Raw genomic sequence first — 115,343 nt, 5'->3', positions numbered from 1 at the left:
AGTTCCTCCTAATATTCTTCCACTGATATTTTCAGAAAAATCAAAACTATAAGTAGCTATAAAATCATAAGTTTGTTGAAGGAAACTTCTTGTATAAAGACTATATCCTGAAGTTTCATCTAATGCTCTTAAACCAAATTCTTCTGCATGGCTGCCAATTGCTTTTCGAAGTTCTTGACGGTCATTGGAATTGTCAATAGTAACACGACCTAATAAATTCAAATTTTTATTGAGATCATAGCTTAAGTTTGCGCCCGTAATTACTCGGGTACGACTATCTGAAGAATAGTTTTCATATCTGTCCCAGTAGGGGTTATTCCAGTATGCAGGAGAAAAATCACCATCTGCCGGACCATTCATGTTCCAGGTCATATTTTGCTTGTTTCTGAAATATTCCTGTTTTAATTCTTGCATATCAACATTAGTAGGCCACCATTGTCTGAAACCAGTTAATAAGTTATCACTGTAACCAACACTATTTCTACCTATCGTATTTTGATCAGAGAAAGTAACAAAAGCGGTTGCTTTAAGGTTGTCTGCCAGATTTCGGGAAAAATTACCATTAATAATGTTTCGGTTTAATTTACTGTTTGCTAAAATACCACTTTCGTTATTGTTTGTATAACTGAAACTATAGGTACTTTTATCATCACCTCCATTTAAGTTTAGGTTATTTATGGTGCTAAAAGAATCCTGAAAGAAAGAAGCAGGTCCGTTTTTACCAACCCATGGAGTTGCTTTTCCGTAGTTAGGGTTTCCAGGAGCAAAAGCATTCCACTGGTATACCATTAAATTTGGATCAAAAGCATTTCCGTAAGAAGCATCTGCAGTCATATCAACTAATAGGTCATTAATACCGTCTCCGTTTACATCTGTTGTAACGAAACTGTCATTAGGGCTAGTATAGCCACCTTGTCCATATTCATTTTGATATTTAGCAAATGTTTTTTTATCATATCGACCAATAGAGGATGTTGAGCTAAAAGAAATCCCTAGTGTGCTGTTATTTTTACCTTTTTTTGTAGTAATCATAATTGCACCATTTGCCGCCTGACTTCCATATAATGCAGTGGCTGCAGCTCCTTTAAGAACCGTAACGGATTCAACATTATTTGGGTCAATATCAGAAGCAGAGTTCCCAAAATCATAACCGGTTCTTCCTGTTGATGCAGAGGTGCTATTTAAATTTGAGTTATTAACAGGAACACCATCTACAACGATTAAAGCTTGGTTGTTTCCGGTTAAACTTTTTGTACCTCTTAGTACAATATTAGTTGATCCACCAAAGTTTGAGTTAGATTTTACCTCAAGACCTGCAACTTTTCCAGAAAGATTATTTAAAAAGTTGTTTGTTGGAGTTGTGTTTACAGCACTTGCTTCCAGTTTTTGAGATGAATATCCCAGAGATTTTTTTTCACGAGATATTCCTAAAGCAGTCACCACAACCCCCTCAAGTTCTACTGCGTCATCTTTCATTAAAAGATCCAGTTTATTAGATGTAATTGTTTTTTCCTCAGTTTTCATTCCTAAAAAACTAAATACCAGAACTTGTCCTTTGTTTGCTTTAATGGCATATTTTCCATCAAAATCTGTTTGAACCCCATTAGGCGTTCCTTTTACAAGAACATTTACTCCTGGAAGAGGAAGGCCGCTTCCGTCTGAGATTACTCCGGAGACAGTAGTCTCCTGAGCGAACGAGACCTGTACGAATAACGCCAATAGAAGCGCTAAGAATACATTTAACTTGTTTTTCATTTTTATTTTCATTTGAATTAGTTGGATCCAAAAGTCATAATAATAAGTTAATAATCCTAAAAAAAATAATGAAAACTTAATCTTTGTGAGTTAAAATTATTGGTAATGTAATTTTAAGGTTATATAATTGTTGCAAAACCAGTTGTAAAGACTGAGGTTATTGGTTTTTTGCAAACAAAATGCTTTTTTTTTATAAAAAGTTAATTTTGTAATTTACTATAGCATTAATTTATGGTATTTCTGATAAAACATAAATTTTTAATCCTTATTCAATGTTTTGAGCGACATTTTATTTTACTTCTTGCTATAGAATAATCATGTATTTTGAATTTGTATTTAATATGAAAACTTAAATAAATGTGAAAATTTAGATTTTCAGGCTGTTAGACTTAAGGTTCTTGTTTTGAATAAAGGGTAAAAGCGATAAAAAGAGAGATTATATGTGTAAAAAAGACTGTAAAAGGAATTTATTATAGAATATGATTGAAAATTAATGGATTAAGGTTTGTAGAGTTGAAAATGTTTTTTTACATTTGCAACCCCGTAAAAAGCGGGAAATTAAAACATAAGAAATTTTTATTAATAATTATGCCAACAATTCAACAATTAGTAAGAGCAGGGAGAACCCAGATAACTAAGAAGAGTAAATCGGTTGCCTTAGATTCTTGTCCTCAAAGAAGAGGGGTTTGTACGCGTGTTTATACTACAACGCCAAAGAAACCGAATTCTGCAATGCGTAAAGTTGCAAGGGTTCGTTTAACCAATGGTAATGAAGTAAATGCTTACATTCCTGGAGAAGGACACAATCTACAAGAGCACTCGATAGTATTAGTTAGGGGTGGAAGGGTAAAAGATTTACCGGGAGTTAGATACCATATTGTGCGTGGTGCACTTGATACATCAGGTGTAGCAGGAAGAACACAAAGAAGATCTAAGTACGGTGCTAAACGCCCAAAAGACAAAAAGTAATTTTAAAAAACTTTTAAAGTAAAGACATGAGAAAAAGAAAGGCCAAAAAAAGACCTCTTTTGCCGGATCCAAGATTTAATGATCAATTAGTTACACGTTTTGTGAATAACTTAATGTGGGACGGTAAAAAATCAACTGCTTTCAAAGTATTCTATGATGCTATTGATATTGTAGAAGCAAAGAAACAAGATGCTGAAAAGTCATCATTAGAGATTTGGAAAGATGCACTAACTAATGTTATGCCTCACGTAGAAGTAAGAAGCCGTAGAGTTGGTGGAGCTACATTCCAGATTCCTATGCAAATTAGACCAGATAGAAAAATTTCTATGGCGATGAAGTGGATGATACTTTATGCCAGAAGAAGAAATGAAAAGTCTATGGCGCAAAGATTAGCTTCTGAAGTTTTAGCTGCGGCTAAAGAAGAAGGCGCTGCCGTTAAAAAGAGAATGGATACTCACAAGATGGCAGAGGCTAACAAAGCGTTCTCTCACTTTAGATTTTAATCATAAAGGAAATTAGAAATGGCTAGAGACTTAAAATATACTAGAAATATAGGAATTGCTGCTCATATTGATGCTGGTAAAACAACAACAACTGAACGTATTCTTTTTTATACCGGAGTAAATCATAAATTAGGAGAAACTCACGAAGGTTCTGCTACTATGGACTGGATGGCGCAAGAGCAGGAAAGAGGTATTACTATTACTTCTGCTGCAACTACTTGTGATTGGAATTTCCCAACAGAGCAAGGTAAAGTTTTACCGGAATCAAAAGCATACCATTTTAATATTATCGATACTCCTGGTCACGTGGATTTTACCGTTGAGGTAAATCGTTCACTAAGAGTATTAGATGGATTAGTTTTCTTGTTTAGTGCTGTTGATGGTGTTGAGCCACAATCTGAAACAAACTGGAGATTAGCTGATAATTACAAAGTTCCGCGTATGGGGTTTGTAAATAAAATGGATAGACAAGGATCTAACTTTTTGGCAGTATGTCAACAAGTTAAAGATATGTTGAAATCCAATGCTGTGCCGATTGTTTTACCAATTGGTGATGAGTTGGACTTTAAAGGAATTGTAGATTTAGTGAAAAATCAAGCTATTGTATGGCATGAAGAAACACAAGGAGCTACATTTGATATTGTGCCGATTCCAGAAGATATGTTGGATGAGGTTCGTGAATACAGAGCAATGTTAATAGAGGCTGTAGCTGATTATGATGAAACTTTGATGGAGAAATTCTTCGAAGATGAAAATTCAATTACAGAAGAAGAAATTAATAATGCTTTAAGAAAAGCTGCAATTGATATGAGTATCATACCAATGGTTTGTGGTTCTTCTTTCAAAAATAAAGGAGTTCAGTTTCTTTTAGATGCTGTTTGTAAATATTTGCCTTCTCCAATGGATAAAGAAGGTATTGAAGGTATAAACCCTAATACAGATTTGGCTGAAATCCGTAAACCTTCAGTAGCAGAGCCTTTTGCTGCGTTAGCGTTTAAAATTGCTACAGATCCATTTGTGGGTCGTTTAGCTTTCTTTAGAGCTTATTCAGGACATTTAGATGCGGGTTCATATATTTTAAATACACGTTCAGGTAATAAAGAGCGTATTTCCCGTATTTATCAGATGCATGCTAATAAGCAAAATCCAATTGAATATATTGAAGCTGGTGATATTGGAGCAGCAGTAGGTTTTAAAGATATTAAAACTGGTGATACCTTATGTGACGAGAAACATCCGATTATACTTGAGAGTATGGACTTTCCTGATCCGGTAATTGGGGTTGCAATTGAGCCTAAAACAAAAGCTGACGTTGATAAAATGGGTATGGCTTTAGCTAAATTAGCAGAAGAAGATCCTACTTTTCAAGTAAAAACAGATCAGGCATCTGGTCAAACAATCATTTCAGGAATGGGTGAGTTGCATTTAGATGTGCTTATTGATCGTATGAAAAGAGAATTTAAAGTAGAGGTTAATCAAGGTGAACCACAAGTAGAATATAAAGAAGCGTTTACTCGTGCTGCAGAACATAGAGAAGTTTATAAAAAACAATCAGGTGGTCGTGGTAAATTTGCTGATATTGTTTTCATAATTGAACCAGCAGATGAAAATGTAACAGGATTACAATTCGTTAATGCGGTAAAAGGTGGTAACGTTCCTAAAGAATATATTCCATCTGTTGAAAAAGGTTTCAAAGCAGCTATGAAACAAGGTCCTTTAGCAGGATATGAAGTAGATAGTCTGAAAGTAACTTTATTAGACGGGTCTTTCCACCCTGTGGATTCTGATGCACTTTCTTTTGAATTAGCAGCTAAAATGGGTTACAAAGAATCCGGACGTGCTGCCGGAGCTGTAATTCTTGAGCCGATAATGAAAATCGAAGTAATCACACCAGAAGAAAACATGGGTGATATAGTAGGTGATTTAAATCGTCGTAGAGGTCAGGTTAATGATATGGGTGATAGAGCTGGTGCGAAAACTATTAAGGCTTCTGTACCATTATCAGAAATGTTTGGTTATGTAACTACATTAAGAACATTATCTTCAGGTAGAGCTACATCAACTATGGAATTTTCACATTACGCTGAAACACCTTCTAATATTTCAGAAGCTGTAATCAAAAAAGCAAAAGGAAACGATTAATCTTAAGAAAATGAGTCAAAAAATCAGAATAAAATTAAAATCTTACGATCATATGTTAGTAGATAAGTCTGCTGAGAAGATTGTAAAAACTGTAAAAAGTACGGGTGCGGTAGTAACAGGACCAATTCCGTTACCAACACACAAAAAGATTTTCACTGTATTGCGTTCTCCGCACGTTAATAAAAAAGCAAGAGAGCAATTTGAAGTGATGTCATACAAAAGATTGTTAGATATCTATTCCTCTTCTTCAAAAACAATTGATGCTCTTATGAAATTAGAGTTACCAAGTGGAGTAGAAGTGGAGATAAAAGTCTGATCAAATAAATAGTAATTAATAATTAGTTTAATATGTCTGGGTTAATTGGTAGAAAAATTGGCATGACTAGCATTTTCGATGAAAACGGGAAAAATATTCCTTGTACAGTAATTGAAGCTGGACCATGCGTTGTTACCCAAGTCAGAACCAAAGAGGTTGACGGGTATGAAGCGTTACAACTTGGTTTCGATGACAAAACAGAAAAGCATTCAACTAAAGCGGCGTTAGGTCACTTTAAAAAAGCTGCTACTTCTGCTAAGAAAAAAGTCGTTGAAATTAAAGATTTTGTTAACGAGCACAAATTAGGTGATGTGATCACTGTAGAACTGTTTGAAGAAGGAGAGTTCGTAGATGTGCAGGGAGTTTCAAAAGGTAAAGGTTTTCAAGGGGTTGTTAAACGTCACGGTTTTGGTGGTGTTGGACAAGCAACCCATGGTCAACATAACCGTTTGAGAGCACCTGGATCTGTAGGAGCATCTTCTTACCCATCAAGAGTATTCAAAGGAATGCGTATGGCGGGAAGAACAGGTGGTGAAAATGTAACAATACAAAACTTGAGAGTTTTAAAAGTAGTTTCTGATAAAAATTTACTACTTGTTAAAGGATGTGTTCCAGGACATAATAACTCTTATGTAATCATTCAGAAGTAATGGAAGTAAAAGTTTTAAATTTCAACGGAAAAGAAACTGGCAGAACGATCACTCTTTCTGACTCAGTGTTCGCAATTGAGCCGAATAATCACGCAGTATATCTTGATGTTAAGCAATATTTAGCAAATCAGAGACAAGGTACTCATAAAGCTAAAGAAAGAGCAGAAGTAGCAGGAAGTACTCGTAAGATTAAAAAGCAAAAAGGAACTGGTACTGCTCGTGCAGGTAGCGCAAAAAACCCTTTATTTAAGGGTGGTGGAACCGTTTTTGGACCTAGACCAAGAAGTTATTCATTTAAATTGAATAAAAACTTAAAACGTTTAGCAAGAAAATCAGCTTTCACAATCAAAGCAAAAGAATCAAATTTAATTGTGCTTGAAGATTTTAATTTTGAAACACCAAACACTAAAAATTTCATTAATGTTTTGAAAGCTTTAGGGTTAGAGAATAAAAAATCTTTATTTGTGTTGGGTGATTCAAATAAAAACGTATATTTGTCGTCACGCAATTTAAAAGCTTCTAGCGTGGTAAGTAATTCAGAATTAAGCACTTACGCGATTTTAAACGCAAATAATTTAGTTCTTTTAGAGAGTTCTTTAGAGGAAATTGAAGCAAATTTAAGCAAATAGTAGGCCATGAGTATCATAGTAAAACCTATAATAACTGAAAAAATAACCAAAGAAGGCGAAGTTTTTAATCGCTTTGGTTTCGTTGTAGATAAAAAAGCAAACAAAATTCAAATTAAGAATGCTGTTGAGGCAGCTTATGGAGTTTCTGTTGTTAATGTAAATACAATGAACTATAGAGCAGATAGAACTACAAAATTCACTAAAAGTGGTTTGATCAATGGAAAGACAAATGCTTATAAAAAAGCAATTGTACAAGTACAAGAAGGAGAAACAATTGATTTTTACAACAATATCTAGAATAGAAAAATGTCAGTAAGAAAATTAAAACCTATTACCCCGGGTCAGCGATTTAGAGTTGTGAATGGTTTTGACGCCATTACAACTGATAAGCCGGAACGCTCTTTGATAGCGCCGATAAAAAACTCAGGAGGTAGAAATAGTCAAGGAAAAATGACCATGCGTTACATAGGCGGTGGTCATAAGCAAAGGTATCGTATGATAGACTTTAAAAGAACTAAAGTAGGAATTCCTGCTTCTATTAAGTCTATTGAATATGATCCAAATCGTACAGCTTTTATCGCATTATTAGCTTATGCTGATGGTGAAAAGACATACGTTATCGCTCAAAACGGTATGCAGGTTGGTCAGAAAGTAGTTTCTGGTCCTGATGCAGCTCCGGAGATTGGTAACGCTTTGCCATTAAGTAAAATTCCTTTAGGAACAGTTATCTCTTGTATTGAGTTAAGACCAGGTCAGGGAGCAACTATTGCTCGTAGTGCCGGTACTTTTGCTCAGTTAATGGCAAGAGATGGAAAATATGCTACAATTAAAATGCCGTCAGGTGAGACAAGATTAATCTTGTTAACCTGTACTGCTACAATTGGAGCAGTTTCTAATTCAGATCACCAATTGATTGTATCTGGTAAAGCAGGTAGATCTAGATGGTTAGGAAGAAGACCTAGAACAAGACCTGTTGCAATGAACCCTGTTGATCACCCAATGGGTGGTGGAGAAGGACGTTCTTCTGGTGGACATCCACGTTCAAGAAACGGAATGCCTGCTAAAGGTTATAGAACTCGTTCTAAGAAAAACCCGAGTAACAAGTATATCGTAGAACGTAGAAAGAAATAATATAAGACATGGCACGTTCATTAAAAAAAGGACCTTTTGTTCATTATAAGTTAGATAAGAAAGTTCAGGAAAACATAGAGAAAGGTAATAAAGGAGTGGTTAAGACTTGGTCTAGAGCTTCTATGATTACTCCGGACTTTGTTGGACAGACTATCGCAGTTCATAACGGTCGTCAGTTTGTACCAGTTTACGTTACAGAAAACATGGTAGGTCACAAATTAGGAGAATTTTCACCAACAAGATCTTTTAGAGGTCATGCTGGAGCAAAAAATAAAGGTAAAAAATAAGAAGCAATGGGAGTTCGTAAAAGAGAAAGAGCAGAGCAGATCAAAGAAGCTAATAAGCACATTGCATTTGCAAAGTTGAATAACTGCCCTACTTCACCTAGAAAAATGCGTTTAGTAGCAGACTTGGTAAGAGGTCAGAAAGTAGAAAGAGCACTTAATATATTAAGATTCAGTTCTAAAGAAGCTTCTCGAAAATTAGAAAAACTGTTGTTGTCAGCTATTGCCAATTGGCAGGCTAAAAACGCAGAAGCTAATATGGAAGAAGCAGGCTTATTTGTTAAGGAGATCAGAGTAGATGGTGGTATGATGTTAAAAAGACTTCGTCCAGCGCCTCAGGGTCGTGCACATAGAATAAGAAAACGTTCAAATCACGTAACAATCGTGTTAGGAGCTATAAATAACACACAAAGTAATTAATAAACAGTATGGGACAAAAGACAAATCCGATTGGAAATCGCCTTGGTATCATTAGAGGATGGGATTCAAACTGGTATGGTGGAAATGATTACGGCGATAAACTTGCTGAAGATCATAAAATCAGAAAGTATATCCACGCTCGTTTATCAAAAGCTAGTGTATCAAAAGTAATCATCGAGAGAACTTTGAAACTTGTAACCGTTACTATCACAACGGCTCGTCCAGGTATCATTATCGGTAAAGGCGGTCAAGAGGTAGACAAGTTAAAAGAAGAACTTAAGAAAATTACTGACAAAGAGGTTCAAATCAACATCTTTGAAATTAAAAGACCTGAATTAGATGCTTATTTAGTAGGTGCTAGTATTGCTCGTCAGATTGAAAGTAGAATTTCATATAGAAGAGCAATTAAAATGGCTATCGCTGCTGCTATGCGTATGAACGCAGAAGGAGTTAAAGTTTTAATTTCTGGTCGTTTAAACGGAGCTGAAATGGCACGTTCTGAACAATTCAAAGAGGGAAGGATACCTTTATCAACTTTCAGAGCAGACATTGATTACGCACTTGCTGAAGCACATACCAGTTATGGTAGAATGGGGATTAAAGTGTGGATCATGAAAGGTGAGGTTTATGGAAAAAGAGATCTTTCTCCATTAGTTGGTATGGATAAAAAACAATCCAATAGCAAAGGAGGCGCTTCAAGCAAATCTAATGGTAAACCAAATCCACGCAAAAGAAAGTAATTATTTAAACTAAAGAAAAAATGTTACAGCCTAAAAGAACAAAATACCGTAAGGTACAGAAAGGTAGAATGAAAGGCATTTCTCAAAGAGGACATGAGCTTTCAAATGGAATGTTTGGAATTAAATCTTTAGATTCATCTTTTATTACTTCTCGTCAGATTGAGGCAGCCCGTATCGCTGCCACCCGTTTCATGAAGAGAGAAGGTCAATTATGGATTAAAATATTCCCAGATAAACCTATTACAAAGAAGCCTCTTGAAGTACGTATGGGTAAAGGTAAAGGTGCAGTTGAATTTTGGGCTGCAGTTGTTAAACCTGGAAGAATTATGTTTGAAGTTGGAGGAGTACCTTTGTCTGTTGCTAAAGAAGCTTTGCGTCTTGCAGCACAAAAACTTCCAGTAAAAACTAAGTTTATTGTTGCTAGAGATTTCGAAGCATAATCAATTATTATTATGAAACAATCAGAAATAAAAGATCTATCCGCAGCTGAGTTACAAGAAAAACTTAGTCAGTTAAAGAAGACATATACCGACCTAAAAATAGCTCACGCTATATCTCCGATTGAGAACCCACTTCAAATTAGAAGTGTTAGAAGATCAGTTGCTAGAATAGCTACTGAGTTAAGCAAAAGAGAGTTACAATAATTGTATTCTGCTGAAAGATGGAAAAAAGAAATTTAAGAAAAGAAAGAGTTGGTGTAGTTACTAGTAACAAAATGGAGAAATCTATTGTAGTTGCCGAAGTAAGAAAAGTAAAACACCCGTTATATGGTAAGTTCGTGTTGAAAACTAAGAAATATGTTGCACACGACGAAACAAACGACTGTAATATTGGAGACACAGTAAGGATAATGGAAACACGTCCTTTAAGTAAATCTAAATGTTGGAGATTAGTTGAAATCATTGAAAGAGCGAAGTAATTATGGTACAACAAGAATCAAGACTCAAAGTAGCAGATAACACGGGAGCTAAGGAAGTATTAACTATCCGTGTATTAGGAGGAACGAAAAGACGTTATGCCTCTGTTGGAGATAAAATTGTAGTATCAATTAAAGACGCAACTCCTAACGGAAACGTTAAGAAAGGTCAAGTATCAACTGCAGTTGTTGTACGTACTAAAAAAGAAGTGAGAAGAGCCGATGGGTCTTATATCAGATTTGATGACAATGCATGCGTATTGTTAAATGCAACTGGTGAGATGAGAGGTACTCGCGTTTTTGGTCCGGTAGCAAGAGAACTTCGTGAAAAACAATTCATGAAAATTATATCATTAGCACCTGAAGTGCTTTAATTATTTCAAAGATGATAAAGCTAAAAATAAAATCAGGAGATACAGTTAAAATTATTGCAGGAGACCATAAAGGTTCTGAAGGTAAAATTTTGAGAGTATATCGTGAGAAAAACAAAGCGATTGTTGAGGGTGTAAATTTGGTATCTAAACATACGAAACCAAGTGCTAAAAATCCTCAAGGAGGAATCGTTAAAAAAGAAGCTCCTATTCATATTTCTAATTTAGCCTTAATAGATCCAAAATCTAAAGAAGCTACAAAAGTTGGAATCAGAATAGAAGGAGAAAAGAAAGTGAGATTTTCAAAAAAATCTAAAGAAGTATTATAGTGATGGCTTATATACCTAGACTAAAAGATGAATATAAGAACAGAGTAATTTCTGCTCTTAAAGAAGAATTCGGTTATAAAAACGTAATGCAGGTTCCAAAATTGGAGAAAATCGTTTTAAGCCGAGGAGTTGGTGCAGCAGTATCTGATAAGAAACTAATTGACTATGCTGTTGATGAGTTGACTAAAATTACAGGTCAAAAAGCAATTTCTACAATTTCTAAAAAAGACGTTGCGTCTTTTAAATTAAGAAAAGGAATGCCTATTGGTGCAAAAGTAACTTTACGCGGAGAAAGAATGTATGAGTTTTTAGATAGACTAGTTACATCTTCATTACCACGAGTTAGAGACTTTGGTGGAATTAAAGCAACTGGTTTTGATGGAAGAGGTAATTACAACCTTGGTGTTTTGGAGCAAATCATTTTCCCGGAAATTGATATTGATAAAGTAAACAAAATATCAGGAATGGATATTACATTTGTAACTTCTGCGAAAACAGATAAAGAAGCAAAGTCATTATTAGCGGAATTAGGATTACCTTTTAAAAAGAATTAAGATATGGCTAAAGAATCAATGAAAGCCCGTGAGGTTAAGAGAGAAAAAACGGTAGAAAAGTATGCTGAGAAAAGAAAAGCTTTATTAGAAGCTGGAGACTATCAAGGTTTACAAAAATTACCAAAAAATGCTTCACCTGTTCGTTTGCATAATCGTTGTAAATTAACTGGTAGACCAAGAGGGTATATGCGTCAATTCGGTGTATCTCGTGTTACTTTTCGTGAAATGGCAAATCAAGGATTGATACCAGGAGTTAAAAAAGCCAGCTGGTAAAATAGAATTATAAATTGGTTTCAGGTTCGGTATAAAGCATACCGAAAACCGAAACCGCAAATTAATAAATATGTATACAGATCCTATTGCAGATTATTTGACAAGGGTTAGAAATGCGGTAAGAGCAAATCACAAAGTGGTTGAGATTCCTGCTTCTAATCTTAAGAAAGAAATAACAAAGATCTTATTTGATCAAGGATATATTTTAAGTTACAAATTTGATGACAGCTCTGTTCAGGGTACTATCAAAATCGCTTTAAAGTACGATAAAGAAACTAAAGAGTCGGTAATTAAAGATATCCAAAGAATTAGTAAACCAGGTTTGCGTAAGTATGCTGGTGCTTCTAACTTACCAAGAATCCTTAACGGACTAGGTATTGCGATTGTTTCTACATCAAGAGGATTGATGACAGGAAAACAAGCTAAGCAATTAAATGTTGGTGGCGAAGTAATTTGTTACGTATACTAATTAAACAGACTTAACAATGTCAAGAATAGGTAAAAATCCAATTGTAATCCCTGCAGGAGTAACTGTCGAAGTTAAAGATGCTGTTGTTACAGTTAAAGGAAAATTAGGTCAACTTACACAGGATATTACTGATATCACTGTAAAAGTTGAAGATGGCCAAGTTATGGTTGAAAGATCATCTGATAATAAAGATGAGAGAGCAAGACATGGTTTATATAGATCATTAATTAACAATATGATTATTGGTGTATCTGAAGGTTTTACTAAACAATTAGAACTTGTTGGAGTAGGTTTTAGAGCTTCTAATCAAGGACAAAAACTTGATTTAGCTCTTGGATATTCACACAATATTGTGTTAGAAGTTGCTCCAGAAGTAATTGTAGAGACTGTATCTGAAAAAGGTAAGAATCCAATAGTAAAATTAACTTCTTTCGATAAACAACTTTTAGGTCAGGTTGCGGCAAAAATTAGAAGTTTCCGTAAACCTGAACCATACAAAGGAAAGGGTGTTAAATTCGTAGGTGAAGTATTAAGAAGAAAAGCAGGTAAATCAGCTTAAAAAATAAGATTATGTCATTAACAAAATCTGAAAGAAGACAGAGAATCAAGTTCAGAATAAGAAAGATTGTAAGCGGTACTGCTGCAAAACCAAGACTTTCTGTATTCAGAAGTAATAAAGAAATCTATGCTCAGCTCATAGACGATGCAAATGGAGTTACATTAGTAGCTGCTTCTTCTCGAGAGAAAGAAGTAAATACAAAAGGTACAAACATTGAAACTGCAACTGCTGTAGGCAAACTTGTAGCAGATAAGGCTTTGAAAGCTGGGATAGAAAATGTTACTTTCGATAGAGGAGGTTATTTATATCACGGTCGTGTTAAATCATTAGCAGAAGGCGCTAGAGCGGCTGGACTTAAATTCTAAGAAACTATGTATCATAAATACAAAAACGTAGAGTTAGTAAAACCAAGCGGCCTTGAATTAAAGGACCGTTTGGTAAATGTAAACCGTGTTACTAAGGTTACAAAAGGTGGTCGAGCTTTTGGCTTTTCTGCTATTGTAGTTGTAGGTGACGAAAACGGTGTAGTAGGTCACGGTTTAGGGAAATCTAAAGATGTTTCTGAAGCAATTGCAAAAGCAGTAGAAGACGCAAAGAAAAACTTAGTAAGAATTCCTTTGAATAACAAAACTGTTCCGCATGAACAAAGAGGTAAATACAGTGGTGCACGTGTACTTTTAATTCCTGCTTCTCCTGGTACAGGGGTTATTTCAGGAGGTTCTGTTCGTTCAGTACTTGAAGCAGTAGGTATTCATGATGTATTATCTAAATCTCAAGGTTCTTCTAATCCTCATAATGTAGTAAAAGCAACTTTTGATGCTTTATTACAAATGAGAAGTGCGGTTACAATTGCGAAACAAAGAGGTATTTCTTTAGATAAAGTTTTTAAAGGTTAATTCAAGGTATTATGGCAAAGATAAAAGTAACACAAGTTAGAAGCAAAATCAATTGTCCTCTTACACAAAAGAGAACACTTGAGGCTTTAGGTCTTCGTAAATTAGGACAAGTTGTTGAACATGATGCAACTTCTCCTGTCCTTGGAATGGTAAATAAAGTTAAACACTTAGTTTCTGTTGAAGAAATTAAATAACAATTATAGTTATGAATTTAAATAACTTACAACCAGCTGAAGGATCAGTACACAACCAAAATAAAAGAGTTGGTAGAGGAGAAGGTTCAGGTAAAGGTGGTACTTCTACAAAAGGACACAAAGGAGCTAAATCTCGTTCTGGATATTCTAAAAAGATAGGTTTTGAAGGAGGTCAGATGCCACTTCAAAGACGTGTACCTAAGTTTGGTTTCAAGAACATCAATCGTAAAGAATATGAAGGTGTTAATCTTGATACTCTTCAATTACTAGTAGATAATGGAATAATTACCGATACTGTTGATATGACAGTTTTTGTAGAGAACCGTTTAGCTACTAAAAATGAAATCGTTAAGATTTTAGGGAGAGGAGAATTAAAAGCAAAATTAAAGGTAACTGCTCATAAATTTACTGCTACTGCAAAGGCTGCTATTGAAGCTGCTGGTGGTGAAGCAGTAACATTATAATCAATCTACCAAGATGAAGAAATTTATTGAATCACTAATTAATGTCTGGAAAATTGAAGAATTAAAAAACAGAATTCTAATTACTTTAGGTCTGTTATTAGTTTATCGATTTGGAGCTCAAGTAACTCTTCCGGGGATTGATGCTAGTCAATTACAAAATTTATCAAATCAAACGGATCAAGGAATTGGTTGGTTGATCAATGTATTTACAGGTGGTGCGTTTTCGCAGGCATCTGTATTTGCATTGGGTATTATGCCTTATATTTCTGCTTCTATTGTAGTTCAGTTGATGGGAATAGCAGTTCCTTATTTACAAAAATTACAAAAAGATGGAGAAAGCGGTAGAAAGAAAATGAACCAGATTACAAGATGGTTAACAATAGGTATTACATTAGTTCAAGGTCCTGGTTATATCTATAACCTTTACAGAACTTTACCTGCAGATGCTTTCTTGTTAGGTTTTAGTTCTTTTTCATTCTTATTCTCATCCGTAATAATTCTGGTTACAGGTACTATTTTTGCTATGTGGTTAGGAGAAAAAATTACAGATAAAGGAATTGGAAATGGAATTTCACTATTGATTATGGTAGGGATTCTTGCAAGAATGCCACAGGCATTTATTCAAGAATTTTCTTCTAGAGTAACTGAAAACAATGGAGGTCCTATGCTAATTGTCTTAGAAGTAATAATCTGGTTACTAATTATAGTAGCTTGTATTCTTCTTGTTATGGCTGTTAGAAAAATTCCGGTTCAATATGCCAGACGTACAGTGTCAGGTGAATTTGAACAAGGAAATAGACAATGGATTCCTTTAAAGTTGAATGCTTCTGGTGTAATGCCGATCATTTTTGCTCAGGCTATCATGTTTATTCCTGCTGCAGTTGCTGGTTTATCTGCTTCAGATACAGCCAAAACAGTAAGCGGAGCCTTCCAAAACATATTTGGTTTTTGGTATAATTTTGTTTTTGCTGTTTTAATCATAGTTTTTACGTACTTTTACACCGCAATTACAGTACCGACAAATAAAATGGCAGATGATTTAAAGAGAAGTGGTGGATTTATTCCTGGAATTAAACCAGGAGTTGAAACTTCTGATTTTTTAGATAAAGTAATGTCCTTAATAACATTTCCAGGATCATTATTCTTGGCTTTAATAGCTGTGTTCCCAGCAATTATTGTTAGTATAATGGGAGTACAATCCTCTTGGGCATTGTTTTACGGCGGTACTTCATTGTTAATTATGGTTGGAGTTGCAATAGATACTATTCAGCAGATCAATTCATATTTGTTAAATAGACATTATGATGGTTTGATGAAAAGTGGTAAAAACAGAAAAGCAGTAGCTTAAATTTTTTATGGCAAAACAATCAGCAATAGAACAAGACGGATCAATTATTGAAGCATTATCAAATGCTATGTTCCGTGTGGAATTAGAAAACGGGCATATTGTAATCGCTCATATTTCTGGAAAAATGCGAATGCATTATATTAAGTTATTACCTGGTGATAAAGTAAAACTGGAAATGAGCCCTTATGATTTGTCTAAAGCAAGAATTACTTATAGATATTAAAGGCTATTCAAATGAAAGTAAGAGCATCAGTTAAAAAAAGAAGTCCCGAGTGCATTATTGTGCGAAGAAAAGGGAGATTGTACGTAATTAACAAAAAGAATCCTAGATTTAAACAAAGACAAGGATAGTTATGGCAAGAATTGCAGGGGTAGATATACCAAAAAACAAGAGAGGCGTTATCGCTTTAACCTATATCTTCGGAATAGGAAAAAGTAGAGCGATAGAGATTTTAGAAAAAGCTCAAGTTAGCCAAGATAAAAAAGTTCAAGACTGGAATGATGACGAGATCGGAGCAATTCGTGAAGCTGTATCATATTTCAAAATTGAGGGAGAATTACGTTCAGAGATTTCATTAAATATTAAACGTTTAATGGATATCGGATGTTATAGAGGTATCCGTCATAGATCAGGACTTCCTTTAAGAGGTCAAAGAACTAAGAACAACTCTAGAACAAGAAAAGGTAAAAGAAAAACAGTTGCAAACAAGAAAAAAGCAACTAAATAATAAGTAGTAGTATGGCAAAAGCAAGTGCAAAAAAGCGTAAAGTTGTTGTTGAATCAACTGGTGAAGCTCATATTAGTGCAACTTTTAACAATATCATCATCTCTTTGACAAACAAAAAAGGTGAAGTTATTTCTTGGTCTTCAGCAGGTAAAATGGGTTTTAGAGGTTCTAAAAAGAATACTCCATACGCAGCTCAAATGGCCGCAGAAGATGCTAGTAAAGTTGCTCTTGAAGCTGGACTGAAAAAAGTGAAGGTTTATGTTAAAGGTCCGGGAAATGGTAGAGAATCTGCTATTAGATCTTTACATAACGGAGGAATCGAAGTAACGGAAATCATTGATGTTACTCCACTTCCACATAATGGATGTCGTCCTCCGAAAAGAAGAAGAGTTTAATATTAATAGTATAACCTAGGTAGGTAATAGATTATCGGAGGATTAGACCTGAATTCATAATCACCTACCTTTTTTAAATTTTAGAAATGGCAAGATATACTGGTCCAACAACTAAAATAGCTCGTAAATTTGGCGAAGCTATATTCGGTGACGATAAGTCATTTGAAAAAAGAAATTACCCTCCAGGACAACATGGAATGGCTAAGAAGAGAGGTAAAAAATCTGAATACGCAATTCAATTAATGGAAAAGCAAAAAGCGAAGTACACTTATGGAATTTTAGAGCGTCAGTTTAGAAACCTTTTTGATAAAGCTAGTAGTAGTAAAGGTATTCCTGGTGAAGTATTGTTACAACTATGTGAGTCTAGATTAGACAACGTTGTATACAGAATGGGTATCTCTCCTTCAAGAAGAGCGGCAAGACAAATCGTTTCTCATAGACATATTACTGTTAATGGGGAAGTGGTGAATATTCCTTCTTACCAATTAAAGGTAGGTGATAAAGTAGCAGTTCGCGAAAAATCAAAATCACTAGATGCTATCGAAAGATCTTTATCTAATTCAAGTCATGTATACGAATGGATAACATGGAATAATGATACTAAAGAAGGTACTTTTGTTTCTGTGCCTGCTAGACTTCAGATTCCAGAAAACATTAAAGAACAACTAATCGTAGAATTGTATTCTAAATAATAATTGACATTAGTCGAAAGTATGGCAATATTTAATTTTCAGAAGCCCGATAAAGTTATCATGATCGATTCAACCGATTTTGAAGGTAAATTTGAATTTAGACCTTTAGAACCTGGTTATGGATTGACTGTTGGTAATGCACTTAGAAGAGTTTTACTTTCTGCATTGGAAGGTTATGCAATCACATCTGTTCGTATCGAAGGTGTTGATCATGAATTTTCTACCATTCCTGGTGTAGTTGAAGATGTTACCGAGATTATTTTAAATTTAAAGCAAGTTCGTTTTAAACGTCAGATAGAAGATGTAGATAATGAATCTGTTACAATTTCAATTTCTGGAAAAGAACAACTTACAGCAGGAGATTTTCAAAAATTTATTTCAGGATTTCAGGTTCTTAATCCAGAATTAGTAATCTGTAATCTAGATAGTAAAGTTAACTTGAATGTTGAGTTAACAATTGAAAAAGGAAGAGGATATGTTCCTGCAGAAGAGAACAAAAAACAGAATGCAGCAATTGGAACAATTTTTACTGACTCAATCTTTACACCTGTAAAGAATGTAAAGTATTCAATTGAAAACTTCCGTGTTGAGCAAAAAACCGATTATGAAAAATTAGTTTTTGAAATCAAAACAGATGGTTCTATTCATCCAAAAGATGCTTTAACTGAAGCTGCAAAAACATTGATTCACCATTTCATGTTGTTTTCCGATGAAAGAATAACACTTGAGGCTGACGAAATTGCTCAAACAGAATCATATGATGAAGAGTCATTACATATGAGACAACTGCTTAAAACGAAGCTTGTTGATATGGACTTATCTGTTAGAGCATTAAATTGTTTAAAAGCGGCTGAAGTTGATACATTAGGCGACTTAGTATCATTTAATAAAAATGACTTAATGAAATTCCGTAATTTTGGTAAAAAATCTTTAACAGAGCTGGATGAACTTGTAGCGGTTAAAAATTTACATTTCGGAATGGATTTAGCTAAATATAAATTAGATAAAGAATAAAATCTAATCCGCCTTTTGGCGAGATTAAATTGTAGATAGCAATGAGACACGGAAAAAAATTCAATCACTTAGGCAGACAGACAGCACATAGAAAATCTATGCTAGCTAATATGGCTTGTTCTTTAATCGAGCACAAGCGTATCAATACCACTGTTGCTAAGGCCAAAGCTCTTAAGCAATTTGTAGAGCCTTTGATCACAAAATCAAAAGAAGATACTACTCATAACAGACGTATTGTTTTCTCTTATTTAAGAAGTAAATATGCTGTAACTGAATTATTCAGAGATGTAGCTGCTAAAGTAGGAGATCGTCCAGGTGGTTATACCCGTATTATCAAATTAGGTAATCGTTTAGGGGATAATGCAGATATGGCAATGATCGAACTAGTAGATTTTAACGAACTTTACACTGGTGGTAAAAAAGAAGTTAAAAAAGCAAAAAGTCGTCGTGGTGGTAAAGCAAAAAAAGCTGAAGGTACTCCTGAAGCTCCGACTGCTGAAACTGCTTCTGATAAAACTGAAGCTACTGAATAATCATGAACAGATGATATTCATAATAACAAAGGATAAACTTTTTTTAGTTTATCCTTTTTTTTTGATTTAAATTTGCCAAACTTAAAAAATGTATAGACACATTTATATTCAGTACAATAAGTTAAGTTTGGTTTTGTAATTAGCTTTAAAGTTTCTTTGAAATAAAGACTAATAAATAATTAGCTGTTTTAACAACACAATAAATACTTTACATGAAATACACAAATCGTAATCAAGCTATTCTACTGTTAAGCGACGGAACTATTTTTCACGGAAAATCTATTGGTATCCAAGGAACAGTTTTTGGAGAAGTATGTTTCAACACCGGGATGACAGGATATCAGGAAATTTTTACTGATCCGTCTTATTTTGGTCAGATTATGGTAGCTACTAATCCGCATATTGGTAATTATGGAGTAAATGATAAAGAAGTTGAATCTGAGTCAATTAAAATTTCAGGATTAGTTTGTAAAAATTTTAGTTTTGATTATTCAAGAGAAAAGGCTTCCGGAAGTTTAGAAGATTATTTTGCAAAACATAATTTAGTAGTAATTTCAGATGTTGATACAAGAGCACTGGTAAGTTACATTAGAGATAATGGAGCAATGAATGCTTTAATATCAACAGAAGTTAATGATATAGAGAAATTAAAAAAACAATTAGCAGAAGTGCCAAATATGGAAGGTTTAGAATTAGCTTCTAAAGTTTCCACTGCTGAACCTTATTATTATGGAGATGCGGACGCAACTTATAAAATTGCAGCATTAGATCTTGGGATTAAAAAGAATATTTTACGAAACTTTGCTAAGAGAGATTGTTATATTAAAGTATTCCCTTATGATGCTACTTATGAGATGTTAAGTGAATTTAATCCGGATGGATATTTTCTGTCTAATGGTCCCGGAGATCCTGATCCTTTATTCGGAGTACAGGAAGTAGCAAAAAAGATATTGGAAAATAATAAACCTTTATTTGGTATTTGTTTGGGACATCAGATAATTGCTTTGGCTAATGGTATATCTACTTATAAGATGTTTAATGGGCATAGAGGAATAAACCATCCTGTAATGAACCTGGTTTCTGGAAAAGGAGAGATTACTTCTCAAAACCACGGTTTTGCAGTGGTGAAAGAAGAACTGGAGAGAAATGTTGATTTTGAAATTACTCATGTGCATTTAAATGATGGTACTGTCGCGGGGATGAAGATGAAGAATAAAAATTGTTTTTCAGTTCAGTATCATCCTGAAGCAAGTCCCGGTCCTCATGATTCTTCTTATTTATTTGATCAGTTTATTGAGAATATAAAGAAACATAATAGAGATTTTTTACTCAAAAGTGATAAAATAGATCATAATAATTTTTAAGAATAAAAATTGTTATGAACTAAAACGTTTGAATTTTTTATAGAAGGTTTAATTTATCCTTATATAGTTTTCAGATACAATATAATTTTATACTTTTCAGAGGAAATAGACTTAAGTAATAACAAATAGTTGAAAATATGAGTATTATTATTAAAATTCACGCAAGGCAAATTCTTGATTCGAGAGGAAATCCAACAATAGAAGTAGATGTCATAACAGAAACAGGAGTGCTTGGAAGAGCGGCGGTTCCATCTGGTGCTTCAACAGGAGAACATGAGGCTGTTGAGCTTAGAGACGGTGGAAATGCATACATGGGCAAAGGAGTTTCTAAGGCAATTGAGAATGTAAATACAACTATTGCAGAAAACTTATTAGGAGTTTCTGTTTTTGAACAAAATCTGATTGATCAGATTATGATAGATTTAGATGGTACCCCTAATAAATCTAAATTAGGAGCAAATGCTATTTTAGGAGTTTCTCTGGCAGCAGCAAAAGCGGCTGCAAATGAGTTAGGGATGCCTTTGTATAGATATGTAGGAGGTGTAAGTGCAAATACTTTACCGGTACCGATGATGAATATCATTAACGGAGGGTCGCATTCTGATGCGCCGATTGCATTTCAGGAATTTATGATTATGCCGGTAAAAGCTAAAAATTTTACTCATGCAATGCAGATGGGGACAGAAATTTTTCATAATCTAAAAAAAGTGTTGCATGACAGAGGTTTAAGTACTGCTGTTGGGGATGAAGGAGGTTTTGCACCTACGTTAGATGGCACTGAAGATGCGTTAGAAACAATCATTCAAGCTATTGGAAATGCAGGTTATAAAGCAGGTGATGAAGTTATGATCGCTTTGGATTGTGCTTCTGCTGAATTCTATGAAAACGGAAAATACGATTATACTAAATTTGAGGGAGATAAAGGAAAGATAAGAACTTCTCACGAACAAGCTGATTATTTAGCAGAATTAGTTTCTAAGTATCCTATTATTTCTATTGAGGACGGAATGGATGAAAATGATTGGGATGGATGGAAGTATTTAACAGATAAAATAGGAAATAAAGTTCAGTTGGTTGGAGATGATTTGTTCGTAACGAATGTAGAACGATTAGAAAGAGGTATTGAAAACGGTATTGCCAATTCTATTCTGATTAAAGTAAATCAGATAGGAACATTAACAGAAACAATTGCAGCGGTTAATATGGCGCATAACGCGGGTTATACTTCTGTGATGTCTCATCGTTCAGGAGAAACAGAAGATAATACAATTGCAGACCTTGCAGTTGCATTAAACACAGGTCAGATTAAGACCGGTTCGGCTTCGCGTAGTGATCGTATGGCAAAATATAATCAATTACTTAGAATTGAGGAAGAATTAGCTGATGTAGCTTATTTTCCAAAAGAGAAAGCTTTTAAAATAAAGTAATTTTATTTTAAATCAATTTAGAATTTGGGCCAATGTTAAATCATTGGCCTTTTTCTCTTATTTATATAATTGTTAACAAAATAGGTGTTCTGTTTCCTTTACAGTTAAGGGTAAATTACTTAAATTCGCAGATACATTAATTTAATTTACATTTAACTCCTAATAATATCATGTCAAAAACAGCAGTATTAGAGATTGATGGCAAAAAATATGAGTTTCCTGTTATCGTGGGAACTGAAAATGAAGTTGCTATTGATATCGACAAGTTACGTAGCGCAACAGGTGCTATAACACTTGACCCTGGCTTTAAAAATTCAGGTTCTTGTGAAAGTGGAATTACTTACCTTGATGGAGAAAAAGGGATTTTACGATATAGAGGTTATTCAATTGAAGATTTAGCAGAAAAGTCTAGTTTTCTTGAAGTTTCATTTTTATTGGTTTTCGGAGAATTACCTACAAAAGCTCAGTTAGAAAAATTCGAAAAAGATATTCGAAAATATACTTTAGTAAATGAAGAAATGAAAAACATCATCGATGGCTTTCCTAAAACAGCTCATCCAATGGGAGTGTTAGCTTCATTAACAAGTGCACTAACTGCTTTTAATCCTAAATCAGTAAATGTAGAGAATGAAAAAGAAATGTATGAAGCAGTGTGCAAAACTATGGGGAAATTCTTAGTTATCGCAACCTGGACGTACAGAAAAAAAGAAGGTTATCCTTTAAATTATTATGATAATACAAAAGGTTATGTAGATAATTTTTTAAACTTAATGTTTGCATTACCTACAGAACCGTACAAGATAGATCCTATTATTGCTAATGCATTAGATAAATTATTTATTCTTCATGCAGATCACGAGCAAAACTGTTCTACTTCTACAGTAAGAATGGTTGGTTCATCACATGCAGGTTTGTTTGCTTCCGTTTCTGCAGGAGTTTCTGCTTTATGGGGACCGCTTCACGGGGGAGCTAATCAGGCGGTATTAGAAATGTTAGAAGAAATAGCTAAAAACGGAGGAGATACAGATAAATATTTTGCAAAAGCAAAAGACAAAGACGATCCTTTCCGATTAATGGGCTTTGGGCACAGAGTGTATAAAAACTTCGATCCGAGAGCCAGAATTATTAAAGCAGCAGCAGATAAAGTATTAGAGATATTAGGAATTGATGATCCGATCTTGGAAATTGCTAAAAAATTAGAAAAAGCAGCATTAGAAGACGAATATTTCAAATCAAGAAACTTATATCCGAATGTTGATTTCTATTCAGGAATCATCTATCGAGCATTAGGTATTCCAACTGAAATGTTTACAGTAATGTTTGCTATCGGACGTTTACCGGGTTGGATTGCTCAATGGAAAGAAATGAGAGAAAATAAAGAGCCGATAGGACGTCCCCGCCAGGTTTTTATAGGGCATCCGTTGAGAGACTTCAAAACTATTGATAAAAGATAATCTGTCAAAATTCAATATTCGAAAAAGCTTCACCAATCGTGAAGCTTTTTTTTTATATTTGCTAAAAGCCCCATAGACTATGTTATCATTAAATGTAAAGAACGAAACATCAAGATTAAGAGCTGTAGTTTTAGGAACAGCAGAGAATAATGGACCGACTCCGACGAAAGAAGAGGCTTATGATCCAAAATCATTAGAACATATTATAGCGGGGACTTACCCTGTTGAGAAAGATATGATTAAAGAGATGGAAGCTTTTAATGCTGTTTTTGAAAAATATGATGTTAAAGTATATCGTCCTGAAATAATTGAGAACTGTAATCAGATCTTTTGTCGTGATATAGGTTTTGTTATTGATGATATTTTTATCAAAGCAAATATTTTACCCGATCGTGAGAAAGAACTAGATGCAATCCAGTATGTTATAGATCAGATCAAACCTAGTCTTGTCGTAAGACCTCCTGAAGAAGTCCATATTGAAGGAGGAGATGTGATGCTTTGGGATGACTATATTTTTGTAGGTACTTATAAAGGGAGTGATTATAAAGATTATATAACTGCCCGTACAAATATGGAAGGAGTTGCTTTTCTGAGGTCTCTTTTTCCTGATAAAATTGTAAAAGAATTTGATTTAGTGAAATCAAAAATAGAAGCTCGTGATAATGCTTTACATCTGGATTGTTGTTTTCAGCCGGTAGGTAAGAATAAAGGTGTTATTTATAAAAGAGGTTTCCGTGAAGAAGCAGATTATTTATTTTTGGTTGATCTTTTTGGTAAAGAGAACTTATTCCATATTGAAAGAGATGAAATGTACAATATGAATTCAAATGTGTTTTCTATTGCTCCGGATGTTGTAGTATCTGAAAGAAATTTCACCAGATTAAATAACTGGCTTCGGGAGCAGGGATTTATTGTTGAAGAAATTCCTTATGCAGAAATAGCAAAACAGGAAGGTCTTTTGCGTTGTTCAACTTTACCTTTGATTCGAGATTAAATTTAATTATTATTTACGCCTAGAGTTTTTTACTCTTTTAAATATATTATAAATTATTTATATAATGAAACAAACTACTAATTCTATATTGATGATTCGTCCGGTTGCCTTTCGTATGAATGAACAGACAGCTGTAAATAATTATTATCAGAAAGTACTTGATAATCTTTCACCGATAACCGTAAATACACAAGCTCAGCAGGAATTTGATAATTTTGTTGAGAAATTAAAAGAAGTAGGCGTTAACGTAATTGTTGTAGAAGATACTTTAAATCCAGATACACCGGATTCCATATTTCCTAATAATTGGATTTCATTTCATGAAAATGGTGATGTTGCTTTGTATCCTATGTTTGCTAAAAACAGACGTTTAGAAAGAAGAGAAGATATTCTTGATATTCTGGAAGAGAAAGGTTTTAAAATTAATAATATTGTTGATTATACCTCTGCTGAAGAAGATAGCATTTTTTTAGAAGGAACAGGCAGTTTACTTTTGGATAGAGCAAACGGGAAAGCATATTGTGCTTTATCTCCACGAGCAGATGAAGAACTAATGATTGAGTTCTGTGAAGATTTTGAATATACACCTGTAATTTTTGAAGCATTTCAAACTGTTGAAAAAGAACGAAAATTGATTTATCATACTAATGTAATGATGTGTTTAGGAGAAACATTTTCTGTAATCTGTCTGGATAGTATAGATGATAAGAAAGAGCGTAAAATGGTTGTTGATAGTTTGAAATCAGATGGAAAAGAAATAATTGCAATAACAGAAGATCAGGTAAATAATTTTGCAGGTAATATGTTAGAGGTACGAGGAAAAGATGATAAGAGATATCTTATTATGAGTGCATCAGCACATCAGAGTTTAACAAAAACACAAATTACAGCTATTGAAAAACATTGTGTGATATTGAGTTCAAGTTTAGATACAATTGAGGCTTGTGGAGGTGGAAGTGCCCGATGTATGATGGCAGAGATCTTTTTACCAAAAATCGAATAGTTGTCAAAAATAAAAGACAAATTAAATAGATCTAGATTGTTTATATATTATTGATAATCCATTAAAGTAACTAAAACAAATACTATAGTTAAGAACTTGATTGTTGTAACTGATTAGATATTTTTGAATATAAAAGGACTACTGTTAGAAGTAGTCCTTTCCATATAATTTTGCCTCTAAATATAGGGTAAAACCCCAAAGATATTATTAGCAGTATTCAAAAAAAAGTGTCATATTATTACTTGATTGTATCTTTGACTTCACCACATTTTAGCATTTTGTCTCCAAAGTAAGGATTGCGAATTTCGTTAGTGGAACTGATCCATGATGCCCCTTTATTGTCAAAAGCCATAGGGCAGAATTCTACATATAATTCTCCTTCCGTCATACGGGCTTTTTTGAGTAGTACAATCAGATCGTTACTCAATTTTGAATATGCTAATCGTTGTTTTTCAATGTCTGATGTAGCAATGATTACTGAGGTACTCAACATAAGAGAGGTATTCCCGTTTATTTCTTTTGCACCTGCTTCGATTTCGTTGGCAGCTAATTTCGCCTGAGTAACATTCCCTTCAATAAGTGCTGAAGTTAAATGTTCATAATGCGTATAGATCGCATTTAAAAGATCATCTTTTATTTTTAATTTGTGTATCGGTACTTCTTGAATTGGTTCTTTGTCGTCTTTATTGTGATCATCATTGTTTTGTTTAGTTCCCTTTTCTCCACACGCGCTTAATAAAAAGATTGCTACTATAGGAGTTGTTATTCTGATTAATTTTTTCATAGTATATATAAGTGTTAATTGATTATTACATTTTCATTTCGGATATTGGATTTTTACCTTTCTTTAAAATAAATTCGCTATATAAGAGATATGCTCCTGTAACAACAACAGTCTCTCCTTTTTTTAATCCGTTGGTAATTTCTACTTCGTCAAATGTTTCTTCTCCAATTGTTATCATTCTTGGTGAGTATTTTCCTTTTTCTATTTCAATCCACACATGTGTACCATAACCATCTCTGATTACGGCATCCACAGGTAGAGTCAATGTGTGTTTTTGTTCAGAAGTAGGCAGTAAAACAACTGCTTGTAAACCAGCCTGCCATTGATTATTGAGATTGTTTATAGTACCACGTATCTGCATTATCTGCTTGTTGATTTGTAATACAGGATTAATAAAATCAATAGTCATTACTTCTGGATGGTCTTCATAGCCGGAAACTATTACTTTTACTTTTTGCCCTGCTTTAATTTTATTCGCATGAGATGGGTATACATCAGCTTCCACCCATAAACGATTATAATCTTCTAGTTTCATAATAGAACCGCCTTCTCCAACATATTGACCTTCGGTAACGGAAAGTTCTGCAACTGTTCCTGAATTTGGTGCATAATAAACTATATAAGGTGACGTTTTTTGATTCTTTGCTAAATCGTTCAGCTGGGCTTCAGATTGTCCATACAATAATAGTTTCTGCTTTGCTGCATTTTTCATTTGATAAAAATGTTTATCGTCAGGAAAGCTGGCGACCTGTGCGGAAGTAAGTAAGTATTCTTGTTCTAAAGTAGATAGTTCTTCTGAATATATTTTATATAAAGGCTGTCCTTTTCGGATAGAAACTCCTGTCTCTTTTACGTACAATTTTTCAATTCTTCCTGCAATACGACTTGATACATAAATAGTTTGTTCGGGATTGGTTACCAAACGACCATTCAGTCTAGAGGAATTGGAAAACAAATTTTCTCCAACCGCTATTGTAGTTAGATTAGCTAAGGTCTGTTGACTAGTTCCTAAGGTTAAGAAATCCTCTGTATTGTTTTTTTCAAAAGGGACTAAATCCATTCCGCAGATTGGACAGGATCCAGTACCTTCTTTTACAATTTGAGGATGCATAGGACAAGTGTACGTCTGAATTTTTTCTTGGGTAATTTTTGTTTCCTCTTTTTTATTACATGCAGTAAATAAAAATGGGAAAGCTACTATTATCAGAAAAACACAAATAGTTAGTAAAACTTGTTTATTCTTCATTTTTTATTTTTTTATTTTATTTTCTGAAGCTATTTTGATAAAGCTTTCACTATCTACCATATATGCAGCGTTACTGGCAATATTCCAGTCGCTTATATCCTGATCAATCTGTACCATACCATTAACAATAGTTTTTGTTTTGATTTCTCTAGGGATAAATACACCTTGTTCTTTTTTGAAAAGGATTGACTGATTTCCCAAATTAAGAACTGCACTTTGTGGCACCCACCAGCCTCTACTAACAATAGGAATATTAGCGGTAACTAATTTTCCTATTTGAAATTTAGCATCTTTTAGGTAGACTCTTGCCAATGTAAAATTACCATCTTCTTTAAAAACAGGTTGAATTAAACCGATTGTACCGGTATGTACTGTTTGTTTATCTGAAGATTCATAAAAAATTAATCTCTGTCCTTTTTTTATGTGAGGTAATATTGAAGGATCAAAAGAAAACTCTGCAATAAGATTGTTATTTGTATAGATTGTAAAAAGTGATTCACCTGCACTTACATATTGACCCTCTCTTAATAGTATAGGTGAAGCAGAAGCAGTGGATGAATTGTTGTTATTTGAAGGAGTACTGCCGCTAGAACCCATACTTCCCATACCTTCATCTCTGGACATAGTTGGATTTGGACTTGAAGAGTTGGAAATAATGGAACTACCTACGGCTACTTTATCTAAAATATATCCACTTGCATTGCTGTAAACTGGGATACGATATGAAATTTCCCCTGTATTTAATATATGCATAATCTGAGTTTGCTGCATACCCAATAATAATAGTCTTTCTTTTGCTTTTTGTAGCATACTATCATTTTTATCTAATTGATAGATAAACAGTAATTCTCTTTGTGCTGCTGCTAAATCTGGTGAATAAATTTCCATAATCAATTGACCTTTTTTTATTGGTTGATAATTATATTTTATCAACAAACGTTCAATTCTTCCACTTACTCGACTGGCAATACTTGTTTGATCTCGGGTATCATAAGTAATATTTCCTTCTATTTGTAGAGAAAATATTTTTGTCTCTACATCAGGTTTTATTATGGATATATTGGAAATAACTTGCTCATTTACGGGTTTCAGAAGGTATTTCAGGCTATCATCGATAGATGCTTCCATATTGGGAATATTATGTTTGGCTACTAAATCCATTCCGCATATGGGGCAGTTACCGGGTTCATCCTGTATCACTTTTGGATGTATGGGACAGGTATATTCTTGTTTTGTATCATGTTGGTGCGATACTTCATTTTTATTGCTTCCGGTTTTATTACAAGAAGAAAATAAAAAGACCAAAACAAATAACAATGTGCTTAATTTAGCGATATAGTTCTTTTTCATAATCAACGATCATTTGATATAATTTTAATTTTTCGTCCAAAAGGTTATTTTGTAACATATTTAAAGCTTCCCAGGAATCAATCACTACAGGAATCTGTAATTTATTTTCCTGATAGTTTAGGAAATTCACATCCAGTGATTTTTGCATGGACGGAATTATTTTTATTTCTAACCCCTGGATCCTTTTTTGCATGTTTAGTATTTCATACTGCATACCATACAACATACCTTGCGTTTCCTGGAGCATGGCTGATTTCTCTTTTTCCATAGCCTGTATATTATATTGCATTGCTTTTACGTCTGATTTGTACATTTTTGATGACCAGGGAGCTACTGGAATAGATATCATTACCATTGCCGAATAGGCATTGGGCATCATTTTATCAAAAGAGTTCATGTGATCAAATTCGATTTTAAAATCAGGATTTCTTTCCGCTTTCATCGCTACAATATTCAGTTGCATAGATTCAATTTCAGCATCCATTTTTTTTATATCACCTCGAACAGTTGCTAGGCTTATGGTGTCATGTAATGCAAGATTAAAAACCGGGGTAAAATTCATATCTATAGAAAAATCTAAGGTGCCGGGTTGATTCATTAAACTGTTTAACCATGCTCTTGCCTTGGCAATTTCACCTTCTTGCATGCGAATCATATTTTTGTTTTCTTCAATTCTGGCATCAATTTTATATACATTACCTAATTTTGATTGATTATAAGGATACCTTATTTCTTCAATCTTTTTCATGGTAAGCATAATTTTTTCATTCTGATCCAGAACCTTGATTCGCTGTTCTGCAACCATCCAGGTAAAATATAATTCTTTTGCCCGTGCTTTATAATCATTAAGTGTTACTGCTCTTGTAGCGTTATCAATATTTCCTTGTGAATGAATGAACTTTTTTTTCTTATTTACTTTCCATGGGTTGGGAATATCCTGTTCTATTTTGAACATTAATGAACCTTTGTCACCCATTGTTTCCTGAAATGGATAAGGAACCATAAAGGTACCAATACCAATCATAGGCGCCATCCAGGCAGTTGCAGCATCAGCGCTGTATTTATATCCCTCTGCTTTTAATGCATAACTTTGTAGCAGTACATTTTGTTTATCGATTCTTTGCAGAATAGTATCCAGCGATATTACCGGTTTTGTCTGACTGAATAATTGTATTGGCAGTAGAAGTAATAGTACTGCCAGTTTTTTAATGTTTAACATCATGTATTTCGAGTTTTCCATATTTTCGTAATTCATATTCTTTGGACATTAAGAAAATAAGCGGGGTTACTAATAAGATATGTACAGCAGAGGTAAATACACCGCCGATCATTGGTAATACAATTGGTTTCATTACATCCATTCCGACGCCATTTGACCATAAAACAGGAATTAATCCAAATAAAGAAACGCAAACTGTCATTAATTTCGGACGTAATCGTTTTGCAGCGCCGTAGACCACATATTCCTTCAAATCATTTTTTGTAATGGTTTCACTTGAATTTCCTTTCACTTTGATTAATTGTCCCATAGCGTCGTTGAGATAAATAACCATCACAATCCCAGTTTCCACCGCAATGCCAAATAGGGCGATAAAACCAACGGCAACAGCAACAGATAAATTGACGTCCCAGAAATAGATAATATATGCACCTCCAATTAATGCAAATGGAACAGTAATCAGGCTTAAAAAGGCTTCACGTAAAGAATGAAAAGCAAAATACAACGAAAAGAAAATAATAAGAAGTACAATCGGTACTATTAACTTGAGTGTTCTTTCCCCACTAATTAAATTTTCATATTGTCCACTCCATTCTATAAAGTATCCTTCAGGTAATATGTTTTTTGCACTCTCTAATTTTTTCATAGCTTCTTGTACTGTTCCTCCCATATCGCGATCCCGTATATTGAACATGACTGCTCCGTGCAATAGTGCATTTTCTGAACTAATCATTGGTGGACCATCTACGAATTTAATATCAGCAACTGAGGATAAGGGTACTTCTCCAAAAGTTGGAGATTGTAAAGGAATACGTTTGATACGTTCTACACTGTTTCTGTAATCTTGTGCCATACGGACACTTATTGAAAAACGTCTCCGCCCTTCAACGGTATTGCCTATAGAGGCAGCCCCTAAAGCAAATTCCACAGTTTGGTTTACATCATCTACGGTTAATCCATAACGGGCTAGTTCTGGGCGATTGACATTAATATCCAGATATTTACCACCTGTAATAGGATCTGCGAATAAATCAGATACTCCGGGTGTTCCTTCTAATGTCAGCTTCACTTTTTCCGATACACGAGCAATAGTATCTAGATTTTGTCCATAAATTTTAATTCCAACATCAGTACGTATACCAGTTGCCAGCATATTAATACGATTGATAATTGGTTGTGTCCAGCCATTTACCACACCTGGTATCTGTAGTTTGGCATCTAGTTCATTAATGATGTCCTTTTTGTCTATCCCTTTACGCCACTCTGATTTTGGTTTTAGCATAATAATGGTTTCTATCATGCTAATAGGCGAGTTGTCTGTAGCTGTATTTGCACGTCCTGCTTTTCCCAATACGCTTTCTACTTCAGGAACTGACTTAATGATTTTATCTTGTACCTGTAAAATCCGTTTGATTTCTCCGTTTGATACATCTGGCAAGGTAACCGGCATGAATAAAATACTCTGTTCATCTAAAGGAGGCATAAATTCTGTTCCCAATCGCATTAATAAAGGGATAGAAATTAATAATGCCAGAATATTCACAGCCAGAGTAGTTTTTCTCCACTTTAGTACCCACCTGATTATTGGTTCATAAACCTTTTCTAAAAAACGATTAACCGGATGTGTATCCGTTGGACGAAATTTCCCTTTCATAAAAAAAGAAATCAATGCAGGAGCTAATGTAAGAACCAGTAGGGCATCCACAATCAGTATAAAAGTTTTGGTATAAGCTAGCGGATGGAATAATTTACCTTCCTGTCCCGTAAGTAAAAAAACGGGAAGGAAAGAAGTGATTATAATAATTGTAGCAAAGAATACACCACGAGAAACCTGTTTACTACTTTGCTCAATTATTTCTAGTCTTTCTTGTTCAGAAATCCATTGGGGTTTTTTGCGGAATATATTTTTAATTCTTTTCATATGAGTTTGTTTCATTTTGTTGTTCAGATTGCCATAAAGCATACCGTTGTGATAAATGTTGATAAGCATTTTCACTCATAATAATCCCATTATCTACTATAACCCCTATAGCTAAAGCAATACCTGTTAATGACATAATATTAGATGAAATACCAAAAGCATTGAGTAATATAAAACTTGCTGCAATGGTAATTGGGATCTGAATGATGATACTGAGTGCACTACGCCAATGGAAAAGGAAAATAATAACGATAAGTGATACTACAATCATTTCTTCAATGAGTGTGTCTTTAACAGAATCAATAGATTCTTTTATCAGATGACCTCGGTCATAAACAATATTGAATTTCACACCTTCTGGAAGTCCTTTTGCTACTTCCTTCATCTTCTCTTTTACATTATCAATCACAGCATCTGCATTTTCACCATAACGCATGACTACTATTCCTCCCACAACTTCACCTGTACCGTTATGATCAAAAATACCCAGTCTGGTTTCACCACTCATTTGCACAGTTCCAATATCCTTGATTTTAATTGGAATACCATTTTGGTTTTTTAGTGGAATATTCTCAATTTCCTTAATAGATTTTAGATAGCCGGATGTTTTAATAATATAGCCAATATTACCCAGATCAAATTTTCTTCCGCCACTTTCATTATTATTAACACGAACAGCATTTATTACTTCAGGAACAGATAGTTTATAATACAGTAGTTTATTAGGATTAATAGTAACCTGATATTCTTTTTGAAATCCCCCAAAAGAGGCGATTTCACTTACGCCGGGAACATTTTGAAGGGCAAATTTCACATACCAGTCCTGTAGTGCTCTTTGTTCTCCCAGATCAATACCGGGAGCGTCTAAAGTATACCAAAGTATATGCCCAACACCGGTTCCGTCAGGTCCCAGTTGTGGTGCTGCGTCTTTGGGTAAAGTGCTACTAATGGTGCTTAATCTTTCCAGTACTCTTGCTCTTGCCCAGTAAACATCGACATCATCTTCAAAAATGACATAAATAAAGCTCATCCCAAACATGGAACTACCCCGCACATATTTAATCTTAGGCAATCCTTGAAGATTAGTTACTAGGGGGTAAGTAATTTGATCTTCAATCAACTGAGGAGCACGGCCCATCCATTCGGTAAAAACAATAACCTGATTTTCTGATAAATCGGGAATAGCATCAATAGGATTATTTTGAATAGAGAAAATTCCCCATACAAAAATTCCCACTGATAATAGTAAAACGATGAAACGGTTGCGTAAGGACCATTCTATTAATTTGTGTACCATAGGTTTAATTTATTTTGCAATACTATCGCTTACCTTTATGATCCAAGTTATTACTTTCTCTTTCTAAGAAGATGTCAGCATTGTATTTTTATGGATTAAAGTGTAAGAGGTTAAAGGCTTTTGTTAGATTTTATTTGCTCTTTCATATTGGCAACATCCCGGAAGTTTTTCATATACCTCGTTAGGAGCTAGAAACTGTTCACTGTCATATCCTGCTAAGGCTATACGTTTTAAAATCTCCTCCAGATTTGTTTTTTCTTGATTGTATGTAATCTCAGCTATTTTGGTATATTTATTCCAGTTTACCGAAGCAATATTTTCAACAGATCCGGCTCTCTCAATAGTAGTCTTACACATATTACAGTTTCCATAAATTTTTACATTTACGGTTTTAGCATTTTTTATTGGTGTTGGTGTACCATACATTACAACTGATAGCAATATGATAATTGCCACCAATCCTTTTTGAATTGATTTCATTTTAAAAATTATTTGAAGTGAATGAATAAAGCTTTATGAGAATATTAAGTATATGCACAAGTGCATACATTTAATAATCTATTAAAAGCAAAAAATAAAAATGATGAAGCAAGTATATTTTGCTTCTAATTTGACCACACTTAAGAGGTAAATTATCTTAATTTAGGTTTAAGCCAAAGGGAAAAGAAACCGGAAGAAATATTGGTTTCCTGAGTATAAAACAATTCTTTTGCTAAGTCTAAAAAAGAGACGCTATGTTTCCATTCCTCTTTTAAAGAAAATATTAAGTTTAAATTTATAGAACAAATATGATCACAACCGTGTTTTGTTGATGTTTTTTCACAACACTTTTTTTCTTTTTGAGTAGAAAACATATCACAAGAGATAGACTCCTGATATTCTAATTTATCATTTATTGATATAAGATCATTTTCACAAAAATGAAACATTAAAGTAGGATACAACACCACTAGTAGCATTAATAAAAATAACGATATGGAGATTATTTTTTTCATTTTATCTCTTCTCTCTACAACAAAGAAGCATTATTACAAGTAAACTTAGATAGCAAACTTATGCGTTTTTATTAAATAATATTTTTTTTTATTAAACATTTAACATCGTTAATTTCAACCTAAATGGTTCTGGTTTTTTGTGAAATAATAAGAGTATCTATTCTAAATTAAAATATATTATTACTTCATGAGTTTGTTATATTTCTTTTTATTTCTTGAAAATAAATAGTGTTTATATATTTGAAAAACAGATTAATATAATTAAATTATCTTGTTTTTCGCTAAGGTAGTTTTTAGTAATAATCAGGATTTAAAAGATGAAATGGAGGAATAATAAGAAATAGAATTATATATAAAATTATTAAAAAAACAGTTTAATTATGGCTTGATACCAATGCTTAATATATATGAAAACGATGATTTTAAAATATAAAGGAAGTCGTCTCTTGATATTTCAGAGTTTTTCTTTTTAATATCGAGTAGTTATAATTTTATTGGATATTCTGCTCAGTTTTTACTATGAAGTTTTTTTTTAAACCTGTAAAACAAAACATAAAGTGGATTAATTGTTTTTTTTAGTTAATTAATCTGTTATTCCGATAGAGTAATAGTATATTTGAAAGGTTTAAAAAAACAATTAAATTAGTATGTTAGATTTGTTTAAAACAAAAGCTAGGCAAGCCATCTCTGATAGTCCGAAGATTTCTGTTATAAAAGCAGTAACATGGCGTATTGTGGGATCAATCGATACAATGATAATTTCCTTTATTTTGACTGGAAATGTTAAGATTGCTTTCTCTATAGGTAGTATAGAAGTGCTTTCAAAAATAGTCTTGTATTATCTGCATGAAAGAGCATGGTCTAAATTGACAAGAAAAAATGAAGGATAATAAACTCCAAGAATGGAATAAGGAACTAGAAGAATTAGAAATATCTGAAGCAATAATTTATGTTCTGGAAAAAGTAGAAGGAGAAAAAGTATTTTCCACTTCTTTCGGAATAGAAGATCAGATGTTAACACATCTTCTTTCTCCTTTTAATGAAAAGATAAGAGTTTTTACTCTTGACACAGGGAGGCAGTTCAATGAAACTTATGAAGTTTTTCATCGTACTAGAAATAGGTATTCGAAATTACCCATAGAGGTTTATTTTCCAGAAGAAACAGATATTCGGACTTATGTGAATACTGTTGGAGTCAATGGTTTTTATGATAGTATAGAGAATAGAAAAGAGTGTTGTCGCATCAGAAAAGTTAAACCTTTACAGAAAGCTTTACAGGGTGTTCAGTTATGGATAACCGGTTTAAGAGCAGAGCAGTCACCTAATCGTGAAACAATGCAGTTTCTGGAGTGGGATGCTACTTTTAAATTAATAAAATTTAATCCGTTATTACACTATTCTCTTAAAGAAGTAGAAGATTTCATAGCAACAAATCGTATTCCTGTAAACAGTTTATATCAGAAAGGGTATTTAAGTATCGGTTGTGCGCCATGTACACGCGCATTAGAAGAGGGAGAGGATTTTAGAGCTGGTCGTTGGTGGTGGGAAAATGGAAAGAAAGAATGTGGCCTGCATATACAGGCAGATAAAAATCATTAAGAAATGGAAAAATTATTAAAAACACACTTACAAACGCTAGAAGACGAAAGTATTTATATTATTAGGGAAGTAGTTGCACAATTTCAAAAACCGGTATTATTATTTTCCGGAGGAAAAGATTCAATTACTCTGGCTCGTTTAGCCCAGAAAGCTTTTTATCCGGCTAAAATTCCATTTCCTTTTTTACATATTGATACAGGGCATAATTTTCCAGAAACAATTACTTTTCGTGATGAATTAGTTAAAGAATTAGGTGTTGAAATAATTGTACGCTATGTTCAGGATTCGATAAATGAAAATAAAGCACAAGAAGAAACGGGAAAATATGCCAGTAGAAATTCTTTACAGACTGTTACATTACTAGATGCAATTGAGGAATTTGGTTTTGATGTCTGTATGGGAGGGGCCAGACGGGATGAAGAAAAATCAAGAGCTAAAGAACGTATTTTTTCTGTACGGGATGATTTTGGACAATGGGATGCTAAAAAACAAAGACCGGAAATGTTTTCTATTTTAAACGGGAAAATACATTTTGGGGAAAATGTAAGAGCTTTTCCAATTTCGAACTGGACAGAAGAAGATGTATGGCATTATATTCAGTATGAAAAATTAGCATTACCAAGTATTTATTTTTCTCATACAAGGAAACTGGTAAAAAGAGATGGTGCTTATTTAGCGTATTCAGAATATCTAAATTTAGTAGATAGCGATGAATTAGAAGAAAAGATTGTACGCTTTAGGACTGTAGGTGATATGACCTGTACTGCGGCTTTACTTTCTGAAGCAGATTCAGTAGAAGCAGTAATAATTGAAAATAAAGCTTCAAAATCGTCAGAACGTGGAGCAAGAATAGATGATAAACGTTCAGAGGCTGCTTTAGAACAACGTAAAAAAGGAGGATACTTTTAAAATTATGGATTTACTAAGAATAAATACAGCAGGAAGTGTTGATGATGGTAAAAGTACTTTAATTGGGAGATTATTGTATGATAGTCATGCGCTGACAATTGAACAGGAAGCTTTAATTGAAAAAAAGACACAAGAAAAAGGAATGACAGATCTTGATTTTTCCGTTATTACAGATGGATTAATAGCGGAAAGAGAACAAGGCATTACAATAGATGTTGCTCATATTTATTTCTCTACTAAAGAAAGAAAATTTATAATTGCAGATAGTCCGGGTCATATTGAGTATACCCGTAATATGGTTACAGGGGCATCGAATTCTGAAGTGTCAATTATATTAATTGATGCAAGAAAAGGATTATTGGAACAAACACATCGTCATTATTTTATTAGCCGTTTATTGCGATTGAAAGCAATTGTTTTCTGTGTTAATAAAATGGACTTAGTTGATTATAGTGAAGATGTCTTTTTGAAGATAGCAGCTGATATCCAAAATATGATAGCAAAATTCCCTATGCAGAACCAGCAGGTGGAAATTATACCAATCAGTTCTTTGAAAGGGGATAATATTGTGTTAGAATCAGATAATACGCCTTGGTATAAAGAAGAAACACTTTCAGAATTGTTGCACACCATTCAAGATAATTCTGTAGTGAATGAAGATTTCAGAATGGATGTACAATTAGTACAACATGTACAGAATGATGAATTTGTGGATTATCGTTCTTATACGGGAACTATAATTAGTGGTTCTGTGAAATTAGGAGATGAATTAACCATTTTACCTTCGGAAAAAAGAAGTAAAGTGATTGAAATTAGACGTTTCATTGATGTTCTTGAGAAAGCTGTTGCCGGAGATGCTATTCAGATTCGATTACAGGATGATGTTGATATAAGCAGAGGTACGATGTTTGTAAAAGAGGTTTCAGAAAAATTAATACAGAAAGATATAGCAGCTATGATTGTCTGGTTAGATGAAAAAGAAGCAGTTATAGGAGGGAAATATGTTTTACAAACAGGAACAAGAACCGTTGTATCTAGACTTCAACAAATAAAAGCGATTATTCCTCCAGAAAATCCAGGGGATCTGATCGATTCAAATGGAATTAAGCTGAATGAGATAGCTGATGTTGAATTGAAATTGGCAACTCCTGTTTTCATGGATTCTTACGAAAAAAACAAGAAGAATGGAGCTTTTATTTTAATTGACATACAGACCAATAATACAGTAGCTGTCGGATTTGTAGACTAAAAATGAAACTTGTTTATTTTGTTTGAAAATTCACTCCCATTTACTTGCTTTCAAAAGTATCCGGGAGCGAATTTCAGCTCATTATTTTACCGTTTTTAATATGTTGACAATAGAAGTACTGATATATTCAACACCAATAGCAATAATTATAAAACCTACAATTCTTGAGATGGCGTTAATACCGGAGGCTCCTAATAATTTTACAATATAATGACCACTTCTTAGTATAAGAAAGATAACAACTGCAATTCCGGCAATCGCAAGTGTTGCAATTATCTTTTCGTGGATTTCCTGATATTCCTGATAAAAAGTTATTAATAACGAAATAGATCCGGGACCGGCTAACATAGGGATAGCTAAAGGGGTAAGTGCAATGTCATTTCGTTTTTCAGCATCTTCTTCTACACGCTTATCAATTCCTTTATGTTTTTTAAAACTACCTGTCAGTAAAGAGAATCCGGATGTTGTAATAATTAAGCCCCCTGCAATACGTAAAGCATCGATACTGATTCCAAAAAAAGAGAGTACATATTTCCCCATAAAAAAAGAAATTACTAAAATAAGGAAAACATTAATAGCTGTCCATAAACAAATACGGGAACGTTCTGTTTTTGATTCATCAACAGTAAGTCCAACATAGATAGGCAAAGTTCCTAAAGGATTGATTATTGAAAAAAGTGCGGCAAAAATGTAGAAAAAAAGTTCCATGTTTTTTCGTGAAATTAGTTTGTTTATGATAATTTGAGAATAAAATAAAAATAACTTAATGTTATTAATATAAAAACAAACACACTCATTTCATAGGATATGAAAAGGAAGGAAATCAATATATTAATACAGTTCAACTTATTTTGATTAATTTTGACGAATATAAACAAATTATGAGAACAAAAAGAACTTTAGTTATTGGAGCATCTACAAAACCGGAACGTTATTCTAATATGGCAATTAATCGTTTGGTAGAAAAAGAGAATCCTACTGTTGCTATTGGTCAGAAAGAAGGAGAAGTAGCCGGAGTTAAAATTCAGACTAAGGCTGTGCCTTTTAAAAATATAGATACAGTTACACTATATCTGAATCCAATTAGACAGAGAGATTATTATAATTACATTATTGGTTTACAGCCCAAAAGAGTGATTTTTAATCCGGGAACGGAAAATCCTGAGTTTTATCAGTTACTGAAATTAAATAATATTAAAACAGAAGTAGCTTGTACCTTGGTATTACTTTCTACAAATCAGTTTTAAGTGTTATAATTCATCTAATTTAATGTAAGGCTTACTTACTATTAAAAGTAAAATAAAAGTAATCAGACCATTGACAATTATTAATTCATTGTCGAAAACATAATTACCAAAAATAACTTTAGAGTTTTGACTCAATAAATAAGTTAGAGTTGGAGATAACAGACAAATAAAAGGAACAGTTTTATCATAAACTGTTCTTTTCTTCATAAAGAGTCCAAAAGAATACAATCCCAAAAGAGGGCCATAGGTATAAGATGCAATCTTAAATATCATACTCACTACTGAAGCATCATTAATTGCATTAAAAATAATAATAACCAGAAACATTAATACAGAAAAAGAGATGTGTACTAAATGTCTTGTTTTTACAATATTGGGTTTTGTAGCGTTTTCAGCTTTGTCCATTCCTAGAAAATCTACACAAAAAGAAGTTGTTAAGGCTGTTAAAGCAGAATCTGTTGTTGCAAACGTAGCAGCAGTTAACCCCAGTAAGAAAATAATTGAGGGTATTATTGTTAAATGATGAAAAGCTATTTCCGGAAACAAAAGATCTGTTCTTGGTTTTCCTGATATTGTGTCTGTTGGAACTTCAATACCGTTTTTTGCAGCATAGATATAAAGTAAAGCTCCTACACTCAGAAAAAACAGATTGATGATCACGAATATCCCTGTAAAAGTAAACATGTTTTTTTGTGCTTCACTGATATTCTTACAGCTTAAATTTTTCTGCATTAAATCCTGATCAAGTCCAACCATTGCAATCGTAACAAATATTCCTCCCAGGATTTGTTTTACAAAATGGTATTTACTGGTTATGAAATCTTCAAAAAAGAAGATCTTTGAGTAGTTACTGTTTTTAACCGCCTCAAAAGATTCTGATAGATTATAATCTAAACTGTCACAAATAAAATAAATGGTGAAAAAAACAGAAGCTACTAAGAAAAAAGTCTGTAAGGTATCTGTAATTATTATTGTTTTTAAACCTCCTTTATAAGTATATGCAAATATTAATCCCAAAGAAATTAAAACAGTCAGCCAAAAAGGAACACCATAAAAATCAAAAACATAACGTTGTAAAACTATTACAACCAAATATAATCGAAAGGCTGAACCAATAGTCCTGCTTATTAAAAATATAATGGCAGATGTTTTATAGCTGTAAAAACCCAATCTTTTTTCTATATAGCTATAGATAGAGGTTAGATTCATACGATAATAGAGCGGTAGCAATACTTTAGCAATAATTATAAAACCAATGGCATTTCCCAATACAAATTGAAAATATTTAAACTGTTCTCCGTTTGGAGATCCTACTTCGCCGGGAACAGAAATAAATGTTACTCCGGACAAAGCAGTTCCAATCATTCCAAAAGCAACAAGATACCACTTAGAGTTTTTATTGGCTTTAAAAAAGGCTTCATTTCCATTATCTTTTTTGCTGATGATGTTGGAAATAAATAATAAAAGCCCAAAATAGATTATTATGATAGAAAGTATTGTAAAAGGCTGCATAGTTGAAGATTGAGTTTAATGTAGCCAAATTACAAAAAAAGTAGTAACATTTGATTTCTTCAAAAATTAATTGATTATACTTGTAAGAATGGGAGTTTAGGTTTGTAATCGTTCATTTAAAAGTTGTACTTTTGTTGCAATGGAATTCTCTTCGAAACTTTTAGAAAAAGCAGTGTTTGAGATGTCGCAGTTACCTGGAATAGGTAAGCGTACCGCTTTGCGTCTGGTATTACATTTACTAAAGCAGCCAAAAGAACAAACACAATTCTTATCTCAGGCATTATTAGGAATGCGGGAAAATATTAAATTTTGCAAAAACTGCCATAATATTTCAGATGTAGATATCTGTGAAATCTGTGCTAATCCGAATCGTAATCATCAGTTAATTTGTATTGTTGAGGATATTCGAGATGTAATGGCGATTGAGAATACAGGTCAGTTTAGAGGTGTTTATCATGTGTTAGGAGGCAAAATATCACCTATTGATGGAATTGGTCCCAGTCAATTAAATATTATGTCTTTAGTTGAAAAAGTAAGATCAGGCAAAATAACAGAGATTATTTTTGCTTTAAGTTCTACAATGGAAGGGGATACCACTAATTTTTATATATATAAACAAATTGCAGATTGTGATGTAATTACATCTACAATTGCCAGAGGTATTGCTGTAGGAGATGAACTGGAATATGCTGATGAAGTTACTTTGGGAAGAAGTATTTTACATCGTGTTCCTTTTGAAAGTTCTTTAAAGAAATAATTAAAGTTATAGAATATTTGGATTCTGATTTTTTGAAAGGTTAAAGTATTACTTTTGTAAGTATATGGTAAGGAGTTTGCTTTTTGTTGTAGCAATCATAGAATTAAAAGAGGTTAAATAAGTTTAAAGATAGTTTTTCAGTTAGATATATTTTATATAATTAATGGAAAATAGTAGATGTATATGAAAATAACAAATATTTGTTGTATTGGAGCAGGTTATGTAGGAGGTCCTACAATGTCTGTGATTGCGCAAAAATGTCCGGAGATAAAAGTAACAGTAGTTGATCTGAATAAAGAAAAGATTCAATCCTGGAATAATGCTGATATTGACGCTATTCCTGTTTATGAACCAGGATTAAGAGAAGTTGTAATCGAGGCGAGAAACAGGAATTTATTTTTTTCAACGGATATAGAAAAAGCTATTGACGAAGCTCAGATGATTTTTATTTCTGTTAATACTCCAACCAAAACGTATGGGGTTGGGAAAGGTATGGCAGCAGATTTGAAATATATAGAATTATGTGCCAGACAAATAGCACATGTTGCAAAAGATAATAAAATTGTAGTAGAGAAATCGACTTTACCTGTACGTACTGCCGAAGCAATTAAAAATATATTAGACAATACAGGTAATGGAGTTCAGTTTCAGGTATTGTCTAATCCAGAGTTTTTGTCTGAAGGGACAGCAATTCAGGATCTTATAAACCCGGATAGGGTTTTAATTGGTGGAGATTCCACTCCACACGGAAAGGAAGCTATTGAAGCTTTGGTAAAAATTTATGCTCACTGGATAGAAAGAGAAAAAATAATAACTACAAATGTATGGTCTTCAGAATTATCTAAATTAACAGCAAATGCTTTTTTGGCACAACGAGTTTCCTCTATTAACGCATTATCTGAATTATGTGAAAAAACAGGTGCTAATATCAATGAAGTAGCAAAAGCTATTGGAATGGACAGTCGTATTGGATCAAAATTTTTACAAGCATCTGTTGGTTTTGGAGGATCCTGTTTTCAGAAAGATATTTTAAATTTAGTTTATATAGCTAAATCATATGGTTTAAATGAGGTAGCGGATTATTGGGAGCAGGTAATCATAATGAATGATCACCAGAAAAGACGTTTTGCAAAAAATATTGTAGAAACATTATATAATACAGTTTCAGGTAAAAAGATAGCTTTTTTAGGCTGGGCTTTTAAAAAGGACACAAACGATACCAGAGAATCCGCAGCTATTTATGTAGCAGATGATTTGTTAAATGAACAGGCTCAGATAGCAGTATATGATCCTAAAGTAAAAGAAATCCAAATATTAGAAGATTTAAATTATTTAAAGAATCGATCTTCTGAAGATAATCAAAAGAATGTTGTTGTAACAACAGCAGCTTATGCTGCGTGTAAAGAGGCGCATGCAATAGCTATTTTGACAGAATGGGATGAGTTTAAATTGCTTGATTGGAAGCAAATATATGATAGTATGCAGAAACCGGCTTTTATTTTTGATGGAAGAAATGTTTTAAATGCAGACAAGATGAGAGATATAGGGTTTGTTTATAAGGCAATTGGTGTTAGATTGTGATAGATTTAATACAGAGAAATGTAAGTTATTCTTTTTTGAATTAAAGAGTTGTTATATGTAGCTTTATTTAAGAAGTCTTGCTAAAGGGATATCTTTTTAAATAAATGTTCATAAATCAATAATAAACGGTTATTTTTGCGCTTAATTTTTGAATTATATTTTTTTAGATACTAAAAGAATTCAGCAGTTTTTAAATTAATTTAGATAAATTAAAACATTCATAAAAAATGAATAAATTATATAAGCAGTTTTCTTTCTTTTTTTTATTAGTAATTGTTTTTTTTCATTCAGAACGAATTTTAGCTCAGGATTTGTTGAGAGGTAACGATTTGAGTAGAGTCAAAGTAGAGATGCTTTCCGATAATGATATTGTAAAGTTGAAATCTCAACTGAAAAGAAACAATATGACAATTGAAAGTGTAGAGTCTACTGCTTTGTCTAAAGGGATGAGTTCTGCTGAATTCTCAAAACTAAAAGAACGAGTGAATAATACGGATTCTAATCAGTTATCAAATAGAAATAAAAAAGATAAAAAAGAAAAGGAAGATGAAGAGGATAAAGATAGAAATAATGAAAAATCATCAGATAATAAAAATGATGATAGTAGTAAAAGAAAAAATAATAAATCTTATGATGGTTCTAGAAATCAGAATGATTTAGAAGAAATAAATCAAAAACAACAACTTAAAGATACGATAGATTCCAGAATTTTTGGTTCGGAATTGTTCAATAATGCGGCATTAACGTTTGAGCCGAATTTAAAATTAGCAACACCACTTAATTATATACTTGGTCCTGGAGATGAATTAGAGATTAATGTTTATGGCGTACAGGAATATAGTGATATTTTACCTGTTTCTGTAGAAGGAAAAATTACTATACAGAATGTAGGGCAGCTTCATGTTGGTGGACTAACCTTTGAGGCAGCTTCACAAAACATTAAACAGGCAATTTCGAGGGTATATAGTACTGTAAATTACGGACAGTCACAAGTTGCTGTTAGTTTAAGTAGTATAAGAACAATCAAAGTAACTATTATTGGAAGTATGCAGCCCGGAAATTATTCTGTTTCTTCTTTGGCGACTGTTTATAATGTTTTGCATTTAGCAGGAGGACCCGGGAAAAATGGCAGTTACAGAAATATAGAACTGATACGTAATAATAAATTAGTCAGAACAATAGATATTTATCGTTTTCTAGTTAATGGAGACCAAACAGATAATTTAGGATTAAAAGATAATGATGTAATCAGAATTCCTGCATATCATAATAGAGTAACAGTTGAAGGAGAAGTAAAACGTCCCGGTTTTTTCGAGGTCTTGCCTACAGAGAATTTTAATAATCTTTTAAAATTTGCTTCCGGATTTACAGAGAATGCTTATAGAGCTTCAGTTAATGTAATACAGAAAACAAATAAAGAGTTAAAAGTTGTAGATGTTTTATCTTCAGATTTTGATATCTATAAACCACAATCGGGAGATGAGTTTACCGTTTCTAAAATATTAAACAGATATGAAAACAGAGTAACTATTAATGGTTCTGTTTTTCGTCCAAATAACTATTCCTTGAGGGAGGGTATGACTATTTTAGACCTGATCGCACAGGCAGATGGTTTAACAGAGGACGCTTATAGCAGTCGAGCTCGTTTAGTTCGCCTTAAGCAGGATCTTACTAAAGAAATAGTTGATATTAATTTGGAAAAAGCTCTTGCCGGAGATCCTCAATATAATGTAATCTTAAAAAAAGAAGATGAACTGACAATATATTCTATTTTTGATTTAAGAGATGATTTTAGCGTTACTATAGATGGAGAGGTTAGAAAGCCGGGAGAGTACGATTATGTAGAAAAATTATCTTTAAATGATTTATTAATTCAGGCAGGTGGTTTGTCAGATGCGGCTTCAAAAAGAGTAGAAATTGCACGTATGATCAAATCAGAAAATATTGATCCTAAAAATCCTAAAAAAGTTGAGCTTTTTAATATTGAAATCACTCCTACAAATAATGAACAAAGTAAAGTATTTATTTTAGAACCGTATGATATAGTAAATGTTCGGAAATTACCTGTTTTTGAGAAACCTGAAATGGTTACTATCAGTGGGGAGGTATTGTATCCGGGAAAATATGTTATTGCGAGTAAAAAAGAGAAAATATTTAATTTTATTCAGAGAGCAGGTGGATTATCTCCAGAGGCGAATCCTAATGGTATTAAAATTAAAAGACTTATTGTTGAGAAAGATTTAGAAGGACTAAAAAATGTAAAAATAGATCTTAAAGCTAATGATAGTATTCAGGAGCAGATAGTTAAAGAGGTTCAGTATGCTACAATTCCTATTGATTGGGAAAAAGTTCGTAAGAATAAAAAAAACTATTCAAATGTAACTTTATTACCGGGAGATGAGATAGAAGTAGCAGCATTTGAAGAAGGAGTTAAAGTGTTAGGAAATGTTTTATTAACTTCTGAAATTCCTTATAGAAGAGGAAAAGGAGTTGATTATTATATATCCTCAGTTGGAGGAACTAATAGTAAAGCCTGGAAAAGAAAAACGTATGTCGTTTATCCCAATGGTAGCGCAGCTACGGCTCATGGTTTTATGTTTATCAGATCTTATCCTAAAGTAACTCCGGGATCACAAATTGTTGTGCCGGAAAGGCCGGAAAGAAAAGCAATGTCAACAGGAGAAATTGTTAGTATGGGGAGTGTATTAGCCAGTTTAGCGGGTGTAATTATTGCAATATTAAGATAATTTAGAAAATATACTATTTTATGTCTGATCAAAATACAGATGAAGTTACATTAAAGGAGCTTATCTTAAAAATAAAAGAATGGATTCATTATCTTCTTTCTAAATGGAAAACAGTATTTCTCTTTGTTGTTATTGGTGGAGTTTTAGGATTAGGGTATTCGTATACTAAAAAACCAATCTATACAGCAACACTCTCTTTTGCTTTGGAAGATGAAAAAGGATCTGGAGGAGGTTTAGGAGGGGCTATGGGCTTAGCAAGTCAGTTTGGATTCGATATGGGAGGAAATGCCGGAGGTGCATTTTCAGGAGCAAATTTATTAGAATTAATGAAATCCAGATCTTTGGTAGAAAAGACTTTATTAAACCCTATAAATTTAGATGGTAAGACAATATCTTTAGTTGATATGTATTTAGATTTTAATAAAATCAGAGATAATTGGCGAAAAAATGATAAATTAAAAGACATACAATTTTTACCTAATGTGGATAGAGCAAAATTCACTAGAGATCAGGATAGTATTTTAGGAAATGTTTATGAGGTGCTACTTAAGGGAGGTTTAGCAGTTGTTCAAAAAGATAAAAAAACAGCGATTACTACTGTAGAAGTAAAATCTACAAATGAATTATTTGCTAAATATTTTACAGAAGAATTGGTAAAAGAGGTTTCTGATTTCTATATTGAAACTAAGAGTAAAAAAGCAAAACTTAATTTAGATATTTTAGAAAAGCAGACAGACTCCATTAGGAGAGCTTTAAACAGTTCCATATCAGGAGTAGCAACAGAAGAAGATAATATATTTAATTTAAATCCTGCTTTAAACGTAAGAAGAGTGCCTTCTACACGGCGTCAGGTTGATGTCCAGGCAAATACAGCAATATTAACAGAATTAGTAAAAAATTTAGAATTAGCGAAAGTAACAGTAAGAAAAGAAACCCCTTTAATACAAGTTATTGATAAGCCAATCTTACCTCTTAAACAAGAACGTTTTGGAAAAATAAAAGGTATTATTTTAGGAAGTTTTTTGGGAGGTTTTTTAATTATAGGCTTTTTGATTGGAAGAAAGTTGTTAAAGGATATTCTAAATTAGAAGCTTATAGGCGGCTGTGGTTTTAAGATTTAAAAAAAGAAGAAATAGTATAAAAATAATATAATGAATTTATTAAATAAAAATATTTTAGTAACAGGAGCGGATGGATTTATAGGCAGCCATTTAGTAGAACAGCTTATAAAAGAAGGTTGTAGGGTAAGAGCTTTTTGTTATTATAATTCATTTAATTCCTGGGGATGGCTTGATAGTTTACCAAAAGAAATTCTTTCACAAATTGATATTTTTACAGGAGATATACGAGATCCGAATGGAGTACGTACAGCAATGAAAGATATAAATGTTGTATTTCATTTAGCAGCATTAATTGCAATACCTTTTAGTTATCATTCTCCGGACTCATATATTGATACGAATATAAAAGGAACATTAAATATTATTCAGGCAGCTAAAGATTTGAATGTTGAAAGAGTGTTGGTAACTTCTACATCAGAAGTATATGGTACAGCTCAGTTTGTGCCTATTACTGAACTACATCCTAAACAGCCACAGTCGCCCTACTCAGCTTCAAAAATCGGGGCAGATTGTATTGCTGATTCTTTTTATAGAAGTTTTGATTTACCTTTAACTATTGTTCGTCCATTTAATACTTATGGACCAAGACAATCTGCACGAGCAGTAATTCCAACAATTATTACTCAATTATTGAATGGTAAAGAGGAAATTAAATTAGGAGATATTACTCCAACAAGAGATTTGTTATTTGTTAAAGATACAGTAGAAGGGTTTGTTCAGATTGCCAAATGTGATGCATTAATAGGGCATGAGGTGAATATAGCTACTCAGTCAGAAATTAGTATTGGTGATTTAGCACAGGAAATGATTAAGCAGATCAATCCTAACGCAAAAATTGTTACTGAAAAAGAGCGATTAAGACCAAGTAAAAGTGAAGTTTTCAGATTATTTGGGTCTAATGAAAAGTTGAAAAGCTATACTAATTGGAAACAAGAATATAGTTTAGAACAAGGAATTTCAGAAACTATAGATTGGTTTAGAAATGTTGAAAACTTAAAAGAATATAAAGCAGATATTTATAATATATAGTTATGAATAGTAAATTTCCCTTAATTGTTGATTTTATAAAAATGGAGTTTCCTAATCAGGATTTTATTCCGTTACATGCTCCTAAATTTATAGGAAATGAAAAAAAATATGTTCTGGATACAATCGAATCTACATTTGTTTCTTCGGTAGGAGAATATGTCAATCGATTTGAAGAAATGATGTGCGAAATAACGGGTGCATCTTATGCAATAGCTATTGTAAATGGTACAAATGCATTGCATTTGGCTTTATTGTTAGCAGGAGTAGAAACAGAGGATGAGGTGATTTCTCAAAGTTTAACATTTATCGCTACAGCAAATGCAATTAGCTATATCGGAGCAAAACCGGTATTTGTTGATATTGACAGAGATACATTAGGGCTTTCTCCAAAAGCATTAGAGTTGTTTCTTGAAGAGAATGCAGAGGTTAGATCAGATGGATATACTTATAATAAAATAACGAATAACAGAATAAAAGCATGTGTTCCAATGCATACTTTCGGTTTACCTTGTCGTATAGATGAGATAGTATCTATTTGTGAAAAATGGAATATAAGTTTAGTAGAAGATGCTGCGGAATCCTTAGGAAGTTATTATAAAACAAAACATACCGGAACTTTCGGGTTATTAGGTACGTTTAGCTTTAATGGTAATAAAACAGTTACCTCTGGAGGAGGGGGAGCTCTAATAACAAATGATCCGGAAATTGCTAAGAGAGCAAAACATCTCACAACTCAGGCTAAAGTTCCACATAGATGGGCTTTTATTCATGATGATATAGGCTATAATTACAGAATGCCTAATCTAAATGCAGCTTTAGCTTGTGCACAATTGGAACAACTTGAAAAATTTATTGAAAATAAAAGAGAGTTGACCCAACTGTATAAAGTTTTTTTTAAAAGTATTGGCATTTCTTTTGTTACAGAAATAGAAGAAGCAAAGGCTAATTATTGGTTAAATGTGATACTATTAGAAAATAAAGAAGAAAGAGATGAATTTTTAGAATATACAAATGCAAATGGTGTAATGTCAAGACCCGTTTGGGAATTAATGCATAGATTACCAATGTTTAAAGAATCACAAAAAGGAGATTTGTCTACTAGTGAATGGGTAGCTGATCGTTTAATAAATATTCCAAGTAGTGTTAGATTATAAAGTTATACTTTTAGGGTATTCAGGTCATGGTTTTGTTGTGGCAGAAGCTGCTATTGAAAATAAATTAGGCTTATTATTTTATGCTGATAAAAATCAGAGTTTAATAAATCCATATCAACTTCAGTATATTGGAGATGAGAGAAAAGTATCTTTTGAAGGTTGGGAGAATAATAATAAATTCATCTTAGGAATTGGAGATAATACTATAAGAGAAAAAACAGCGAAATATATTATTTCTCAAAATCATGAGATGCTTAATGTTATACATCCAAAATCCTGTGTCTCGGAATATATTAAAATGGGGACAGGTAATTTTTTTGCAAGAAATTGTACAATAAATCCATTAGTTACTATTGGAGATTATTGTATAGTGAATACTGGCGCTATAATAGATCACGAATGTGTTTTAAAAAACAGTGTCCATATTGCTCCTGGAGCAGTTTTAGCGGGTAATGTTGAAATAGGGGAACGATCCTTTATTGGAGCAAACTCCGTAATAAAACAAGGTGTTAAAATAGGAAAAGATGTAATTGTAGGGGCAGGGGCTGTTGTTTTAAAAGATATATCTGATGGGAAGATAATAGTTGGTAATCCGGGGAAAGAAATATGAAAAATAATACTATAATTATTGCTGAAGCAGGAGTAAATCATAATGGGGATATTAATTTTGCTAAACAGTTAATAGATGTTGCTGTTGCTGCGGGAGTTGATTATGTGAAATTTCAAACATTTAAAGCAGATAAGTTGGTTAGTCCAACAGCTAAAAAAGCAGATTATCAAGTTCAGAATACTAATGATAATGATGATTCTCAATATAATATGCTGAAAAAATTAGAGTTGAGCCATCAAAATCATATAGAATTAATAGAGTATTGTGATAGTAAAAATATAAAATTTTTATCTACAGCATTTGATCCAGAGGGAGTAAACTATTTATCTAGTTTAAAATTAGATATTTTTAAAGTTCCCAGTGGGGAAATTACTAATTATCCTTATCTTAAAAATATAGCTTTAACTAAAAAACCGGTAATTTTGTCTACAGGGATGTGTTCTGAAAGAGATATTCTAGATGCGGTTGAGGTTTTAATGAAATATGGTATTAGTAAAGATGATATAACAATTTTGCATTGTAATACAGAATATCCAACGCCGATGAAAGATGTTAATTTGAAAGCAATGTTAACAATCGGAGCTAAATTTGGTGTTAAAATAGGATATTCAGATCATACTTTAGGAATTGAAGTGCCTATTGCAGCTGTTGCTCTAGGAGCAACAATAATTGAAAAGCATTTTACTTTAGATAAAAATATGGAAGGACCGGATCACAAGGCTAGTTTAGAGCCTGACGAATTAAAAGAAATGGTTCGTTGTATTCGGAATATAGAAAAAGCAATGGGTGACGGAGTTAAAATTCCTTCAGAATCAGAACAAAAAAACATTCTTATAGCCAGAAAGAGCATCCATTTGATTAAAGATGTTTCAAAAGGGACAATTCTTACAGAAGACGATTTAATAGCATTACGACCAGGAGACGGAATATCGCCTATGGAATGGGAAAATATAATTGGAAAACAATTAAAAGTAGATAAAAAAGCTTTTGAAAAACTGAACTTGACTGATTTATGAAAATAGCTGTTTTGACAAGTTCTAGAGCTGATTATGGAATTTATCTTCCCCTTTTAGAGAAGATAAAAAGAGACGTTTTTTTTTCATTAGATATAATTGCTTTTGGAACGCATTTATCAAAAAATCATGGATATACCCTTAATGAGATTGAAAAAGATGTTTATCCGGTTATTCATTCTATATCATCTTTGCTTTCTAATGATGATGAACAGAGTATAGTTACATCTTATGGACTAACAGTTTTAAAATTTGCAGAATTTTGGACTACACATAAATACGATTTGGTATTCTGTTTAGGTGATCGTTTTGAAATGAGTGCAGCAGTTCAGGCAGGTATTCCTATAGGGGTTAAATTTGCCCATATTCATGGAGGTGAAACAACATTGGGTGCAATTGATAATATTTATAGACATCAAATTACTTTAGCATCAGTTTTACATTTTACTGCAACAGATGTTTTTAGGAGTAAAGTTATTAGTTTGGTAGGTGATAATGCTGTTTCTACAGTAGGTGCATTAAGTCTTGATGGATTAGCTTCATTTAAACCAATTGATAAAAACCAATTTTTTAAAACGTTTAAAATCCCAAACGGTGATTATGGATTGATAACTTTTCATCCTGAAACAGTAAGTATAGAAAATAACCGAAGCTATGCAATTGCAATGAAAAATGTTCTTGTGAAAATTTCAAATGATATATTTCTAATTATTACAATGCCTAATGCAGATACATTAGGTTCAATTTATAGAAATAAAATAAAAGAGTTAGAAAAAGAGATTCCTGATCGGGTAATGCTTATAGAAAATTTTGGTAAAGTAAACTATTTTTCAGCAATGTGCTATGCCAAAATTTTAATAGGAAATACTTCCAGTGGGATAATTGAAGCTGCTTCGTTTCAAAAATATGTTGTTAATGTTGGTGACAGACAGGCTGGACGTCTTCAAAGTAAAAATATTTTGAATACTACCTTTGATGAAGATGAAATGTATTTAACGATTAAAAAAGCTATAAATTTAGGCGAATTTCATGGGGAAAACATATATGTAAAAGAAGGAGCTGCAAATAGTATAATTAATATTGTAAAAGAATTTTTATGAGAATATATAGAGATCATTTAATTCTTACCGGAAGTAAAGTAAAAGAAGCATTACTCCAGTTAAATAAATTGGCACAAGATGCTATTCTTTTTGTGGTAGATGTTGATGATAGATTAATAGGGAGTTTAACTGATGGTGATGTCAGAAGAGGGTTAATTAAAGGAATTACTGTAGATAGTGTAATAGATCAGATTATTCAATCAAATCCAAGATATATTATAAAAGGGAAAAATAATTTACAGAAGATTATAGAATATAGAGAAGGGAATTTTAGAATTATACCTGTTGTAGATGATAATAATAAAGTAGTTAATGTGATTAATTTTAGGGAATTAAGATCTTATCTTCCTGTGGATGTTGTGATTATGGCAGGAGGTAAAGGACAGCGTTTGAGACCATTGACTAATACTATTCCCAAACCCTTATTAAAGGTAGGGGATAAACCAATTATAGAGCATAATATTGACAGATTAGCTTTATATGGGATAGATGATTTTTGGATTTCCTTAAATTATTTAGGGGAACAAATAGAAGCATATTTGGGAGATGGTTCAGATAGAAATATAAATATCAATTATATTTGGGAAAAAGAAGCTTTGGGGACTATTGGAGCTGTGTCTAAAATAAATAATTTTGAACATGATTATGTTTTAGTAACAAATTCTGATTTGTTAACCAATTTAGATTATGAACATTTTTTTCTGGATTTTGTGAAAAATGAAGCAGATTTAGCAGTAATTACAATTCCTTATCAGGTAAATATTCCTTATGCAGTATTAGAAACCAGAGAAGGCAGGATAACAAATTTCAAAGAAAAACCAACCTATACTTATTATTCTAATGGAGGTATTTACATGATGAAACGTTCCGTTTTACAATTTTTACCAAAGGATTCATTTTTTAATGCAACGGATTTGATGGAGAAGTTGATTCACGAAGGACTTAAGGTAATTTCTTATCCTTTATCTGGTTATTGGTTGGATGTTGGTAAGCATGAAGACTTTGAAAAAGCACAATTAGATATACAAAACATTAAATTTTAAAAATGAAGATATTGATTACTATTTGCGCTCGAGGTGGTTCTAAAGGAATACCTGGGAAAAATATTAAGCAAATTTGTGGCAAACCTCTTATTGAATATACTATTGATATAGCTAATAGATTAGGCTCTAAATATAATGCAAAAATAGGATTATCTACAGATGATAGTGCTATAAAAAAAGCAGCAGAACAGTGTCTCGTTTATACTGAATATGAAAGACCAGAGCATTTAGCTACAGATACTGCGGGAAAGTTAGATACAATAAAAGACGTGCTGTTATATGAGGAATCTTTGGTTGATTTTAAATATGATTATATTTTAGATTTAGATGTAACATCTCCTTTACGAACATTCGAGGATTTGGATAAATCATTTGAATTGATATTAAAGAACAAAGAAGCAATGAATCTGTTTTCTGTTAATAGAGCCGGTAGAAATCCTTATTTTAATATGGTTGAAAAAAATGATCAAGGATATTATTCATTAGTAAAAACAAATTTAGACGGAAGTTTTATGACCAGGCAATCTGCTCCGGAAGTATATGAACTTAATGCTTCTTTTTATTGGTATAGGAGAGCCTTTTTTGAAGCTGAATATAAAACCGCAATTTCAGATAAGTCCATGATATATATAATGAATCATATTTGTTTTGATTTAGATCATGAAATTGATTTTATGTTTATGGAGTTTTTATTAGAAAATAACAAATTGGATTTTAAGCTATGAATGTTTTATTTGTTGGTTTAGGTTCTATTGCAAAAAAGCATCTTAATGCTTTAAAAAACATAAAAGAAAAGTTTAACATCTATGCCTTACGTTCTTCTGAAAAAGCTAATACTCTTGATGATATTGTAAATATATATGCTTTAGAAGAATTAAAAGGAAAAGAAATAGATTTTGCAATTATTTCTAATCCAACAGCTGAACATAAAAAAACGATATTATTGCTGTTGCAATTAAATTGTCCTCTTTTTATAGAGAAACCAATTTATCATACCATTGATATTCAGGATGTTTTAGATGTAATAAAAAAGAAACAAACTCTAACATATGTTGCTTGTAATCTTCGTTTTTTAGATTGTTTGAATTATTTAAAGACACATATTGGTAGAAAAAGAATAAATGAAATTAACACTTATTGTGGTTCTTTTTTACCAGAATGGAGACCTAATACGGATTTTCGAAAATCATATAGTACCAATACTGTTTTAGGCGGTGGAGTACATATTGATTTAATACATGAAATAGATTACCTTTATTGGCTATTTGGATTGCCAAAAGAAACGACTAAAGTCTTTAGAAATCGTTCGTCTTTAGAAATCGAAACTTTTGATTATGCAAATTATTGTTTGATTTATGATTACTTTTGCGCTAATGTTATTCTAAATTATTATAGAAGGGATTCCAAGCGAACTTTAGAACTTGTTTTTGAAGATGAAACTTGGTTAGTTGATTTAAGAAAAAATTCGATAATCTGTAATGATAAAGTTATATATGAATCTCATCAAGAGGTGATGGAAACGTATACTGCCCAAATGAAATATTTTATTAAATTAGTAAAAGAACAAAAAACAACATCTTTTAATACAGCTGAAGATGCTTATAATGTTTTAAAAATGTGTTTAAGCTATGATTCTTAAAGATAAAATTATTATAGTTACGGGAGGTTCTGGACTTATAGGTAAAGAGCTTGTTCAAGATATAAAGAAAAAAGGAGGTATTCCTTTTAATGCAGATATAGTTGTAAAAACAGATCTTGAGGCAGGGAATTTGCATGTAGATATATCAGATGAAAAATCGATTGAAGAAGCTGTTCTATTAATTTATGAAACCTATGGTAGGATCGATGGATTAGTAAATAATGCTTATCCAAGAACAAAAGATTGGGGTGCTTTTTTTGAAGATATACCATTAGACTCTTGGCGGAAAAATGTAGATATGCAAATGAACTCTGTTTTTTATATCAGTCAGCAGGTTTTAAAACAAATGGTAAAACAAAAATCGGGAGCTATCGTAAATATTGCTTCTATATATGGAGTTGTAGGTAATGATTTTACATTATATGAAGATTATGGAGGGACTTCTGCAGCAGCTTATTCAGCTATAAAGGGAGGGATGGTAAACTTTACACGATATTTAGCGTCTTATTATGGTAAACAAAATATCCGTGTAAATTGTGTATCTCCTGGTGGAATTTTTGATCATCAACATTCTTCTTTTTTAGAAAAATATAATGCAAGAGTGCCAATGAGGAGAATGGGCAATCCGGATGATATAGCCCCCGCAGTTTCATTTATGCTCTCAGAAGAAGCAAAATATATAACAGGACAGAATTTAATTATTGATGGAGGATGGACAGCAATATAGTAAGATTTCAATATCTGGTAAATTGTTAGGCATATATTTTGTAGTAAGAAAATAAAATTAACTATAATGAAAGTAGACTTTTTAATAACATATCAACATAAAAATAGAGAGGGAGATTCTATACTAATCTTAAAAAAAGAATTAGAAAAAAGAGGGTATTCTGTTGTGTTGTATTGTACTTTTAACAAAACCTCTTTATTTCAATTGAACATAAAACCTAAAGTTGTTCTTGCGTCTGCTATGTATAATAATGGGACTTTGGATTTTTTTGTATATAACCTTGTCGGTTTAATTCCTAAGGTAGTTAATTTACAGTGGGAGCAAGTACTTTCTGTTAGTAATGAAGAAAACATACATTCATTTCATAATCCTAAAGAAAGAGCAAGAGAAGTTTTGCATTTATGTTGGGGAGAAAGTATTTATAACAGATTACTAAATTCTGGCTTAAGTAAAGATAATCTTAAAATAACAGGAGCAATACAAATGGATTCATTGAGAGAAGAGTTTGATTCCATGTATTATACCAGAGAAGAGCTTGCTGCTAAATTTCAATTAGACAGTTCTAAAGAATGGATTCTATTTATATCAAGTTTCACTTTTCCTAATATGACAAATGAAGAATTCGCTAGCATTAGAGCGGTTCTAGGGGATAAAATAGAAACATTTAAAGGTTTTTCTATAAAATCTAAAAAGATTATGTTAGATTGGTTTGAGTGTGTATTGCAGAAGAACCCGGAAAAGATATTGATTTATAGACCTCATCCAGATGAAACAGTTGGAGACTTCCGGCTTAATGAGCTAGTGGAAAAATATCCTAATTTTAAGATAATAGCAGAACTTACTGTAAAGCAATGGATAAAACGTGTTGATAGGATTTATACTTGGTATAGCACTTCGACATTAGAAGCAACAGTCTTAAAAAAAGATTTACAAATATTACGTCCTTTGCCAATACCTATTGATTCTGAGGTTGTTATATTTAAAAATGCTAATTTTATAACTGACTTAGATACTTTTGATAAATCGTATTCCGGTTTAAGTCATATCAGCGCTAATCTGAATAAACAAAAAATGGAAAGTTATTGTTTTGTAGACGAGAAAATTCCTACATACAAAAAGATAGCAGATATATTAGAAGAGGTATATGCAACTGATAAATATGATATGGATATTGGTTTTAATGAAAAAAAAGATTTCTATTTTAGAAGATTTAAAGGTTTATTGATAGCATTAGTAGTCAGATTTCCAATTAATATTTGGGGTAAAAAAATGAATCAGAAAATAGAAAGATATCGTCTTAGTGAAGAGAGAATGAAGAAGGATTTATTTAAAAATGAGATATCACAACAGGAATTAGAAAAGATGAATTTGCTGTTAGAAGAAATAATGACTACTGATATTTTAAAATAAGTTTAATTTATAATAGAGAAACAATCATTTATTGATCAGTTAAAAAATATATCTTGATGACTTTTAAGGTTATAAAAATAAAAATATAAATGAATGAGTTTTCTTTAAAGGAATTTATGTCCTCAATCTTAAAGTTTTCTATATCATCTTGGGTTAACTTTGTTGTTAGTGTAGTTGCTGTAATTATTATTACTAGAGTTTTTCCTCCATCAACTGTTGGTTTTATTAACATCTTTAATTCCTTTTCTATTTTAGTATTAGGTATTGTTTGTTTTGGTTTTGATAATAGTTTTGTTCGTTTTTATGAAGAATATAAGACTGATTCTGAAAAAAAAGCACTTGCGGTATTTTGTATAGGTATATCTTTAATAGTATTTATTATAGTTTTTTTTATTTCAATTTTATTTCATGATATTTTATCTATAAAAATATTTAAAGTTGTCAATTGGACTATAACAATATTATTATTTGTTAATGTATTATCCTTACTGATTTTCCGGTATTTTTCTATTGTATTCAGAATGAAAAATAAACCGAACTTATATTCTTTCTTAAGTATTGGTATCGCTCTGTTTTCTAAACTTTTTATTCTGTTAGCTATCTTATTTGATCCTAGTGATGTTATGGTAGTTTTTTTTAATGTTATTGGTGTATTTATTTTTTCATTTTTATTTTTTCTCTTTAAAAGAAGAGAATTGTTTCCGAAAATTCAAAGCACAGCAACTCCAAAAATAGAGTATAGAACTATTGCCAAATATGCTATTTTTTCTTCTCCAATTAATTTGGTGTTATATTTTAATCTTTTTTTAACACAGCTTATTATTGTTGATAGATTGGGTTATGATCAGTTGGGTATTTATACTTCCACCAATATTTTTTTAGGTGCATTAGGTGCATTAACAGCCGGGTTTACAAATTATTGGTCAGCATATATGTTTAAAAATTATGCTAATCAGCAAAATATGATAATAAAGATGCATAATTATGTTTTGATAGTAGTATTGGTAATTATGTCTATAAGTCTTTTATTTCAAAACTTTGTATACCTTTTCATTGGAAAACAATTTCAGGATAGTAAATCTTTTTTTGCATTTGTCCTATTATATCCTTTGTTTACCTTAATTATAGAAACAACGGCATATGGTATTTCTATAAAAAATAAAGTATATCTAACTCTTTTTTCATTTGCTGTATCATCAATAATAAATATACTAATGTGTATTTACCTTCTTCCTATATGTGGTTTATATGGGATAGCGTATGCATCAGTTGTTTCAGGACTAAGTCTTCTGGGTTTACAAACGTATTATGGACAAAAGAATTATAAAAGTATTGAACATAAAGGTAAAACTTTTTTTGTAGTGCTTACGCTAGTATTACTTGCAGTAGCAAATTCTTTTGTTTCTTTGTCATTAATGATTCCTATTATTTTTGTTGTGTTTTTGATTGTTTTTTTTGTTTTTGGATCAGAACTCGGTTTTTTATCCAAAATGTTATTGAAATTACTAAAACGATAAACAATGAAAGAAATACTAAAAAGAATAGTAACAGTTTTATATTGGAAATTTTATTTTTTTATAAAAGGAGGTAATGTCGTAATTAGTTGGTCAGCAGTAATCAATTTTAAAACAAAACTGGAGGGGTGTAATAGAATTCATAAAAAAGTAAATATATGTAACTCATTTATAGGAAAAGCAACTTATATAGGTTGGAATTCGGTATTGTTTAATGGAAAAATTGGACGGTTTTGTTCTATTGCACCTTATGTTGAATGTATTTATGGATCTCATCCATTAAGCCCTTTTGTATCAACACATCCAGCTTTTTTTTCTTTACAGAAACAGGCCGGTTTTACATTCACAGATTCTTTGTTGTTTGATGAATCTAAACAAACAACAAATGGATTCTCTTTTGAAATAGGGAATGATGTTTGGATAGGTCAGGGAGTTAAAATTATGGAAGGACTTGTTATAGGGGATGGTGTTGTGATAGCAGCAGGTGCTATTGTTACTAAAGATATTCCTGCTTATGAAATTTGGGGAGGCGTTCCTGCTAAAAAAATAAAAAATAGATTTACTGAAGAAGAAAAAATATTTTTTAAAAAGATAAAATGGTGGCAGAAAGATTTTAAAACAATCAAAAGTAATGCGAAATATTTTAATAATATAAATGTATTCATCGAAAAATTTAAAGATGAATGGAGTAAATAAATTTCATACACTTATTCAAAATCTATGAGCTTAAAAGTACTTATTATTTCTTATACCTTTTATCCGATTGCTACACCCAATTCCTATCGTTGGTTTTCTATTGCTAGAAAATGGAAACAAGAAGGGGCAGAAGTTTTTGTTATTGAAGCATTTAGAAGTCAAGATAAAAAGTATGAAGAAATTGAAGGGATTAAAGTATACAGAGCTACAGAATATATTATTGGAAAATTAAGAAATCAATTTAGAGAAAAAAAACAGTCTTTTGAAACTACTAATTTTTTGAGTAAAAAGAAGTTTAGTGTTAAATCGATTATTCGAAAAACATATGATTTTATTTGTGCAAAAATATTTTGGCCGGACTCTTCTTTTTTATGGTATTTCTCAGCAAACTCTCTAGCTGAGAAAATAATTAAAGAACATGAAATTGAGAAAATAATTACGGTTTCCTGGACATTTACTGCCCACTTAATAGGATTGAGATTAAAAGAAAAATTTCCATCTATTTTTTGGTTAGCTGATACAATAGATACTTTTGCTCTCAACTATAGTATTAATAATAGTTTTTTATATAAAAGATTAAATAAGTATTTTGAAAAAAAGGTTTTTTTAAAAGCAGATTTAAATAGTGTACTTACAGAAAAAATAAAAGAAGGTTATGTGAACTTATTACCAAAATTAAATAATAAAATAGTCGTTAATCCGAATATTTTTGTACCTACGCATTTTGATTATACAAAAACAGAGAGAGTAAATAATATTAAAATTAAAATGTTGTTTTTAGGAACATTGAGTGAGAGTGTCAGGTCACCTAAAAATTTGTTAGTTTTGTTTTCTAATATAATTGATAAGTATTCTAATTTCCAATTTAGATTAGATTTTTACGGTGATTTTTCTGATACGGTAACGTTGTTTCAAGAACAGGAAACATTATTAAATCATTTTGTGTTTTTACATGATCCTGTAGATAGGGAAAAAGTAAATTATTTGATAAAAGAGGCAGATGTACTTGTTAATATAGGTAATCAAAATATTTACCAAGAGCCAAGTAAACTCATTGAGTACATGTATTCAGGAAAAAAAATATTGAATATAGCATCTATTAAAGAGGATACTTCAGCAGCTTTATTGAAAGATTACCCGTTAAAATTTAACGTTTTTCCAGATGAAATACACGATACAGCAGTATTAGCGGATATATTTGATTTTTTAATGAAGAAAGAAATTATTGAACAAGAAGATATAAACCGGCTTTTAAAAGATTATTTGCTAGACGCTGTAGCAGATAAATATTTAAATTTTATAGAAAAAAATAATGCAAATAAAGAATAAAACCCTTTTGATTACAGGAGGAACAGGGTCTTTCGGGAACGCTGTTCTAAGCCGATTTCTAAACACGAATCATTTTAGTGAAATTCGTATTTTCTCCCGAGATGAGAAAAAGCAGGATGATATGCGTAATCATTTAAAAAATGATAAGCTTAAGTTTTATATAGGGGATGTTAGAGATTATAATAGTATTGAGCGTGCAATGCGAGGAGTTGATTATGTTTTTCATGCAGCAGCATTAAAACAAGTTCCTTCATGTGAGTTTTTCCCTATTGAAGCAACTAAAACAAATGTTTTTGGTACACAAAATGTAATAGATGCAGCTGGGGTACATAAAGTTAAAAAAGTAATTTGTCTTAGTACAGATAAAGCTGCATATCCAATTAATGCTATGGGGATATCCAAAGCATTAATGGAAAAGGTAGCAGTAGCTGCTTCGAGGAATCTTATCGATACTACAATTTGTTTAACCCGTTATGGTAATGTCATGGCTTCCAGAGGTTCTGTAATACCTCTTTTTTTAAAACAAATTCAAAAAGGAGAACCCATTACGATTACAGATCCTAGTATGACCCGTTTTTTAATGTCTCTTGAAGAGGCTGTGGAATTGGTTCTATTTGCGTTTGAGCATGGAAATTCGGGAGATTTATTTGTAAATAAAGCTCCTGCCGGAACTATTGCTGATTTGGCACAAGCCTTAAAAGAATTATGTAAAGCAAATAATGAGATAAAAATAATAGGTACTCGTCATGGAGAAAAGTTATATGAAACTCTTTGTACACGAGAAGAGATGGTAAAAGCAGAAGATATGGGCGATTTTTATAGAATTCCGGCTGATAATCGGGATTTAAATTATGCAAAATATTTTTCAGAAGGGGAGAAGGATGTTTCTAAAGTAGAGGACTATCATTCGCATAATACCAAACAAGAAGATGTAGAGGGAATGAAACATTTACTGCTAAAATTGCCTTTAATACGTAGAGATGTTTTAGGAGAAAATATAGCTTATTATCAGGAATAAAATTATAGCATTCTATGGAACCTAAAATAATTAAAGGAGATTATTTTTCAGATGAAAGAGGAACAGTGTTATATAATAATATATTTGATGGTTCTTTAGTGAAGCGGTTCTATATTTTAGAAAATAAAGATATGGGTTTTATAAGAGGTTGGCAAGGGCATAAGATAGAACAAAGATGGTTTTCAGTTGTTTGTGGTTCTTTTAAAATAGAATTGATTCAGATTGATAATTGGGAGCAGCCATCTCAGGATTTATTTTCTTTTTCTTTTACATTGAATGCTGATAAACTAGATATTCTACATGTTCCTCAAGGGTATGTAAGTAGTATTCAGTCTCTTGAAAGAGGATCTAAACTTTTAGTAATGTCAGATTATCTTTTGGGAACAATAAATGACGAGTATCGATACAAAATAGATTATTTTAAAACTATAGAAATATAATTGATAAAATAATTTCATAGATAAAAAATAAAGATAATGTTGAGAATAGGTATAACAGGACAACAAGGTTTTATAGGAAGTCATTTATATAATACCTTAGGATTATATCCGGATGAATTTTTAAGAATAGAATATCAAAGGAGTTTTTTTGATAACGAGGCTGATTTAGATTTTTTTGTTTCAAAATGTGATGTTATAGTACATTTAGCAGCTATGAATCGTCATCATGATCCAGAAGTTATTTATAAAACAAATATAGGGTTAGTAGAACAATTGATGGCTTCTTTAGAACGTACTCAAAGTAAAGCACATGTTATTATTTCATCTTCTTCACAAGAGGAAAAAGATAATTTATATGGTAAGTCAAAAAAAGAAGGAAGAGAGCTTTTAAATAATTGGGCAATAAGATCTGGAGTTGTTTTTACAGGGATGATTATTCCAAATGTTTTTGGTCCTTTTGGATATCCATACTATAATTCTGTGGTGGCTACATTTTCACATCAGATTGCTAATGGGGAAATACCTGAAATTCATATTGATGGAAATTTGAAATTGATTTATATTAATGAATTAGTTCATGAAATAATTAGTAAGATAAGAGAAAGTAAGACAGAATCTTTTTACATAGTATCTCATACAGCAGAAGTGAAAGTCTCAGAACTCCTGACTTTATTACAAGGATATAAAGAACAATATCAAAATAAAGGAGAAATTCCGACTATTAACAATACATTTGAATTAAATTTATTTAATACCTATCGTTGTTATATGGATGTTGAAAATTATTTTCCGGTAAAATTTAAACAGTCTGTAGATTCCAGAGGTTCTTTTGTAGAAGTGATACGATTGGGAATAGGAGGGCAGGTGTCTTTTTCAACAACCTTTCCGGGAATTACCAGAGGAAATCATTATCATACCAGAAAGATTGAGCGTTTTGCGGTTATCAAAGGAAAAGCTTTAATACAGTTACGTAGAATTGGAACAACTGAGGTTATAGATTTTTATCTTGATGGAGATAACCCTGCTTATGTAGATATGCCTATTTGGTATACACATAATATTAAAAATATAGGAGAAGATGTGTTATATACTAATTTTTGGATTAATGAACCCTATAACGCAGAAGATGCAGATACTTATTTTGAGAATGTGTAATAAATTTGCTATTGTAGGATTAAATGAATAAAAATGAAAAAGAGATTAAAAGTAATGACTGTTGTAGGGACGCGTCCTGAAATTATACGATTATCACGAGTAATAGCAGCCTTGGATCAATCAGAGGCAATTGATCATATAATAGTACACACAGGACAGAATTATGATTATGAATTAAATCAGATTTTTTTTGATGATTTGAATATTCGTAAACCTGATTTTTTTTTGAATGCAGCAGGTACAACAGCAACTGAAACAGTTGGGCAAATTTTAATCAAAATTGATCCATTATTAGGAAGTGAAAAACCGGATGCTTTTTTGGTATTGGGAGATACTAATAGTTGTTTATGTGCTATTCCAGCAAAGAAAAGACATATTCCAGTTTTTCACATGGAAGCAGGAAATCGTTGTTTTGACCAAAGAGTACCAGAAGAAACAAATAGAAAAATAGTAGATCATGTGTCAGATGTTAATTTAACATATAGTGATATAGCAAGAGAATATTTGTTAAGAGAAGGTTTGCCGGCAGATAGAATTATTAAGACAGGATCCCCAATGTTTGAGGTTTTAACACACTATTTGCCTTCTATTACTTCTTCTAATGTATTGGAAAGGTTAAATCTGAAAGAAGGGAAGTTTTTTGTTGTTTCTTCTCATAGGGAAGAAAATATTAATAATAAGAAGAATTTCCAAGGATTAATGGATTCTTTAAATTTAATTGCAGAAAAATATAAATATCCTATTATTGTAAGTACACATCCGCGTACACGTAATATGATTGAACAACAGAATATACAAATGAGATCAGAAATTCAGTTTTTAAAACCATTAGGTTTTAATGATTACAATGGATTACAGATGAAATCATTTGCTGTATTATCAGACAGTGGTACAATATCAGAGGAATCTTCTATTTTAAATTTTAAAGCATTAAATATTAGAGAGGCTCATGAACGTCCGGAAGCGATGGAAGAAGCTTCTGTGATGATGGTTGGTTTAGATCCGGAAAGAATAATGCAGGGATTAGTACAGTTAGAATATCAGAAAACCGGAAAAGATCGTAATTTCAGACAGGTAGCTGATTATTCTATACCTAATGTATCAGATAAGGTAGTTCGGATTATTTTGAGTTATACAGATTATATTAAAAGAGTGGTGTGGAATGAATAAGATTAAATCCCTTTATAGAGCTTGTCTTTTGTCACGAATTTCCTTTTTTGGTGTTTTACTTAGAGCGTTTTATTTTAAAGTTTTTTACAACAAGAATATACTGTCTTGTAGCAAAGTATTAATTCAAGGTGCTAGTAATATTGTTATAGGGCAATATCTCAAGGTCGGAATAGATAGAGTTGGCTTCGTTCATAAAAACGATACAACATTGATCAGTGTTGCTGGGAAATTAATAGTTGAAGGAAGTTTTTCTATTGGAAAAGGAGGACGATTTGATATTGGATCTAATGCTACAGTTTGTTTTGGGAATAATTCATACATCAATCCATTAGCTCTCATTGTTATTATGCATAATTTAACAATAGGACAAAATTGTGCTATATCATGGAATTGCCAAATTTTAGATGAAGATTTTCATTCCATTCATTATGTTGAAGAAGGAGAGAGAAAACAAGCATCTAATCAAATAGTGATTTCTGATAATGTTTGGATAGGTTCAAATGTTTCGATTTATAAAGGAGTTTTTATTGCAAAAGGTTGTGTTGTTTCTGCCGATTCCTCTGTTAGAGGAAAGTTTATTGAGGAAAATTGTTTGATTGCAGGAAATCCTGCTAAAATAGTGAAGAGAAACGTGGACTGGAGTTAATTAGAAGTAAGGGGCTATAGTATTTTAAAAGGGATTATTTTACTAATTGTGTAAGTAACAAAAAGCTCAGGTCATGACTTCATTATTATAATAAATTATATTTTATATTATGGATGAATATATTTATTTTGTCTTGTTGGCAATAGTTCTCTTGGGAATAGACTTTTTTGCAAAAACAAAGTTCTTCACTGTGATAGTTGTCATTTTATTAATATTAGGGCTTGGACTTCGAGATGAAATAGGATATGATTATAATAATTATTTTTCTTTCTTTGAATACTATATGCCTCCAGTAATAGAAATTGGTTTCGCCTATCTTGTTGATTTTATTTATTTTTTAGGAGGTAATTATAAAACAACTTTTTTTATTTTCTCTGTTTTATATGTGTTACCAATTGTTTATACCTATTCTAAAATAACACCTCATTTTAGACTTTCTTTGTTGTTTTTTATTCTATTACCTGGGTTAACACTTAATTCAATTACTATTATTAGACAAGCAACTGCGGAAGCATTTATAGCATTGTCAATCCTGTTTTTTTTAAATAGAGCTAAGATAAAAATGGTTTTATATGGTTTTTTAGCTGTTATTTTTCACTATTCATCAATTATTGTATTCCCTGTTTTATATATAGTATCGAAAATAAAAGAGATAAAGATAAGTCGAATATTTGTTCTACAGTTTATAACTCTAATTTTTGGTTTTATACAAATTCATTCCTTTTTTATAGAATTATTTTTAAACCAAACAAAGTTTATTGCTTACAGCACCTATGAAGATGCCGGAACTTCTTTAATAAAGTTGATAATAAGTAATGTAGTAGTGGTTTTTCTTGTTTTAAGAATGAACAAGACAGAAGAAAATATAAAAACATTGATAATTTTGCAGGTGATTGCTGTCTTATTCTTAAATTTATTTAGTTCTGTTGGAGCAATAACAAGGTTAACATATTATTTTAGAGTATTTGAACCTATAGTAATTGCAGAAGTGATATATACATTTAGTAAGAAAACAAGAGTTCTTCTTGTTATTGTATTTTTAATTTATTACTTGTTAATGTTTTATAGCGCGCTTAAGGTTGATATGGAAACGGATATGCATCCTAAATTGACACCTTATCGTTCCTTCTTATTTAATTAATTATGAAAATATCTACTATTATTCCCATGTATAATGCTCAAGAAACTATTTTTAGGACATTAGATTCAGTAATAAAACAGACAAAAGCTGTATATGAAATTATTGTTATTAATGATGGTTCAACAGATAATTCTCAGGTTTTAGTAGAAAATTATCAAAAAGAAAATCAGGATTTTAATATTAAATTAATAAATAAAGATAATGGAGGGGTATCTTCTGCCAGAAACAAAGGTTTAGAAGAGTCTACGGGTGATTGGATTGCCTTTTTAGATAGTGATGATGTATGGAGCTCTAATAAAATAGAACGACAAATTGAAATTCTAACTGACAATACCAATATTGATTTTCTAGCAACAACAAGAAATGAGGAAAAAGTAAGGTCTGTTTTATGGAAAAAATTTGATCTTCTTACTAAAATTGGTCCAAAATTACTTTTAGTCAAAAATGTTTTTTCTCCACCTACAGTGATTTTAAAAAAAGAAATAGTATTAAATATTGGTTATTTTGATGAGTCACAAAAATATGCGGAAGAAGGTAATTATTTTATAAGAATTGCTCAAAAATATAATTGCTTTCTTTTGAATGAGAGTCTTGTTTTTACAGGAGATGGAAAAGCTCACTTTGGACATTCAGGTTTATCTGGTAATTTAAAGGAAATGGAAAAAGGAGAACTTAAAAATTTAAAATATGCACTTCAGCTAAATATTATAAATAAAGTTGAATATGTTTTACTAAATGTTTTTTCAATATTGAAATATATTAGAAGAATAATAATAGTTAAATTTAGATAGTTAATTATGATTAAACAATATGGTGCTTTAGGAATCGTAAAATTATTTTTTTCTCTTATTTATACAAAGTTGTTTTTTTCTAAAGCAAGATTGATAAGACTTCCTTTTGATATTAGAAATAAGTCAAATATAAAAATTGGTAAGAACCTTACAACAGGAGTTGGATGTCGAATTGAAGCATATCCTTTGAGTAAAGAAAAAGTACTTTTTATAGGAGAAAATGTTCAAATTAATGATTATGTACACATCACTGCTAGAGAAAAAGTTGTTATTGGGAATAATGTTTTGATGGCTAGTAAAATATATATATCTGATTGTTCTCATGGAAGTTATTCGGGAGATTTACAAGATAGTCATCCTGATTCAAATCCTGCAGATAGACCTCTTTTTTCGAATCCGGTTATTATAAAAGATAATGTATGGTTAGGTGAATTTGTTTCTATATTACCAGGTGTGATAATAGGAAAAGGGACTATTGTTGGTGCTAATTCTGTCGTTACAAAAGATTTACCAGATTATGTTATAGCAGTGGGGTCACCGGCAAAACCTATAAAAAAATATAATTTTGAAATAAAAAAATGGGAAAAAATATAAACATGAAGAATATATTAATAACAGGAGGAGCAGGATTTATAGGAAGTAATTTAGCACTCAAATTAATAGAAAGAGGTCATAAGATTACGGTTTTGGATAATCTTTCTACTCAGATTCATGGTGAACATCCAGAGGTTACTTCTCCTTTATATAGAAGTATAAAAGATGAAGTAAGGTTTATAAAAGGAACCGTAACTTCAAGAGAAGATTGGATAAAAGCTATTGAGAATCAACAAGTAGTTGTTCATCTTGCAGCAGAGACAGGTACAGGTCAGTCTATGTATTGTATTGAGAAATATACAGAAGTCAATATTCAGGGAACAGCTATTATGCTTGATATATTAGCTAATAAAGAGAACTCTGTAGAGAAAGTTGTTATTGCATCATCCCGTTCTATTTATGGAGAAGGAAAGTATAAACATCCTGATTTAGGTATTGTATATCCACCTCATAGACAGGAAAAAGATATGTTGTCAGGAGATTTTGAAGTTAAATATAAAGATAATCAACTTTTAGAGTTATTGGCAACAGATGAAGATTCTAAAATTCATCCATCTTCCGTATATGGGATAACTAAACAAAATCAGGAACAAATGATTATGACTGTTTGTCCTACAATAAATATAGCATCTGTAGGTTTTAGATATCAAAATGTATATGGACCCGGACAATCCTTATCCAATCCTTATACAGGAATATTGTCTATTTTTTCTACACAAATTAGAAACCAAAATGGAATTCAGATATTCGAAGACGGGAAAGAAACAAGAGATTTTGTTTTTATAGATGATGTCGTGGATGCAACAATTTTAGGCATAGAAAAAGAGGAAGCTAACGGACAAGTTTTTAATGTAGGTACAGGAATTCCTATAGATGTTCTTAAAGTGGCAAATTCATTGATAGAAGCATATAATATTAAAGTGCCCATAACAATTACCGGAAAATTCAGATTAGGAGATATAAGACATAATTATGCAGATTTAACTAAAATTAAAAATCTTTTAGGGTTTGAACCTAAAATATATTTTGATGAAGGAATAAAAAGATTTACTTCTTGGGTTTTAGGACAGGAAATTCAGGAGGATAAATTAAATGATTCTCTTGAAGAAATGAAGAAAAAAGGTTTATTGAAATGACACTTGATAAAGTAGTAGCACATAAAAATATTTTATTTTTTTCTGTCCAGACTTTTAATCTTGAAAAAGAAATTATTAAAAAACTTGAAGAGTTTGGAGCACAAGTCGATTATTATGATGAAAGACCTGCAAATAATAACTTTACAAAAGGAATTATAAGATTAAAAAGGAGTATTTATCAACATAAAATTGATAGATACTACAATAGAATATTATCAGTAATAGAACATAAACAATATGATTTTTTGTTTGTAAATAGAGGGGAAATAATTCCTGAGTTTTTTCTTGAAAAGTTTAAAAAAGACCGACCAAATTGTATTTTGATTTTTTATACATGGGATTCGTTTACAAATCATAGCCATCCAATTAAGATTTTAAAGTATTTTGATAAAAAATTCACTTTTGATTCAGATGATTCTATAAAATATCAGATTGGTTTTAGACCTTTGTTTTTTTTAGATGTTTATAAAGGTGTTAAAAAAATGGATATTGAGTATGATTTGCTGTTTTTAGGGACAGCACATTCAGACAGATATACAATTAGTAATAAAATAGTAAAATGGTGTCAGGAGAATAATTTGAAATCTTTTTGTTATTATTTTATGCATGGAAAATTAGTTTATTTTTACAAAAAAATATTTGATAAAACCTTTCAGGAATTTGATTATAAAAAATTAAGTTTCAAAAGTTTAAGTTTTGATGAAATATTAGAGTTGTATCAAAAAACAAATGTCATTTTGGATATTAATCATCCAGGACAAAAAGGACTTACTATGCGCACTTTTGAATCAATAGGTCTTGAGAAAAAATTGATTACTACAAATTCTGAGATTAAAAAATATCCCTTTTATAACTCTAATAATATTTATGTTATTGATAGAAATAATATAAAATTAGAAAAGAGTTTTTTTGAGTCTGATTATGAAAAAATAGATGAAGAATTGTATGAAAGAATGTCAATAGAAGGATGGCTGAAATGTTTATTTATTGAAGAAGAGCCAAACGTCTGGATAAAAAGAATTGTGTGAAATGAAAGATATTATTATCACCGGAATATCCGGTTTTGTAGGTCAGAACCTACAAGGTTATCTACAACAGGATTATGAAATAATCCCATTGCATATTCGCTATAAATTAGACCAAATATTGAGGATAGACGGAGATGCTCTTATTCATTTAGCAGGAAAAGCTCATGATCTGAAAAAAGTATCTCAGCCTTCAGAATATTATAACGCGAATTTTGAATTAACGAAGCAGGTGTTTGACGCTTTTTTACTTTCAAAAGCAAGAGTGTTTGTTTTTATGAGTACAGTAAAAGCTGTCACTGATATTGTAGAAGAAACCTTAATGGAAGACTGTATTCCAAATCCTCAGACACATTATGGTAAAGCAAAATATAGGTCAGAACAATATATTCTATCTAAAGAATTACCCAAAAACAAGAAGGTTTATATTTTAAGACCCTGTATGATTCATGGTCCGGGAAATAAAGGAAATCTAAATTTATTATATAAAGTGGTGCAAAGAGGTTTTCCTTGGCCTTTAGGAGCGTTTGATAATAAACGTTCTTTTCTGAGTATAGAAAATCTGTGTTTTGTTATCAAAGAGTTATTGAATAGAAAAGATATTCCATCCGGGGTTTATCAGATTGCAGATAATGAAGCCTTATCTACAAATGAGTTAATTTCTATTATAGCAGAAACAATTGGTAGAAAAACAAGAATAGTAAATATCCCTATTAAAGCAATAAAATTTTTGGCAGGTTTAGGAGATAGATTACATTTACCGCTTAATTCAGAACGTTTACAAAAATTGACTGAAAGTTATGTAGTAAGTAATGCAAAATTATTACAAACTTTAAATATAACTTTACCTGTAAAAGCAAAAGAAGGAATACAAACTACAGTAAAATCATTTCAAAATGTTCACTAGTTTATTAATCTATATATTTTGTTATTTTATTTTAATTCTCTTTTATTTTAAAGTAGCAGATAAGTTAAATATAATTGATAAACCGAATCAACGTAGTTCGCATACCAGTATTACGATTCGAGGAGCAGGTATTTTATTTCCAATAGCTTTTTTTATTCCGGTAGTATTTAGTGGAGATATTTCTTTTTTATGGATGATAACTTTAGGGTTATTCGCAATTAGTGCTATTAGTTTTATTGATGATATGGTTGCGCTTAATAATAAGTTACGTTTGTTAATTCACATTGTTTCAGTCGCTTTATTAATTTGGCAAAGTAATCTGGTTGATTTAAATATATGGTATGTAATCCCTGTTTTTGTGATTATTGTGGGGGTTATTAATGCATATAATTTCATGGATGGGGTTAATGGGATTACTGCTTTGTATTCTTTGGTAGTAACTGGTACACTTTTCTATATTAGTCAGAATGACTATTTTCTTTTAGAGAATAAAGTGTTCATTAGTTTAATCGCAGCAATATTGGTTTTTTCATTCTTTAATTTACGAAAAAAAGCAAAGTGCTTTTCAGGTGATGTAGGGAGTATCTCAATGGCTTTTATTTTAAGTTTTCTAATATTATTGCTTATTATTATAACAGATAATCTAAAATGGATATTATTGTTAGGAGTCTATGGACTGGATGCGGTAGCAACGATATTTTTGAGAATTAAAAGAAAAGAAAATATATTTGATGCACATCGTTCCCATTTTTACCAATATTTAGCTAATGAAAAACAAATACCACATATAATGGTGTCATTTTTGTATGCTGTTGTTCAGTTAGCTTTAAATTATATAATTATTACACAGTCAGGATTAATCGTTGGGGTTGTTTTCAGTATTTTGACTTTAATATATATAGTATTGCGGTTAAACTTAGAAGGGAAACATAAACTCTTTATACAATATTAGAAAATAGTAATACTTTTGTGGCATGAGAAAAAAGATAGTTATTACAGGAGGTGCGGGATTTATAGGTTCGCATGTTGTTAGACGGTTTGTAAAACAATATCCTGATTATGAAATTTTTAATTTGGATAAATTAACCTATGCAGGGAATTTAGAAAATTTAAAAGATATTGAAGATTATCCGAATTATCACTTTATTCAGGCAGATATTGTCGATGGGAATGCTATGCAGGTACTTTTTATCAAAGAACAGTTTGATAGTGTAATCCATTTAGCAGCGGAATCTCATGTAGACAGAAGTATCAGTAATCCCCTAGAGTTTGTTATGACGAATGTAATTGGTACAACCAATTTACTAAATGCAGCAAAACATATATGGAAAGACAGACAAGATGTTTTGTTCTATCATGTAAGTACAGATGAAGTGTATGGTGAATTAGGAGATGCCGGTAAATTTACTGAAACCACACCATATAGTCCAAATTCTCCGTATTCAGCTTCTAAAGCAAGTAGCGATCATTTAGTCAGAGCGTATCACGAAACGTATAAATTACCGGTTAAAATTTCTAACTGTTCTAATAATTACGGATCCCATCATTTTCCTGAAAAGTTAATTCCTTTATTTATTAATAATATCAAAAATAAGAAACCTTTACCGGTTTATGGCAAGGGAGAGAATGTAAGAGACTGGCTTTTTGTAGAAGATCACGCCAGAGCTATTGATGTTATATTCCACGAAGGGAAAGTAGGAGAGACCTATAATATTGGAGGTAATAATGAATGGAAGAATATAGATCTGGTCAAATTATTATGTACAATAATGGATCAGAAATTAAATAGAACATCAGGTGAATCTGAAAAACTGATAAGTTATGTTACAGATAGAGCTGGACATGATTTTAGATATGCTATTGATTCCGGTAAATTAATGAATGAGTTGGGTTGGAAACCGTCTGTTACTTTTGAACAAGGTCTTGAAAAAACAGTGAACTGGTATCTGGAAAATCAGGAATGGCTGGATCATGTGACTAGTGGTAGCTATCAGACTTATTATAAAGAACAGTATACGAATAGATAGAAATGATAATAGAGAGAACTTTTATAGAAGATTTGTTGGTAATTACACCAAAGATATTTGAAGATGAAAGAGGTTATTTTTTTGAAGCTTATAATAAAGAGAAGTTTGAAAAAGAAAATATAGATATAAATTTCATTCAGGACAATCAGTCGTTTTCAAAAAAAGGAGTGATTAGAGGATTACATTTACAATTGGCTCCTTTTGCTCAGACCAAATTAGTAAGGGTATTAGAAGGTGAGATTTTAGATGTTGCGGTAGATCTCAGAAAAAACTCTTCCACTTTTGGAAAACATTTAAGTATACATTTAAGTGCAGATAATAAAAAACAGTTGTTGATACCTCATGGTTTTGCTCATGGTTTTGCTGTATTAAGTGAAACAGCTTCTGTTTTTTATAAAGTAGATCAGGTATATCATAAAGATAGTGAAAGAGGACTTCGTTTTGATGATTCAGCTTTAAATATTGACTGGAAGGTTGATATTGATAAAAGTATCGTTTCTCAAAAAGATTTAGTACTTGAAAATTTATCGGATATTACTTGGGAATTTTAATAAAATGAAAAAGATCGTAGTAACAGGAGCTAATGGGCAGCTAGGCAGTGAAATAAGAGAATTGTCACAGTTTTATCCGCAATATGAATTTACCTTTACAGACAGGGGGACTTTGTCTTTGAATAATCTTAATCAGATACAAAGTTTTTTTAAAGAGGCTCAACCTGATTATTGTATTAATTGTGCGGCATATACAGCGGTTGATAAAGCAGAGACTGAAATAGAAACCGCTAATGTAATTAATAATATTGCAGTAGGAGTTATTGCTGGTTGTTGTCTGGAATATAAATGTAAGTTGATACATATTTCTACCGACTATGTATTTGATGGAACTTCTCCAATTGCTTTAGATGAAGAAGCGGAGGTTAATCCGATTAGTGTATATGGAAAGACAAAATTAGAAGGAGAGAGAATTTGTTTGAAAAACAATCCTGACAGTATTATTATCAGAACAGCATGGGTTTATTCTGAGTTTGGGGCTAATTTTGTTAAGACAATGATACGTTTGATGAATGAAAGAGATAGTATTGGGGTAGTTAATGATCAAATCGGCTCACCAACACATGCAGCTGATTTAGCAAATGTTATTTTGGAAATTATTAAAAATAAAGAATGGATTCCCGGAATCTACAATTATTCTAATGAAGGAGAGATTAGTTGGTTTGATTTTGCTTTAGATATAAAAGAATTGATTGGGAGCAAATGTAAAGTTAACGGAATCTCTACTTTAGCTTATCCTACACCTGCAAAAAGACCGGCTTATTCTTTATTGGATAAAAGTAAAATAAAAAAAATATACAATATCAAAGTGCCTTTTTATAAAGACAGTTTAGCGATTTGCATGAAAAAGTTACAACAGTAATTATTTAACTATGAAAGTTAGGGTTATTACCCTTTTAAAAATATAAAAATGAAAGGAATAATATTAGCAGGAGGTTCAGGAACGCGTTTACATCCATTAACATTAGCAATTAGTAAACAATTAATGCCGGTGTATGATAAACCAATGATTTATTATCCTTTATCCACTTTAATGATGGCAGGGATTAATGAAATTTTGATAATCTCAACTCCGCATGATTTACCTCATTTTAAAAAATTACTGGGAGATGGGAATGCATTAGGCTGCCAGTTTACATATACAGAACAAGCTGTTCCAAATGGTTTAGCACAGGCTTTTGTAATAGGAGAAGAGTTTATAGGTAATGATAGTGTTGCTTTGGTATTAGGAGATAATATCTTTTTCGGATCAGAAATGCAACAGTTATTAAAGGTAAATAGTGATCCGAAAGGAGGAGTTATTTTTGCTTATCATGTTACAGATCCGGAAAGATACGGTGTAGTAGATTTTGATAAAGATTATAGTGTATTAAGCATAGAAGAAAAACCGATTCAACCAAAATCCAATTATGCAGTACCCGGATTATATTTTTATGATAATAGTGTAGTTGAAATTGCTAAACAATTAGAGCCTAGTGAAAGAGGTGAATATGAGATTACAGATGTTAATAAAGAATATCTAAAGAGAAACCAGTTAAAAGTAGGTGTTCTGAATAGAGGAACAGCCTGGTTAGATACAGGTACATTTAATAGTTTGATGCAGGCAGGTCAGTTTGTACAAGTGATAGAAGAGCGTCAGGGATGGAAAATAGGCTGTATAGAAGAAATTGCCTGGAGACAGGGATTTATAGATGATCAACAGTTATTAGCTTTAGCACAGCCCCTTAAAAAGTCTGGTTATGGACAGTATTTAGTAGATATTCTGTCTTATAAAAATAAATTGTAGTTTCTTTTCAAAATGATACTTCCTTCTTTAAGATATCTTAAAAAAGGAAGTATAAAATAATACATGATGTTTTATATAAGTCACTAATTTTTAGTTATTGGTTTTTTTAATTGTTCTATTTCTTTTTTCAGCATTTGATTCTCATGTGATAATTCCTGAATAGCTTTAATTATAGGTGCTATAAGTTCATGGTAAGCTACTGATAGATATTTGTCTGTCGTTTTATCTTGTTCTATAATACCGGCATTTTTGTAACCTGCTTCTTCTATGCTTTTTTGTAATTCTTGAGCAATGACACCCCATTCTTTCGTTTTTGTTTTGTTGTTTTTACGGATGTATTCAACAGGATGTATTTTGTTAATAAAAGCTAATCCCAACGGGATCGTTTGAATGTTTTCTTTATAACGACGATCTGATGTTATAACAAAGCCACTAGAGTAATACTTTCCAGAAGTATATACTCCTTCGACCTGCTCATTTCCTAATATAACGGTGTTAGATTTATCTGCTATTGCTTCAGCGCCAATACATGTAGTGTTCTGTAGATCTAGTCCATCCAAATTACCGCTCAAATACCCTATAGCTGTATTATTGGATCCTGTTGTGTTATTAAAAAGGGTTTTATTTCCAATTGCTGTATTATTGGATCCTGTTGTGTTATTATATAGTGATCGAGTTCCAATTGCTGTATTGGTGTCTCCTGTGCTGTTAGCATTCAATGAATAAATTCCGTATGCTGTATTATATTCTCCTGATGTGTTATTCCGCAGGGAAAAAGTCCCGACTGCTGTATTACCTGCTCCTGTTGTGTTTTTATTAAGTGCGTAGTATCCTACGGCTATATTAATTGTTCCTGTTCTAGTGTTAAGTGCTTTGTGCCCTACAACTGTGTTAGAATAAGTATTACCAACCCCTATGGTCATTCCTATACTATCTGCTGTAAAATAGTTGCCTCCTACAAGTAGCTCCCCTCTTACATCAAGCGCAGCGTGAGGAGTCATATTAGCAGTTCCAATACCTACATTTCCTGTCTGGTAAATGTTTTGATTATTTGAAGTAGCACTAATTGTTCCGCCTGCGACTTTCCATGGTTGGGAAGTGCTAATGGAAGTAGCAACATCAATTTGTGTAGTTATTTTATGCCATTGATTATTGCTCCAATAATAATATCCGGTAGTAACATTACTACTACCCACATTATAAACTAATAAACTTTCAGGTACAGGTGCTACCGTGTTATCTAAAGGAAATGGTTGATCGGTGGCTGTTAGTGTAACTCTGGGTATTAGTATTCCCTTTCTAGAAGATGAAACATCCAATTGTGCATGAGGATGGGGAGCATTCGGACTTCCAATTGATGATTGAGCAAAAAATGTATGGTTTGTAATTAGCACTATAATTAGTAATAATTTTTTCATTTTATATTAATATGTTATGTAAAAGACTACAATTATACTTAATTTTAAGCAAACATTTTTAATGAATTTAATGAATTTAACTTTTGTTTAAGGGTTGGTGATTCTTAATTTATTGTTTGTTAGTTTATTAGGTATAATTATGTTGTTTTGTTTTTAAAGATGTGAAAAATTGACATACTGAATCGATATTAAAGCTTTTTTAAAGAAGCTTAGCTAAATTTTTGTATCAATTGTACTGTAATAATGGTGGTTGATGAAGTTGAAATAATTAGGTTATGGGTGGTATTAGTAAATGTTATTTTATAAAGAATAGTAAATTCCATATTGTGTTTAACTGATCAAATAATATAATGGTTTATATTGACGTGGATTTAGTTAAAAATAGTAAAATAACATTGTTTTAGTATGATTTTTGTTGTTTTTTTTGTAATTGGTTATTTTTTAAAAATTAAAACAGTTTTTTGAATTATATTTTTATATCATAAATATATGATTTTCACTTGTTTGGTGTTTTTTCGCCTTTTCCACTTAAGAAAGTTATTGAATAATTATTTTAATTTTAAAAAAAGTCAGTCATTTGCATTATGTTTTATTAATAGTTACCCTGTCTTATATATTTAAGATTATTGCAATATTATTTTATCGTTTATGGATGAGAGGAAGTATGTAAAGTTTAGATCGGTATTACAACAGGTTTTTGCTAATGCTAGGATGAATTTTTCTATTACCAGTTTAGGCTATTTGCCTCGTTGGATTATATTAACAATCGATATGACAATTGTTCTGATGTCTGGTATTGTTACTTATTTTCTGATGTCTGGAATGGGATTAGATTATGTTAGAGATGAATATGTTTTTTTTAGTAGTATTTTGTATTTTTTAGTAAGTCTGTTTTTCTTTTGGCTTTTTAAAATATATTCCGGGATAATAAGGCACTCTTCTTATATTGATGCTGTAAAAATATTTTTCTCACAGATTTCGACTTTATTTGTTTTTATTTTAGTAAATCTTATTTTTATTTTGGCTCACAAAGGGAAGATTGTACTTAATACCGGTCTGTTTATCAATTTTGTTATTACTTTTTGTGCCTTATTTCTTTATAGAGTATTAATCAAGCAAATCTTTGAGAGGTATTTTACAGAGCACAATGATGTTGCATTAATTCCTGCTATGATTTATGGGTCTGACGCAAATGCTATTTCTGTAGCCAATGCTTTGAAATTTGAGGTGCCAAATCGTTTTAAAATTTTAGGATTCATAGATAAAGAAAATAAAAACATTTCGAAGAGAATTCTGGATTTGCCTATTGTTTTTGAAAATAAAAGAGTACCCATTTTAATGAGAGCAAATGGTGCTGAAGCTTTGATTATTGCGGATAAAGGTTTATCAAAAGAAGAAAGAATCAGAATCGTTGATGAATGTTTAGAATTTAATATGAAGGTCTATTCTGTGCCTTTAATTACAGATTGGGAAGATCAGAAAGAAATTTCTAAAAAAGTAAAAACTTTCCAGATTCAGGATTTATTAGAGCGAAAACCAATTGTTTTGGATAATCAGCTGATATCAGATAAGATAAAAGGTAAGACGGTTTTAATTACAGGGGCAGCTGGTTCTATAGGAAGTGAGATCGTTACACAGATTATTAATTTTAGTCCTGCTAATGTGATTTTGTTAGATCAGGCAGAGACCCCATTACATCATTTGTCATTAGAATTATCAAAATCAGTTTCTACGGCTAATATTGTTGCTGTTATTGCAGATATAAGAGATAAAAATGTTTTACAGAAAGTTTTTGAAAAATATAGACCGAATGTAGTATATCATGCGGCAGCCTATAAACATGTACCTTTAATGGAATTGAATCCTTCACAGGCGATTTTCACTAATGTTATCGGAACTAGAAACTTAGCAGATTTGTCCTATCAGTTTGGTGTTAGCAATTTTGTAATGGTATCAACAGACAAAGCGGTAAATCCCAGTAATGTGATGGGAGCTAGTAAACGAATTGCAGAGAAATATGTGCAGTCTTTATCATTCAAATTACAAAGAGAAAATAGAAATACTACAAAATATATTACTACGCGATTTGGAAATGTATTAGGTTCTAATGGTTCAGTTGTTCCTTTATTTACAGAACAGATAGCAAATGGAGGTCCTATAACAATAACACATCCGGATATCATAAGATATTTTATGACAATACCGGAAGCATGTCAGTTAGTATTAGAGGCAGGTGCTATGGGGAAAGGTGGTGAAATCTTTATTTTTGATATGGGAGAGCCTGTAAAAATTATTGATTTAGCTAATAAAATGATTCAGTTAGCCGGTTTTATTCCTGATAAGGATATAAAAATTAAGGTTGTGGGATTACGTCCGGGAGAAAAACTTTATGAGGAGTTGTTAAATGACACATCTAAAACCTTAGCTACACACCATGAAAAAATCATGATAGCACAAGAAGATTGTGAAGAATATGATATTGTTAATGTTGCAATTGAAAATTTACACTCAGAATCACAATCATTTGATAATGAGTCTATTGTTCTTAGTATGAAAAAATTAGTTCCGGAATTTAAAAGTATGAATTCAGCTTTTGAATGTCTGGATGATTAAACCTGTTCTTTTTTCTTTTTCAATAAAGCAGTTAGGATAGTTAAGATCATAATATATAGAGCAATTCTTGCTATGAAATCACCATGTTTTACATAGAAAGTTTTAGTGTCATTTAACTGTACTGTACCTGATAAAGCGACTTTTTCATCATATTTTGTTTGTTTTACGATATCCCCTTTTTGGTTAATAAAAGCAGAGATTCCTGTATTTGCACTTCTTGCTATATCTTTACGAGTTTCTATTGCCCGGAGTCTGGCTAAACTTAAATGTTGTTTATGTCCCTGAGTTTTATTCCACCATGAATCGTTAGTGATAATAGCAAGGAACTGAGCCCCATTTTTCACATAACCGGTTACAAATTCACCATACACAGATTCATAGCATATAATAGGGGCTACTCTGGTACTATCATTACTTATAAAAACACTTCTGTCTTTCTGTGTGGTTTTCGTTGATACAGTACCACCAAGATTAATCATGGTATTTCCAAGAAGAGGCTCAAGAATTGATTTATAAGGCATGTTTTCTACTCCTACAACTAATTTTGATTTAAGATATTTCTGGTATCCGGCATTTTTATTGATAAAGAAAGCAATGTTATAGCTGTTTACCCAAAGATTTTCCCGTACCAGATTAGAAGAAGAGGTAGCTTCTTTTGAATTGAAGATCAGATCATAAGTGTCAATTCCCCAAAGAAACTGTACTTTAGGATGTTGTTCTATATAATCTCCCAGTAAACTACGAACTTGAGATGAGCCAAACTGATTAAAAGGCTGATTTTCGGCAAGCACAGTTTCGGGGGCAATGATATATTCCGTTTCAGGTGTAATAACTCCATTTGCCTGGTCTAATAGTGAAAGTGCTACTTCTATATTGGAAGTGTCATATTTCTCCGTATAGGGATCTATATTGGGCTGTAACAGGATTATTTCTTTAGTAGGACCGGTGATTTTGTAACTATGATACATCCATAATGAAATAATTATAGGAATAGCTGTAAATAAAATGGATTTTACAAAGATGTTTTTATAAGTATAATCTGTTTGTTTATCCTTAGCCTTTAATAATAAGTGAAAGGTAAATAAATTGATTGCTAATATCCAGAGAGTACCTCCGAATGTACCTGTATATTCATACCACTGAATCCATTGAGGGTAATCAGAAAAGACATTACCCAGATTTAACCATGGCCAGGAAAAATCCCAACTTAAATGGAGTTTTTCAAAGCAGATCCAGGTTGAGGCGAAGAAGATCAGGCTTGTTTTTTGAGAGGTTCTTTTTTTTATGACGTGATAGGTGAGGAAAACCAGACTCATAAATAGCGAGTTCATTAAAACGGCAAAAGCCATTCCGAAGGCAGAAGCGTAATATAGCCAGTAAGTAGTAGTAATATTCCATATAAAGAAACACCAATATCCAGTTATCCAGACTTTGAAATTTACTCTTTTTTCGGATAGGCTTAATTTGTTTTCAGCAAATAATAAAGGAACAAAGGCAATGAAAATAAATAAAGGAAAGCCATATGTGGGCCAGCTTATGGTAAGTAATAAACCTGATAAAGTTGCTAATATAAACGAGTAATTGAGTAATTTCATTTTTACGCTCTAAAAATTCTTAAATCTTTTTTTATGAAGTAGACTAAATATAAAGTTGATTTTTCAGAATAGATTCTTCTATACAAAGATTATATAAAAATATGAAATAACAATGTAAAATGAGCTTTGTGATTTGTAACTAATGAATTGAGGTTATTTTGTCGTTCTGTTTTTGGTAATTTTACTTAGAGAAAAAAGATTGTTTTTGAATATGAAGAGAGAAACAGTATTGATGTAAACTTATTATATTAAATTTGTCTAATCAAAAAGTCAGATTGCTAATTTTTTTAATTTTTTTATTATGCAGATAAAATCACAGATCCCTAATTTAATAACATTACTTAATTTATTTTCAGGTTGTATTGCTTTAGTTTTTGCTTTTCAAATGAATTTTGAGATGGCTTTTTATTGGGTTTGCATAGGGATATTTTTTGATTTTTTTGATGGTTTTTTTGCTCGTATTTTAAAAGTTCATAGTGAATTGGGGTTACAATTAGATTCACTTGCCGATATGGTTACAAGTGGAGTTGTTCCGGGAACAATAATGTATTTAATGATGTGTGATGTAGTTAAAAATACATCATCGTTAAGTTGCGTTGCTTTCTGGATTCCTTTTTTAGGGTTTATTATTACTTTAGGGTCTTGTTATCGATTAGCTAAATTTAATATAGATACACGTCAGACCAGTTCTTTTATAGGTTTGCCGACACCGGCAAATGCATTATTTGTTCTCAGTTTACCTTTAGTTTTAAAAACAACTGATTTTGGTTTTATTATTGAAGCTTTAAATAATTTCTGGGTATTGTTAGTAATATCAGTTTTAAGTGCGTTTATGCTGAATGCTGAAATACCTTTATTTTCTCTGAAAATTAAAAATTTTGATCTGAAAGCATATGGAATTCAGATGATTTTTCTAATTATCTCTATATTATTGTTGGTTTTCTTTCAGGTATTAGGGGTTCCGCTTTTAATTATAAGTTATGTGTTATTATCAGTGATTATGAATTCATTCCAAAAGAAATAATCATAATAGAATGAGTAAAAAAGTGATACAGAAGAAAAGATCATCTGTAAAACGTGCTCCCAGGCGAAAACCGGTAAAGAAAAGTTCATCTACTGTAAAGAAAATAATTATTTATGGTACAATATTATTGTTCCTGTTAGTAGTAATGAGTGTTGCTTATCAGTATCGTAATGGGTTGGCGTATTATTTGGGATTTAAGACTCATAAAGTCAAGGAAGAATCAGAGGAAGAAAAAAGAATCTCTGATGTTCGTATTTACGAAGTGCTTTCAAGGCATGAAAATAAAATTTTTGGATTTGATGTATCCCAATATCAGGGAGATATTAAATGGGATTCTATTAGTTATATAGAAGATACATTTCCTCTTCATTTTGTATTTATTCGGGCTACTGCCGGAAAAGATAAAAAAGATCAATCATTTGAGGCTAACTGGCGTGGAGCTAAAAAAAGTAAATTGTTCAGAGGAGCATATCATTATTACAGACCTAATGAAAATTCTATTGAACAGGCTGAGAATTTTATAAAGACAGTAAAATTGAAAAATGGTGATTTGCCCCCGGTTCTTGATATTGAAGAGCTTCCGAAAAATCAGTCCATGGATAGTCTGAAAGTTGGATTACAAAGATGGTTGGATAGGGTAGAAGCACATTATGGAGAAAAGCCTATTATTTATTCAGGAGATCATTATTACAAAAAATTTATAAAAAAAGAGTTTAGTGGTTATACCAACTGGATTGCTAATTATAATTTTTTTGTTGAGGAGATTAGAGAGGACTGGTTATTTTGGCAGTTTACAGAAAAAGCGACCATCAAGGGTATTGATGGTAAAGTAGATATTAATATCTTCAATGGTAATTATCAACAGCTAAACTATCTTACTGTTGGTTATTAAAACAAAAGCCTCACGGTTTCAATTATGAGGCCTTTGTTTTTTTGAATCGTTTTTTAAAACTCTAATTTCTTTTTTCTTAGTTCAAAGTTTTGTCCCAAGTATACTTTCCGAACCATTTCATCCTGAACTAATTCGTCAGGAACCCCGGCTTTTAGAATTCCTCCTTCAAACATTAAATAGGTTTTGTCTGTGATAGCTAACGTTTCCTGTACATTATGATCTGTAATTAAAATACCAATATTTTTGTTTTTTAATTGTGCCACAATACGTTGAATATCTTCTACTGCAACAGGGTCAACTCCGGCAAAAGGTTCATCTAATAAAATGAATTTTGGATCTGTTGCCAGTGCACGTGCGATTTCTGTACGTCTTCTTTCCCCTCCTGAAAGTAAATCACCACGGTTGGTACGAATATGTTGTAAACTGAATTCATCAATTAGAGATTCCATTTTAGCTTCCTGTTCCTGTTTAGAAAGTTTAGTGAGCTGTAGAACACTTAAAATATTATCCTCAATACTTAACTTTCTAAAAACAGATGCTTCTTGTGCTAAATATCCTATTCCATGTTGTGCTCTTTTGTACATCGGAAAATCAGTAATATTCATATCATCAAGATAAATATTACCACTGTTAGGTTTTACCAGACCTACAATCATGTAGAAAGAAGTTGTTTTTCCAGCTCCGTTGGGTCCTAATAAACCAACTATTTCACCCTGATTAACTTCAACAGATATGCCTTTTACAACACTTCTGCCTTTGTAGGTTTTCACTAATTTCTCTGCTCTTAAAATCATTTTAATTTGGTGTAAGTGTTGAAATAGAAATTTAATTATTCTCTAATGCATCCCAAAATTCATAAGCTCTTCTCAGATGAGGAATAACAATTGTACCTCCTACTAAAGTGGCAATACCTAAAGCTTCCATTACTTCAGCCTTTGTTAGTCCTTCTTTGTAGCTTGTCTCCAGATGGTATTTGATACAATCATCACAACGTAATACGGCAGAAGCAACTAAGCCAAGAAGTTCTTTTGTTTTTACATCTAATGCACCCTCTGTATAAGCGTTAGTGTCCAGATTGAAAATACGTTTAATAATTTTATTATTATCATTCAGGATCTTTTCATTCATTTCCTGACGATATTCATTGAATTCGTTAACTAAGTTGTTGTTCTTGCTCATTGTCTGATTTTTTACCTTTTAAGACCCATTTCGAAATATAGATACTTATTTCATACAAAATAAGAATTGGTATAGTTACAATTGTCTGACTTACTACATCTGGAGGTGTAATGATAGCTGCAATTACTAATATAATTACAATTGCTACTTTCCTGTATTTTCTTAAGAATTCAGGGTTTACAACGCCTAATTTAGTAAGGAAATAAATTAAAATTGGTAATTCAAAAAACAGACCACAAGCTAATGTTGAGGTTTTAACCAGACCGATATAAGAATCCAGGTCAATATCATTATGTACTACCTCGCTAATGTTATAAGTTCCTAAGAAATTAATAGACAAAGGGACAATCATATAATATCCAAATAAACAGCCTATAAAAAATAAGAGAGAAGCAACAATGATAAATCCTTTAGCGCCTTTTCTTTCTTTTTCATATAATGCGGGTCCAATGAATTTCCAGAATTCCCATAAAATATAGGGTACACTTATTATAAACCCCGCGGTAATTGCAGTCCATATATGAGCAGAGAATTGTCCGCCCATTGTTCTGCTCTGTATTTCAAAAGGCATTTTTGAAATACAGAAACTATCATCTAAACCGAATCTCTGAGATAATTCACAGAAAAATCGATAGGTAATAAAGTTGGTGTCTTTTGGGGCAAAAATAATTTCATTAAATATAAAATCACTGAAAAAGTAAGCAATACATCCACCAATAACAATTGCTAATGTACTTCTTATTAATAACCATCTTAATTCTTCCAGGTGGTCCAAAAAGGACATTTCATTTTTGTTTTTCTTTATTTTTGCCATTTTATACTATACCTTCTTTTAGAATATCATGTAAATGGAGAACGCCTGCATATTCATCGTTTTCAGTTACAATTAATTGTGTTATAGAGAAATCTTCCAAAGTATTTAAGGCATCAACAACCATTTCATTAGATTTAATTGTTTTTGGATTTTTTGTCATAATATCCTTAGCAGTTAAATCACTGAAAGATTCTCTTTCGTTTAACATTCTTCTGATGTCACCATCTGTTATAATTCCAACTATTTTATTGTCTTCAATAACAGCAGTAACACCTAATCTTTTTTCAGAGATTTCAAAGATAACTTTTTTTATACTAGACGATGGAGAAACAATAGGTTTCTTTGTAATATCTAACATATCCTTAACACGAAGTAAAAGTTTTTTACCCAAAGCACCACCGGGATGGTACTTTGCAAAATCTTCACTTTTAAAATCTCTGAGTTCCATTAAACATACCGCAAGAGCATCGCCCATTACTAATTGTGCTGTTGTGCTGTTTGTTGGAGCCAAATTTAGTGGGCAAGCTTCTGTTTCTACATATGTATTTAATACATAATCAGATTCTTTACCAAGAAAAGATGTTTTGTTACCGGTCATTGCAATTACTGTATTACCAAATCTTTTCAGTATAGGAATCAGAACCTTTATTTCAGGGCTGTTTCCACTTTTTGATATACATATTATAATATCTCCGGGTTGCACCATTCCTAAGTCTCCATGAATAGCCTCTGCTGCATGTAGGAACATTGAAGGGGTACCGGTAGAGTTAAGTGTTGCGACAATTTTGTTGGCAATTATGGCACTTTTACCTATTCCTGTGATAATCAGTCTTTTCTTAGAATTCAGTATAAGTTCTGTTGTTTTGACAAAATCGTCATCCAAATAATTAATAAGATTTGCAATCGCTTCACTTTCAGAGCGTATTGTTTTTTTTGCAGTAGCGAGTATGTCTTCTTTCTTGATCAAAATAGAATTTTTATAAAATTTGTAGGTGTAAAAGAAATTTGTATCTTTATAATATGCAAATTTATGTAAAATACCATTAATAAATAATGAAATCAGCCGAAATTGACTTACACAAAGAGTTAAAAAAATATTTTGGTTTTAACCAATTTAAAGGTTTACAGGAGGGAGTTGTTCAGAGTATTATCACAGGAAATAATACTTTTGTAATTATGCCTACCGGTGGTGGGAAGTCCTTATGTTACCAATTACCAGCTTTAGTATTGGATGGGACAGCAATAGTTGTTTCTCCTTTGATTGCCCTGATGAAGAATCAGGTAGATGCTATCAGAAGTTTATCTTCAGAATCAGGAATCGCTCATGTTTTAAATTCATCACTTACGAAAACAGAGATTACTCAGGTCAAGAAAGATATTTCTTCCGGTCTGACAAAATTGCTTTATGTTGCTCCGGAGTCTCTGACAAAGGAAGAGTATGTGAATTTTTTAAAGAATATACCACTTTCTTTTGTTGCAATAGACGAAGCACACTGTATTTCAGAATGGGGACATGATTTCAGACCTGAATATAGAAATTTACGAAGTATAATCAAACAGTTAGGAGATATACCGATTATTGGATTGACAGCAACTGCGACACCAAAAGTACAGGAAGATATTTTGAAAAACCTGGACATGTCTGACGCGAATACTTTCAAAGCCTCTTTTAACAGACCTAATCTTTATTATGAAGTAAAAACAAAAACAAAAAATATAGAATCGGACATTATTCGATTTATTAAACAGTTTAAAGGAAAGTCCGGTATTATTTACTGTCTGAGTCGAAAAAAAGTTGAAGAAATGGCTCAGGTATTACAGGTAAACGGAATTAGTGCCGTTCCTTACCATGCCGGATTAGATGCGAAAACGAGAGCAAAACATCAGGATATGTTCCTTATGGAAGATGTAGATGTTGTTGTTGCAACCATTGCTTTCGGTATGGGAATTGATAAACCGGATGTTCGTTTTGTAATCCACCATGATATTCCGAAATCACTGGAAAGTTATTATCAGGAAACCGGAAGAGCCGGGCGTGATGGAGGAGAAGGGTACTGTTTAGCCTATTACTCTTATAAGGATATTGAAAAACTAGAGAAATTTATGTCTGGGAAACCTGTTGCTGAACAGGAAATAGGATATGCATTATTACAGGAAGTAGTTGCCTATGCAGAGACTTCTATGTCCAGAAGAAAATTCCTTTTACATTATTTTGGAGAAGAATTCGATGAAGTAAACGGTGAAGGTGCTGATATGGACGATAATGTTAGGAACCCAAAGCACAAAGCAGAAGCAAAAGATCAGGTTGTAAAGCTTCTGGAAACCGTAAGAGATACCAAACAGTTATATAAATCAAAAGAAGTTATTTTCACTTTAATAGGAAAAGTAAATGCTATAATAAAAGCTCATAGAACAGATACCCAGTCTTTTTTTGGTAGAGGAGCTGATTTTGATGACAAATACTGGATGGCATTAATAAGACAGGTTTTAGTCGATGGATTATTATCTAAAGATATTGAAACATATGGTGTCATTAAAGTGACTCCGAAAGGAGAAGGATTTATAAAAAATCCAACATCTTTTATGATGTCGGAAGATCATGAGTATAATGAAAACGAAGATAATGCGATCGTAACTGCTGCAAAATCTTCAGGAACGGCTGATGAACAACTAATGAATTATTTACGTGATTTACGTAAAAAAGTAGCTAAGAAATTAGGAGTACCTCCGTTTGTAGTTTTTCAAGACCCCTCTTTAGAAGATATGGCTTTAAAATATCCGATAGATATTGCCGAGTTAAGTAATATCCACGGAGTAGGAGAAGGAAAAGCAAAGAAGTACGGGAAAGAATTTGTAGAGTTAATTGCAAAATATGTAGAAGATAATGATATTGTCAGACCCGATGATTTAGTAGTGAAATCAACCGGAGTAAATTCAGCACTTAAATTATATATTATTCAGAGTATTGACCGAAAGCTTCCACTTAATGATATTGCTTCCGCAAAAGGATTACAAATGGATGCTTTAATTAAAGAAATGGAGCAGATCGTTTATTCCGGTACAAAACTGAATATAAAGTATTGGATTGATGATTTGTTAGATGAAGATCAGCAGGAAGAAATCCACGATTATTTTATGGAATCTGAATCTGATAAAATTCAGGATGCTTTAAAAGAATTTGATGGAGAATATGATTTTGATGAACTCCGTCTGATGCGAATAAAATTTATCAGCGAAGTAGCAAACTAATATAAAATAGCCGTTTTAAAATTTTAAAACGGCTATTTTTTTCTTTAGCTGTTCAAAGTTTTTAACTTTGTACCTGCATTAAAAGGTCTCCTGATCTTTGTGATATTATCCATATAATCAATTCGGTACACATTCTGTTTGTAACATGACAGATGCGTTAAAACGCACCTCTACGAATATTGTATATCCCATCTATCGTATATCGTAAATTCTTAGCTCTTTCTTCTTGACTCTTTCTTCTTTTTTCTAATTAATAGATATTACTCATATAATTCTCCGCGATGAGGTTTCAGAGCATCTCTTACAGGAATCATTTCTTCATCTGTAACCACCATAAATGCAGTAGCCTGCATTTCATTTTGTATATCGAATCCTGTGATATTTAAAGAAAGCTTTTTAAATTCGATATATTCTTTCAGGTGAATTTCGTGATGTTCAGCTGTTTTTGCAGCAGCAGGACCTCTAAAATCCCATATTAATTTTATTTTACGTGACATTTTTTTAAGTTTAAAGAATGTAAAGTTATCAATAAAAAAGAAAACTTTTAATTTGAGCTCTGAAAGAGTTTAATAAATCCAATAATCTGAAATACCAATAATCTAACCGTCTAAATTGTTACTTTTGTCAAAATTTTTGATATGCCCAGAGAAATTCAGATACAGGTTAGTCCGGAGATTGCAGCAACACCATTATTGCTTCATGATTTTATAGCAAAACTATTTCAGGTTACCCCATCAGAGATAAAACATGCTGTTATTCTGAAGCGCTCTATTGATGCCAGACAAAAAGTGGTCAAGATCAATCTGAAAGTAGCGGTGTATTTAGAAGAGACTTATAAAGAAGAGAAAATAGCTTTACCGATATATAAAGACGTGTCAAAAGCACAGGAAGTAATTATTGTTGGCGCCGGACCAGCAGGGCTATTTGCAGCATTGCGCCTAATCGAATTAGGTTTAAAACCAATACTGATTGAAAGAGGGAAAGACGTTCGTGGTCGTCGACGTGATTTAAAACTAATTAATCGGGATCATATTGTTAATGAAGATTCCAATTACTGTTTTGGAGAAGGAGGAGCCGGAACCTATTCTGACGGGAAATTATATACCCGTTCTAAAAAACGAGGAGATGTAAACAGAATATTAGAATTATTTGTTGCTTTTGGAGCACCTAACGATATTCTGATCGATGCCCATCCTCATATTGGGACAAACAAATTACCGGGTATTATTAGTGCAATACGAGAGAAGATTATTGAATACGGAGGAATTGTAATGTTTGAAACCCGTGTAACAGATATTCTGATAAAGAGCAATGCGATAGAAGGAGTAGTTATTCAAAATGGAGATAAAATTACCGCTAAAAAAGTGATTCTGGCAACAGGGCATTCCGCTCGTGATATTTTTGAGTTATTAGACCGAAAAAAAATAGTTATAGAAGCAAAATCATTTGCTTTAGGAGTTCGGGCAGAACATCCACAGAGTTTAATTGACAGTATTCAGTACAGTTGCGATTATCGTGGAGAATATCTTCCGCCTGCTCCTTATTCAATTGTAAAACAAGTAGGGGGAAGAGGAATGTATTCTTTTTGTATGTGTCCAGGTGGCGTGATTGCGCCTTGTGCGACCAGTGAAGGAGAAGTGGTGACCAACGGATGGTCTCCGTCTAAAAGAGATCAGGAAACTGCAAATTCCGGAATTGTAGTAGAATTAAAATTAGAAGATTTCAAACCTTTTGCAAAATTCGGAGCTTTAGCAGGAATGGAGTTTCAGAAAAGTATAGAACAAAATGCCTGGCGTTTAGCAGGGCAGACACAAAAAGTACCTGCACAACGAATGGTTGATTTTACTCAAAATAAAGTATCTGTTGATATTCCAAAAACGTCCTATGTGCCTGGAACAACATCCATTGAAATGGGGTCCGTTTTCCCGGGGTTTCTTTCTCAGGTATTGCGAGAAGGTTTCGTTGGTTTTGGAAAAGCGATGAAAGGGTACTTAACCAATGAAGCCATTTTGCATGCTCCAGAGTCCAGAACATCATCACCGGTACGTATTCCCCGTGATAATTTCACATTGGAGCATGTTCAGATAAAAGGTTTATATCCATGTGGAGAAGGAGCAGGATATGCAGGAGGTATTATCTCTGCTGCTATTGATGGAGAAAAATGTGCTGAAAAATGTGTAGAAGTTTTGACTGTGTAAGAGTAGGTAAGTTTAAAATCTATTATATAATATAGAGTAATGTAGGTGCTTATTGGTCTTTAAATATTTTTTCTTTCTATAAAAAGGTTTTATTTGCATGTTATTTTTTCAAATCTTGGATATGGACTGTTAGTTTCACTTTTTAGAACATAACCTATATCGAAAGATATATTTTTATTTTTAAGATAGTTTCTTATTTTTAAGAAATTCATTCCTTTTTGTGGTTTGTAAGCTTGGCTAAATATATGGTGGATATTTTTGTCGTTTTCTCTAGTTTCATTAACTGTTAAAAATATACAGTCAATCTTATCAATTAAATTTTCATCTAGAAATTGAAGTTTTAAATCCAAATAATCTAATGTTTTATCAGAAGGACAAGAAAATACAAAGTTAGAGGTATTATCACTTGTGGTGTAACCTTTTCTAAGATAATCAGGAATGTTAATTATTTCGTTATAAGAGTTAATTGTTTCAATTTCTTCTTGTGTTGAACCAATTTTCTCCTCAATCTTTTCTTTAATATTAGAATTTTCACCAGTTATTTTTTCCTGTTTTTTTATTTCAAGTAGCATACGATTAAGTTTTTTTTCTAAAATATATAAACTATCAGTAGTTTTTTTTCTTGTTTTATTATTTAAAAAAATACTATCATTTGTAAATTGTTGAATTTTTAGTATTTGAAATTTTTCCTTTTCAATAGATAATTGATTTTTATAATACTGTGAAATTATTAATACACCAATTATTAAAGATATGACAGAAAATAAAGGGATATATGATAAAAAAGCATTATTTTTTTTTGCCGTTTTTCCATAAAAAAAAGCTCCAATAAAAGATGCTAGTAACAAAAACGTTGGAATAATGTATGTTAAGTCAATGTTTTTCATTCTTTGTTGTTTTCAGATAATTGATTTGAGTTTCTTTTTAATAAGGCTATTAGTGTTCCACTCCAGCTTAAACCTGCAAAAATTGCAGATTTTAGACTAATAGGATCCAATAGTACATAAGCTAATAATGCTCCAATGAGTGGGAGGATAAAAAAATCTAGCCTAAAATAAAAAGTGGTACTTCTTTTGGGAAACATTTTTTTAAAAAAAGGAATTGTTCCTTTAAATTCTTCAGAATAAAGAGATAAAATATGTGCACAAATAGCACCTAACCACGTTTTAAAAAATATGCTCCCAAAAGTTATGATTAATATTTCCAAGATTTTATTAGTGTTATATTTACTAGTTATATTGCTAAAATAATTAAATTTAAGTTACAGTTACTAAAAAAGATAATATGTTTTTTAGTTTTTATATCTTGATTGTGAAATATTGTAGTCTTTGTTTTAGTTTTTGTCCATAAATGGCAAGATCAGTATTATTTTAAAATACAAGAAAACAGCAATAGAAAAACCTGTTTTTTAGGATAGTATCGGTCTGTTTTGTACTTTTGAATATCATATTTAATCGATTAACAACCAATTACCACCAACTAACAACTAAAGAACAATGAAACTCTATATAAAAAATATGGTTTGCAACCGATGCAAGATGGTAGTAGCATCCGAGTTGGAAAAACTAGGACTTCATCCTGTAGTGGTTGAATTAGGAGAAGTGGAAATAAAAGAAGATTCCATTGATGATTTGAAGAAAGAATTGGTTGATAAATTACAACTTTTAGGTTTTGAGTTTCTTGATGATAAGAAAACTATAACAGTAGAAAAGATCAAAACCTTTATTGTTGATCTGGTGCATTATCAGAATAATAAACTTACTATGAATCTATCGGATTTACTGTCGGAACATTTAGCGCAGGATTATAATACCTTAAGTAAACTTTTTTCAGAAGAAGAAGGAACAACTATTGAAAAGTATTTTATTCATCAGAAAATTGAAAAAGTAAAAGAACTAATCATGTATGACGAAATGAATTTAAGTGAAATTACCGATCAGTTAAATTACAGTAGTGTTTCCCATTTAAGCAATCAGTTTAAAAAAGTAACCGGATATTCACCTTCTCAGTTCAAACAACTAAAAGATAAAAAACGAAAACAGCTTGACGATTTATAAATCTTGCAAACTTCTTCCAAAATTATACAATATAATATTCCGTAATAAAGGCGATTTTTGTAATCTGATTATGAAAAAAGTATTTATCCTTTTCCTTTCTGTTTTGTATTTGGTATTGTCTTCCGGCTTCACCAGGAATACTCATTTTTGCAAAGGAATTGAGCAGGAGACTTCTTTTTTAGGGCAGAATAAAGAAGGACAGCCTTGTCCAAAATGTGATACTCCCAATGGAGGGATCATAAAAGGTTGTTGCAAACATGAAACACAGATTGTAAAGATTACCGAGAAATCTCAAAAAGTAACCTCTGAAAATCTTGTATTTAAATCTTTAGCAGTTGCTTTACCGGTTCATTTTTTCAAAACCGTTTTTGGATATACTTTATCGGAAGTTACCACTCAAAATTTCTCGAATAGCTTCTCTTTTATTCCGATAAGGAATAACTCACTTTATATTTTTTACTGCGTATACCGTATTTGATTTTTTACAATCGAATTATAGCTGTATTTCTAAAAAGATACAGTAGGATTTCTATTGTTTAATTTTAAATAATCATATATGAAAATGCAATTCTTTGCATGGTCAGTTCTATGTTTTGTAGTTGGATCACTTCAGGCACAAACCATAAAGCTTTCCGATGCTCTTGAACGTTCTGTTCAGAATTTCGAAAAGATAAAAGCAAAAGAAGCAATACTAAAAGCTTCAAAAGAAAATATAAATTATCAGAAAAGCCAGCAGTTGCCTGATTTTACACTGATAGCACAACAAAGTTTTGGGACTGTTAATGCACAAAACGGACCTTTATACAGTTATGGCGGTTTAGGTGCTGCATCTACGTCAATGCCTTTACAAGATCAGAACTGGAATGCCACTTTTGGGTCACTTTATCTGGCAAATATGAACTGGAATCTGTTCACTTTTGGTAAAATCAAAAACCAGATTGATATTGCTAAGGCAGATGAAAATGTAGCAGATAAAGATCTCGAGCAAATAAAATTTCGGCATAAAGTAAAAGTTGGTGCAGCCTATTTTAACCTATTGGCAGCTCAACGTATTAAATATGTACAGGAAAAAAATCTGGATCGGGCTAAAGTAGTTGCCAAAACAACCGAAAGCCGAGCAAAAAGCGGATTAATTCCCGGTGTGGATTTTTCTATAGCAAAAGCAGAAGTAGCGAATGCTCAGTCAGCCGTAATAAAAGCGCTGGATAAAGAACTGGATTATTCAAAATCATTAGCTGTAATGCTTGGAGAGGAATATCAGAACTATCAATTAGATAGTCTTTTCACGACTAAAACGCCCATTTTTAGTACAAACATTTTATCAGAAATAAACCACCATCCTATACTGGAATGGCAGAAAAGTACAGTGGAAAAAAGTAAACAACAGGAGGGACTGCAATCGGTTCTAGGACTTCCCTCTCTTGCTGCATTTGGAGTATTACAGGGACGTGGCTCTGGTTTTGATTGGAATTATGTACAGGATAATACTGCTTTTTCCAGATCGTATTCTGATGGTGTTGGCATCGATCGTAGTAATTATGTTGTTGGTGTTACCTTAAGCTGGAATCTGACCAATTTATACCGCCAGCAATCCAAAAAACAGGAGCGAAAATTTATAACAGAAGCCTTACAAAAGGAATATGAATTTATGAATCAGGAGCTTGCAGCACAACAGAAACTGTCAGATGATAAGTTGAAAAACGCATTACAGAATTTTGAAGAAACTAAGATTCAGATTAATGCCGCAACCGATGCTTATCGTCAGCATACCGCGTTATATACTAACGGGTTAACTACAATTGTAGACCTGACACAATCTTTTTATACCCTTAACCGAGCAGAGATAGAATATGAGATTGCTCAGAATAATATCTGGCAGGCGTTGTGGATCAAAGCTGCCGCAATGGGCGATCTGAATATTTTACTTAACGTAGCACATTAAAACCCGAAATTATGAATTTAATACGTTTTGCCTTGCGCAGACCCATCTCAATCATGGTGATGGTGTTAGGGCTTTTATTCTTCGGGATTAAAGCTACTAAAGAAATAAAGGTGGATATTCTGCCTGATATGAATCTTCCGGTTGTTTATATAGCCCATTCTTTCAATGGTTATACACCACAACAGATGGAAGGTTATTTTACAAAGATGTATGTTAATATGATGCTGTTTACCAGTGGTATCGAAAGTATAGAGACAAAGAATACACAAGGTCTTACACTTATGAAAATTAATTTTTATGAAGGTACAGATATGGGGCAGGCTATTGCAGAGATCAATGCTTTATCAAATCGTTCGCAGGTATTTTTACCTCCTGGAGCGCCGCCTCCATTTATTATTCGATTTGATGCTTCCTCACAGCCTGTCGGACAGTTGGTTTTCAGGAGTCCTTCAAAAACGAATAATGAATTACAGGATATCGCTAATTTTACAGCTCGTCCATTTTTGATCAAGATACCCGGATTAACAACAGCGCCTCCTTTTGGAGGAAGTCCGAGAACGATAGAAATCAATATTGATCCGAATAAACTACGTGCGCATCAGTTAACGCCGGAGCAGATTGTAGAAGCGATCAGTCGTAATAATATTACTTCTCCATCGGGGAATATCTATGTAGATGATATTAATTATCTGACTCCTACTAATAATACACTTAAAAATGTAGCGGATTTTGGAGATATTCCCATTTTTAAAGGAACAGTTGATAATGTCTATATCCGTGATGTGGCAACAGTAAAAGACGGTGCGGATATCACAACAGGTTATGCTCTGATTAATGGTGTTCGTTCCGTATATATCAACATTGCAAAATCGGGAAATGCTTCAACTTGGGAAGTGGTAAAGAATCTAAAGAAAGCTATTCCGACTATTCAGAATAACTTACCGGAAGACGTTACTATTTCATATGAATTTGACCAGTCGGTATATGTAATCAATGCAGTGAAAAGTTTAGTGATAGAGGGGATTTTAGGAGCAATATTGACAGGATTGATGGTGTTGTTATTCCTTCGTGATAGAAGAGCTGCTTTAATTGTGGTATTGACTATTCCGATTTCGATTATTTCAGGGGTGTTATTCCTGAAATTATTTGGGCAGAGTATTAATATTATGTCTTTATCTGGTTTGGCATTAGCAATTGGTATTTTAGTAGACGAAAGTACCGTTACGATTGAGAATATTCATCAGCATCTGGCGATGGGCAAAACAAAAGCAAAAGCCATTTTTGATGCCTGTAAAGAAATTGCTTTCCCTAAACTGTTGATTCTGCTTTGTATTCTGGCGGTATTTGCACCTGCTTTTATGATGACAGGAATACCGGGGTCATTATTTATGCCTTTAGCTTTAGCAATTGGGTTTTCAATGGTATTTTCTTTTGTGTTGTCACAGACATTTGTTCCTGTAATGGCAAACTGGTTAATGAAAAGTAAGGTAGCAGATCACGAACAGAAACAGGATAAATTTGATACGTTTAAAGAGCGCTTTGTTCAGTTTTTACAGAATCTGATGCCAAAGCGAAAACTGATCCTGATTATAGGTTTTCTATTGGTTAGTATAAGTGTGTTTTTCCTGTTCAGAAGTATAGGGAAGGATGTTTTACCAACTGTGAATTCAAGTCAGTTTCAGGTACGTATCAAAGCACCTGAAGGAACCCGAATTGAAAAAACAGAACTGAAAATAAAACAGGTTCTGCGTGAACTGGAAACGGTTATTGGTAAAGAACATATTGCCATTTCTTCCGTTTTTATCGGACAGCATCCTTCCTCATTTGCAGTAAGCCCCATTTATCTTTATAATGCAGGTCCTCACGAAGCATTAATGCAGGTGGCTTTAAAAGATTTTAAAGGAAATACTAATGATCTGAAAGACAGGATCAGGGAGCACATGAAGGAAAAGATGCCGGAACTTCATTTCTCATTCGAACCGATCGAGCTGACAGAAAAGATTTTAAGTCAGGGAACCAATACACCTATCGAAGTTCGTTTCTCCGGAATGATGAAAAAGATGAACGTTATGTATGCCAATAAATTATTGGCAAAACTGAAAGAGATCGATTATCTGAGAGATCAGCAGATTCCGCAGTCATTAAACTATCCTGCTTTTGAGATTAATATTGACAGACTAAGAGCAGCACAATTGGGGATTGATGTACAGGATATTACACGTTCGCTAGTTCCTGTTACTGCTTCTTCCCGTTATACTAATAAAAATATGTGGGTAGGCGGAATGATGGGAATTGCTTATGATGTTCAGGTACAGACTCCTCAGAATATTCTGAATAGTAAAGAGGAACTTATGAATATTCCTTTAGGGAGAAATTCCGATCGTCCGGTTTTAGGAGATGTGGCAACGATTACACCAGCTAAAGTATTAGGAGAAAGCTATAATTTAGGAACAATGGCGTATACTCCTGTTACGGCAAATATCCATAAAGCAGATTTGGGAAGAGCTCAGAAAGATGTACAGGCAGCTATTGCTTCATTAGGAGAATTACCAAAAGGAGTAAATATTCAGGTTTCCGGAATGGTACCCGTTTTGGATGAAACGATGGATAGTTTAGGGATAGGATTATTAATTGCAATTGTAGTTGTCTTTTTGATGCTGACTGCAAATTTCCAGTCTTTTAAAGTGTCTTTTATTATTTTAACCACTGTTCCTTTTGTGGTTTTAGGTTCGTTGATATTGATGAAAATAACAGGTTCAACATTGAATCTGCAATCCTATATGGGAATTATTATGTCCATTGGAGTTTCGATAGCCAACGCTGTTTTGTTGATTAGCAATGCCGAAACACTACGTCTTCAGAGTGGAGACGCTCTAAAAGCAGCAGTTCAGGCAGCTTCCTTGCGTATTCGTCCTATTATTATGACCTCCCTGGCAATGATCGCAGGTATGTTGCCTATGGCAATCGGACATGGTGAAGGAGGTGACCAGATAGCGCCTTTAGGGAGAGCTGTAATTGGAGGATTAATTGCCTCTTCATTCAGTGTGCTGATACTATTGCCATTAGTTTTTGTGTGGATACAGAATAAAACATCAGTACAATCTCCTTCATTAGATCCAGAAGACGAAAACAGTATTCATTTTATAACATCAGAAAAATAAGATCATGAAAATAATCTATTATATTCTTATAGGAATTGCACTTGCATCCTGTAATTCAGAAAATAAAAAAACAGAAGAAATTACTGCTAAACCGATGATGATGCAGAGCTTCGAAACAGTAACTATTAAAAAGAGTAATCCTTTAGTACAATTGAAACTAGCAGGAGAGCTGGTTCCCGATCAGGAAGCGGCTATTTATGCAAAGGTCAACAGTTATGTTAAAAGACTACAGGTCGATATTGGATCAAAAGTAAGTACCGGACAGGTTTTAATGACTCTGGAAGCTCCTGAGATTCAGGCACAGTTAGCAGCAGCCAAGTCAAAATGGAAAGCTCAGGAGGCAATTTATATTGCAACAAAATCAAATTATGACCGTATGTTCAGAGCGAATGAAACAGAAGGAGCAATTGCTAAAGATGCTCTGGATCAGATCACAGCCAGAAAATTAGCAGATCAGGCACAATTAGATGCTGCAAAATCAGCCTATCAGGAAATACAGGTTATGGCAGATTATCTGGTAATTCGTGCCCCGTTTAGTGGTGTTGTGGCTGAAAGAAATGTAGATCAGGGTTCTTATGTGGGACCAATGGGGAAGGGGTCTGATAAGCCATTGTTAGTGATACAGGATACTAAAAAATTAAGAGTATCTCTTTCTGTTCCCGAAGCTAACACACCCTATCTGAGTTTAGGAGATTCTGTTTATTTCAGAGTGAATTCTCTTCCTCAGAAAAAATATGTTGCAAGAATTTCCCGTAAATCAGGTGTTTTGGATTTTAAACTGCGATCAGAACGTATTGAAGCTGATTTATTAGAAACCTATAAAGAACTAAAACCGTTAATGGTTGTTGAAGCAGTGTTGCCATTACAGGCAGAAGAAGCTACTTTTTTTATTCCGAAAACAGCTTTAGTAGAAAGTAATACAGGAATCTATGTTATTCGTGTTGAAGATGGAAAAACAAAGAATGTAATGGTCTCAAAAGGTCGTGTTTTACCGAATCAGTTTGAGGTTTTTGGAGAACTGAAAGAAGGAGATGCTGTTTTGCTTAAAGCAACAGAAGAAATTGAAGAAGGAACAATAATTAAAAAATAATAAAGATGAAAAATAATGTAAAATGTCTGATCGTTCTGTTTTCAGGACTGTTTATTACAAGTTGTAATTCGAAAGCCGAAAACCCTGTAATTTCTGTTGTTACTCCAACAGAAGTTACAGCACAAGTAAAAACGACTGAAAGTCAGTCCGGTTACAAAAAGGGAGACCAAATTCCGAATGAGTTGGTTTGTATGGTTAATGATGCCTATATGGGTAAGAAACAAATCGAAGTACCATTTGAAGGAAAAACCTATTATGGTTGTTGTAATATGTGTGTAGAGCGCATTCCGAATGATGCGTCCGTCCGTAGTGCTGTTGATCCTTTTACCGGAAAAAAAACAGACAAAGCAACGGCTTATATTGTTCTGTTAAGTGAACAGGGTAATGTTGCTTATTTTGAGAATAAAGAAAATTACGATAATTTTTCTAAAGAAAAGAAATAGAGACACTGCTTCTTTAGCCTGAATTATATATCCTAACAGTTTTTTTTAACCTGTTAGGTATTGTTTGCTAATTTGCCTTTAATAGTATTACTAAGTAAAAAAAGACCTGACCGATTTTTCAGAATTGGTTAGGGTTCTTTTTATGCTTTACAGTTACGCATCTGATGAAACAAGGATTGTTTTCCTGCAAGGTTTTCAAAACCTTGTAGGTATTTTTCATTACAGGAAATAAATAAATGCTATTATTCATAGTACGGTATAGAATTATAAAACCTACAAGGTTTTGAAAACCTTGCAGGAATAAATAGTACGGTTTGAAAAGACAGTTTCTCTTTTTTGTAAAACAGATAGTAACTACAAATAAGAAACTAGAATAAATTTATCTGTCCCAAAATCTATTTTTAGGATAACATTAGTCAATTTTGTACTTTTGACTGTTTATATTTATAGCATGAGAGAAGAAAAAGTAATATTAGTAAATGAAAAAGATGAGCCTGTCGGATTGATGGGGAAATTAGAGGCACACGAAAAAGCAGTATTACATCGAGCTTTTTCTGTTTTTATTTTAAATGATAAAAATGAGATCATGTTACAACAAAGAGCTTCTCAAAAATACCATTCTCCCTTACTCTGGACAAATACTTGTTGTAGTCATCAGAGAGAAGGAGAAACGAATATACAGGCAGCAGACAGAAGACTTTTTGAAGAAATGGGCTTTAATACTGAATTAAAAGAATTGTTTTCATTTATTTATAAAGCACCATTTGATAACGGACTGACAGAACATGAACTGGATCATGTCTTAATAGGTTTATATAATAAGGAACCGATCATTAATACAGAAGAAGTTAAAGCATGGAAGTGGATGGATATTGATTCTATTAAGGAAGATATGATTCAAAACCCAGATATTTATACGGTTTGGTTTAAAATAATATTTGATAAATTTTATCATCATTTAGAAGATCATAAAGTATGAGAGTAACCGTAAGCAGAAAAGCTCATTTTAATGCAGCACACCGTTTGTATAATAAAGACTGGACATTTGAAAAGAACAATGCTGTTTTTGGAAAATGTAATAATCCGAATTATCATGGGCATAATTATGAACTGATCATAAGCGTTACAGGTGCTGTTAATCCGGAAACAGGATATGTGATGGATATTAAAGATCTGAGAGATATTATTTTTGAAGAAGTAGAAGAACCTTTTGATCATAAAAATCTGAATCTTGATGTTCCTGAATTTCAGGATTTAAACCCTACAGCAGAAAATATTGCTGTCGTGATATGGAATAAAGTAAGAAAAAGAATAGAAATTTCTTTAGACTTAGAAGTGACATTATATGAAACTCCTCGTAACTTTGTAAGCTATAAAGGATAGGACAGGATATGGAAGAAGAAATAATTAGGTCAATATAAGTATGGGTTTTAAAATATACCCCTTAACATTCACTCCGATTTTAAAAGAGAAAATCTGGGGAGGACACAAACTGAAATCTCTTTTAAATAAGCCAATTGTATCCGATAGAACCGGAGAGAGTTGGGAGATTTCTACTATAGAAAACTATGTAAGTATAGTTAACAAAGGTGTTTACACAGAAAAGTCTTTAAAAGATTTAATAGACGCTTACCCCGAAGAGATTTTAGGTAAGTCTGTTTATAGAAGATTTGGAAAACAATTTCCTTTATTATTTAAATATATTGATGCTACAGAAGATTTGTCGATACAGGTTCACCCTAATGATGAACTGGCGAGAAAAAGACACCAGTCTTTCGGTAAAACAGAAATGTGGTATATTGTACAGGCAGATACAGATGCCCGGTTAATAATCGGTTTCAAAGAAGATTCAAATGCGGATAAATATCTTCAGAATTTATCAGATAAAACACTACCCGCTATTCTTAATGTAGAAACCGTTTCACAAGGAGATGCTTTTTTTCTGGAAACGGGTACAATACATGCTATTGGAGCAGGAGTAGTATTAGCGGAAATCCAGCAGACTTCAGATATAACCTATAGAATATATGATTGGGATAGGGTAGACGAGCAAGGAAATCTGAGAGAGCTACATGTTGACCTCGCTTTAGAGGCGATTAATTATAAAAAGATTAATACCAGAAAAGAATATAAAGATATTGAGAATAAACCCGGAGAGATTGTTAACTGTCCATTTTTTACAACCAATCATTTATCCTTAAAAGGAGTATTATCAGAAATAGAGAATGATAAGGATAGTTTTATAGTCTATATGTGTATTTCCGGTTCATTCAGTATTGTGTATGATTCAGTTCAGTATGACTATCATACAGGAGATACAATATTATTACCTGCCGATTTAAAAAGCTACACTTTACAAGGAATAGCTACACTTTTAGAAATTTTTATTTCATAGTCCTAATTACAAAGATTATACGTAATTTTGCGGGCGAATTAAAAAACAAATTAAAATGGCAAATGTAAAAAACTTAAAAAAAGATATTAACTATGTTTTGGGTGATATCATTGAAGCGATATATCTTTGGGAAATGACTAACACAGGTAAACCAACACCTGAATCAGATGCTTTAGTAGATGAGGTGATCACTTCTTTCGATGCTTTAATAACAAAAGTAAATGCTAAGAATATTGAAAATAAAAAAGCACATTTCAAACAAATCAATAATGAATTGGAACAAATTGCAAATCAATTAGTTGTAAAGATTAACGCTTTGTAGTCGAAAAAATCAATAAAAAAGTGCAGATATTTTTTGGAAAATCCAAATTCAGTAGTATATTTGCACCCGTATTGAGATGCCGATGTAGCTCAGTTGGCTAGAGCAGCTGATTTGTAATCAGCAGGTCGTGGGTTCGAGTCCCTCTATCGGCTCAAAAGAAAAAACCGCTAAACATTGTTTAGCGGTTTTTTTGTAGTTGATAGTTTTTAATTGATAGGATCAAGTCGAAAAGCTGGTGATAAAGAAGATAAAAAACAAAAGATTTATAGTTATCAGCAATGAACTATATTTCTTTGCTTAAAATAGAAGGTAAATGAAAAGTTGTATTAAAATTAGCATACCTTCACATTGAAAACCCCTTTCAAATAAGTAGTATCTTATTGCTTATAAAGTTTCTTGAATTTAGGAGTAAATTCAATTCCCCAATTATTAATATTATTAAGAATAGATAATACATTTTTGCCATCTTCTGTAAGAGAATATTCTGTTCTTAATGGAATTTCATCATAGGTGGTACGAATTACTATTTGATATAGTTCCAATTGCCTTAATTGGCTATGTAATACCCTTTTGGTTATATCCGGGATTGCATCTGTCATATCTTTAGGTCTTGTAATACCCCTGCTTATTTTCGTTAATATGTGGAATTTCCATTTAGATAATATAACTTCCATTGCTATACTAATTCCACAATTCATATCTAAAGGGATCTTACGTTTGTACATATAAGGATTATTAAAACTCAAAAATACAGATTACTAATAAGAAATAGAAATAAATATAGTGGTAAAATTATCACCTGAGGATAAAAAAATCCCTTATTGTGAAGAAGGTATAGTAAGCTTATTTTTGTACAGTAATAAATAAGTAATATTAATCCAAATTATATGAATGTATTAATCGTTTTAGCGCACCCCGAACCCAAAAGTTTTACTGGAGCAATGTACCGATTGACAATTGAGACATTAGCAAATATGGGGCATGAAGTCAAAGTTTCCGATTTGTATGGAATGAATTTTGATCCCGTTTCTGACAGGCGTAATTTTACAACAGTCAGAGATGCTTCTTTTCTGAAAACACAGTTAGAAGAAGTTTATGCATTGAAGCACGATGGTTTTGTTGAAGCACTTTCAGTAGAACAGGAAAAAGTGGAATGGTGTGATCTGATGATATGGCACTTTCCTTTGTGGTGGTTTACTGTACCAGCAATATTGAAAGGTTGGCAAGACCGTGTTTTTGCAATGGAGCGTTTTTACAAAGGCGATCTTATTTACGAAGACGGATTTATGAAAGGTAAGAAAGTTCTCCTGTCGATAACCACGGGAACAGAATTTGGAGCTTATCAATATGGAGGGGTACATAATGGTGACATGGAGAGTATATTAAGACCTATTCACAGAGGAATTTTTGAATTTCTTGGGTTTTCGGTATTAACGCCTCAGATTAGTTATGCTGTTGCACATATTACTGATGAAGAAAGAAAATTGAAACTAAAAAACTGGAAATCAAGGTTGGAACAAATCGAAAAAGAAGAATCTATTATTGTTGGGAAATATTAATAGCGCTATAATATATTTGATTGTACAGATTTTAATAATAAATCTGTCAACCTTAATTAGGCAACTTTACAACTGACAAGTTGTGTATCTGATATCGTAAATCTCTTGTTTCTTTCCTCTTGATTCTATTTTCTAAGCTCTTCTTCTTTTTTTCTTTCCGTAATAAAAGTGGTTAGTTTTTTACCGTATTTTGATGCTGCTACATTTGGAGACATAGATTTATTGATTGTGTCCAGATATTTGATATTAGCATTATAGATTTCTGTTAAGGCAATATAAGGTGCTACCTCATGATCTGCATTATTTAAGGCAAAATTAGCTGCATATCTGTATTTACGCAGGATTAGCTGATTGTATTTTTGTTCTATGCTATCAAGTGTAGTCTGATTATTGTTTTTTACAGCCTGAAAGTTTTTTTCAATTAAGGTAAGCTGTTCATCATTAAATTTACGGGTAATCTTTCTGTATTCATCATATAGTTCCTGATTTTTAGAACCTGTTATTTTACCCTGAGCCGTAAAATATTCCATATTAGTATCTATATTTATTTTTCCCGGTTCAGCAAAGAACATCAGATTGTTGTCCAGAGAGTTTGTTTCGCCTCTGTCCAGAAACAGATACAGCATTTCAGGAGATTCAATAGTAATATCACTTTCAAAATTAGATTTACCATCTATATGAATAGTGTCCATAGCAACCAGAGAAGAGTCTTTAATTCTCTGGATATATAAAGTCCCTTTTTTCAGTCCTTTTATATTTCCAGTGATATGAAGATTGTTTTCTTTTTTACTGTTAGTACATGCAGTTAAAATAAGAATAGTAAATAATACAGTTAAATTTTTTTTCATAAAGAGGCTTTATTTTTTGAGTTAGCTTCTACAAAATAATGCAAAATAAAGAAGTAATACTATTTTTATTTTTTATTTTAAATTAGATCTATATCAGGCAGAATATCATTAAAAAAGTCCTAATCTATATTCTAATAAATATAAATTAGGACTTTAATTATGTACTAAATTGTAAAGTGTTTTTTAATGTTCTATCTGTAAACATTTTCAAATCTTCAAATTACCTCAATCTTCAAATTATTTTATCCTCTCAACCAGGCTTCCCTAAGAGCTTTTTTATTGTCATCGGTAGCTTTAAGTGTTTCCGTTTCTTCCAGTGGCAGTTTTGTATTCCCTTTCAGAATAAGCTCTTTATTGTCACGTTTTACTGTTACAGTGATTGGTTCTCCTTCTTTGAAAGTTATACTTTTCATGATTAAATCATAAATATTATCAAGATTGTATTTTGTGTCATTAATAGAAACAATTACATCACCTCCTTTTATACCAAGACTGTTCATGAAATTATTTAATTCGATTCCTGGAATTATTATAATTTCTTTTGTTGCAGGATTAGCGGTAATATAAGGAGTACTTCCTTTCAGGAATACATTTCCCGGGACTTCAATAGTTTCCGGAGTAATTCCTACTTTAGCAAAATACTGATCGTAAGGAATTGGAGTTGTTCCGGCAACATATGCTTTTAAGAAAGTGCCTATTTCCGGATAGGTCAGATCTGTTATTTTTTTAAACAGTTCATCATCATTAAACGGTTTATTGCTGCCGTATTCTTTTGATAACTGCTGCATCAGATCTAGTATTCCTTTTTTTCCGTTGCTCAGCTCCCGGATTTCTATATCAATACACATAGCAATCAGAGCTCCTTTAGTATATACATTGAGGTAATTATCTTTATAAGGTTTTCTTAAAACATTTTTGCTCATTTCTGTAAAACTCATGGTGTCATCAAACTGAGCGGAAGCAGCTATTTTTTCAGCTATTTTTTTGTAGAATTCATCATCATTGATCAGTCCCTGATTTACCTGGAACAGATTCGCAAAGTATTCCGTTACACCTTCGTACATCCATAAATGTTCGGACATTTTTGGAGTATTAAAATTAAAATACTGTATTTCTTTTGAATGAATACTCAAAGGTGTTACAATATGAAAAAACTCATGAGAAACCACATCAATCATTTCTTTAACCAATTCGTCTTTAGGCATGGACTCCGGAAAAACAACAGTAGTGGAAGTATTGTGTTCTAAAGCCCCAAAACCTTTAGCGTCATCCTTATTCATATCAGAAAGATACAGAAGGATACTATATTTTTTAGTAGCATTAAAAGGTCCTAGAAATCTCTTTTGAGCAGACATCATTTTTTCCATATCTGCCGAAATACTTTCGGCAGTATATAGATTATTAGGTGAATATACACTGATCAGTATGTCCATTCCGTCAACTGTAAAGTTGGTGTGATTTGGTTTAGAATACATAATCGGATTATCGATCAGTTCAGCATATCTTTTGGTCACAAAAATATCTTTTGAATCACTCGGATCTTTGTCCTCCATGGAAGTAGCACCCCAGAGATCAGTTGGATGAGTGATGTTCACAGTATAGGGTATTTCTGCTTTATCTTTGAAATAACCGAAAAAACCATGTGTATTGATTAGGAAATTTTCACCTGCTGCAATATTGGTTCCTGCCGGAGAGAAAACAGTATGTGTATCTTCCACATCAAAGCTGTCATTTACATAATAGGTAATTTTTGCCAGTGCTTTTGCATTACTGATTACCCATGAGTTTTCATCCATTTTAGCAACTGATAACGAATTCCCTTTAGCATCATAAGCTTTAAATTTTTCTATGAACTGACCATAGTCGTCTTCTGAATAGGTTCCCGGAATAATTTTTGGAATAAAATAAGTTATTTTTTCAGTAGTGATGACCGGAGGAATTACGGTAACCATTAACTGGTCGTTTTCGACTTTATTCAGATCTAATGAAACCTGTACTCCTTCTAGTCGTTGAGCAGATTGTATAACCGTTGTTTTACAGCTCCATAGTAAAGAAACTAAGGCTAATGTGTAAATTGCTTTTTTCATTTGGCGATTTTTTTAATAAGTCTGTTTTTTTCTGATTTGTTACAATTAATAATAATAGACTGCTTCATAGCCATATAGATTATTAGGCGTCAGTGAAGAGGTGTTAAGCACTTCATTTAAAACATTTTTGTTCTTTCTGTTCTTTAAAATTGTTTCTTTTATCTCAAAATCAACTGTATCAGGAGTAATAATTCCCTGAATAACGTACTCTTTTTTCTTTTTTGTTATTTTATAATAATTTGCATCGCTGATGATGTAATAACCGGGATTTAACCATAATTCTCCATCTGTCAGTTTTCCATTCTGTACTTTAGCTTCATATAGTTTATTTCCTTTTTCGGAATAATGGATTACTTTTCCGTCTAAGATGTTTTGCGGATATTCTCCGGAGTTGATAATATTGAATCTGAATTTAACTTTTCCGTTTTCATAATAATGGGTAGTAACATAAATACTGTCTTTTTCGACAGTTTGCTTCATATTCAGTATATCATTTTTATAATTAACTACTTCTGTTATTTTTTTGTCCTTATAAGTGATCTTTGAAACATTATCATAATAATTGGATTCAATTTTTGTCCCGTGTAGTATCTCGTCATTACTATAGGTTAAAGAAGCTTCTTCATTTCCTTCAGCATCATAATAAATGGCTGTGCCGTTTATGGCATCATTCTGATAAGGTATTCTTTGTTTTAAAACAGAATTGTTATAAATTTCAGTATCACCCTGTTTTTCTCCCAGAATATAATTTTCTTTTCGTAGTGAGCCATCATAAAAAGCATAATAGAGTTGCAATCCGTCTTTAAATCCTTGTTTATAATTTTCAACTATTCGTTCTGTAGGAAACCCTCCGGTCATAATAACTGTTCCTTCATACGGATTTCCATCTTGATACTTTGTTATATAGATTGTATCACCGTCATAAAAAGTTCCCTGTTTAGAATAATCGATTTCTCTTTGTAGTTTATAGCTATATTTAGTTTGGTCTTTATTTAACTCTTTCTCATATGTTTTTTCATAAACGAGAGTTCCTTTTTTATAGGTTTTAATAGAAGGTAATAATTCTGTGTCTTCGGAGATGTCATAATAATGAGCATCATCAAAATACGTATATTTAGTACCATCCTGCTCTGTAAAATTATAAGTTGAAAGAACATTTCCTTTCGTATCATAATAGGTTCCGACAGAAGGAGAGTAGTATTTGTGCTCTATTTCAGATTGTTTATTTCCGTTTTTGAAATAACTGGTTTTTGTAGCTATATTTCCGTCAGTATCGTATTTTATTGCCTGCAAAGGAATCAGCTGGTCTTTATTCTTTTTATTATAGCTGATTTGTTCTGTTAGTTCTCCGTTTTTGTATATGTAACTGTCAGAGATTTCATCATCATATAATTCATATACTGTTCCGTTATACGGTTGATTAGCTAAGTAGTCATATTTATCATTCAGTGTTACAATACTTAAAGTCTTCCCTTTTTTGTCATAAAATATAATACTGTTATTTTCTCGTTTTTGAAATACGGTTCCGTTTTTATAAAGTACTGTTTCACAGATTATGCTTCCATTTAGATAAGTTATAATAATGTTGTCAGAAGAAATAGAAGTTCCTGTTAAAGGACTTCCTGTTTCTGAATAAGTCAGTGTACTGGTAATAGTACCTTTAGAATTATAGTTTTCTTCCAGAATCGGATTGCCGGATTCATTGTAAGTTGTTACTTTTTTAAGAATACCATTGTCATCAAAAAAAGTTGATTTTAAAGTTTTTCCGTCTTTATATTCAGTAGTACTGAGGATCAGATCTTCTTTTCCTTCTTCATAATTAAAAATTATTTCTGTTCCGTTTCTGGATGAAAAGTATTTATCATCATCTGCTGTGTTTATTGTAAACTGTCCTATTTTTTCTCCTGAAATGTTATAGTATGTTGTTACGGTTTCTTTATCTTTCTCTATTTCTTCTGCTTTTAATTTGCCGTTTTTATAGTAGATTATTGTTTTTACCGGGCTATTGTTTTCGTAGGTAACTGTTGAGTAGATTCTGAAAGGACTAAAGTAATAGTTTACTAAAGTACCTTCTTTTACAGTACAACAGTCATTATAAACTGCTTCACCTATTTTTTCTCCTTTTTCATTATAGGAGATCTGTTTTGAAAGGGTATTATTTTCATAGATTATTTCATATCTGAATTTTGAGTTTTCTGCACTGTAGATATTTTGTGACAGATAAGCTCCTTCATCTGCTTTTGTAATAGAAATAGTTCCGTTATCTTCATTAGCATGTGTACCATTATATAAATAATTATCCTTAAAGGTAGATTTATAGACTTCGCCATTTTTCAGATAGGAGATTAGTTCACCATTCAGTATACCGTTAGTATATTCTGCTGTCTGAGTAAGTGAGCCATCTTCGTTGTACCAGGTAAATAAACCATCGAACAAATCCTGTTCTTTTGAGGTTGAGAATCCTTCTGCCTGTTTTTTTCCGGACAGATAATAATCGGTAATCCAAAAACCATTATCTTTTGGTTTTGGATCCGGTCGATAGAAAGAAGCTTCTTTTTTAGAAGTTTTCTCCCAGTTATTATTGTACCAGATAGTATCTTTTTGTGCCTGACTAAGGTGTGAAGTAAATAAGGTTATAACTAATAGAAATAGATTTTTTTTCATGAATTAATTTATTTTTTATTTGGTAATGAAATAACATAAGGAAAGAGGGGTTTTTCCCTTATACATAAAGATCAGAATAGGGGGTAGTTGATCCGGTTAAAGATAAGGTATAAAAGAATTTTGTACAATAAGAGAGGTGTTAAATATAAAAAAACTCCCGATTTTCGGGAGTTTTGTAAAGTTAATCTAGTTTGTTTTTAATATAATACTTTCCTTCTAGTTCGTCGTCAAAGTCATCTACAGAAAGAGGTTTTGGCTTCGGTTTTTTAGCAGTAGTTTTCTTTTTCCACAATTCAAATTCGTCTGTGGATAATCTCTTTTTCATGATTTCAGTTACCTCTTTTTCGGCTAAACCGAACTCATTCTTAATTGCTTCAAAAGGTTTCTTTTCTTCTAAAGCTACAGTGACAATTCTCTCTAAGTTTTCACTGTCTAGTTCTAAGCGTTTACTTTTTTTCATTACATGAAAATTAATCCGGATAAATGTATTTATTTTTAATGGTTATCCAATATTAGTAAAAAAAAGAATCACTTTCAATAGTTTTGAAGAAAAATTACCGCATACTTAATGAATTCATGGAATTGTGATTTATTAGTATATTATTCTGTTTATTACTAAAAATCAGTGTAATTTTAGAGTAAAAAAAAGAATAAATTTTATTATATTTAGATTAATAAAATTTCAGAAAGCGAATAAGAATCATTAGAGTTTATGATAATTAAAAAAGGGAGGAAAAGAATAATTATTTTTTTCCTCCCTTTAAAAGTTAGAAACAGAAAATTAATTTTCTGCTTTCTGTAACAGTGTTTTATAGATAAATCCGGCTACAATAGCGCCTAAAATAGGAGCAGCCCAGAATAACCATAATTGTGATAAAGGTTCTCCTCCTACAAAGAGAGCCTGCGAGGTAGAACGGGCAGGATTCACAGAAGTATTCGTGATCGGGATACTGATTAGATGAATAAGAGTTAGTCCTAAACCAATCGCAACTCCGGCAAATTTTCCATTAGCGAATTTATCTGTTGCTCCTAAAATGATTAGTAAGAAGAACAAAGTAAGAACAAATTCAGCAATAAAAGCAGCACCCATTGAGTAACCTTCCGGAGAGAAAGCCCCATAACCATTAGAAGCAAAAGCTCCAGCTTTCGTATTGTCAATTACAAACCCTTCTTTTCCTGAAGCGATACAATATAATACAGCAGCTGCGGCAAGACCGCCCACTACTTGTGCAACAATGTAAGGAAGCAAGTCTTTAGCAGGGAATCTTCCCCCTGCCCATAAACCAAAAGATACAGCAGGATTGAAATGTCCTCCGGAAATGTGACCAACAGCATATGCCATTGTTAGAACGGTAAGACCAAAAGCCAGGGCAACCCCTGCAAATCCAATTCCTAAGTTAGGAATGCCTGCTGCAAATATTGCACTACCACAACCTCCGAAGACAAGCCAGAAGGTTCCAAAAAATTCAGCAAAAAGTTTTTTCATAATGATGAGGGTTTAATTAATAAATACTATAGAATTAGAGTTAAATAAAAAAAGTGTATTGGTAAAGCCCAATACACTAATAATCGTTGTACTACTAAACGTTGCAAAAACACCCATTCAGAGAGTCCTAAATTTACTTTTTTGTGAATATACATTTTCAGATTTGCCGGAAAAAAAGCTATTAACAGAAAGATGATGCCCCATACAGCATAGCTGGTTACAATTAGGTACAGATGCCGGGGTAATTCCATAAACACTGATTTTTGTATCAAAATACGTTACAGCGAATATACGAATTCTTAATATATCATCAGTTGATTTTCTTTTTAACATTAATATTCATTATTACAATTGCTGTAATAATTAATACGACACCAAACCACTGAATTCCTTTTACCTCTTCGCTTAATAAAATATGCGCCATCATTACTGAAACGGGAATCTCTATGGAAGTAACAATACTTCCCAGTCCGATTCCTGTAATTGGAAATCCTGCATTTAATAATATAGGAGGAATAATAGTTCCAAAGAGTGAAAGGACAATTCCCCATTTAATAAAGATATCTGTATTGAATGTTCCGGTGTAACTGGCTATAGCAAAAGAAAATACAATTACAGCACCACCCAATAACATATACAGACTGCGTTGAGGTGTTGATAGTTCAGTTGCTACTTTGTTAGAAGTAAACATAGTTACTGTATAAGAACAAGCAGCACAAAGGCCCCAGAATATCCCGGTCATAAAACCTTCTTTACCAAAGTCAATGCTTTTACCAAAAAGGTTCAGTGCTAAAGCTGTGCCTGTAAGAACAATAACAGTAGCTATTATTTTTCGTTGTGAAGGGACTTTTTTGGTTAAGATCATTTCCAGAACAACTCCCATCCAGATAGTCTGCATTAGCAGAACGATTCCCATTGAAACAGGAATGTATTTGACAGCCAGATAATAAAATAAACTGGTTCCTCCCAGAGACGTTCCGGCAAGCATAAGCTGCCCGATATTTTTTGAAGTAGCTTTACGTACAGGTTCTTCTTTTCGGATTCTTTTATAAGCATTAATGATAAGTAATCCCGTTATACCTAATACGAATTGAGCAACCGTTACTTCAGCAGTGGTAAATCCCTCGTCATAAGCCATTTTTACAAAAGTAGCCAGCATTCCATAACTGGAAGCACCTAACCCCACTAATAAAACTCCCTTGAATATTTTATTTCCAAACATTTTATTTCTATTTTTAAAAGCTTGCAAAGGTAGGAATCATAATTGATTTGAATGATTAAAAGAGTTATTATATTAAAGGATGAGATTGTTTAGAAGGTTTGTAGTTGTAGAAATGAGGAAAAAGAAGTTCAGAAAAAGAAATGGAATCGGTTAGAAATCAATTTATTTCTTTTCAAGTAGTATCTTTGTACTGAAATTAATAGAGATCAAAAAATGCTTAGCTCAAAAGGTATAGACCGGACATTTAAACATAATTTATTACTTGCTGTGTTTTTTGCTTTTGTAGCAGGGATCATTAATGTTTTCGGTTTGGTAAAACTAGGGACCTTTACGACTAATATTACAGGACATATCGGAGAGTTGGCAATTGCAATTGAAGATAATTCTTCTTTGCCAGATCTGATGAAAATAGTAGGATGGGTAGTTTCCTTTGCTTTTGGTTCCTTTATAGCTTCTTTATGCACCAATTATTTTGATGGAAAGAAGATTAGATTCTCCTATATAGTACCGATAGTTTTAGAGATCATTTTATTACTGATGTCGATTTATTTACATGGATCAAAAGAAGATAGAGGAGAAGCATTAGAGTTGGAAATATTATTATTGTTTATTGCAATGGGTCTTCAGAATGGTATTGTTTCTATGGTAAGCGGTAATGTGGTCAGAACAACGCATCTAACGGGAATGGTAACTGATTTTGGTATTGGTCTGGGAGAACTGGTTATGAAAAAAGGGGAACAAAAACTAAAAATAAGAAAGATTCAGCTTACCTTATCCATTATAATATCTTTCGCAGCAGGCGGATTAATAAGTGCTTTTCTGATCTTTTATTTCCATCAGCAGGTACTCTGGATTCCTGTTGTATTACTTTCAGTATTATTGTTTTATGATTATAATATTTTAAGTAGAAGTATTACTATTATTAGGGAGAAACTACAGGTTTAATTTAGGGTTCTTTTCTTAATCAGTCCAGAATATGATTGTTTTTTACACACTGTCTTTTTAGTAAATATATTTTGTTTTGAAAATAGAACGCCCTGTTATATGATAATGTAACAGGGCGTTTTGAATAGTTATTTTATTGTACAAAACTTATTTGATCAGCTCAAAGTTTCTTTTTACAAACATAGTTAACTCTTCTCCTTTTAATAAATTCTGAGATAATTTAGCCAGGTCAAGAGCTTGTTTTACAAGGTGCTCCTGTTGTGCTTTATCCGAAGTATTCAGTATATGACCTGCTAATTCAGAATTGGTATTCACTACAAGGTTATACATTTCCGGCATATTGCCCATACCAAACATTCCGCCGCCACCGGACTGACTCATTTCTTTCATTCTGCGTAGAAATTCCGGTTGCGTAATTATGAAAGGAGAAGCTTGGCTGTCCATAGCTTCCAGTTGCACACTGTAAGTCGTTTTAGGGACAATTTCTTCCAGAACAGTTTTAAGATTCTCTTTTTCTTCATCTGATAATTTAGAAATAGTTTCCTCTTCTTTTTTGATCAGGTTGTTGATGTGATCTGAGTCTACACGTACAAAAGTGACGTTTTCATTATCGGCTTCTAATTTTTGAATTAAATGAGAGATAATAGGAGAATCCAGTAACAGTACCTCATAGTTTTTCTCTTTGGCAGCAGCGATATAACTGTGTTGTGTCTCTTTATTAGAAGCATATAAGACAACTAATTTACCATCTTTGTCGGTCTGGTTCTCTTTAAGGTTCTCTTTTAACTCATCAAGAGTATAATATTTATCATCTACCGTAGGATATAATACAAAAGCACCTGCTTTTTCATAGAACTTAGGTTCAGAAAGCATTCCGTATTCAATAACAATCTTGATGTCATTCCATTTTTGTTCAAAATCAGCACGGCTTTCTGTAAATAGTGATTTTAATTTATCTGCTACTTTACGGGTAATGTAGTTTGATATTTTCTTTACAGCTCCATCAGCTTGAAGATAAGAACGGGAAACATTCAGAGGAATATCCGGAGAATCAATAACTCCTTTTAACATGGTCAGGAATTCAGGTACAATTCCTTCCACATTATCCGTTACAAATACCTGATTCTGGTATAATTGGATTTTATCTTTTTGAATTTGCAGATCCGATGTCATCTTAGGGAAATACAGAATACCTGTCAGATTAAAAGGATAATCAACATTTAAATGGATATTGAATAGAGGTTCCTCAAACTGCATAGGGTACAGTTCACGATAGAAATCTTTATAGTCTTTATCTGTTAGATCAGAAGGTTGTTTTGTCCAGGCAGGACTTGGATTATTGATAATATTATCTATTTCAATAGTTTCCTCTTTAGCATCATCACCTTCACCTGTTTTTATCGTTTCTTTTTTTGTTCCGAATTTGATCGGGACAGGCATGAACTTATTGTATTTATTCAGTAATTCAGAGATTTTATAATCCTCAAGGAATTCCAGAGAATCTTCCGCTATATGCAGTATGATCTCCGTTCCGCGAGTTGTTTTATCTGCTACTGTAAGAGCAAATTCAGGACTTCCGTCACAAATCCAGTGAGCAGCAGGCTCTTCCTTATATGATTTTGTGATAATCTCCACTTTTTCCGCAACCATAAAAGCAGAATAAAAACCTAAGCCGAAATGTCCTATAATCCCTGAATCTTTGGCAGAGTCTTTATACTTGTCCAGAAACTCTTCTGCTCCTGAAAATGCAACCTGATTAATGTATTTTTCTACTTCATCAGCGGTCATTCCCAGTCCCTGATCTATAATATGAAGCTTTTTCCCTTCTTTGTCGATTTTAACTTCGATGATCGGATTACCATATTCAACATTCGTTTCACCAATGCTGGTCAGGTGTTTTAGTTTTAAAGTTGCGTCAGTTGCATTAGAAACCAGTTCACGTAAAAAGATTTCATGATCACTGTATAAAAATTTTTTGATTAATGGGAAGATGTTCTCTACCGAAACATTAATTTTTCCTTTTGTCATATGTTGTTGATTTTATAAGTTTTATAATTATGATAATAACTCTTTTTCAAATAGAATACCAATTGAATCTTAAATGACAAATTGACATTATAAAAAAAAGTTTAGGTAGAAGAATGTTAATATGAGATTATTTGTGTAATTTTAGTACGATAATTCAGCGATTAACGTTTAACGTTGTTTAACTTTAATAAAATTAATATGAAAAAGTTTTTATTTTTAAGCGCAGTGATCCTAACATTGGGTGCTTGCAAATCAACAATAGACACTAAATCTCAGGTGGCTATAAAAGGGAATTGGGTTATTACTAGTGTAACCTATCCGGGTTCTGAGTATATCAAAGTAAATTCATTTCAAATTGCTGATTCTAAATGTTTTGAAGGAAGTACTTGGAAGTTTATCTCAAATAACAACAAAGGAAACATGAGTTTAACTCAGGGAGGATGTCCTGCTTTCAGCTCGCCTTTTGTATGGAGCATTGATAAACAAGGGCAGTTTGGCTTGAAAATTGTTGAAGCTGGAGAAAAAGCCAAAAGAATTCAACAAGGTTATTTTTTAAGAGTAGCAAATCAATATGAAAATTCATTTCAGCTGATAGATAAAGTAAATGTTGGCGGAAAACTAACAGATGTTGTATATCAGTTTGAAAAACTAAACTAAACCCTAATTAAAAAAAGAAAATGAAAAAATCAATTATCTATTCATTAGTCGGAACTTTTGTTCTGGGAATGATGTTAACAAGTTGTGAGTCTATAAAAAACACGAATAACACTCAAAAAGGAGCTGGTATTGGTGTTGCAGCAGGTGCTCTTATTGGTGGTATCTTAGGTAATAACCTGGGTAAAGGAGGAAACGGTGCTTTAGGAGCAATTATAGGTGGAGCAATTGGTGGTACGACCGGAGGTCTTATTGGTAACAAAATGGACAAACAGGCACGTGAGATTAGTGAAGCTGTACCGGGAGCAGAAGTAGAAAGAGTAGGTGAAGGAATTAAATTGGTTTTAAATGAAAACGCAATCCGTTTTGATACCAGTAAATCTACATTGACCCCGACAGCAAAACAAAATTTAGATAAACTGGTTGCTGTATTTAACGAATATCCGGATACTAATATTCAGATCTACGGTTATACAGATAATACAGGTAGAGCAGAATACAATAAAACATTATCCGGTCAAAGAGCAGAATCTGTAAAAACGTATTTAAGTGGTAAAGGAATTAAATCAGGAAGATTTAATATTACAGGTATGGGTATTGAAGATCCTATCGCAACAAATGATACACCAGAAGGAAGAGCTAAAAACCGTCGTGTAGAATTTGCTATTACTGCAAATGAAAAAATGGTTCAGGATGCTGAAAGAGAAGCTAAAAAATAATCTTTAGTGAATTAAAAAAATTAAAGAGGCTGTCTACA

General features: G+C 32.2%; 123 protein-coding genes and 1 tRNA gene (1 of these 124 cut by a window edge). 95 read left to right on the top strand and 29 right to left on the bottom strand.

Features of this window, described 5'->3' with window-relative positions; translation table 11 throughout:
• On the bottom strand, positions 1-1,755 hold the 5' portion of the coding sequence (locus AC4FQX_RS03515) for a SusC/RagA family TonB-linked outer membrane protein (protein WP_491166275.1). 1,470 nt of this gene lie to the left of the window's left edge; only the first 1,755 of its 3,225 coding nucleotides appear in the window; the start codon lies at positions 1,753-1,755; its stop codon lies beyond the left edge, outside the window.
• A gap of 588 nt (positions 1,756-2,343) precedes the next feature.
• On the opposite strand from AC4FQX_RS03515, the gene rpsL reads away from it, so the two are divergent.
• The 37 genes from rpsL (at position 2,344) to ctlX (ending at position 25,516) form a co-directional block, all read left to right on the top strand.
• A complete protein-coding gene (gene rpsL, locus AC4FQX_RS03510; RefSeq protein ID WP_306353609.1) occupies positions 2,344-2,724 on the top strand; it encodes a 30S ribosomal protein S12 in 381 nt (126 codons plus the stop codon).
• 26 nt (positions 2,725-2,750) lie between these two features.
• Positions 2,751-3,227, top strand: coding sequence for a 30S ribosomal protein S7 (gene rpsG / locus AC4FQX_RS03505; RefSeq protein ID WP_306353608.1), 477 nt, complete (start codon positions 2,751-2,753; stop codon positions 3,225-3,227).
• An 18-nt stretch (positions 3,228-3,245) separates the two neighbouring features.
• Positions 3,246-5,369, top strand: coding sequence for an elongation factor G (gene fusA / locus AC4FQX_RS03500; protein ID WP_491166274.1), 2,124 nt, complete (start codon positions 3,246-3,248; stop codon positions 5,367-5,369).
• Between the two features lie 10 nt (positions 5,370-5,379).
• Positions 5,380-5,685 (top strand): 30S ribosomal protein S10, encoded by a 306-nt coding sequence (gene rpsJ, locus AC4FQX_RS03495; protein WP_491166273.1) that lies wholly within the window; start codon positions 5,380-5,382, stop codon positions 5,683-5,685.
• Between the two features lie 32 nt (positions 5,686-5,717).
• Complete coding sequence (gene rplC, locus AC4FQX_RS03490; RefSeq protein ID WP_491166272.1) at positions 5,718-6,335, top strand: 50S ribosomal protein L3; 618 nt, start codon at positions 5,718-5,720, stop codon at positions 6,333-6,335.
• On the top strand, positions 6,335-6,964 hold the full coding sequence (gene rplD, locus AC4FQX_RS03485) for a 50S ribosomal protein L4 (RefSeq protein ID WP_491166271.1): 630 nt from the start codon (positions 6,335-6,337) through the stop codon (positions 6,962-6,964). The genes rplC and rplD overlap by 1 nt, the downstream gene beginning before the upstream one ends.
• A 6-nt stretch (positions 6,965-6,970) precedes the next feature.
• The gene (gene rplW / locus AC4FQX_RS03480) at positions 6,971-7,261 is read left to right on the top strand and encodes a 50S ribosomal protein L23 (protein ID WP_491166270.1); all 291 of its coding nucleotides are present in this window, start codon (positions 6,971-6,973) and stop codon (positions 7,259-7,261) included.
• Positions 7,262-7,270: 9 nt separating this feature from the next.
• The gene (gene rplB, locus AC4FQX_RS03475; RefSeq protein WP_491166269.1) at positions 7,271-8,095 is read left to right on the top strand and encodes a 50S ribosomal protein L2; all 825 of its coding nucleotides are present in this window, start codon (positions 7,271-7,273) and stop codon (positions 8,093-8,095) included.
• A gap of 8 nt (positions 8,096-8,103) precedes the next feature.
• Positions 8,104-8,382, top strand: a complete 279-nt coding sequence (gene rpsS / locus AC4FQX_RS03470) for a 30S ribosomal protein S19 (RefSeq protein WP_014085019.1) — start codon at positions 8,104-8,106, stop codon at positions 8,380-8,382.
• 6 nt (positions 8,383-8,388) lie between these two features.
• A complete protein-coding gene (rplV, locus tag AC4FQX_RS03465; RefSeq protein WP_491166268.1) occupies positions 8,389-8,799 on the top strand; it encodes a 50S ribosomal protein L22 in 411 nt (136 codons plus the stop codon).
• Positions 8,800-8,807: 8 nt separating this feature from the next.
• Complete coding sequence (rpsC, locus tag AC4FQX_RS03460) at positions 8,808-9,539, top strand: 30S ribosomal protein S3 (RefSeq protein ID WP_491166267.1); 732 nt, start codon at positions 8,808-8,810, stop codon at positions 9,537-9,539.
• A gap of 20 nt (positions 9,540-9,559) precedes the next feature.
• On the top strand, positions 9,560-9,979 hold the full coding sequence (gene rplP / locus AC4FQX_RS03455; RefSeq protein WP_306353599.1) for a 50S ribosomal protein L16: 420 nt from the start codon (positions 9,560-9,562) through the stop codon (positions 9,977-9,979).
• Positions 9,980-9,991: 12 nt separating this feature from the next.
• On the top strand, positions 9,992-10,183 hold the full coding sequence (gene rpmC / locus AC4FQX_RS03450) for a 50S ribosomal protein L29 (RefSeq protein WP_491166266.1): 192 nt from the start codon (positions 9,992-9,994) through the stop codon (positions 10,181-10,183).
• A gap of 17 nt (positions 10,184-10,200) precedes the next feature.
• Positions 10,201-10,458, top strand: coding sequence for a 30S ribosomal protein S17 (gene rpsQ, locus AC4FQX_RS03445; protein ID WP_306353598.1), 258 nt, complete (start codon positions 10,201-10,203; stop codon positions 10,456-10,458).
• A gap of 2 nt (positions 10,459-10,460) precedes the next feature.
• Complete coding sequence (gene rplN, locus AC4FQX_RS03440) at positions 10,461-10,829, top strand: 50S ribosomal protein L14 (protein ID WP_491166265.1); 369 nt, start codon at positions 10,461-10,463, stop codon at positions 10,827-10,829.
• An 11-nt stretch (positions 10,830-10,840) separates the two neighbouring features.
• Positions 10,841-11,155, top strand: coding sequence for a 50S ribosomal protein L24 (gene rplX, locus AC4FQX_RS03435; RefSeq protein ID WP_491166264.1), 315 nt, complete (start codon positions 10,841-10,843; stop codon positions 11,153-11,155).
• 2 nt (positions 11,156-11,157) lie between these two features.
• The gene (gene rplE / locus AC4FQX_RS03430; protein WP_491166263.1) at positions 11,158-11,709 is read left to right on the top strand and encodes a 50S ribosomal protein L5; all 552 of its coding nucleotides are present in this window, start codon (positions 11,158-11,160) and stop codon (positions 11,707-11,709) included.
• A 3-nt stretch (positions 11,710-11,712) separates the two neighbouring features.
• Positions 11,713-11,982, top strand: a complete 270-nt coding sequence (gene rpsN / locus AC4FQX_RS03425) for a 30S ribosomal protein S14 (protein ID WP_491166262.1) — start codon at positions 11,713-11,715, stop codon at positions 11,980-11,982.
• 70 nt (positions 11,983-12,052) lie between these two features.
• Positions 12,053-12,451 (top strand): 30S ribosomal protein S8, encoded by a 399-nt coding sequence (gene rpsH / locus AC4FQX_RS03420; RefSeq protein WP_491166261.1) that lies wholly within the window; start codon positions 12,053-12,055, stop codon positions 12,449-12,451.
• A gap of 16 nt (positions 12,452-12,467) precedes the next feature.
• On the top strand, positions 12,468-13,010 hold the full coding sequence (gene rplF / locus AC4FQX_RS03415; RefSeq protein WP_491166260.1) for a 50S ribosomal protein L6: 543 nt from the start codon (positions 12,468-12,470) through the stop codon (positions 13,008-13,010).
• Positions 13,011-13,021: 11 nt separating this feature from the next.
• Complete coding sequence (rplR, locus tag AC4FQX_RS03410; protein ID WP_491166259.1) at positions 13,022-13,375, top strand: 50S ribosomal protein L18; 354 nt, start codon at positions 13,022-13,024, stop codon at positions 13,373-13,375.
• Positions 13,376-13,381: 6 nt separating this feature from the next.
• A complete protein-coding gene (gene rpsE, locus AC4FQX_RS03405; protein ID WP_491166258.1) occupies positions 13,382-13,906 on the top strand; it encodes a 30S ribosomal protein S5 in 525 nt (174 codons plus the stop codon).
• Between the two features lie 11 nt (positions 13,907-13,917).
• On the top strand, positions 13,918-14,100 hold the full coding sequence (rpmD, locus tag AC4FQX_RS03400) for a 50S ribosomal protein L30 (RefSeq protein WP_491166257.1): 183 nt from the start codon (positions 13,918-13,920) through the stop codon (positions 14,098-14,100).
• An 11-nt stretch (positions 14,101-14,111) separates the two neighbouring features.
• The gene (rplO, locus tag AC4FQX_RS03395; RefSeq protein WP_491166256.1) at positions 14,112-14,564 is read left to right on the top strand and encodes a 50S ribosomal protein L15; all 453 of its coding nucleotides are present in this window, start codon (positions 14,112-14,114) and stop codon (positions 14,562-14,564) included.
• Positions 14,565-14,577: 13 nt separating this feature from the next.
• On the top strand, positions 14,578-15,912 hold the full coding sequence (gene secY / locus AC4FQX_RS03390) for a preprotein translocase subunit SecY (RefSeq protein ID WP_491166255.1): 1,335 nt from the start codon (positions 14,578-14,580) through the stop codon (positions 15,910-15,912).
• 7 nt (positions 15,913-15,919) lie between these two features.
• Positions 15,920-16,135 carry a translation initiation factor IF-1 gene (infA, locus tag AC4FQX_RS03385; RefSeq protein WP_007136545.1) on the top strand — a complete coding sequence of 72 codons (216 nt, stop codon included), beginning with the start codon at positions 15,920-15,922 and terminating at the stop codon, positions 16,133-16,135.
• An 11-nt stretch (positions 16,136-16,146) separates the two neighbouring features.
• Positions 16,147-16,263 carry a type B 50S ribosomal protein L36 gene (gene ykgO / locus AC4FQX_RS03380; RefSeq protein ID WP_072945378.1) on the top strand — a complete coding sequence of 39 codons (117 nt, stop codon included), beginning with the start codon at positions 16,147-16,149 and terminating at the stop codon, positions 16,261-16,263.
• Between the two features lie 2 nt (positions 16,264-16,265).
• Positions 16,266-16,640, top strand: a complete 375-nt coding sequence (rpsM, locus tag AC4FQX_RS03375; RefSeq protein WP_491166254.1) for a 30S ribosomal protein S13 — start codon at positions 16,266-16,268, stop codon at positions 16,638-16,640.
• Between the two features lie 11 nt (positions 16,641-16,651).
• Positions 16,652-17,035 (top strand): 30S ribosomal protein S11, encoded by a 384-nt coding sequence (gene rpsK, locus AC4FQX_RS03370; RefSeq protein WP_491166253.1) that lies wholly within the window; start codon positions 16,652-16,654, stop codon positions 17,033-17,035.
• Positions 17,036-17,121: 86 nt separating this feature from the next.
• Entirely contained in the window at positions 17,122-17,727 is a 606-nt protein-coding gene (gene rpsD, locus AC4FQX_RS03365; RefSeq protein WP_491166252.1) for a 30S ribosomal protein S4, read from the top strand.
• Positions 17,728-17,748: 21 nt separating this feature from the next.
• A complete protein-coding gene (locus AC4FQX_RS03360) occupies positions 17,749-18,741 on the top strand; it encodes a DNA-directed RNA polymerase subunit alpha (RefSeq protein ID WP_491166251.1) in 993 nt (330 codons plus the stop codon).
• A gap of 41 nt (positions 18,742-18,782) precedes the next feature.
• Complete coding sequence (rplQ, locus tag AC4FQX_RS03355) at positions 18,783-19,274, top strand: 50S ribosomal protein L17 (RefSeq protein ID WP_491166250.1); 492 nt, start codon at positions 18,783-18,785, stop codon at positions 19,272-19,274.
• 212 nt (positions 19,275-19,486) lie between these two features.
• Complete coding sequence (gene carA, locus AC4FQX_RS03350; RefSeq protein WP_491166249.1) at positions 19,487-20,638, top strand: glutamine-hydrolyzing carbamoyl-phosphate synthase small subunit; 1,152 nt, start codon at positions 19,487-19,489, stop codon at positions 20,636-20,638.
• A 137-nt stretch (positions 20,639-20,775) separates the two neighbouring features.
• Positions 20,776-22,065, top strand: a complete 1,290-nt coding sequence (gene eno / locus AC4FQX_RS03345) for a phosphopyruvate hydratase (protein ID WP_491166248.1) — start codon at positions 20,776-20,778, stop codon at positions 22,063-22,065.
• 170 nt (positions 22,066-22,235) lie between these two features.
• A complete protein-coding gene (locus tag AC4FQX_RS03340) occupies positions 22,236-23,519 on the top strand; it encodes a citrate synthase (RefSeq protein ID WP_491166247.1) in 1,284 nt (427 codons plus the stop codon).
• Positions 23,520-23,598: 79 nt separating this feature from the next.
• The gene (locus AC4FQX_RS03335; RefSeq protein ID WP_491166246.1) at positions 23,599-24,513 is read left to right on the top strand and encodes a dimethylarginine dimethylaminohydrolase family protein; all 915 of its coding nucleotides are present in this window, start codon (positions 23,599-23,601) and stop codon (positions 24,511-24,513) included.
• Positions 24,514-24,577: 64 nt separating this feature from the next.
• Positions 24,578-25,516, top strand: coding sequence for a citrulline utilization hydrolase CtlX (gene ctlX / locus AC4FQX_RS03330; RefSeq protein WP_491166245.1), 939 nt, complete (start codon positions 24,578-24,580; stop codon positions 25,514-25,516).
• Between the two features lie 238 nt (positions 25,517-25,754).
• Here the strand turns inward: ctlX and AC4FQX_RS03325 are convergent, their stop codons facing one another.
• The 8 genes from AC4FQX_RS03325 to AC4FQX_RS03290 form a co-directional block, all read right to left on the bottom strand.
• Positions 25,755-26,300: a DUF3347 domain-containing protein gene (locus tag AC4FQX_RS03325; protein WP_491166244.1), complete on the bottom strand. Its 546-nt coding sequence runs from the start codon at positions 26,298-26,300 to the stop codon at positions 25,755-25,757.
• 25 nt (positions 26,301-26,325) lie between these two features.
• Positions 26,326-27,546 (bottom strand): efflux RND transporter periplasmic adaptor subunit, encoded by a 1,221-nt coding sequence (locus tag AC4FQX_RS03320; RefSeq protein WP_491166243.1) that lies wholly within the window; start codon positions 27,544-27,546, stop codon positions 26,326-26,328.
• A 3-nt stretch (positions 27,547-27,549) separates the two neighbouring features.
• On the bottom strand, positions 27,550-28,896 hold the full coding sequence (locus AC4FQX_RS03315) for a heavy metal-binding domain-containing protein (RefSeq protein ID WP_491166242.1): 1,347 nt from the start codon (positions 28,894-28,896) through the stop codon (positions 27,550-27,552).
• Positions 28,874-30,136 carry a TolC family protein gene (locus AC4FQX_RS03310; protein ID WP_491166241.1) on the bottom strand — a complete coding sequence of 421 codons (1,263 nt, stop codon included), beginning with the start codon at positions 30,134-30,136 and terminating at the stop codon, positions 28,874-28,876. Before AC4FQX_RS03310 ends, AC4FQX_RS03315 begins: the two co-directional genes overlap by 23 nt.
• Positions 30,102-32,036 (bottom strand): efflux RND transporter permease subunit, encoded by a 1,935-nt coding sequence (locus tag AC4FQX_RS03305; RefSeq protein WP_491166240.1) that lies wholly within the window; start codon positions 32,034-32,036, stop codon positions 30,102-30,104. The genes AC4FQX_RS03310 and AC4FQX_RS03305 overlap by 35 nt, the downstream gene beginning before the upstream one ends.
• Positions 32,023-33,333, bottom strand: coding sequence for an efflux RND transporter permease subunit (locus AC4FQX_RS03300; protein WP_491166239.1), 1,311 nt, complete (start codon positions 33,331-33,333; stop codon positions 32,023-32,025). The genes AC4FQX_RS03305 and AC4FQX_RS03300 overlap by 14 nt, the downstream gene beginning before the upstream one ends.
• 123 nt (positions 33,334-33,456) lie before the next feature.
• Entirely contained in the window at positions 33,457-33,813 is a 357-nt protein-coding gene (locus AC4FQX_RS03295; RefSeq protein WP_491166238.1) for a heavy-metal-associated domain-containing protein, read from the bottom strand.
• 152 nt (positions 33,814-33,965) lie between these two features.
• Positions 33,966-34,328 carry an HYC_CC_PP family protein gene (locus AC4FQX_RS03290; protein ID WP_491166237.1) on the bottom strand — a complete coding sequence of 121 codons (363 nt, stop codon included), beginning with the start codon at positions 34,326-34,328 and terminating at the stop codon, positions 33,966-33,968.
• Positions 34,329-34,975: 647 nt separating this feature from the next.
• Between AC4FQX_RS03290 and AC4FQX_RS03285 the strand changes: the two genes are divergently transcribed.
• The 4 genes from AC4FQX_RS03285 to AC4FQX_RS03270 are packed head-to-tail and all read left to right on the top strand — an operon-like array spanning position 34,976 to position 38,085.
• Positions 34,976-35,218, top strand: coding sequence for a DUF2061 domain-containing protein (locus AC4FQX_RS03285; RefSeq protein ID WP_491166236.1), 243 nt, complete (start codon positions 34,976-34,978; stop codon positions 35,216-35,218).
• The gene (locus AC4FQX_RS03280; RefSeq protein ID WP_491166235.1) at positions 35,208-35,927 is read left to right on the top strand and encodes a phosphoadenylyl-sulfate reductase; all 720 of its coding nucleotides are present in this window, start codon (positions 35,208-35,210) and stop codon (positions 35,925-35,927) included. The genes AC4FQX_RS03285 and AC4FQX_RS03280 overlap by 11 nt, the downstream gene beginning before the upstream one ends.
• Before the next feature lie 3 nt (positions 35,928-35,930).
• Positions 35,931-36,836, top strand: coding sequence for a sulfate adenylyltransferase subunit CysD (gene cysD / locus AC4FQX_RS03275; protein WP_491166234.1), 906 nt, complete (start codon positions 35,931-35,933; stop codon positions 36,834-36,836).
• A gap of 4 nt (positions 36,837-36,840) precedes the next feature.
• Positions 36,841-38,085 (top strand): sulfate adenylyltransferase subunit 1, encoded by a 1,245-nt coding sequence (locus tag AC4FQX_RS03270; protein WP_491166233.1) that lies wholly within the window; start codon positions 36,841-36,843, stop codon positions 38,083-38,085.
• An 81-nt stretch (positions 38,086-38,166) separates the two neighbouring features.
• On the opposite strand, the gene AC4FQX_RS03265 is transcribed toward AC4FQX_RS03270, so the two are convergent.
• Entirely contained in the window at positions 38,167-38,793 is a 627-nt protein-coding gene (locus AC4FQX_RS03265) for a MarC family NAAT transporter (protein WP_491166232.1), read from the bottom strand.
• Between the two features lie 173 nt (positions 38,794-38,966).
• Between AC4FQX_RS03265 and AC4FQX_RS03260 the strand changes: the two genes are divergently transcribed.
• Positions 38,967-39,332 (top strand): CoA-binding protein, encoded by a 366-nt coding sequence (locus tag AC4FQX_RS03260; protein ID WP_491166231.1) that lies wholly within the window; start codon positions 38,967-38,969, stop codon positions 39,330-39,332.
• Positions 39,333-39,335: 3 nt separating this feature from the next.
• Here the strand turns inward: AC4FQX_RS03260 and AC4FQX_RS03255 are convergent, their stop codons facing one another.
• Positions 39,336-40,844: a sodium:solute symporter gene (locus AC4FQX_RS03255; RefSeq protein WP_491166230.1), complete on the bottom strand. Its 1,509-nt coding sequence runs from the start codon at positions 40,842-40,844 to the stop codon at positions 39,336-39,338.
• A gap of 139 nt (positions 40,845-40,983) precedes the next feature.
• Here AC4FQX_RS03255 and recR point away from each other — a divergent pair, with 139 nt between their 5' ends.
• The 33 genes from recR to rfbA all read left to right on the top strand — a co-directional run bounded on the left by recR (position 40,984) and on the right by rfbA (position 74,701).
• Positions 40,984-41,601, top strand: a complete 618-nt coding sequence (gene recR / locus AC4FQX_RS03250; RefSeq protein ID WP_491166229.1) for a recombination mediator RecR — start codon at positions 40,984-40,986, stop codon at positions 41,599-41,601.
• A gap of 183 nt (positions 41,602-41,784) precedes the next feature.
• Positions 41,785-43,182, top strand: coding sequence for a UDP-glucose 6-dehydrogenase (locus AC4FQX_RS03245; protein WP_491166228.1), 1,398 nt, complete (start codon positions 41,785-41,787; stop codon positions 43,180-43,182).
• Positions 43,183-43,409: 227 nt separating this feature from the next.
• The gene (locus AC4FQX_RS03240) at positions 43,410-45,929 is read left to right on the top strand and encodes an SLBB domain-containing protein (protein ID WP_491166227.1); all 2,520 of its coding nucleotides are present in this window, start codon (positions 43,410-43,412) and stop codon (positions 45,927-45,929) included.
• Between the two features lie 20 nt (positions 45,930-45,949).
• On the top strand, positions 45,950-47,017 hold the full coding sequence (locus tag AC4FQX_RS03235; protein ID WP_491166226.1) for a Wzz/FepE/Etk N-terminal domain-containing protein: 1,068 nt from the start codon (positions 45,950-45,952) through the stop codon (positions 47,015-47,017).
• A 63-nt stretch (positions 47,018-47,080) separates the two neighbouring features.
• The gene (locus AC4FQX_RS03230; protein WP_491166225.1) at positions 47,081-48,079 is read left to right on the top strand and encodes an NAD-dependent 4,6-dehydratase LegB; all 999 of its coding nucleotides are present in this window, start codon (positions 47,081-47,083) and stop codon (positions 48,077-48,079) included.
• A gap of 2 nt (positions 48,080-48,081) precedes the next feature.
• Positions 48,082-49,233: a LegC family aminotransferase gene (locus AC4FQX_RS03225; RefSeq protein WP_491166224.1), complete on the top strand. Its 1,152-nt coding sequence runs from the start codon at positions 48,082-48,084 to the stop codon at positions 49,231-49,233.
• A complete protein-coding gene (locus AC4FQX_RS03220; protein WP_491166223.1) occupies positions 49,220-49,843 on the top strand; it encodes an acetyltransferase in 624 nt (207 codons plus the stop codon). Before AC4FQX_RS03225 ends, AC4FQX_RS03220 begins: the two co-directional genes overlap by 14 nt.
• Positions 49,840-50,859: an N-acetylneuraminate synthase gene (gene neuB / locus AC4FQX_RS03215; RefSeq protein ID WP_491166222.1), complete on the top strand. Its 1,020-nt coding sequence runs from the start codon at positions 49,840-49,842 to the stop codon at positions 50,857-50,859. Before AC4FQX_RS03220 ends, neuB begins: the two co-directional genes overlap by 4 nt.
• Complete coding sequence (neuC, locus tag AC4FQX_RS03210) at positions 50,856-51,956, top strand: UDP-N-acetylglucosamine 2-epimerase (protein WP_491166221.1); 1,101 nt, start codon at positions 50,856-50,858, stop codon at positions 51,954-51,956. Before neuB ends, neuC begins: the two co-directional genes overlap by 4 nt.
• A complete protein-coding gene (locus tag AC4FQX_RS03205) occupies positions 51,953-52,999 on the top strand; it encodes a nucleotidyltransferase family protein (RefSeq protein WP_491166220.1) in 1,047 nt (348 codons plus the stop codon). The genes neuC and AC4FQX_RS03205 overlap by 4 nt, the downstream gene beginning before the upstream one ends.
• A 2-nt stretch (positions 53,000-53,001) precedes the next feature.
• Positions 53,002-53,724 (top strand): acylneuraminate cytidylyltransferase family protein, encoded by a 723-nt coding sequence (locus AC4FQX_RS03200; protein WP_491166219.1) that lies wholly within the window; start codon positions 53,002-53,004, stop codon positions 53,722-53,724.
• Complete coding sequence (locus AC4FQX_RS03195) at positions 53,721-54,638, top strand: Gfo/Idh/MocA family protein (RefSeq protein ID WP_491166218.1); 918 nt, start codon at positions 53,721-53,723, stop codon at positions 54,636-54,638. Before AC4FQX_RS03200 ends, AC4FQX_RS03195 begins: the two co-directional genes overlap by 4 nt.
• Complete coding sequence (locus AC4FQX_RS03190) at positions 54,628-55,365, top strand: SDR family oxidoreductase (RefSeq protein ID WP_491166217.1); 738 nt, start codon at positions 54,628-54,630, stop codon at positions 55,363-55,365. Before AC4FQX_RS03195 ends, AC4FQX_RS03190 begins: the two co-directional genes overlap by 11 nt.
• A gap of 66 nt (positions 55,366-55,431) precedes the next feature.
• Complete coding sequence (locus tag AC4FQX_RS03185; protein ID WP_491166216.1) at positions 55,432-56,775, top strand: surface carbohydrate biosynthesis protein; 1,344 nt, start codon at positions 55,432-55,434, stop codon at positions 56,773-56,775.
• 89 nt (positions 56,776-56,864) lie between these two features.
• Positions 56,865-58,292, top strand: coding sequence for a lipopolysaccharide biosynthesis protein (locus AC4FQX_RS03180; protein WP_491166215.1), 1,428 nt, complete (start codon positions 56,865-56,867; stop codon positions 58,290-58,292).
• A 3-nt stretch (positions 58,293-58,295) separates the two neighbouring features.
• On the top strand, positions 58,296-58,985 hold the full coding sequence (locus AC4FQX_RS03175; protein ID WP_491166214.1) for a CatB-related O-acetyltransferase: 690 nt from the start codon (positions 58,296-58,298) through the stop codon (positions 58,983-58,985).
• A gap of 24 nt (positions 58,986-59,009) precedes the next feature.
• On the top strand, positions 59,010-60,314 hold the full coding sequence (locus AC4FQX_RS03170; protein WP_491166213.1) for a glycosyltransferase family protein: 1,305 nt from the start codon (positions 59,010-59,012) through the stop codon (positions 60,312-60,314).
• Entirely contained in the window at positions 60,298-61,332 is a 1,035-nt protein-coding gene (locus AC4FQX_RS03165) for a polysaccharide biosynthesis protein (RefSeq protein ID WP_491166212.1), read from the top strand. The genes AC4FQX_RS03170 and AC4FQX_RS03165 overlap by 17 nt, the downstream gene beginning before the upstream one ends.
• Before the next feature lie 14 nt (positions 61,333-61,346).
• Positions 61,347-61,772, top strand: a complete 426-nt coding sequence (locus AC4FQX_RS03160; RefSeq protein ID WP_491166211.1) for a cupin domain-containing protein — start codon at positions 61,347-61,349, stop codon at positions 61,770-61,772.
• A 36-nt stretch (positions 61,773-61,808) separates the two neighbouring features.
• The gene (locus AC4FQX_RS03155; RefSeq protein ID WP_491166210.1) at positions 61,809-62,927 is read left to right on the top strand and encodes a polysaccharide biosynthesis C-terminal domain-containing protein; all 1,119 of its coding nucleotides are present in this window, start codon (positions 61,809-61,811) and stop codon (positions 62,925-62,927) included.
• A 33-nt stretch (positions 62,928-62,960) separates the two neighbouring features.
• Positions 62,961-64,097: a non-hydrolyzing UDP-N-acetylglucosamine 2-epimerase gene (wecB, locus tag AC4FQX_RS03150; RefSeq protein ID WP_491166209.1), complete on the top strand. Its 1,137-nt coding sequence runs from the start codon at positions 62,961-62,963 to the stop codon at positions 64,095-64,097.
• A complete protein-coding gene (locus AC4FQX_RS03145) occupies positions 64,090-64,743 on the top strand; it encodes an acyltransferase (RefSeq protein WP_491166208.1) in 654 nt (217 codons plus the stop codon). Before wecB ends, AC4FQX_RS03145 begins: the two co-directional genes overlap by 8 nt.
• Positions 64,744-64,852: 109 nt before the next feature.
• Positions 64,853-65,884 carry an EpsG family protein gene (locus AC4FQX_RS03140; protein WP_491166207.1) on the top strand — a complete coding sequence of 344 codons (1,032 nt, stop codon included), beginning with the start codon at positions 64,853-64,855 and terminating at the stop codon, positions 65,882-65,884.
• Positions 65,885-65,886: 2 nt separating this feature from the next.
• On the top strand, positions 65,887-66,675 hold the full coding sequence (locus tag AC4FQX_RS03135) for a glycosyltransferase family 2 protein (protein ID WP_491166206.1): 789 nt from the start codon (positions 65,887-65,889) through the stop codon (positions 66,673-66,675).
• Positions 66,676-66,681: 6 nt separating this feature from the next.
• Complete coding sequence (locus AC4FQX_RS03130; RefSeq protein WP_491166205.1) at positions 66,682-67,269, top strand: LbetaH domain-containing protein; 588 nt, start codon at positions 66,682-66,684, stop codon at positions 67,267-67,269.
• Positions 67,270-67,271: 2 nt separating this feature from the next.
• The gene (locus AC4FQX_RS03125; RefSeq protein ID WP_491166204.1) at positions 67,272-68,405 is read left to right on the top strand and encodes an NAD-dependent epimerase/dehydratase family protein; all 1,134 of its coding nucleotides are present in this window, start codon (positions 67,272-67,274) and stop codon (positions 68,403-68,405) included.
• On the top strand, positions 68,402-69,433 hold the full coding sequence (locus tag AC4FQX_RS03120; RefSeq protein ID WP_491166203.1) for a WaaS/CpsH family glycosyltransferase: 1,032 nt from the start codon (positions 68,402-68,404) through the stop codon (positions 69,431-69,433). The genes AC4FQX_RS03125 and AC4FQX_RS03120 overlap by 4 nt, the downstream gene beginning before the upstream one ends.
• Before the next feature lies 1 nt (position 69,434).
• Positions 69,435-70,337 (top strand): NAD-dependent epimerase/dehydratase family protein, encoded by a 903-nt coding sequence (locus AC4FQX_RS03115; RefSeq protein WP_491166202.1) that lies wholly within the window; start codon positions 69,435-69,437, stop codon positions 70,335-70,337.
• Positions 70,327-71,289 carry an MraY family glycosyltransferase gene (locus tag AC4FQX_RS03110; protein WP_491166201.1) on the top strand — a complete coding sequence of 321 codons (963 nt, stop codon included), beginning with the start codon at positions 70,327-70,329 and terminating at the stop codon, positions 71,287-71,289. Before AC4FQX_RS03115 ends, AC4FQX_RS03110 begins: the two co-directional genes overlap by 11 nt.
• A gap of 22 nt (positions 71,290-71,311) precedes the next feature.
• Positions 71,312-72,364: a dTDP-glucose 4,6-dehydratase gene (gene rfbB / locus AC4FQX_RS03105; protein ID WP_491166200.1), complete on the top strand. Its 1,053-nt coding sequence runs from the start codon at positions 71,312-71,314 to the stop codon at positions 72,362-72,364.
• 2 nt (positions 72,365-72,366) lie between these two features.
• Positions 72,367-72,915 (top strand): dTDP-4-dehydrorhamnose 3,5-epimerase, encoded by a 549-nt coding sequence (gene rfbC, locus AC4FQX_RS03100; RefSeq protein ID WP_491166199.1) that lies wholly within the window; start codon positions 72,367-72,369, stop codon positions 72,913-72,915.
• A 4-nt stretch (positions 72,916-72,919) separates the two neighbouring features.
• Entirely contained in the window at positions 72,920-73,777 is an 858-nt protein-coding gene (gene rfbD / locus AC4FQX_RS03095; protein WP_491166198.1) for a dTDP-4-dehydrorhamnose reductase, read from the top strand.
• Between the two features lie 48 nt (positions 73,778-73,825).
• Positions 73,826-74,701, top strand: a complete 876-nt coding sequence (rfbA, locus tag AC4FQX_RS03090) for a glucose-1-phosphate thymidylyltransferase RfbA (RefSeq protein ID WP_491166197.1) — start codon at positions 73,826-73,828, stop codon at positions 74,699-74,701.
• 83 nt (positions 74,702-74,784) lie between these two features.
• On the opposite strand, the gene AC4FQX_RS03085 is transcribed toward rfbA, so the two are convergent.
• Positions 74,785-76,119: a phage tail-like protein gene (locus tag AC4FQX_RS03085; protein WP_491166196.1), complete on the bottom strand. Its 1,335-nt coding sequence runs from the start codon at positions 76,117-76,119 to the stop codon at positions 74,785-74,787.
• A gap of 648 nt (positions 76,120-76,767) precedes the next feature.
• Between AC4FQX_RS03085 and AC4FQX_RS03080 the strand changes: the two genes are divergently transcribed.
• The gene (locus AC4FQX_RS03080) at positions 76,768-78,732 is read left to right on the top strand and encodes a polysaccharide biosynthesis protein (RefSeq protein ID WP_491166195.1); all 1,965 of its coding nucleotides are present in this window, start codon (positions 76,768-76,770) and stop codon (positions 78,730-78,732) included.
• Here AC4FQX_RS03080 and lnt read toward each other — a convergent pair.
• The gene (lnt, locus tag AC4FQX_RS03075; protein WP_491166194.1) at positions 78,729-80,327 is read right to left on the bottom strand and encodes an apolipoprotein N-acyltransferase; all 1,599 of its coding nucleotides are present in this window, start codon (positions 80,325-80,327) and stop codon (positions 78,729-78,731) included. The genes AC4FQX_RS03080 and lnt overlap by 4 nt on opposite strands.
• A 301-nt stretch (positions 80,328-80,628) precedes the next feature.
• Here lnt and AC4FQX_RS03070 point away from each other — a divergent pair, with 301 nt between their 5' ends.
• Together AC4FQX_RS03070 and AC4FQX_RS03065 are read left to right on the top strand one after the other, a co-directional pair.
• Positions 80,629-81,351, top strand: coding sequence for a CDP-alcohol phosphatidyltransferase family protein (locus AC4FQX_RS03070; RefSeq protein WP_491166193.1), 723 nt, complete (start codon positions 80,629-80,631; stop codon positions 81,349-81,351).
• Between the two features lie 10 nt (positions 81,352-81,361).
• On the top strand, positions 81,362-82,243 hold the full coding sequence (locus AC4FQX_RS03065) for a glycoside hydrolase family 25 protein (protein ID WP_491166192.1): 882 nt from the start codon (positions 81,362-81,364) through the stop codon (positions 82,241-82,243).
• Between the two features lie 53 nt (positions 82,244-82,296).
• On the opposite strand, the gene lptB is transcribed toward AC4FQX_RS03065, so the two are convergent.
• Genes lptB through AC4FQX_RS03045 form a run of 4 tightly spaced genes read right to left on the bottom strand, consistent with a single transcriptional unit; the run spans position 82,297 to position 85,203 of the window.
• Positions 82,297-83,037, bottom strand: a complete 741-nt coding sequence (gene lptB / locus AC4FQX_RS03060) for an LPS export ABC transporter ATP-binding protein (protein WP_491166191.1) — start codon at positions 83,035-83,037, stop codon at positions 82,297-82,299.
• Positions 83,038-83,068: 31 nt separating this feature from the next.
• Positions 83,069-83,422 (bottom strand): carboxymuconolactone decarboxylase family protein, encoded by a 354-nt coding sequence (locus AC4FQX_RS03055; RefSeq protein WP_491166190.1) that lies wholly within the window; start codon positions 83,420-83,422, stop codon positions 83,069-83,071.
• A complete protein-coding gene (gene tatC, locus AC4FQX_RS03050) occupies positions 83,397-84,236 on the bottom strand; it encodes a twin-arginine translocase subunit TatC (RefSeq protein ID WP_491166189.1) in 840 nt (279 codons plus the stop codon). The genes AC4FQX_RS03055 and tatC overlap by 26 nt, the downstream gene beginning before the upstream one ends.
• 1 nt (position 84,237) lies before the next feature.
• Positions 84,238-85,203, bottom strand: coding sequence for a KpsF/GutQ family sugar-phosphate isomerase (locus AC4FQX_RS03045; RefSeq protein ID WP_491166188.1), 966 nt, complete (start codon positions 85,201-85,203; stop codon positions 84,238-84,240).
• Positions 85,204-85,289: 86 nt separating this feature from the next.
• Here AC4FQX_RS03045 and recQ point away from each other — a divergent pair, with 86 nt between their 5' ends.
• Positions 85,290-87,485, top strand: coding sequence for a DNA helicase RecQ (gene recQ, locus AC4FQX_RS03040; protein WP_491166187.1), 2,196 nt, complete (start codon positions 85,290-85,292; stop codon positions 87,483-87,485).
• A 260-nt stretch (positions 87,486-87,745) separates the two neighbouring features.
• On the opposite strand, the gene AC4FQX_RS03035 is transcribed toward recQ, so the two are convergent.
• Positions 87,746-87,982 (bottom strand): hypothetical protein, encoded by a 237-nt coding sequence (locus AC4FQX_RS03035; RefSeq protein WP_491166186.1) that lies wholly within the window; start codon positions 87,980-87,982, stop codon positions 87,746-87,748.
• A gap of 141 nt (positions 87,983-88,123) precedes the next feature.
• On the opposite strand from AC4FQX_RS03035, the gene AC4FQX_RS03030 reads away from it, so the two are divergent.
• Positions 88,124-89,683, top strand: coding sequence for an NAD(P)/FAD-dependent oxidoreductase (locus AC4FQX_RS03030; protein ID WP_491166185.1), 1,560 nt, complete (start codon positions 88,124-88,126; stop codon positions 89,681-89,683).
• Between the two features lie 89 nt (positions 89,684-89,772).
• Here AC4FQX_RS03030 and AC4FQX_RS03025 read toward each other — a convergent pair whose 3' ends face one another.
• Together AC4FQX_RS03025 and AC4FQX_RS03020 are read right to left on the bottom strand one after the other, a co-directional pair.
• Positions 89,773-90,570: a hypothetical protein gene (locus AC4FQX_RS03025; protein ID WP_491166184.1), complete on the bottom strand. Its 798-nt coding sequence runs from the start codon at positions 90,568-90,570 to the stop codon at positions 89,773-89,775.
• On the bottom strand, positions 90,567-90,890 hold the full coding sequence (locus AC4FQX_RS03020) for a hypothetical protein (RefSeq protein ID WP_491166183.1): 324 nt from the start codon (positions 90,888-90,890) through the stop codon (positions 90,567-90,569). The genes AC4FQX_RS03025 and AC4FQX_RS03020 overlap by 4 nt, the downstream gene beginning before the upstream one ends.
• 289 nt (positions 90,891-91,179) lie before the next feature.
• Between AC4FQX_RS03020 and AC4FQX_RS03015 the strand changes: the two genes are divergently transcribed.
• The 11 genes from AC4FQX_RS03015 (at position 91,180) to AC4FQX_RS02965 (ending at position 101,245) form a co-directional block, all read left to right on the top strand.
• Positions 91,180-91,740, top strand: a complete 561-nt coding sequence (locus tag AC4FQX_RS03015; protein ID WP_491166182.1) for a helix-turn-helix domain-containing protein — start codon at positions 91,180-91,182, stop codon at positions 91,738-91,740.
• A 70-nt stretch (positions 91,741-91,810) separates the two neighbouring features.
• Entirely contained in the window at positions 91,811-92,218 is a 408-nt protein-coding gene (locus tag AC4FQX_RS03010; RefSeq protein WP_491166181.1) for an HYC_CC_PP family protein, read from the top strand.
• A gap of 78 nt (positions 92,219-92,296) precedes the next feature.
• Positions 92,297-93,682: a TolC family protein gene (locus tag AC4FQX_RS03005; RefSeq protein ID WP_491166180.1), complete on the top strand. Its 1,386-nt coding sequence runs from the start codon at positions 92,297-92,299 to the stop codon at positions 93,680-93,682.
• Positions 93,683-93,693: 11 nt separating this feature from the next.
• A complete protein-coding gene (locus tag AC4FQX_RS03000) occupies positions 93,694-96,843 on the top strand; it encodes an efflux RND transporter permease subunit (protein WP_491166179.1) in 3,150 nt (1,049 codons plus the stop codon).
• Between the two features lie 4 nt (positions 96,844-96,847).
• Positions 96,848-97,933: an efflux RND transporter periplasmic adaptor subunit gene (locus AC4FQX_RS02995; RefSeq protein ID WP_491166178.1), complete on the top strand. Its 1,086-nt coding sequence runs from the start codon at positions 96,848-96,850 to the stop codon at positions 97,931-97,933.
• A gap of 5 nt (positions 97,934-97,938) precedes the next feature.
• Positions 97,939-98,376 carry a hypothetical protein gene (locus AC4FQX_RS02990; RefSeq protein WP_491166177.1) on the top strand — a complete coding sequence of 146 codons (438 nt, stop codon included), beginning with the start codon at positions 97,939-97,941 and terminating at the stop codon, positions 98,374-98,376.
• Positions 98,377-98,827: 451 nt separating this feature from the next.
• The gene (idi, locus tag AC4FQX_RS02985) at positions 98,828-99,355 is read left to right on the top strand and encodes an isopentenyl-diphosphate Delta-isomerase (protein ID WP_491166176.1); all 528 of its coding nucleotides are present in this window, start codon (positions 98,828-98,830) and stop codon (positions 99,353-99,355) included.
• On the top strand, positions 99,352-99,759 hold the full coding sequence (locus AC4FQX_RS02980; protein ID WP_491166175.1) for a 6-pyruvoyl trahydropterin synthase family protein: 408 nt from the start codon (positions 99,352-99,354) through the stop codon (positions 99,757-99,759). The genes idi and AC4FQX_RS02980 overlap by 4 nt, the downstream gene beginning before the upstream one ends.
• A gap of 40 nt (positions 99,760-99,799) precedes the next feature.
• Positions 99,800-100,771, top strand: coding sequence for a type I phosphomannose isomerase catalytic subunit (locus tag AC4FQX_RS02975; protein WP_491166174.1), 972 nt, complete (start codon positions 99,800-99,802; stop codon positions 100,769-100,771).
• Positions 100,772-100,826: 55 nt separating this feature from the next.
• On the top strand, positions 100,827-101,093 hold the full coding sequence (locus AC4FQX_RS02970; RefSeq protein ID WP_491166173.1) for a hypothetical protein: 267 nt from the start codon (positions 100,827-100,829) through the stop codon (positions 101,091-101,093).
• Between the two features lie 78 nt (positions 101,094-101,171).
• A tRNA-Thr gene (locus tag AC4FQX_RS02965) sits at positions 101,172-101,245 on the top strand.
• 225 nt (positions 101,246-101,470) lie between these two features.
• Here AC4FQX_RS02965 and AC4FQX_RS02960 read toward each other — a convergent pair.
• Positions 101,471-101,818, bottom strand: a complete 348-nt coding sequence (locus tag AC4FQX_RS02960; RefSeq protein ID WP_491166172.1) for a winged helix-turn-helix transcriptional regulator — start codon at positions 101,816-101,818, stop codon at positions 101,471-101,473.
• 162 nt (positions 101,819-101,980) lie between these two features.
• Between AC4FQX_RS02960 and AC4FQX_RS02955 the strand changes: the two genes are divergently transcribed.
• Complete coding sequence (locus tag AC4FQX_RS02955) at positions 101,981-102,652, top strand: NAD(P)H-dependent oxidoreductase (protein ID WP_491166171.1); 672 nt, start codon at positions 101,981-101,983, stop codon at positions 102,650-102,652.
• Positions 102,653-102,777: 125 nt separating this feature from the next.
• On the opposite strand, the gene AC4FQX_RS02950 is transcribed toward AC4FQX_RS02955, so the two are convergent.
• The 7 genes from AC4FQX_RS02950 to AC4FQX_RS02920 form a co-directional block, all read right to left on the bottom strand.
• Positions 102,778-103,500, bottom strand: coding sequence for a DUF4369 domain-containing protein (locus tag AC4FQX_RS02950; protein ID WP_491166170.1), 723 nt, complete (start codon positions 103,498-103,500; stop codon positions 102,778-102,780).
• A gap of 242 nt (positions 103,501-103,742) precedes the next feature.
• The gene (locus tag AC4FQX_RS02945) at positions 103,743-105,587 is read right to left on the bottom strand and encodes a M61 family metallopeptidase (protein ID WP_491166169.1); all 1,845 of its coding nucleotides are present in this window, start codon (positions 105,585-105,587) and stop codon (positions 103,743-103,745) included.
• 45 nt (positions 105,588-105,632) lie between these two features.
• Positions 105,633-108,251 carry a hypothetical protein gene (locus tag AC4FQX_RS02940; protein WP_491166168.1) on the bottom strand — a complete coding sequence of 873 codons (2,619 nt, stop codon included), beginning with the start codon at positions 108,249-108,251 and terminating at the stop codon, positions 105,633-105,635.
• A 181-nt stretch (positions 108,252-108,432) separates the two neighbouring features.
• Entirely contained in the window at positions 108,433-108,711 is a 279-nt protein-coding gene (locus AC4FQX_RS02935) for a DUF2805 domain-containing protein (RefSeq protein WP_491166167.1), read from the bottom strand.
• Positions 108,712-109,032: 321 nt separating this feature from the next.
• Complete coding sequence (aqpZ, locus tag AC4FQX_RS02930) at positions 109,033-109,737, bottom strand: aquaporin Z (RefSeq protein ID WP_491166166.1); 705 nt, start codon at positions 109,735-109,737, stop codon at positions 109,033-109,035.
• 26 nt (positions 109,738-109,763) lie between these two features.
• A complete protein-coding gene (locus AC4FQX_RS02925; RefSeq protein ID WP_491166165.1) occupies positions 109,764-109,988 on the bottom strand; it encodes a DoxX-related protein in 225 nt (74 codons plus the stop codon).
• A gap of 59 nt (positions 109,989-110,047) precedes the next feature.
• Positions 110,048-110,959 carry an EamA family transporter gene (locus AC4FQX_RS02920; RefSeq protein WP_491166164.1) on the bottom strand — a complete coding sequence of 304 codons (912 nt, stop codon included), beginning with the start codon at positions 110,957-110,959 and terminating at the stop codon, positions 110,048-110,050.
• 213 nt (positions 110,960-111,172) lie between these two features.
• On the opposite strand from AC4FQX_RS02920, the gene AC4FQX_RS02915 reads away from it, so the two are divergent.
• Positions 111,173-111,904: a YoaK family protein gene (locus tag AC4FQX_RS02915; RefSeq protein ID WP_491166163.1), complete on the top strand. Its 732-nt coding sequence runs from the start codon at positions 111,173-111,175 to the stop codon at positions 111,902-111,904.
• 147 nt (positions 111,905-112,051) lie between these two features.
• On the opposite strand, the gene htpG is transcribed toward AC4FQX_RS02915, so the two are convergent.
• On the bottom strand, positions 112,052-113,932 hold the full coding sequence (gene htpG / locus AC4FQX_RS02910) for a molecular chaperone HtpG (RefSeq protein ID WP_491166162.1): 1,881 nt from the start codon (positions 113,930-113,932) through the stop codon (positions 112,052-112,054).
• 198 nt (positions 113,933-114,130) lie between these two features.
• Between htpG and AC4FQX_RS02905 the strand changes: the two genes are divergently transcribed.
• Together AC4FQX_RS02905 and AC4FQX_RS02900 are read left to right on the top strand one after the other, a co-directional pair.
• Positions 114,131-114,589 (top strand): lipocalin family protein, encoded by a 459-nt coding sequence (locus AC4FQX_RS02905; protein WP_491166161.1) that lies wholly within the window; start codon positions 114,131-114,133, stop codon positions 114,587-114,589.
• 20 nt (positions 114,590-114,609) lie between these two features.
• A complete protein-coding gene (locus AC4FQX_RS02900) occupies positions 114,610-115,305 on the top strand; it encodes a YiaD family glycine zipper/OmpA-like lipoprotein (RefSeq protein WP_491166160.1) in 696 nt (231 codons plus the stop codon).
• Positions 115,306-115,343 lie beyond the last annotated feature (38 nt).

This window comes from Flavobacterium sp. AK-301 (genome assembly GCF_058310215.1).
The sequence above is the reverse complement of the archived record's forward strand: the minus strand, read 5'-3'. Positions and strand labels throughout refer to the sequence as shown.

What these genes read in the sequence shown, in the direction of transcription:
- rpmC (WP_491166266.1), top strand. Translation starts at nt 9,992, where the DNA reads ATGAAACAATCAGAAATAAAAGATCTATCCGCAGCTGAGTTACAAGAA.
- AC4FQX_RS03000 (WP_491166179.1), top strand. Translation starts at nt 93,694, where the DNA reads ATGAATTTAATACGTTTTGCCTTGCGCAGACCCATCTCAATCATGGTG.
- AC4FQX_RS03165 (WP_491166212.1), top strand. Translation starts at nt 60,298, where the DNA reads ATGCAAATAAAGAATAAAACCCTTTTGATTACAGGAGGAACAGGGTCT.
- rpsG (WP_306353608.1), top strand. Translation starts at nt 2,751, where the DNA reads ATGAGAAAAAGAAAGGCCAAAAAAAGACCTCTTTTGCCGGATCCAAGA.
- AC4FQX_RS03285 (WP_491166236.1), top strand. Translation starts at nt 34,976, where the DNA reads ATGTTAGATTTGTTTAAAACAAAAGCTAGGCAAGCCATCTCTGATAGT.
- AC4FQX_RS03320 (WP_491166243.1), bottom strand. Translation starts at nt 27,546, where the DNA reads ATGAAGAATAAACAAGTTTTACTAACTATTTGTGTTTTTCTGATAATA.
- AC4FQX_RS02940 (WP_491166168.1), bottom strand. Translation starts at nt 108,251, where the DNA reads ATGAAAAAAAATCTATTTCTATTAGTTATAACCTTATTTACTTCACAC.
- AC4FQX_RS03085 (WP_491166196.1), bottom strand. Translation starts at nt 76,119, where the DNA reads ATGAAAAAATTATTACTAATTATAGTGCTAATTACAAACCATACATTT.
- rfbA (WP_491166197.1), top strand. Translation starts at nt 73,826, where the DNA reads ATGAAAGGAATAATATTAGCAGGAGGTTCAGGAACGCGTTTACATCCA.
- AC4FQX_RS03280 (WP_491166235.1), top strand. Translation starts at nt 35,208, where the DNA reads ATGAAGGATAATAAACTCCAAGAATGGAATAAGGAACTAGAAGAATTA.
- AC4FQX_RS02970 (WP_491166173.1), top strand. Translation starts at nt 100,827, where the DNA reads ATGGCAAATGTAAAAAACTTAAAAAAAGATATTAACTATGTTTTGGGT.
- AC4FQX_RS03025 (WP_491166184.1), bottom strand. Translation starts at nt 90,570, where the DNA reads ATGAAAAACATTGACTTAACATACATTATTCCAACGTTTTTGTTACTA.
- AC4FQX_RS02920 (WP_491166164.1), bottom strand. Translation starts at nt 110,959, where the DNA reads ATGTTTGGAAATAAAATATTCAAGGGAGTTTTATTAGTGGGGTTAGGT.
- AC4FQX_RS03260 (WP_491166231.1), top strand. Translation starts at nt 38,967, where the DNA reads ATGAGAACAAAAAGAACTTTAGTTATTGGAGCATCTACAAAACCGGAA.
- rfbB (WP_491166200.1), top strand. Translation starts at nt 71,312, where the DNA reads ATGAGAAAAAAGATAGTTATTACAGGAGGTGCGGGATTTATAGGTTCG.
- AC4FQX_RS03190 (WP_491166217.1), top strand. Translation starts at nt 54,628, where the DNA reads ATGATTCTTAAAGATAAAATTATTATAGTTACGGGAGGTTCTGGACTT.
- AC4FQX_RS03065 (WP_491166192.1), top strand. Translation starts at nt 81,362, where the DNA reads ATGAGTAAAAAAGTGATACAGAAGAAAAGATCATCTGTAAAACGTGCT.
- AC4FQX_RS03340 (WP_491166247.1), top strand. Translation starts at nt 22,236, where the DNA reads ATGTCAAAAACAGCAGTATTAGAGATTGATGGCAAAAAATATGAGTTT.
- AC4FQX_RS03305 (WP_491166240.1), bottom strand. Translation starts at nt 32,036, where the DNA reads ATGAAAAGAATTAAAAATATATTCCGCAAAAAACCCCAATGGATTTCT.
- AC4FQX_RS03200 (WP_491166219.1), top strand. Translation starts at nt 53,002, where the DNA reads ATGAAGATATTGATTACTATTTGCGCTCGAGGTGGTTCTAAAGGAATA.
- AC4FQX_RS03120 (WP_491166203.1), top strand. Translation starts at nt 68,402, where the DNA reads ATGACACTTGATAAAGTAGTAGCACATAAAAATATTTTATTTTTTTCT.
- AC4FQX_RS02955 (WP_491166171.1), top strand. Translation starts at nt 101,981, where the DNA reads ATGAATGTATTAATCGTTTTAGCGCACCCCGAACCCAAAAGTTTTACT.
- rpsH (WP_491166261.1), top strand. Translation starts at nt 12,053, where the DNA reads ATGTATACAGATCCTATTGCAGATTATTTGACAAGGGTTAGAAATGCG.
- AC4FQX_RS03170 (WP_491166213.1), top strand. Translation starts at nt 59,010, where the DNA reads ATGAGCTTAAAAGTACTTATTATTTCTTATACCTTTTATCCGATTGCT.
- AC4FQX_RS02915 (WP_491166163.1), top strand. Translation starts at nt 111,173, where the DNA reads ATGCTTAGCTCAAAAGGTATAGACCGGACATTTAAACATAATTTATTA.
- AC4FQX_RS03315 (WP_491166242.1), bottom strand. Translation starts at nt 28,896, where the DNA reads ATGAAAAAGAACTATATCGCTAAATTAAGCACATTGTTATTTGTTTTG.
- AC4FQX_RS02975 (WP_491166174.1), top strand. Translation starts at nt 99,800, where the DNA reads ATGGGTTTTAAAATATACCCCTTAACATTCACTCCGATTTTAAAAGAG.
- rpsJ (WP_491166273.1), top strand. Translation starts at nt 5,380, where the DNA reads ATGAGTCAAAAAATCAGAATAAAATTAAAATCTTACGATCATATGTTA.
- neuB (WP_491166222.1), top strand. Translation starts at nt 49,840, where the DNA reads ATGAAAAATAATACTATAATTATTGCTGAAGCAGGAGTAAATCATAAT.
- rplQ (WP_491166250.1), top strand. Translation starts at nt 18,783, where the DNA reads ATGAGACACGGAAAAAAATTCAATCACTTAGGCAGACAGACAGCACAT.
- AC4FQX_RS03240 (WP_491166227.1), top strand. Translation starts at nt 43,410, where the DNA reads ATGAATAAATTATATAAGCAGTTTTCTTTCTTTTTTTTATTAGTAATT.
- recQ (WP_491166187.1), top strand. Translation starts at nt 85,290, where the DNA reads ATGAAATCAGCCGAAATTGACTTACACAAAGAGTTAAAAAAATATTTT.
- AC4FQX_RS03230 (WP_491166225.1), top strand. Translation starts at nt 47,081, where the DNA reads ATGAATTTATTAAATAAAAATATTTTAGTAACAGGAGCGGATGGATTT.
- rpsQ (WP_306353598.1), top strand. Translation starts at nt 10,201, where the DNA reads ATGGAAAAAAGAAATTTAAGAAAAGAAAGAGTTGGTGTAGTTACTAGT.
- AC4FQX_RS03155 (WP_491166210.1), top strand. Translation starts at nt 61,809, where the DNA reads ATGTTGAGAATAGGTATAACAGGACAACAAGGTTTTATAGGAAGTCAT.
- AC4FQX_RS02960 (WP_491166172.1), bottom strand. Translation starts at nt 101,818, where the DNA reads ATGTACAAACGTAAGATCCCTTTAGATATGAATTGTGGAATTAGTATA.
- rplF (WP_491166260.1), top strand. Translation starts at nt 12,468, where the DNA reads ATGTCAAGAATAGGTAAAAATCCAATTGTAATCCCTGCAGGAGTAACT.
- rpsK (WP_491166253.1), top strand. Translation starts at nt 16,652, where the DNA reads ATGGCAAAAGCAAGTGCAAAAAAGCGTAAAGTTGTTGTTGAATCAACT.
- AC4FQX_RS03080 (WP_491166195.1), top strand. Translation starts at nt 76,768, where the DNA reads ATGGATGAGAGGAAGTATGTAAAGTTTAGATCGGTATTACAACAGGTT.
- AC4FQX_RS03295 (WP_491166238.1), bottom strand. Translation starts at nt 33,813, where the DNA reads ATGAAATCAATTCAAAAAGGATTGGTGGCAATTATCATATTGCTATCA.
- rfbD (WP_491166198.1), top strand. Translation starts at nt 72,920, where the DNA reads ATGAAAAAGATCGTAGTAACAGGAGCTAATGGGCAGCTAGGCAGTGAA.
- ykgO (WP_072945378.1), top strand. Translation starts at nt 16,147, where the DNA reads ATGAAAGTAAGAGCATCAGTTAAAAAAAGAAGTCCCGAGTGCATTATT.
- AC4FQX_RS02950 (WP_491166170.1), bottom strand. Translation starts at nt 103,500, where the DNA reads ATGAAAAAAAATTTAACTGTATTATTTACTATTCTTATTTTAACTGCA.
- rplN (WP_491166265.1), top strand. Translation starts at nt 10,461, where the DNA reads ATGGTACAACAAGAATCAAGACTCAAAGTAGCAGATAACACGGGAGCT.
- AC4FQX_RS03115 (WP_491166202.1), top strand. Translation starts at nt 69,435, where the DNA reads ATGAAAGATATTATTATCACCGGAATATCCGGTTTTGTAGGTCAGAAC.
- rpsC (WP_491166267.1), top strand. Translation starts at nt 8,808, where the DNA reads ATGGGACAAAAGACAAATCCGATTGGAAATCGCCTTGGTATCATTAGA.
- rplV (WP_491166268.1), top strand. Translation starts at nt 8,389, where the DNA reads ATGGGAGTTCGTAAAAGAGAAAGAGCAGAGCAGATCAAAGAAGCTAAT.
- AC4FQX_RS02995 (WP_491166178.1), top strand. Translation starts at nt 96,848, where the DNA reads ATGAAAATAATCTATTATATTCTTATAGGAATTGCACTTGCATCCTGT.
- recR (WP_491166229.1), top strand. Translation starts at nt 40,984, where the DNA reads ATGGAATTCTCTTCGAAACTTTTAGAAAAAGCAGTGTTTGAGATGTCG.
- AC4FQX_RS03145 (WP_491166208.1), top strand. Translation starts at nt 64,090, where the DNA reads ATGAATAAGATTAAATCCCTTTATAGAGCTTGTCTTTTGTCACGAATT.
- ctlX (WP_491166245.1), top strand. Translation starts at nt 24,578, where the DNA reads ATGAAACAAACTACTAATTCTATATTGATGATTCGTCCGGTTGCCTTT.
- rpmD (WP_491166257.1), top strand. Translation starts at nt 13,918, where the DNA reads ATGGCAAAGATAAAAGTAACACAAGTTAGAAGCAAAATCAATTGTCCT.
- AC4FQX_RS03035 (WP_491166186.1), bottom strand. Translation starts at nt 87,982, where the DNA reads ATGTCACGTAAAATAAAATTAATATGGGATTTTAGAGGTCCTGCTGCT.
- AC4FQX_RS03140 (WP_491166207.1), top strand. Translation starts at nt 64,853, where the DNA reads ATGGATGAATATATTTATTTTGTCTTGTTGGCAATAGTTCTCTTGGGA.
- tatC (WP_491166189.1), bottom strand. Translation starts at nt 84,236, where the DNA reads ATGGCAAAAATAAAGAAAAACAAAAATGAAATGTCCTTTTTGGACCAC.
- rplP (WP_306353599.1), top strand. Translation starts at nt 9,560, where the DNA reads ATGTTACAGCCTAAAAGAACAAAATACCGTAAGGTACAGAAAGGTAGA.
- rpsM (WP_491166254.1), top strand. Translation starts at nt 16,266, where the DNA reads ATGGCAAGAATTGCAGGGGTAGATATACCAAAAAACAAGAGAGGCGTT.
- AC4FQX_RS03015 (WP_491166182.1), top strand. Translation starts at nt 91,180, where the DNA reads ATGAAACTCTATATAAAAAATATGGTTTGCAACCGATGCAAGATGGTA.
- AC4FQX_RS03130 (WP_491166205.1), top strand. Translation starts at nt 66,682, where the DNA reads ATGATTAAACAATATGGTGCTTTAGGAATCGTAAAATTATTTTTTTCT.
- AC4FQX_RS03070 (WP_491166193.1), top strand. Translation starts at nt 80,629, where the DNA reads ATGCAGATAAAATCACAGATCCCTAATTTAATAACATTACTTAATTTA.
- AC4FQX_RS03255 (WP_491166230.1), bottom strand. Translation starts at nt 40,844, where the DNA reads ATGCAGCCTTTTACAATACTTTCTATCATAATAATCTATTTTGGGCTT.
- AC4FQX_RS03180 (WP_491166215.1), top strand. Translation starts at nt 56,865, where the DNA reads ATGAATGAGTTTTCTTTAAAGGAATTTATGTCCTCAATCTTAAAGTTT.
- AC4FQX_RS03290 (WP_491166237.1), bottom strand. Translation starts at nt 34,328, where the DNA reads ATGAAAAAAATAATCTCCATATCGTTATTTTTATTAATGCTACTAGTG.
- carA (WP_491166249.1), top strand. Translation starts at nt 19,487, where the DNA reads ATGAAATACACAAATCGTAATCAAGCTATTCTACTGTTAAGCGACGGA.
- AC4FQX_RS03110 (WP_491166201.1), top strand. Translation starts at nt 70,327, where the DNA reads ATGTTCACTAGTTTATTAATCTATATATTTTGTTATTTTATTTTAATT.
- AC4FQX_RS03325 (WP_491166244.1), bottom strand. Translation starts at nt 26,300, where the DNA reads ATGAAAAAATTAATCAGAATAACAACTCCTATAGTAGCAATCTTTTTA.
- cysD (WP_491166234.1), top strand. Translation starts at nt 35,931, where the DNA reads ATGGAAAAATTATTAAAAACACACTTACAAACGCTAGAAGACGAAAGT.
- rplD (WP_491166271.1), top strand. Translation starts at nt 6,335, where the DNA reads ATGGAAGTAAAAGTTTTAAATTTCAACGGAAAAGAAACTGGCAGAACG.
- infA (WP_007136545.1), top strand. Translation starts at nt 15,920, where the DNA reads ATGGCAAAACAATCAGCAATAGAACAAGACGGATCAATTATTGAAGCA.
- AC4FQX_RS03125 (WP_491166204.1), top strand. Translation starts at nt 67,272, where the DNA reads ATGAAGAATATATTAATAACAGGAGGAGCAGGATTTATAGGAAGTAAT.
- rpsD (WP_491166252.1), top strand. Translation starts at nt 17,122, where the DNA reads ATGGCAAGATATACTGGTCCAACAACTAAAATAGCTCGTAAATTTGGC.
- AC4FQX_RS02905 (WP_491166161.1), top strand. Translation starts at nt 114,131, where the DNA reads ATGAAAAAGTTTTTATTTTTAAGCGCAGTGATCCTAACATTGGGTGCT.
- rpsE (WP_491166258.1), top strand. Translation starts at nt 13,382, where the DNA reads ATGTATCATAAATACAAAAACGTAGAGTTAGTAAAACCAAGCGGCCTT.
- lnt (WP_491166194.1), bottom strand. Translation starts at nt 80,327, where the DNA reads ATGAAATTACTCAATTACTCGTTTATATTAGCAACTTTATCAGGTTTA.
- AC4FQX_RS03005 (WP_491166180.1), top strand. Translation starts at nt 92,297, where the DNA reads ATGAAAATGCAATTCTTTGCATGGTCAGTTCTATGTTTTGTAGTTGGA.
- AC4FQX_RS03195 (WP_491166218.1), top strand. Translation starts at nt 53,721, where the DNA reads ATGAATGTTTTATTTGTTGGTTTAGGTTCTATTGCAAAAAAGCATCTT.
- AC4FQX_RS03270 (WP_491166233.1), top strand. Translation starts at nt 36,841, where the DNA reads ATGGATTTACTAAGAATAAATACAGCAGGAAGTGTTGATGATGGTAAA.
- AC4FQX_RS03135 (WP_491166206.1), top strand. Translation starts at nt 65,887, where the DNA reads ATGAAAATATCTACTATTATTCCCATGTATAATGCTCAAGAAACTATT.
- wecB (WP_491166209.1), top strand. Translation starts at nt 62,961, where the DNA reads ATGAAAAAGAGATTAAAAGTAATGACTGTTGTAGGGACGCGTCCTGAA.
- AC4FQX_RS02980 (WP_491166175.1), top strand. Translation starts at nt 99,352, where the DNA reads ATGAGAGTAACCGTAAGCAGAAAAGCTCATTTTAATGCAGCACACCGT.
- AC4FQX_RS03010 (WP_491166181.1), top strand. Translation starts at nt 91,811, where the DNA reads ATGAAAAAAGTATTTATCCTTTTCCTTTCTGTTTTGTATTTGGTATTG.
- fusA (WP_491166274.1), top strand. Translation starts at nt 3,246, where the DNA reads ATGGCTAGAGACTTAAAATATACTAGAAATATAGGAATTGCTGCTCAT.
- AC4FQX_RS03265 (WP_491166232.1), bottom strand. Translation starts at nt 38,793, where the DNA reads ATGGAACTTTTTTTCTACATTTTTGCCGCACTTTTTTCAATAATCAAT.
- AC4FQX_RS03360 (WP_491166251.1), top strand. Translation starts at nt 17,749, where the DNA reads ATGGCAATATTTAATTTTCAGAAGCCCGATAAAGTTATCATGATCGAT.
- AC4FQX_RS03245 (WP_491166228.1), top strand. Translation starts at nt 41,785, where the DNA reads ATGAAAATAACAAATATTTGTTGTATTGGAGCAGGTTATGTAGGAGGT.
- AC4FQX_RS03225 (WP_491166224.1), top strand. Translation starts at nt 48,082, where the DNA reads ATGAATAGTAAATTTCCCTTAATTGTTGATTTTATAAAAATGGAGTTT.
- eno (WP_491166248.1), top strand. Translation starts at nt 20,776, where the DNA reads ATGAGTATTATTATTAAAATTCACGCAAGGCAAATTCTTGATTCGAGA.
- rplR (WP_491166259.1), top strand. Translation starts at nt 13,022, where the DNA reads ATGTCATTAACAAAATCTGAAAGAAGACAGAGAATCAAGTTCAGAATA.
- AC4FQX_RS03235 (WP_491166226.1), top strand. Translation starts at nt 45,950, where the DNA reads ATGTCTGATCAAAATACAGATGAAGTTACATTAAAGGAGCTTATCTTA.
- aqpZ (WP_491166166.1), bottom strand. Translation starts at nt 109,737, where the DNA reads ATGAAAAAACTTTTTGCTGAATTTTTTGGAACCTTCTGGCTTGTCTTC.
- rplC (WP_491166272.1), top strand. Translation starts at nt 5,718, where the DNA reads ATGTCTGGGTTAATTGGTAGAAAAATTGGCATGACTAGCATTTTCGAT.
- AC4FQX_RS03310 (WP_491166241.1), bottom strand. Translation starts at nt 30,136, where the DNA reads ATGGAAAACTCGAAATACATGATGTTAAACATTAAAAAACTGGCAGTA.
- htpG (WP_491166162.1), bottom strand. Translation starts at nt 113,932, where the DNA reads ATGACAAAAGGAAAAATTAATGTTTCGGTAGAGAACATCTTCCCATTA.
- rplW (WP_491166270.1), top strand. Translation starts at nt 6,971, where the DNA reads ATGAGTATCATAGTAAAACCTATAATAACTGAAAAAATAACCAAAGAA.
- AC4FQX_RS02900 (WP_491166160.1), top strand. Translation starts at nt 114,610, where the DNA reads ATGAAAAAATCAATTATCTATTCATTAGTCGGAACTTTTGTTCTGGGA.
- AC4FQX_RS03055 (WP_491166190.1), bottom strand. Translation starts at nt 83,422, where the DNA reads ATGAGCAAGAACAACAACTTAGTTAACGAATTCAATGAATATCGTCAG.
- AC4FQX_RS03335 (WP_491166246.1), top strand. Translation starts at nt 23,599, where the DNA reads ATGTTATCATTAAATGTAAAGAACGAAACATCAAGATTAAGAGCTGTA.
- rplE (WP_491166263.1), top strand. Translation starts at nt 11,158, where the DNA reads ATGGCTTATATACCTAGACTAAAAGATGAATATAAGAACAGAGTAATT.
- rpsS (WP_014085019.1), top strand. Translation starts at nt 8,104, where the DNA reads ATGGCACGTTCATTAAAAAAAGGACCTTTTGTTCATTATAAGTTAGAT.
- AC4FQX_RS03205 (WP_491166220.1), top strand. Translation starts at nt 51,953, where the DNA reads ATGAGAATATATAGAGATCATTTAATTCTTACCGGAAGTAAAGTAAAA.
- AC4FQX_RS02935 (WP_491166167.1), bottom strand. Translation starts at nt 108,711, where the DNA reads ATGAAAAAAAGTAAACGCTTAGAACTAGACAGTGAAAACTTAGAGAGA.
- neuC (WP_491166221.1), top strand. Translation starts at nt 50,856, where the DNA reads ATGAAAATAGCTGTTTTGACAAGTTCTAGAGCTGATTATGGAATTTAT.
- rplB (WP_491166269.1), top strand. Translation starts at nt 7,271, where the DNA reads ATGTCAGTAAGAAAATTAAAACCTATTACCCCGGGTCAGCGATTTAGA.
- rplX (WP_491166264.1), top strand. Translation starts at nt 10,841, where the DNA reads ATGATAAAGCTAAAAATAAAATCAGGAGATACAGTTAAAATTATTGCA.
- idi (WP_491166176.1), top strand. Translation starts at nt 98,828, where the DNA reads ATGAGAGAAGAAAAAGTAATATTAGTAAATGAAAAAGATGAGCCTGTC.
- rplO (WP_491166256.1), top strand. Translation starts at nt 14,112, where the DNA reads ATGAATTTAAATAACTTACAACCAGCTGAAGGATCAGTACACAACCAA.
- AC4FQX_RS03185 (WP_491166216.1), top strand. Translation starts at nt 55,432, where the DNA reads ATGAAAGTAGACTTTTTAATAACATATCAACATAAAAATAGAGAGGGA.
- rpsL (WP_306353609.1), top strand. Translation starts at nt 2,344, where the DNA reads ATGCCAACAATTCAACAATTAGTAAGAGCAGGGAGAACCCAGATAACT.
- lptB (WP_491166191.1), bottom strand. Translation starts at nt 83,037, where the DNA reads ATGATTTTAAGAGCAGAGAAATTAGTGAAAACCTACAAAGGCAGAAGT.
- AC4FQX_RS02990 (WP_491166177.1), top strand. Translation starts at nt 97,939, where the DNA reads ATGAAAAATAATGTAAAATGTCTGATCGTTCTGTTTTCAGGACTGTTT.
- rpsN (WP_491166262.1), top strand. Translation starts at nt 11,713, where the DNA reads ATGGCTAAAGAATCAATGAAAGCCCGTGAGGTTAAGAGAGAAAAAACG.
- rfbC (WP_491166199.1), top strand. Translation starts at nt 72,367, where the DNA reads ATGATAATAGAGAGAACTTTTATAGAAGATTTGTTGGTAATTACACCA.
- AC4FQX_RS03300 (WP_491166239.1), bottom strand. Translation starts at nt 33,333, where the DNA reads ATGGTACACAAATTAATAGAATGGTCCTTACGCAACCGTTTCATCGTT.
- AC4FQX_RS02925 (WP_491166165.1), bottom strand. Translation starts at nt 109,988, where the DNA reads ATGGAATTACCCCGGCATCTGTACCTAATTGTAACCAGCTATGCTGTA.
- AC4FQX_RS02945 (WP_491166169.1), bottom strand. Translation starts at nt 105,587, where the DNA reads ATGAAAAAAGCAATTTACACATTAGCCTTAGTTTCTTTACTATGGAGC.
- AC4FQX_RS03160 (WP_491166211.1), top strand. Translation starts at nt 61,347, where the DNA reads ATGGAACCTAAAATAATTAAAGGAGATTATTTTTCAGATGAAAGAGGA.
- secY (WP_491166255.1), top strand. Translation starts at nt 14,578, where the DNA reads ATGAAGAAATTTATTGAATCACTAATTAATGTCTGGAAAATTGAAGAA.
- AC4FQX_RS03175 (WP_491166214.1), top strand. Translation starts at nt 58,296, where the DNA reads ATGAAAGAAATACTAAAAAGAATAGTAACAGTTTTATATTGGAAATTT.
- AC4FQX_RS03030 (WP_491166185.1), top strand. Translation starts at nt 88,124, where the DNA reads ATGCCCAGAGAAATTCAGATACAGGTTAGTCCGGAGATTGCAGCAACA.